Genomic DNA, 103,719 nt, shown 5'->3' on the forward strand with positions numbered 1-103,719 from the left:
TCAGACTCCGGGCTCGAATGACCTGCTCCGCGAGACTCCGCTCCAATGGCTCTAACTCGATCCCTGCAGGGCTCGCCTCGGCATCCCAGTCCTCCCCATACTCAGTCCACTCGATGTACTCCTCCGCCGTGTCGAACTCACCCGGGGTCAGCCCATCCCGTTCGAGATCGTCCTTGGTGCTGGTGTGGAGGCGGAGCTCCCGCTGCACGTCAATGCGATCCGTCGGCAGCGCCTGCTGCAGCTCGATGACGACGACGTGGTCTTCGGGCGCGCCATTGGGAGGCCGCTCGGCGATCAGGCCGCGAGCTCTTAGAACTGGCTCGACCAGGCGTCGCAGTTCTGCATGGCGTACACCCTCGTCCGCGACACTGCGGTACTGTGCTTCGCTCCCGCGAATGCCGTCAATCAGGCCAGATAACGACATGCTCCACGATTCGGGGATCGCTGCACTTTCGAGCATTTGCCGTGCAGCCTTGGCTCCGGCATACAGGGGAGTCGCGCCATCGTCAGCCCCGTGCTGCATGACACTGCGCACCTTCGCAAACAAGACAATGGCAGCCAGGGCGGGCCGCATGGTCTTGGCTTTGGCATCGCGTGCTTCAAAATGCCGCCATGTCCCGATCAGGGTATACAAGGGATACCCTGACATCACCCCGCGGAACGGTTGCTTGGGGCGCCGAGGCGATGGACGGACTTCAGCCAGTTCCAGCTCTGCTGGGAGGTTGCGAAGGACAGGGGCAATTTCTTCGAGGCCACTTCTCAGCGCATCGAATTTCGCGTTGTCAACAACGTCGAACAAGTCCGGCTTGTCCGCTGCAAGATCGCGCATGACTGGCAACAGATCGCGCAGGCCCTCGAGGACCAGTGGCAACGCTTGTGCCGATGCGGGCGGCTCAATCCATTCCAGCAATGCATTGACGTCCGCATCGTGGCCACACAACCGGGACAACCGCTCGATCGCGCCCGTGGCTCGGCTCGCGGGTTCTGTCTCAGGCGTCTGCACCATCGTCGCTGCTGTCTACATCGCTGCGCTGTTTCCGTAGGCCCTGGGTCGTCACACCCAATACGCGGGCCAATGCCGTAAAAGTCCGCAGCTGCGGTGTGAGTTCGTCGATAAGGCCCAGTGTCTTTGCTTGCCCATGAAGAGCGGTCAATTCACGGCCGATCCTCCGCTTGGGTGCAACACTGGCGGCCAAGAGCCATCGCTCGGCGAGGGCCAACCGAGCGATGTCATCGTCGTCGAGTTTGCTGGATATGACGAGCGCCGGAACTTCTTCGATGAGCGGTTCGAGCACGGAACGGGCGGCGCGTGATCGATCGTTGCCCGCGTTGGGTGTAGAGACCTGCTGGGTGGCGACGCACTCTTGATCACTGAGGCGGCTGGACTCGATCGACTCAAGCCGCGTCCTGGCCGCATGCCACGGCTGAAGGGCTTGCCACGTGTTCAACCCGCCAATGACAACGAAGCCCTTGCTCACCCTCTTTCCGGCCTGCTGCAAGATCAGGGGACGCAGATGCAATAGAAGGCTGATTCCATCTGTGGTCAATGCCAGCACATCATCCTCTGTGCCAGGATAGCCGGCGGCCACGTCGTTTGGAATCGCCTGGTGGAGACCCCGAATTGCGCTGAGTCTGACGATCTCCCATCGAAAGCGACGCGCGCCGAGTTTGATCGCACTGCCTCTTTCGTGGCTTTGCGGTTGCATGACTAGGAGCCGAGAGTGAATGTCATCGGAGATGTGACGGCGCTAGAACATCACAAGGGTTCAGCGCCTTCGTTGAGGATGTCCAGATAGTGCGTGTAGCCAAACACGCGCTCGCGCTTGCGACCAGTCACTTCGCGAACGATGCCAAGAGTTTCCAGGGACTCAACGGCCCGAGCGACGGTGGGATAGGCCGCACCCGTGCGCTCGACGATGGTGCCGATGCTGCTCAGGGGTCGCGCACGCAACGCGTCGAACACGCGTAACGCGCTCGCAGCGGCCCGACCGAGGTCCTGCACACGAGCAGCATCGTCGCGAAACAGAGCCAGCAGCCGGTGCGCGGTCTCGACGGCTTGGCCAGCGGTCTGTGCCACGCCATCCAGGAAGAAGTCCAGCCACGACTCCCAGTCGCCGGACGTGCGTACGAGGCCCAGCAAGCGGTAATACTCCTCGCGATGCTGCTTGAAAAACAGCGACAGGTACAGCAGCGGCTGTCGCAGGACGTTGGACTCGAACAGAATCAAGGCGATCAGCAGACGTCCAACCCGCCCGTTGCCGTCGAGAAACGGGTGGATGGTTTCGAACTGCACATGCGCCAAAGCCGCCCGTACCAGCGTAGGCAAGCCGTCATCGTCGGCATGGAGGAAGACCTCGAGCTGGGCCATGCATGCTTCGACGAGGTTGGGTGGCGGGGGCACGAACAGCGCGTTGCCCGGCCGGGTTCCGCCGATCCAATTCTGGCTGCGACGGAATTCGCCTGGCTGCTTGTCCGCCCCTCGGCCCCGCGCCAGCAGCTTTTCATGCACCTCGCGGATCAGCCGATTGGACAGCGGAAAGCCACCGCGAAGGCGCGTCAGGCCATGCTCGAGTGCCACCACATAGTTGGAAACCTCGACCACGTCGTCCAGAGGGACGCCCGGCACATCCTCCAGCTCGAACAGCAGCAGGTCGGACAGCGACGACTGTGTTCCTTCGATCTGGCTGGAGAGCACGGCCTCGCGGCGCACATAGGTGTACAGGAAGAGGTCCGGATCAGGCAACATCGCCGCGATGCCGTCAAGCCGGCCGCAGGCCAGCAGCGCGGCTTCGAGTCGCTTCTGTCGCTGCCCGGTCAGATCCAGCGGCGGGACCGGCGGCAACGGTGTCGGGATGAAGGCGCGTACGACCTCGCCCGCGGTGCTTGCGACCTCAAATCGTCCCGTCTCTCCGCGTTGCATGGTTGTTCTCACGAGTGAACATAGCCACGTCCACTATTAACGTTTGGCCACGATAGTGATGATAAATCTCTGCGCACAGTGAAGCCCTCAGCGCCGGACCATCGGCTGTATCTCTTCCAGGAGTCAGGCGCAAAGCCCTGCCATATATCGAAGACGACAGCACTGGCAGGCTCCGCGTCGACAACGACACCGAAGGTCAAACATGTGAACTTTTGATTTATGCTAATCTTAACCAAATGGCGGCATTGATCGGCATAATGCACCGCAGTGCGGCGTCAAGGACGCCCATGCAGCGCAGCAGAAACTTCACTAACCTATTGTTTATAGACGATTTACACCGAAAAACGCCAAATGCTGGCACTCGGCATCATCATTCTCATAACCCGAAGGTCGCAAGTTCAAATCTTGCCCCCGCAACCAAGATTTCTTTAATAAAGCCAAGCACTTAGCGGTGCCTGGCTTTTTTGTTGCCCGCTGCTTTTGGGGCCATGGCCTATCGTTGGCCCAAACTTGGCCCGACTCTAGCCCACTGATTGTTCGATCAATCGATCAAGATGACCTTCGCTTCGCCGAAGGCTTTGGCCCATCAGCCGCAGGAGCTGATGCTTCTAGGTAGGCATCCAAGGCGAGCCGCACGACATCCGAGCGCGATGGAATTTTTCCCATCTCCGGCAGCAGATCAATACGCTTCTTGTCCAACAGCTCCATCAGGCCGGGAGGCAATCGCACATTGATCTGCAGTCTGTCCATTTGATCTCTTCTCACAAGTGTGGCGAAAGCATAACAGCGTCTACACAAAAGACGTTGACATGATCCGCTATTTGTCTACACTGTAGTCATTCGCACTTCGCGATGCTAAGACAGGAGGATCACCATGAGCTTGACTTATTTAACAACGGACGAACTCTCCGGGCGTATCAAGTATGACGCCCGAACGATTCGCGAGCGCCTGAAAGATGCTGTACTTCTCGAGGGGACCCATTACATCCGCCCATTTGGCGGGCGCAAGATCCTTTACATCTGGGAGCGAATCGAAAGCGACATGCGATCGAATTCGACCCTCGAAATCCCGATGGCAAATGGCGGTGTCTGCCATGGGTAGCATTCGAAAGCTACAGGCGACCGGGAAGCTTTTTCTCGACTTCCGCTATCACGGAGGTCGGTGCAGGGAATACACCGTTCTCGACGACACCGCCAACAACCGCAAGAAGCTTGAGCGCCTACTCCAACGCATCGAGCGCGACATCCAACTCGGCCGCTTCGAATACGCGGCCTATTTCCCCAATAGCCGGGCATTGACGGCAACACCCAAGCCTCCGGCTTCGCTGGCAGCAGGAGTGGCCCGCGCTTTGGCCTCTGTGGAGCCGGTCGCAGCACGCCACGCACCCACCCCCACGTTTGCCGATTTCGCCCAGCAATGGATGCAGGAAAATGCCGTGCAATGGCGCCGCTCCTATCAGCGCACGGTGGCCGACATCGTCGCCGTGCACCTTGCTCCGCCTTTTCAGGAGCGGGAGGTCGGAAGCCTCTCGCGCGAAGAACTTCTTGCCTTTCGGTCGAAACTCGCCAAAGTACCCGGCCGAACCAAGCAAACCCTCTCACCACGCCGGATCAACGCCATCATGAATGTGATGCACGCCATCCTGAACGAAGCCTCCGACCGTTATAAGTTTACGTCGCCCTACTACAACATCAAACCCCTGAAGATCGGCAAGAGCGATGTGCAGCCCTTCACCCTGGAGGAAGTGCGCTCGCTTATCCAGAGCGTGCGCGAGGACTTCCGCGACTACTACACCGTGCGTTTTTTCACAGGGCTGCGCACTGGCGAGATCGACGGACTGAAGTGGAAGTACGTGGACTTTTCCCGCCGGCTGATCCTGGTGCGCGAGACCATCGTGGCCGGTGAACCCGACGAAGCCACCAAAACGATTGAGTCCAACCGCGAGGTGCAGATGAGCCAAGTGGTGTTCGACGCCCTGCAGCGGCAATTTCAGCGCACGGGGCCGCTCAAGCTCTGGGTCTTCTGCAATAGCGAAGGCCAGCCACTCGACCACAACAACGTGACCAAGCGGGTCTGGTATCCAATCCTGCGCTTTCTTGGCTTGGATCCCAGGCGACCGTACCAATCACGGCATACGGCGGCCACGCTGTGGCTAGCGGCCGGCGAGAACCCGGAATGGATCGCCCGGCAGATGGGACATACCTCGACCGAAATGCTGTTCAAGGTCTACAGCCGCTATGTGCCCAACCTCACCCGGCGCGATGGCTCGGCCTTCGAGCGGCTGCTGGCTTCAACGCTCGGGACGCACCCCGCCACACAGCCAAACCCCAATACCGAGGAGGCCGACCATGTCTGATTCCACACTGCCCCACCCTCTGGGTCTGTCCATGCTGCCGCAGATCTTCCGCCTCACCAGCCTGCAGACCCGCGTTGACAATCGTGGGGAGGCCACGCTCACCGCACATCTGTTTCACGAGCGCGCCCAACTCAAGGTGCGTTGGACGGCACGCACGGTTGATGCGCGGCTGCAAGCCGGCCTGCTCGTGGGTCCCCGCTGGACAGGGCCTGCCAGCAGCCTCGATGGTTGCCTGCGCATTGCGCGGCTAGCCATCCTGGATCGACCTGTCGCGACGCTGTCCCTTTTTGACACCGTTCCCCCTGGCTGGGTGCGCGAACGCAGCCTGGTCCAGCGTGCGGCTGCCCTGATTGCCGAATTGCCGGCGTCGTACCAACGCTTGTTCCATGCCGTACTCTGGGAGGAGAATCGATTTTGGGGTTTCTGTACTGGGCCGTCCTCCATGCATGGTCACCACAACGGCACGAGCGGCAATTTGCGGCACACGGTGGAAGTCGCCGAGCAGGTACGCGCGCTGTGTGCTGAGCGCCTGTATGTGCACCGCGACCTCGCGGTGCTGTCGGCGTTGCTACATGATTGTGGCAAAGCGGTGGAATACCGGCTCAAGCCTGATGGGAGCTGGGGGCTGTCCGATCGTGGGCGGCTGCTCGGCCACCGGGTCACGGCCATCGAGTGGATTGCGGCGGCCATGGCCCGCTGGGCGATTCGACTGCCTCACGGCCATGCGCAGGTGTTGCTGCACAACCTGAGTGCCGTGGCCCATGCCCCCAGATGGATGGGGTTGCGCGAGCCGCAGACGCCGGAGGCGGAAATCCTGTCTTTGGCCGATCGCCTCTCGGGCACGGACGATCTGATGCAGCGCTGCCTGCCTGATGCAGGAGGCTGGGGGCACTATCACCGTCATCTGGGACGGCAGCCGTTTCGGGTAGCGGCCACCCAGGCCGCTGCTGAAATGTCTTGACCCATGGTCTCAGGCTGCGCCTCTTTCCCTTTTTTCCTCTTTCCGGCAATCGGAGGGCCTATGCATTGGACGTTGATCGTCGTTTTCCTGTTGGTGATGGCTGCGATCCTGGCGCTGGTGGGTCGCGATGCTCGCCAAACGATCTGGCGTGAGATCTGGGCCACGGCCTTGCACGATTGGCATGCCTTCCTGCGCCTGTTCGGGCGCGGGCGTAACTAGCCCGCTGCTAGGATCGCCCCATGCATTGATCGCGCTTTCCTCTCGTCATGACGTGCTGGGCCGGTGCCAGGCCCGCGCACGTCCTCACAAACTCGACGAAAGGAAGTCTCATGCATCCCGATTTATACGCTGCAGCGCTGCAGCTTCTCCAGGAAGGCGCGGTCATCATTGAAATGACCGCCGCACCGTCCACGTATCGCATCGCCTTGGGCCACGACAGCGTGCCCATTCCAGGCCATGTGGTGCAGCAGTTGGTGGCGCACCGCAAGATTCACGCGGTCTGCCAAGTCTCAGGCAAACGAAGGTTTGTGCTGCGCTGAGATTGCTCAAGAAAACTTGGCGCTACCCACGAGGCGACGGGTAGCGTCGGGTTTCAAGACGCGCGGTTTGGGCATCGCCGCTGCATGCACAGGCCGACGAACGCCGTCGCAAGACCCAGAGGGGCTTATTCCTCGCCTTTGATCTCCGATATCAAGCGGGGACCGTTGCGAGCGAACCGAGCGTAGACGGCGACGCCGATCACACCCACCATGGCGATGAGCACTTCTGTCGCGAGTGAAATCTCATAAATCCATCGACCGAGGTTCATGGGGCACCACAAGGTTCTGAAAGGGGCATCCAATGTTAAAGCTACGCTGAATAAACCCCGGCAAAGAACCCGCTCGGGTTGATGACGGATCGATTTCGACTCAATACGCTGTCGGGTGGCGATGAACGGCAGCATGACACGCGAAGAAGCCCGCAAGTGCTTCTCAATCGCCTGTGCGGCGATGAACGATTTCCGCAAGAAGGTGAGCGACTTCGCCTCCTTCTCAATCGCCTGTGCGGCGATGAACCCTTCGATCTGCAGCACATCCCAATCCAGAATCTTCTCAATCGCCTGTGCGGCGATGAACTACTACTGGCTCCAGCACGGCTGCAACCGCATCTTCTCAATCGCCTGTGCGGCGATGAACCGCATCAAGCCCCAGCCGCAGCGCGTCTACGTCTTCTCAATCGCCTGTGCGGCGATGAACCCTGACTTCGGCCTTCTGGCCCATGCGGGAGTCTTCTCAATCGCCTGTGCGGCGATGAACCCCAGTGACCCACATGCAGCCCTGAATCTGCGCTTCTCAATCGCCTGTGCGGCGATGAACATTTCGCCTCTCTCGTCATCACCCGGGTTTCTCTTCTCAATCGCCTGTGCGGCGATGAACATGCAGATCGGAGCCGCGACCGTTGGCGTCGACTTCTCAATCGCCTGTGCGGCGATGAACCCCTGCGTCGGTGAGGCCGTATCTACACCACGCTTCTCAATCGCCTGTGCGGCGATGAACAAAGCCCTTGATGACCGGCCTGCTCACGCACCCTTCTCAATCGCCTGTGCGGCGATGAACGTCGCAAGCAAGCTCGGGAGTGCGGGAATTTTCTTCTCAATCGCCTGTGCGGCGATGAACGGTCCCACTCGCGCCACAGACAATCTCCGCAGCTTCTCAATCGCCTGTGCGGCGATGAACAGGGTCTTGGTGTTCCCGGCCCGGATGGTGATCTTCTCAATCGCCTGTGCGGCGATGAACGCGCCCACGGGAATACAGGCTTGATCCTGCGCCTTCTCAATCGCCTGTGCGGCGATGAACTCTGCCAGCCCTCTGGCACCTGCGCGGGTTGCCTTCTCAATCGCCTGTGCGGCGATGAACTCATGTTGCAAAGGTAGTCGCAAGCAAGCTCGCTTCTCAATCGCCTGTGCGGCGATGAACATCGACCCGAATGACAAACGCCGGATCGTGATCTTCTCAATCGCCTGTGCGGCGATGAACCTGCGGCGGCTGTGATCTGGGCAGCCATTCATCTTCTCAATCGCCTGTGCGGCGATGAACTTGAGGTTCGGCACCACCTGGATAAGCATGTTCTTCTCAATCGCCTGTGCGGCGATGAACGCTTCTTGGCGGCATGCGAGGCCTTCGCTGACCTTCTCAATCGCCTGTGCGGCGATGAACGCCCTGCTGTGGCGGAATGGTTCCGGCTGGCCCTTCTCAATCGCCTGTGCGGCGATGAACAGACCGGATTCGACCGCGCCCGGCGGGCAGCTCTTCTCAATCGCCTGTGCGGCGATGAACGCACGGCGGAAGTTATGGCACCCGCTGCTGTGCTTCTCAATCGCCTGTGCGGCGATGAACGGTGGCGAAGTCGCCGGCTGTTTCGACCTGGTCTTCTCAATCGCCTGTGCGGCGATGAACTCCTGCATCTCGGCCCACGCTTGGTCTTCAATCTTCTCAATCGCCTGTGCGGCGATGAACGCCTGGTGCTCATTCCCGGTATCGCAGAAGATCTTCTCAATCGCCTGTGCGGCGATGAACGCGCTCAAGGCATCCGTGGCATTCCCGGCCTCCTTCTCAATCGCCTGTGCGGCGATGAACCGGCGCTGGCGTTTCTTGTCATCTTCCTGCTCCTTCTCAATCGCCTGTGCGGCGATGAACATCGAGGATGATTTCGAGAGCTTCGTCAAAGTTCTTCTCAATCGCCTGTGCGGCGATGAACTACATCTTGCGTCAATGGCGCGCGCTGGCATTCTTCTCAATCGCCTGTGCGGCGATGAACGCATAGAGCACAGAATTCGTGCCGCACTCCAACTTCTCAATCGCCTGTGCGGCGATGAACGTGCCCCCCGAATGGTTGACCTGTCCCACGATCTTCTCAATCGCCTGTGCGGCGATGAACTGCAGGGTGCCGGCGCCGATGGTTACATTGGACTTCTCAATCGCCTGTGCGGCGATGAACGGTCCCCGAGGCGGTGATCTGGCCAATGATCACTTCTCAATCGCCTGTGCGGCGATGAACGCGCAGCAGTGGGTCCACGATGCGCAGGCCCGCTTCTCAATCGCCTGTGCGGCGATGAACGCGGTCTGCCGGCTTCGTTGCCGATCCATCGTCTTCTCAATCGCCTGTGCGGCGATGAACGCGGCGCGAGGCCGCCAGCGGGCGTACGGGGGCTTCTCAATCGCCTGTGCGGCGATGAACGGGTTCGCGTCTCGGCTGTTTGAGGGTGGGGTCTTCTCAATCGCCTGTGCGGCGATGAACTTTTGGTTTGCGCAAGGTGTCGGAATTCAAGTCTTCTCAATCGCCTGTGCGGCGATGAACGGCAGGGGCTCGTGGACCTTGTTTCACGCAGCCTTCTCAATCGCCTGTGCGGCGATGAACAAGCAGGGCGACCCGATCCCCGCCTCCCGACTCTTCTCAATCGCCTGTGCGGCGATGAACGTGTTGAGGCAGATCAGGCGGCCGATTTTTTTCTTCTCAATCGCCTGTGCGGCGATGAACGTAGCGGCTGCGCTTGCCCTCCTTGTGTCTTCCTTCTCAATCGCCTGTGCGGCGATGAACCATTCGTGGCACCGCGAGACGAATTGCGGGGACTTCTCAATCGCCTGTGCGGCGATGAACGTGCAGCGTGACGAAGCCGTCTGGTTCCTCTTCTTCTCAATCGCCTGTGCGGCGATGAACTGGTCGATTTCTATACGGCGGCGTGTCCTAGTCTTCTCAATCGCCTGTGCGGCGATGAACGTTCGCCATCGACGTCAAACGCGCCCGCGCTCCTTCTCAATCGCCTGTGCGGCGATGAACTTCAGGGAATTTGCGGGTGCGGTGTCGCGGGTCTTCTCAATCGCCTGTGCGGCGATGAACGGAATCCCCCCCAAACGAGGGGGCCATCCCAGCTTCTCAATCGCCTGTGCGGCGATGAACTTCTCGCTCAGGCGCGTCAAGGTGAAGGTGATCTTCTCAATCGCCTGTGCGGCGATGAACGCATTGAATTTGCGATCCAGCACGAACCCGTTCTTCTCAATCGCCTGTGCGGCGATGAACGGATCGCGATTTTTGCCGATGGCGACCTGTCGCTTCTCAATCGCCTGTGCGGCGATGAACCAGAACGCGGCGCTTGGCCGGTTGTCCGATACCTTCTCAATCGCCTGTGCGGCGATGAACACATGATCGCCTATCCAGATGCGATGGTTCTGCTTCTCAATCGCCTGTGCGGCGATGAACCCCTTGAGCAAGCAAATCGCCGCGGCCTTCAACTTCTCAATCGCCTGTGCGGCGATGAACCCATCCTTGCCGGTCAGCTCAACCTTGCTCGGCTTCTCAATCGCCTGTGCGGCGATGAACGATCCGCCAGCGTCTTGGACTGCGCCTGGTCGCTTCTCAATCGCCTGTGCGGCGATGAACAGCATGGGGGGCGGTCATCGTCCGACCAGTAGCTTCTCAATCGCCTGTGCGGCGATGAACTCAGCGTGTCCGGCGCCTCCGGATCCCATGTTCTTCTCAATCGCCTGTGCGGCGATGAACATCTACGACAAGAACGGCGAGCCGGACAAGTCCTTCTCAATCGCCTGTGCGGCGATGAACTTTACGCGCCTCCGCCGTTGAGCAAGCCACCGCTTCTCAATCGCCTGTGCGGCGATGAACCCGGCCCCGTCGCCACACCCGGCACCAACGGACTTCTCAATCGCCTGTGCGGCGATGAACCGGTCAGTAAGCCCGGCGACGTTTGGCTGCTTCTTCTCAATCGCCTGTGCGGCGATGAACCTAGCGGCGCATGCGCAGAAGATCGGCGATGCCTTCTCAATCGCCTGTGCGGCGATGAACGATTCGCAAGCTGCTGATCAATGTCCCGCCGGCTTCTCAATCGCCTGTGCGGCGATGAACACGGCGATGCCGAAGATGCCCACTGCAAGCCACTTCTCAATCGCCTGTGCGGCGATGAACCTGGCGTGGCATCAGACATGCCGCGAGCTGCTCTTCTCAATCGCCTGTGCGGCGATGAACGCGTGCAACCGTCGGGCGCTCTCGTGGTATCCCTTCTCAATCGCCTGTGCGGCGATGAACAAGGCCCAGGCGCTGAAGGTCGGCTTCATGGACTTCTCAATCGCCTGTGCGGCGATGAACTAGCGTGTCAGGTTCAATGCGGATCGTGCGCACTTCTCAATCGCCTGTGCGGCGATGAACAGCCCACATTCAAGCAGCTGGTTAAGGATGGACTTCTCAATCGCCTGTGCGGCGATGAACGCTGTGTCGGTTCACGGCACCATGCCATTCGTCTTCTCAATCGCCTGTGCGGCGATGAACTCACAACTGCAGAACTTCGCGGGACGTCCGAGCTTCTCAATCGCCTGTGCGGCGATGAACGGCGGTGCGAACCGGGCGAGGTGTTCGGCATGCTTCTCAATCGCCTGTGCGGCGATGAACAAAGCCGAGCTAACCCCCCGTCTCTGTAACACCTTCTCAATCGCCTGTGCGGCGATGAACGCTCGGCGGCTGCTTTCCATGCGGTGCCTGCGCTTCTCAATCGCCTGTGCGGCGATGAACGTTGGCATCAAGTACGACACCGTGATCGCCAACTTCTCAATCGCCTGTGCGGCGATGAACGTTTCCCGTACTCCTCGAACTCAGCTTGCATTCTTCTCAATCGCCTGTGCGGCGATGAACCGCTGCCCATTCCGGGGAATGCGTGCATTTCGCTTCTCAATCGCCTGTGCGGCGATGAACCGTGCATCTAAATTGTAAAAGATCGATGAATCAGCACCTTAGGCACTATGTGCACAAAAAACGATCAATTACTGACCTCTCCTGCAAGTCCCTGTTTCTTCTTAATTTTTTCAGGAAGCTCGGAAATGAAGGTCATGACATGATCGAGCACGTCGTGTTTGAGAGCAAGCTCGATGACCTGCGCACGGAAGACGCCATCCTTGACCCCTCCGGAGCCACACCTGAACGCTGCGGGCATGACAAGCCAGTCCTTGAAGAGATCCGCTACATCGAACACGAGCGCGCCGCGGCGCGTCTTTCCATGCAGGACCGGAAGGAAATAGGGGATACCCATGCCGTGCAGGGCCACCGCGGCATAACCGTATGCAAGATAGTTTCCATGATCCAGGAAGCTGTTCACCCGCTGCCTTGGTGTTTCCTTCTGCTTCGCCCCTGGCTCTCGCGCGAAGTCCTGCACCCCAAAGGCAAGCGCCAAGAGCCGGTACAGCTCCTTCGCGAAGCGAGCCTCAGCAGATAGCAGCTCTGTAGTCGTCGTGCAGCGATCCAGGCTGGATGCGAATTCATCAAAGATGCGGTTTGGTACCTGCATGCCGAGCTTCTGGTACATGACCTCCCCTAACGCGGCGCGGTGCCTCAGAAACATCCGGCCCATCTCGACGCGCATCGCCTCATCCACCCACAGGGTGAACCAGCGCTGCGCATGCACGGGCGGGCGATATTCGTCCTGCGGCAACAGGAAAGCCAGGTCGATTTCGGCAAACAGCGGCGATCCACCGGATCCACAAAACCCCACGACGACATTCGACTCCGCGAGCTTGCGTGCCGCCGCATCCGTGATCGATGTGCCCTTCCCCAGCAAGACAAAGGCCGTATTCTTGTCCGGGATCGACACGAACTGGTCGATCCCGTCCTTGCTCTCGGTCAGGTAGACGACGCGTTCGTCCTTTTGCATGACGCGAACGTGCTCAAGATAGAACACGTTCGCGCGCTTGGAAATCATGACGGCCTGAGGCCGCCGCTCTTCGCGCGGCATGGTCAAACGACCGGCAACGCCACGGTCTGCGTTGCGCGGGACAAACCGTAGCCGTTGGGGTTTCCCTGTTGATCCGGATCTGCCGCGATGCGCTCGACAACCAGTTTGAACTTATGTCCCGACGACGACCACACCCAAACGAAAGGCAGGTTCGCCTGTTGCGCAAGGCAGCGGACTTTAGCTTTTTGCTGCAACGCCTGCGCAACATCCAGAGGGATGTTGCGCCTCATCTTGGACACTCCTGATGGAATGCGGTGCATGCGGTAAGCCTCGAACAGGTTGGTTTGCGCTGCCGTTTTCACGCGCGACCCCAAGGCAATGTCGGCGACACCAGGCGTCGCCTCCAGTGCGTCATAGATGGCGTTGGCGCCGCTATCACCCGCAGTGAACACGCGCAGGGTTGGCCCCAGCGTGAAGCCTTCGCGCATCCATCCTGGAAACGCAACAGCAAATGCCACCTTGCTCTTTGCGCCGGCCCGATGCACGTCGCGCCACAGCGCGCCCATGCGATCCCAGGCCGGGATCTCCGGGTCGGGGCGCAGCGTCAAATCAAAATAGGTGCGGTAGGCCATGACCTCATGCTCCCTCAGAGAACACGCCGCCGCGCACGATCAATGCAATGAGGTAGGCCGCATCAGGGTTGAATGTCGCCGATGGAGCGATCTCATCAATCTTCGAGAGCAAGCCTTTCGCATTGACGGCCAGGGCATCGCGATACAGGGTGTTGTCGTCCAGGCTGGCGCCGTTGGGTTCGATCGGGATGATCTTGTCCGTGTAGCCTGGGTACCAGGTGTCGATGGTGCGAATGGCGTTGCCGATCTTCTGGTCGCGCAGCGCAGCGCGCCCCATGTCAATCATGTCCGCCATGAACTCACCGGCGTCTTCACCATTCTTGCTTGCCCCAGAAAGAATGGAAATCAGTTCTTTCCGAGAGATCATGTCCACCTTGTAAAGCGAGCGGGCGAACCCTTTGGGTTTGTTGGTGACCATGTTTTGCGATGGGAACACCTCCACTTCCCCGGTGAACCCGAATGCCACGCGTCCAACGACACTCAACGTTGGTGCGCCCGCTTCGCGAGACAAGAATCCAGATGCGATGACGTCCTGCGCAAGGGCCCTTTCGTCGTTGGTGTACTGGTCGAAATCTTTCCGGCGCGATCCGGCGCCGCTGTAGATTTTCCCGCTGGACTTGACCTCAGCCGAGACGGACACATCGCCCAGCATCAGGTTGCGCCAGAGCCAGCGCCCATTCAGAATGTTGCGGGCGTAACGCAGGCACACCTCATCGAACTCGGGAACGCCACGCACAAAAAAGCGATCGACAAAGCCCTTCACAGCAAGTCGGTAGGCTGGATCCGAGCAACCGAAGAGCAGCTTCTCCGCCGCAAGCGTGCGGTAGGCAAACTCAACTGCAAGCCCGACAGCGCTGGTTGCGGTTTTCGCGCTTTCGGTGCGCTGGATGTTGGCCGCATCGCCGTTCTTGGATGTGTTGTTAATGCCGCGGATGCCGTGCCGAACCACCTTGATCGGGACAAACCGCTCCGCATCGCCCGAGGAAACGATGCTCGACAGGGGCCCATCGCTCACGATCGTGCCGCGTTGAAATGACAAAACTTGAGGGATTTTGATGCTCATGATGAAACCTCCGTGAATGGAAAAACAATCAGATTGAAGAAGAACAGGCATCCGACAACGACACGCCGGGTCGATTGGTCACAAGGAATTGGTCCGCATCCCAGCCGTAGCGCCAAAGCGTGTCGAGGGAAATCGTGTCGCGCACCTGATGCATGGGCGTGTAGCGCAGCAACCCGATCATGTGCTCGGCAAAGGCATGGGGCAGCGCCTCTCTGGCGCCCTTTCTGTCCACAGGCGACTCGAGCAAGGCATAGCCGAGGTTGGCCGGGATCATCCACGGCGCGCTGCGCTGCGCCTGGAGCAAGGCGGCCATGGGATCACCAGGCCCCACAAGAAGATCCGAAGCATCGTCGATCCAGAAGCCACTGCGGACCCTTCGCAAGGCGGCCTTCATGTCATCGAAGCAGCGCACCCTCGTGTATCGCGCATCGATGACGCCGCCCGCAAACCGCATGGTCAGCAACGCGGTTTCAATCGCTGCAGGCTCGACTGCACGATCGCACGCCAGCAGGATGGTCCACTCCAGATCGGCAAGCGCCATCGGCTGCATCGGGTTTGCCGAGGGGTCTGACGCGCTGTCAAACAACACGGCACCGCGCCGCTGCACGATCGCGTTCTCAACGTAGCCCTTGTCTTCCAGGTGCTCGATCCAGGGCTGAGCGTTCTGATGAATGAGGCCAACACCCTGGATGTCGAGTCCACCGGGGATCCTTTTATCGAGAGCGTGCATGGCCATGATGGCCGCAAACACAGGCGCAGGCGACAGAATCGAGAGGTTTTGCAGCATGCTGGCCTTGCTTGCGCGCAAAGCAATGGTTGCGTAGTTCATGCGGACTCCAGGACGGTTTCGACGGCGCGGCTGATTCGCTCGCGGTCCACCGCTCCGAGCAGCGGCGTTTTGGTTTTCGCATCGAGCGCTCGGTGAAACAGCGCGTCTGTGATGGCTTGCGCCATGGCGGCGCGATACTCCGCACCAAAGCTGCCACGGACAATGCACAGATCCAGCGCAGCCGGTGGCTGATTGCGCTTGGCGCGAAGCAGGTCTTCGTCAATCGGAACCGCATCCTCACCATCCGGGTAGTCGACCTCGGAGACAAGTGACGACAACTCCGTCATCACGCTGTGCTGGCGACGGACGATGGCGGCAAGAGCGCCGCTGGCCTGCACGCGCACGGCGGTAACGCTGCTCGACTGTCCGATCGCCGCCGACTCCTGAAGTTGGGCGTGCTGGCCAGCGAACGCATCCATCTCGGATTTAAGGAAAGACACGCGCACCGGATTCGATACGAAAGACCACACGGCGCGCAAATCGACTTGCCGCTGCGGAGCGCTGAAATACAGTGGGTTTTGCACCACCCTGGCAGGGTGCAGGCTGACGTTGCGAACGATGGCGCCCCCCACAGGAAATGCCAGGCGGTCAAAGAGCTTCCGAGGCTTTTTGGGCTTCGTGTCTGCGCCCTTGGCTTCGGAGCCTTTGGATTTGCGCCCCTTCTTCTTGGGCTGCGAGGATTCGGGTGATGCCGCGCTCGACTGCTCTTGCAGAAACTGCGCCATCTCGGCGTCTGCGGCCGTGCTGGCAACGAGGGCACACCACCCACCCGCGGCCAGCGGGCTCACCGCAAGATAGCCATCCGCCGTCGGGAGGAGGATCTGCCGCAGGCGATGATCGACAACAGTGGGCCGACGTTGCGCCACTTGATCGGTTGCCCGCGCCACACCCGCCATGACCCCCGCAATCACCCGATCCGGGAGTCTCGCCTGCGCAACAAGAGCGTCCTGATTGATGATCTTGACGATGCGCTGATAAACGCCACTGTTATCGTTTTTAGACTGGTCCACGAGCAGTTTGATGCCGTGCGCGGCCAGCGATCTGCTGGAGACGTGCGGCTGCGCTGTGCGCGCCGTTGATGCAGGCATCGCTGCGCCGTCGACGTCCGAGTGAATGAGCTTGCCCGAAAAATGCGCGCCACAATCGAGAATCGACTCACATGCGATTGCTGCTGGATCGCACTCGCCCGTATCCATGCGGCGAGCCACTTCGGCGGCCAGCGCATCGGTGCACGCATCCAGGTAAGACCGAGCCGCCGCGTCGTCCCCCGGCGTCGGCGCAGGCGGAGCATGCCCGGCGAACCAGCCCTGCAGCGAAAAGAGCTTGAGAGCAAAGTCGATCTCGGGCGCATTCGCCGCGCAAACGGCGCAAAAGGGCCGCAGATCCACCGTTTTTTTGAGTTTTTCATCCGGGACCGGCGTCTCGCGCGCAGGACCGCCCTTGCACAACGCCATCAAGCCGGCAAAGTCCTTCTTGGTCTGTGCGAGTTGCTCGTGATCCATGATTGCTCCAGAAAAGTGGGTCGGGCTCAATGGGCGAGCCGTTCACCGCATCCTACGGCCGTGATTCGCTAAAGACAATCCCTTATCTTTTATTTTTTAATAACTTTTGCCATGTTGAACTCACATGAATTGCTCTATCATTCATGTCATGGAACACGACGACACCCTTTTCGTTCTCCGGAGAGCCTTCCTTTTTGGCGTGTGTCGGCGCGCGGATGTGAACCGCGCCTGTGGCACCGCGTTCTCTCCGAATCGCGCAACAGCCATCCTGCGCACGGCAGTCGCGCAGTGGCCGACGCTGCTCTACGCCGTCCCGCACCGAGGTGTGTATCCGCGTGCAGGAGTCGCCATTCCCGAAGAGGCCAGGGCCGACCGCATCCTGGCGCTGATGGCGCAGGGCGCAGACTCCAGAGTCACTGGGGTCTTCCAGGGCGACGGTGTCACCGTCCTTCAACCCAAGCCAAAGCCGGCGCGTGCGCTGCATGACGGCGCAACACAAATCGTTCTGGACGCCGCCCTGCATGAGAAGCCTGTGCGTATCCTCTATGTCGGACTGCGCCGCGGAGAGTCCGCCCGCTGGCGCCGCATCTGGCCACGCGCCATCGAATTCACAGGCTTGCACTGGCGCGTCCACGCGCAAGACATGGATGCTGCCGAGCAGGACTTCCCCATCAAGGTTTTCGTCCTGGCCCGTGTCATGGATGCGCAGCCGTTGTCCGCAAAGGACGCGCCGCCCGGCTTCAGGCCCAAAACCCTGGTAAGCCAGGAGCGTCTACTGCGGATCAGTCTTTCCGAGGATCTCACGCCCGATCAGGTCAAGGCCGTCCAGAACGACTTTGATGTGCGGGATGGAACGATGACCTGGCCCGATCATGCCTTGCATGAATTCAAGCGCGAGTTCACGCGCGAGCCCTCCAACCCAGGCGTCGTCTGGCCACTGATTTCTCGCGTGGAACTGCTGGAGTAGTCCGATGCACTGCGTGTTCATCTCCAATTGTGAGCAGCGCGCACTGCCCCGTACCCGCGCCCTCGTCGACCGCTATGCCCAGCGCATCGGGGATCGCGCCTGGGCCACGCGCATGACCGATGCCGGCCTGGAAGAACTGCGCCTGGCGCTACGGCGACGCGCGACCAGGCAGACCTCGATCGCGTGCTATCGAAGCGATGCAACGCTTGGCTTGCGCCTGCTCTGGATCGTGGGAAACAAATCGGCCTACGACAGCAACGGCTGGTTTGCCGCCTCAACACAACACAGAAAGAAAGGCTTCCCCATGCCGTTCCGACACGCCTGCCTGGTTGCGGAGCTGGCCGGCTACGCCCATGATTTCGGCAAAGCCAGCCAGCGCTTTCAGTCCAAACTCGCAGAAAGCACGCAGGGCGGCGCTGCGCAGGCCGATGTGATCCGGCATGAATGGTTGTCCGCCTGGCTGTTGTCCACCATCCTCAAACGGGACGACGGCGCGATGACGCCTTCGGCTTTGGCGCAGGCGTGGGGTGAGATGGCGAGAAAAGAGAACGCGAACGATGGGCCGGCGAACCCATGGCAGCCGCCAGTGCCCGAGTTGCTCATGAATGCGATGGACGCGGCGCTCTGGGGGGTCTGCACGCACCACGGCGCCATGGGCGGCGCGCTGGAGAACCCTCACGGGTTGACTGGCGATGCGCACATCCGCACGCGGCAAAGTGAGCACATCGATCTGTCGACGCGCTGGAAACACCTCGTTCTCGCGCAACCCGACTTCGCCAATGGGCCATCGCAGGATGCCAGGCGGTGGGTTGACCTTCTCTCCAGGATGGATCGCGTGCGCGGACGGTTGCAGGACATCGACCGCACGCCAGCCTATTGGGAGGGCGTCATGCTGGTGGCACGCGCGGCGCTGATTTTCGCCGATCACAAGGTGTCTTCGCGAACGTTTGATGGCGATCGCGAAGCGGGGATTTTGTACGCGAACACGAAAGCGACGCCCGTGGAGGCACCGAAGATCGGTTTACGCGGTGCGCGCAAACCCAAGAAGGACAAGAAAGAGCCGCCGCGCTTTCTCGACCAGCCGCTCTCCTGGCACCTCACCGAAGTGGGGTCGCATGCGGCGGCCAATGTGCGCATGTTCATTGGAGAAGACTTGCCAACAGTCGATCGCGATCTGGTGCAATCCGTTCTCGACTCGCGAGCCGAGCCCGGATCCCGATTCGCCTGGCAAGACCTGGCGATGGATCATGTGGCCGCGCTGCAAGGCGGCAAGCTCGTCTTCAACGTGGCCTCCACAGGGGCCGGCAAAACGCTCGCCAATCTGAAAATGGCCTTGGCCATGCGCCCGCAAGGCGCCCGGCTTGCCGTGGCGTTCAACTTGCGCAGCCTGACAACGCAGACCTTCGCAGCCTTCGGCAAATTCCTTGTCAACGAGCCCACATCCCGACGCGACTTCGCCTGCCTGCTGGGGGACCGTGGAGCCGTCGGAATGGACTTCTCCAGGGAAGACGAGGATGATGTCGACCACGAAGACCGGATCGATCTCGAAGGTGCGCAGAACCTCGACGTGCCCGACTGGCTGTCGCGCATCGCCACGCACACGTCTGGGGATGACAAGCTGGCCAAACTCATCGCCAGCCCTGTTCTCGTGTCGACGATGGACTGGATTGTGGCCAGCGGCGAGCCCGGGCAGCAGGATCGGCATGCCAAGGCACTGATCCGCGTCACCAGCAGCGATCTGATCCTTGACGAGGTTGACTCTTACGATGTGCGCGCCACGGTCGCCGTCATGCGCGTCGTCCAGGCTGCTGCGTCATTCGGCCGCAACGTGATCGTCTCCAGCGCGACGCTCAGCCCGAACCTGGCCCGCGGCATTGCACTGGCCTACGCGTCAGGACGTCGCGTGCACGACGCCCTGTTCGGCGCAAGCCCGTGGCACCTCGTGTTGACCAGCGACCAGTTTGAGCCAACCTCCATCCCTTGTCCCCATGTGGATGACGCTGACCGGTTCTACCGCACGACGATGCAGGCGATGGCGCGCGGTCTGTGCGCCTCGCCTGGCAGCATCACCAAGCGTTACCGGTTGGCAGGCGTCAACACCCGCGATGACTTCACCCCCACCATCCTGCGCGAAGCTTTGGCTTTGCATGACACGCACGCATTCACGCCGCCGGGCCTGGCGTGCCGGCTGTCGATCGGGCTCGTGCGCGTGGCCAACGTTGGCCCATGCATGGACATTGCCGAAGCCCTTCGCGCGGACGGAAGATTTGTCGTGACGGCGTACCACGCCAGGGATGTCGCGCAACGCCGGGCAATCAAAGAGCGGTGGCTCGACACGATCCTCTCGCGCGGCGATGACCAATGGGTTGACGCTCTCATCCAGGCATGCCCGTGGATCCAGAGCGCCGAAGGCGACGTGCGCCTGGTCGTGGTGGCCACACCAGTCGAGGAGGTTGGACGCGATCATGACTTTGACTGGGCCATCATCGAGCCCTCGAGCATGCATTCCATCATCCAGACCGCCGGACGGGTGAACCGGCACCGGCGCCTTCCCATCCAGGAAGGCATGGCCAACGTGGTCCTGCTCTCGCGCAATCTTCGCAGCTTCGACGGCAAGGACGTGGCCTTTACGCACCCTGGATTGGAGGTCATTGATGATCGCGCAGGGAGCTCGCATGCGTCGCATGACCTGACCGATTTGATGCGCCACGTCGGCGCCGTGGCGCCCACAGACGTCATGGATGCCGCGCTCGTGTTCGACGAGGGCGGGCGACAAACCCTGTTTTCGGCGTGCGATGAGCAAGCCATCGCATGGCAGGTTGCCCAAAGCATCCGCGTGATCGCGCGCGCCCCGGGGTTTGAAACGCACTTTCTGCTCAAGAAGTTTGAAACCCAATTCCCGTTACGGGACAGGGACACCCGCGTGCATTACATCCTCGATCTGGCCAGATGGACATTCCTCTTGGACGGCGCCTCGAGAACAGTCGCCGGCCCCGCCCGCGTTTTCCCCAATCCTCAAAACACATGGCTTTGCCCTGACATGGCCTCGCTTGCCGGACAGGAACTTCGGTTCAGTTTGCGTGCGCCGGTGAAGGAGGTTGATGTGCACTGGAATGGATTGGCAACGCCTGCATAGCGGTCAACGGCTCAGCTCTCTAGGCACCACCATCCCACGCTCATAAGGGGAAGGCGGGATCGGGCTTGCTGCCAGCCTTCGTCTTCCCCGCGCTGACGGGGATTGAATGGTTTTATATGCATTGTATATGTATCATTACGACAATGGACATTGCGTTCGACCCAGCCAACGCGCGCAGCACCTTTCGCAAGCACGGCGTGGGCTTCGCCCATGCCGAAGATGCCTTGCGCGACGGCATGGCGCTGACCTGCTGACCATCGAAGACCCGGATGCGCGCGGCGAGCGGCGGTTCATCACACTGGGAATGGACTCGCTCGGGCTCGTGGTGGTGCATACCTCGCGCGGAGATTCCGTGCGCATCATTTCGGCGCGCAAGGCCAGCCCCGGTGAAACGGAGAAATACCATGCGTGAGGATTACGATTTCAGCAAAGGCAAGCGCGGCGCGGTCATCGCCACGCCGGGCAAGAAGCGCATCACCATTTACCTTGATGCAGACGTGATCGATGCTTTCCAAAAGCAAGCCGAGCAGAAGGGGCTGGGCTACCAGACCCTCATCAACGCCGCACTGCGCGAGGCCGCCAGCAAGGAGCCGTTGACGCTGGATGCGCTGCGCCGGGTGATTCGCGAGGAATTGCACGCGGCGTAGGCGGAAAAATGGCGTGCCGTCTTCCTCGCGCTGACGTGGATTGAAGTTGAAAAGCCCTGAGAGGTATGTCGCGGTTCTGGTCTTCCTCGCACTGACAGGGATTGAAGAAGTCATTGATTTTGCTTGCGATAGTTTTTCCGGTCTTCCCCGCGCTGATGGGGATTGAAGATTTGTCTTGTTGTTGGTTTTCCCCGCCAGACGGGGGCTTGGGCCAATGGGTCGGTTGCTCCGACCGCGTCGGCTTTGTGGGCCTGGCCCAGAGTAAATCTGTCAGCTTAGCGAAGTGGATGGAGCAGTATTATTGCTCCGGCCCGGTGAAGTATTAAGCTGCGTAGCGAACATGCCGGTCCTGGAAGTAGCGCATCACACGCTGCGGGTTTTGTTCCAGCATCGCCATATGGTCGTTCGCAGCTTCGCGTAATTTGGCCTTGGTTCGCACCGGCACGTGTTTGCCCATTTCCTGTTTGAGATCGGCGTTGAGCCTCTCCTCAGGGTTAAGTTGGGGGCTGTAGCTTGGCAGGTAAAACAGCTCGATCTGAGCGTGATGCAAGGCCACCCAAGCCTTCACCAACTTGCTGTGATGCACCCTCAGGTTGTCCAGAATCAGGAATACCTTCTTGCCCGCATCCTTGATCAAGGCCTGCAAGAACTCAATCAACTTGTCGGCATCAAACGCCTCGTCGATGATCATCCAGCGGGTCTTGCCCTGGTTGGTCACCGTGGCGATCATCGAGAGCTTCTGGCGCGTGCCGCCCACCGCCATCGCCACCGGTGTTTTGCCCGCAGGGGCAAAGCTTCTGCCGCGCACGTCCGTGTTGACCAGCGCGGTTTCGTCTCCCCAGTGAATTTCCGCGCCCTGGCGCGCTGCAGGGTGGCGGGGTATTCGCCTTCCAGCCAAGCCTGCACCGCCGCGGGGCTTTGCTCATAGGCTCGCTTGATCGGCTTTTGCGGCGTAAAGCCCCAGCGGGTGAGGTACTTTCCAACGCTGCGCACCTGCAGTTTGATGTCGAACTCCTGTTCAATGAGCTGCATCACCGCAGCGCGGCTCCACAGGTGAAAGTCCATCTTGAGTTGCTCGGGACGTGTGTCCATGATCATGCGCTGGATCGTCTCTTCTTGCGCTTGACTGAGCACCCGACCGTCGCCTCTGGCGCGTCAGCGCCGAGTCGGCCGGATGGCGCTCCAGCCGCCAGCCTCGTACAAGTCAATGGCCGCTCGAACGGGCGGGTAACTCAGCCCCGTCATGTCCACGATTTGCATGATCTTGACGCCCCGCTTGTGCAACCTCACGACTTGCTTGCGCCGCTCATGAAGTTGCTCCAGTGTTTGCTTTCTTGCGTTTTCTTTTTCCATGGTCAATAGATCAAGAAGCTTGCAGAAAGTTCATATTTTATGGGGCCTTATCTATAGCGAAGTGAACAGGACTGTGGCGAGGGCGTCGCGACTCATTTCCCTTGATGATCTGTAATCGTTCGATTACACTCGCATCATGTTGATGGTAAAGCCGCTTCCACAATTCACCGCTTGGCTCGATGGCTTGACCGATGCGCATGGTGCGCGGCGTCGTGGTGGCGCGCATCAAGCGGTTGGAACTCGGGCTGCTGGGCGATGTGGAACCGGTCGGCGAGGGCGTCCACGAGCTGCGCATCCACGTTGGCGCGGGCTGGCGGGTGTACTTCACCCAGCGCGGCGGCCAGGTTATCGTCTTGCTGGCTGGGGGCTCCAAACGCACGCAGCAGAGCGACATCAAGCGTGCCAAGAAGTTGGCCGCGCAATTGGAGGATTGATCATGCCAGAACGCATCAAAGTCGCCGACCTGCCGACATTCGACGCGGCGCCGTATCTCGACAGCGAAGAAGCAGTTGCCGCCTTCCTGACCGACATTCTTGACGCCAACGACCCGGCGCTTCTTGCGGCCGCGCTGGGGGACATCGCCCGTGCTCGCGGCATGAGCGACATTGCCAAGGAAACGGGCATCGCACGCGAAGCGCTGTACAAAGCGCTGCGCCCCGGCGCGCATCCGCGCTTCGATACGATCAACCGCGTATGCGCGGCCCTAGGGGTGCGCTTGGTGGCGCAGCCCGTACATGATCACGCTTGAGACCATCACCCCAGCTTCGCCGCCAGCTTCTCAGCCTCGACATGGGTGTACCGCTTGAGCATGGCAAGCGACTTGTGCCCCGTCATGCTCGCGACTTCCATGATGCCAAGACCCTTTTCAAGAGCCTGGGCGTGGCTTCATGCCGCCGCGGCGTGGCGATGGGTCAGGTCGCCCACACCGGCAAGCAATCCCTCGACGGAGATGTCTTCGTCGAGTTCTTCCCAGTGCAGGCCGCGCGTGCTGATGGTGTAGCTGGCGCGTTGCGCGGTGGTGGCATGCAACAGGCGTGGGAACCAGGCCAACGGCACGCCTAGCACACGCCCATCGGAAAGCCGCACCTGCATGCTGTCGTCGTCGAAGGTGACGGATTGCGCCCTAACCAAAGTGTTCATCCCAGGTCCTTTCGATGTCGTTGACGTTGCTCTCGATCACCTGAACAAGCTCACGCAAGGTTTTGGCATCAAAGCCGTCGTTGTAAGCCACACACGCGGGGTGAAGCCAGAATTTCGCGTCAATGCCATCCTTGACAGCATGGATGTGAACTGGCTCGCGCGGGTTGCCTTCATTCGAGAAGAACAGGAAACGAAATCCCTTGTGGCGAAAAACAACTGGCATGGCGCGATGCTATCCCAACTTCGCCGCCAGCTTCTCGGCCTCGACATGGGTGTACCGCTTGAGCATGGACAGGGACTTGTGCCCCGTCAACCAACGTTGCTCGCGCACAGCTCGGGAATATAGGGGCCTTCATCGATCTCGGGCATGCAGAGATCATGCCCAGCGCCTTCAATTTCCACGCTGACAAAGCCTTGGGCGTGCGCCTGCCTGGTATGCGTCCGGCAAACCCATCTTTTCAGTGAAGGGCGGCTGAGCGAAGCTTGGGGTTTTGGGAGGCTGCATGCGATCAGACAAGCTCAGTGAGGAGAGGATTGGGGAGATTCTGGCGATCCTCGATGAACTCAAGGCCAGCGGTGGGCGTGCCGAGGTTTTTGCCCAAAGCCATGGCGTCAGCTACGGGCAGCTTCGGGGCTGACTGTCACACGCACCGCGCTGGCGGGCGCAGTTGGCAGGGCAGGAGGTGCCTGCGCGTGCGAGCGGGTTCGTGCAAGCCAGGCTCAGCCCGAGGTCTGGTGCGGTGGCCGCCGATGCGCTGCCGGCCCACGCGCGCATCACCTGCGTGGCTGGCGCTCGGCGGGCGCAGATCGACTGGCCTGTGGCCCATGCGGCGGAGTGCGCGCAGTGGCTGCGAGCCTGGCTGGGGTGAGCCATGCTGCGCATTGAGGCCGTCTGGCTGGCGGTGGGTGCCAGTGATCTGCGCGGCGGCATGGACAGCCTGCTGGGCCAGGTTGCGGCCCGGTTTGGCTCAGCGCAGCGGCACCACGCCTACGTGCTTGCCAACCGCAGCGCGACAAGGCTGAAGGTGCTGGTGTTTGATGGCGCGGGAATCTGGCTGTGCACACGCCGACTGCAAGAAGGCCGGTTCGTCTGGCCGCAGGACGATCGTGAGGCGCTGCACCTGAGCGAGCAGCAATGGCGCTGGCTGGTGGCCGGGCTGCCGTGGCAGCGGATGACGGCGCACGCCAGGGCAGCAGCCATTGCCGTGGTGTAGGCGCTGGCGGTTGTCGATCCGGACAACTCCCACTGCTCGCGCACGCTCACGCGCGCGAGAATGTGCCCATGCTCGACGCCATCGATTCCGACCGACTGCAGGCCCTGAGGGACGATCCGACGGCGCAGTACGCGCGTGCGGTCATTGCCCGCATGCAGGCGGATCTGAAGTTCAAGCAGACGAAGATCGAGGCCCTGAGCTTCGAGCTGGCGCGCCTCAAGCAATGGCGTTTTGGGCAATCGAGCGAGGCACTGGACACCCAGGGCGAGCTCTTCGATGCCAAGACGCAGGCGCTGCTGCAAGCCGAGGAACAGGCCGAGGACCGGGCAGCCGATGAGGAGCGCACAGCCCCAGGCAAACGTCGCCCCAAACGCCAACCACTGCCCAGTCAACTGCCGCGCATCGAACACCGCTACGAGATCGAATCGGGGCAGTGCCCGCAGGGCCACGCCCTGCGCCGCATCGGTGAGGAGATCAGCGAACAGCTCGACTGCGAGCCCACGCGTTTCTTCGTGCACCGGCACATCCGCGGCAAGTACGCCTGCGCATGCTGCCAGACGGTGTTGGCTGCGCCCATGCCGGCCCAGATCATCGACAAGGGCATCCCCGCTCCCGGCCTGCTGGCGCAGGTGGTGCTGGCCAAGCACGACGATCACCTGCCGCTGTACCGCCAGGAGGAGATCTATCGCCGCAGCGGCGTGCACATCCCGCGCTCGATTTTCCGTTGAGGAAGTTCTCCTGGCTCCACAGTATCTTGAGGTGTTGCCAGACCAAGCGCGACAAAGGCTTGACCCAGAAGTGTTTGGAAGTTTGCCGTCTGCGGATATGCGCCATACCGTTCGACCAGAACGTGGGCGGCAGTCGCCTCCAATAGATCTTTTCGGATTTGTGCAAAACGCGGTAGAAAGCAGGTGGTCCGTCAGTCCAGTTGACCGGACTCGGACATCGCCACCAAGGTTGGAATGTGCGGGCCGTATTCGACCGGCTTCCGGGTCTCGGTGGTTGGAACCCCCGGTCGCCCGCCGTCGATCAACCGGATCACGCTCCCCACCTTGCGAGCCTCCTTCGCGTACAGCGCCTTCGCACGCAGGATCTCAAAGCTGTACCCCCGCCCGTTGCGGTTGGCGATCTTGATCAGGCCGTTCAAGCTCTCGGTGTAGGCGTTCGTGATCTGCGCCGGAGAGTCCCAGTAGGCGAAGATGTCGGCATAGTGGTCTCGCACCGTTCTCGCCAAGGATCTGAACTCGTCGAGCCCAGAAGCCGGGATGCAGTTCTCCCAAGCCTCGAAGGCCCGCATTGCGGAAGCCTTGTCGGGGTCGTCGTAGATCCGGTAGAAGGTTTCCTTGAAATCGTAGGCCAGAGCGAGTGCGGGATAGGTCTCGCGCACGGCGTCGAGCGCGCGAAGCTCTGTCGGGCTGAGCGACTTCGGACGCTTGAGCGTCAGCCAGCGCAGGGACTTCTTGACCTTGATCCGGTCATCCTTATCCAGCTTGGCTTGTAGGCGCTTGCGCTCGGCCTCCAGCGCATCCGACGCCATGCGCACCACATGGAACTTGTCGATCACCAGCCTTGCGTTCGGCAGGTAGGCTTCAAACGAGTTCTTGTAGGGCCGCCACATGTCCGTGCAGACCCATTCGACGCGATCCCGGTTTGGCAGCTTCGCGAAGTACGGCTTGAGATGCTGCTGGGTCCTGGCCTCCAGCATGTCGAAGAGGTTGTTGGTGGCCAAATTCGTGATGACGCATCGGTAGGCGCCGCCGATCATCACCTCGTCGATGCCCATGATGATCGGCGTCTCGTAGCGCACGGTGCGTTCGAGGTCTGCGATCAGGTCGTGCGCGATGTTCTTGATCGTGTTCACCGCCAAGCCAGTTTGCTGCGACATGGCGTGGAACGTCATGCTCAAGCAGCGCTCGCGAATGGCGTCCACGAGCCTGCGCGTTGCCCGTCGCCGCTCATCCAAGAAGGGCAACTCGGGGGTGTCCATCGTGCCGCAAGCGCCGCACCGGAAGCGCGGTCTGCTGATCTCCAGGCGCACCGGCTGCATTTGCATGGGTGTGTCGGCCACCACCGTCACCCGCTTGCCGTGACGGTACATGGGCTGGACGCACGACGGGCAGATGGGCAGCCCCTCCAAGCTGTACTGGGCAGCGATGACGATAGAGCCGTTCTCGCTGCGCAGATCCACCGGCTCAATGCCGGGCAGATTCAGTAGATCAAGCACCCGCTTCCCCCATGTCGAGCGTGCGCCGATCCCTGTCCAGTTCGTAGATCAGGTCGATGAACGCCGTCATGGCTTGCTTGTCGGCTTTGAGGAGGACCGTCGCCAGCTTCTGGTGGGACGTGAGGGCGCGGACCACTGCGTTTTGAACGGCGCCAGGCAGGTTGCCTTTCATGGCCTGGTCGCGCGAGTTGTTCTCGATCTGCGCCATCACCACGTCGCTCTCCTGCGTGATCGCTGCGACCTGGTTGGCGAAGGCCATCTGGTCGCGCACGGGCGCGGCATCGCCGAAGAGGTGGTTGAGCTTTTCGATAATCTCCCTGAGATACTTCGCGTCGTCCGCCGTTCCATCGGTACTGCCTGGCCCGATGGGCTTAAGGACGGGCGGTTCGGGATCGGATTTCGGGGTGAGTGGGGTCGCCTTGATGTCGAACCCCATGAGGACCAGCGCCTTCAGGTCGATGTTCTCGACCGCTTCACCATCAAGACGCTTGCCGAGCAGCTTGGCAAAGGCGGCGTAGTTTTCGAGTTCTGGGTCGCCAAAGTCGATGAGTTGAGCCACATAGGCGTAGGTGCGGCAGAAGCGCCCAAGGGCACCCTTGAACGCCACCAGAGCGCCCACCTGCTGAGCGACATCGTGCCGCTGGTAGTCCGCCTCCTTCTCGCCGTTTTTGTCTCCGCTGGCGCGAGCTTTCTCGAATGCCGCTTCCCACATCTCGACCGCATCGCGCAGCATCGTCAATCGCTCGTTGTAGATGCGCGTAGGCTTCTCGGTCGCAGCGTACAGGGCCTTGTGCTGCGGGTCGTGTGCCTGGGTGATGTCGCGGATCGACTTGAAGCGCGCCTCCTTGAAAGCGGCGAGGTCATCGGCATCGAAGATGTCCTGAGCATCGAGCGCATCGCGGATCTGGTAGACGATGTTGGGGTCCTGCACATCCTCCATCTCCGCGCCCGCATCAAAGAGCGCAAAAGCATCGAGCACGCTTTGCGGGTCGTTCACGAAATCGATGATGAAGGTCTCGTCCTTGCCCGGCGCCACACGGTTCAGGCGTGAGAAAGTCTGGACGATCTCAACACCGTTGGCGATCTTTTTGTCCACGTACATCGCCACCAGCTTGGGTTGGTCGAACCCCGTCTGGAACTTGTCGGCTACCAGCATGATCCGGTACTCGGGCCTGTCAAACGAGGCGCGAAGGTCAACGCTTGCCAGGTGCGGCGCGTTCATGCTCGTTTCCGTGAACTCGTCCTTCTCATCGACCATGAACGCCTCGGCGGCCAATGGGTCGTCCTGGAAGTGCATCACCTGCTTACCAGTGACCTTGCCCGAGAAGGCCACAAGGCAGCGAATGCCGGCATGCTCGGCGTGCTTCTCGATGTAGGCGTCGAACGCCTTCTTGTAGCGCACGACGGCAGGCCGGGAGCTTGTCACGACCATCGCTTTGGCCTTGCCGTCGAGCAGGTGCATGACGTTCTTGCTGAAGTGCTCGACGATGAACTGCACCTTCTGGGTGACGTTGGTCGGGTGCAGAGACATCCATTGCGCGAGCGTCCTCTTCGCGCGCTTGGTGCTGACCCGCTTGGAGTCCTCAATCTCCTTGGACAGGTTGAACGCCGTCTTGTAGGGCATGTAGCCCTTGAGCACGTCCAGGATGAAGCGTTCCTCGATAGCCTGCCGCATCGGGTAGCGGTGGAAGGGGCGCGGCGGGTTGTCCTTCGACACAGGCTTGGCCGGATCGGCGGGCCTGCCGAACAGCATGAGGGTCGAGTGCTTGGGCGTTCCCGTGAAGGCAAAGTTGCTGATGTTCGTCGGACGCACCCGCGACTTCTGCAACTGCTCCAGCAGTTCCTCAACCGTGAGCTTGTCCATGCCGCCCTTGGCGCCCATGCCGAGCGCCGCCTGGAGCTTGGTCGCCGTGGTGCCCGTCTGCGAGGTGTGCGCCTCGTCGATGATGACGGCGAAGTTGCTCCCTTTCAGCGCATCCTCTGTCACGATGGCTTCCATCGCGTAGGGGAAGGTCTGGATCGTCACGACGATGATGGGCGTGCCCGAGAGCAGCGCCTCGGCGAGTTGCTTGCTCTTCGATGTCGACGATTTGATGCGGTCGATGGCCGCAATCACCCCGAACTGGTGATCGATCTGCTTGATCGCGTCCTGCAACTGGCTGTCGAGCACGTTGCGGTCTGTGACGATGATCACGCTCTTGAAGATCGCATCCCCGTTGTCCCGTCGTAGCTTGATCAGGTCGTGCGCCGTCCAGGCGATGGTGTTCGTCTTGCCCGAGCCCGCGCTGTGATCGCACAGGTACTGCATGCCAGGGCCGTTGGCCTTGGCGTCGGCGATCATCGTGCCCACCGCCTCCCACTGGTGAAAGCGCGGGAAGATCAGCGTTTCCTTCTTGGTGTAGTTGCCCTTGAGATCCACCACGTCCTTCTTCTCAACGAAGACGAAGCTGTGGAAGATGCGCAGCCAGGCATCGCGCTGGCAGATGCGCTCCCAAAAGTAGGCCACGGGGTACTCGCCATCGAGCCTGGCAGGGTTGCCTGCATGCCCCTCATTGCCCTCGTTGAACGGCAGGAAGAATGTGTTGGCCCCATCGAGCTTGGTGGTCATCTGGATGTCGGAATCGGACATCGCAAAATGCACCACGGCCCCGCGTCGGAAGGTCAGCAGCAGCTCGCGTCGCTTGGTCTTGGAGTCGAACGGCAGCCGGTCATTGCGGTACTGATCCATCGCGGCCTCAGCCGACTGGGTGAAGTCGGTCTTGACCTCAATGGTCGCAACCGGGATGCCGTTGATGAACAGCACGAGATCGATGGCCAGTTTGCGCGTCGGGTGGTACTGCAACTGCGGCACGACGCGCAGGATGTTGGCGCCATAGCGCTGGAGCACGTCGGCGTTGCGCTTGTCCTCAGGTGCGGCCTCGGAGAGGTCGATCTGGCCGCAGCCCGCGACCGAGATCCCGCGCCGCAGGACGTGCATCGTGCCCTTCTTGGGTTCTTCCAGCGCGCGGACGATCTGGTTCATCAGGTGCTCCAGGGCGCGGTCGCCGTGGTCCTTGACCAGTTTCTCCCAGACCTTCGGCTGGGAGGCTTGCAACCAGGCCACCATATCGTCTGGGTACAGCGCGCGCTCGGTGTCGTAATGGTCGGTGTGGCCGACGACCCAACCCTGGGCCTGGAGCTTGCCGACGATGTAGCCCTCGAAGTGCTTTTCCTGGTGTGCGGTGTCGACTTTCATCACGCCTTCTCTTCCTAGTGCAAGGTCGGTGCATGGCCGCAGCATTTCTTGTATTTCTGGCCCGAACCGCAGGGACAGGAATCGTTGCGCCCCACCTTGGTCGCTTCGCGTCGCAGCGGAGTGCGCGAGGCGACCGCCGGCGCTGCGGATCGCCGCTCCAGCCAGTGCGCGTGGACCGCCGCGAGCGAGGGCACCACGGCATCTACCCAGCGTTGCACGCCGCCCTCTTTGCGGGTGATCTCCAGTCCGGTGCCATCGCCCAGACGCAGAAAGGGCGTGATCAGACAGCCTCCGTCCATCTTGCCGCCCGGCTTGAACGCATCCAGCGCCCACAGCGCAGCCCAGTCATCGGCATTGAAGTGCTGAGTTGCGGTCAGAAAGCCCTCGCACCATTCCGCCGCACCCCATGCTGCATCGCGGAAAAACACCGGCTCGAAGGACGCGGGGTTGCGCGCAAACGCATCGGCGATGCGATTCATCAGGCCCATGATCAGGCCCATAATTTCCTGGGCTTGCGCCATGTTCGCAAACTCAGCTTCTTGCCGCCCTTGCTCGAAATCCCACACCCACGGCATCCAGGCCGAGGGCATCACCACGCGCGGACCGATTACCAGCGCGGTGAAAAAGCCTTCCAACGTGGACACATCCATAGCCGATTCGGGCACAGCGTCCGAACTCAGGAAATCGTCGAGACGTTGCAGATCGGCGTCGCTGAGGGTAGATGGCGCGGTCATGAGAAGGACTCCGGGGTAGGCGAGGCCGCGTTTCGCTCGTTGGCGACACCTGCAGCGCGACGGAGCACCGCGTAGAGGGAGTTCATGACATCGTGCAATTCAGACAGTCGGACATAGGTCTCATACGGCACAGGCCGTCTCTGCTGTGGCTCGTAGCTGTCTTCGCCGTATCGAAATGCCTGTGATGTCGGATCGATCTGCGCAATTTCGCGCAGCCGGCTGACGATCCATGAAGGGACCTGCTCGCCGTGTTGATCGCGAGCGAACTGCACCAGTTCATCGGCAAGCGCATCCAACCGATGGTGATTCACGTCCCTGCCGAGAAGGTGCTTGACTAGGATTTCGAGCGCATGCCGGTAGAGAAACAGAACGGGATACGCGATCTCGAAGTCCGCGACCCGCTGCTTCTGGATCGACTCGACAAGCAGGTTGGCAGCCATCAAGTATTGCTCGGCCAGTTCGATACGCTCGGACGCGGTCAGTCCTCCGATCAGAAAGCCGAATGGGCCAGAATAGGCATCTTCGCGCTGATCGTCCTCGCCGGGATCTCTGAAGAGCGGTTGTTTCTTCATGGCTAATTCTCAGCGGAAGATCGGAAGTCGATTTGGCCAGTCACGGCGGCGGTGATGAAGGCTGCACGGCGTTCTTTGAGGAGATCGATGCTTCTTCTCGTTCGTTCTGCGAGCGCGTCCATGCTTTTGGTCTCGCGGTCAATATGCTCAATGATCGCAAGTTGTTCGGCCCTTGATGGAAGCGGCATCCTGAACGCCTCTATGTCAGGCATGTAAATAGTCTTATGCGTTGAACCAATCATGAGACGGGACAATTCTTGCCTCATACCTAGAAGAACTAGGTACAGGAATTCATTGTTCAGGCGTGCTCCGCAACGCCAGACAGCAAAGTCCTGTGACGTTGCCATATCACACCCCATGATTGCCGGGAAGCCAACCGAAGCAGTCCTAGAAAGCATTACAGACCCGGCTGGGTGAAGTGTCGCCGATGAGTTTGCGATTCCTAGGTCGCTGATGTTCTCTTCCGTCTCAAAGATGTAACGGCGCCCCTCGCGTCGGACTTGCCAAATATCGGCGAGCGTGAACCAAGGGATGTAGCAGTCTTCCCACCACTCTGGATGCGATCTGCTTGGGGTGTGGCCAGAGCCAAGCGCTGCAACGTGCCGCACCTGCACAACACCCCAATGCTCCGGCACCCCTCCGATCCACTCCACGCCGGAATCCTTCATCTTCACGTTCGGGTCAAGCCCCTTCGTGACGGCGTGCGTGATCAGCGCCTGGCGCTTCTCCTGGAGTAGTTCGATGAAGCGGGACTTCTTGGCAATCAGGGCGTCGATGCGGGAGGTTTCGCGGTCGATATGATCGGCAAGATTTTTGCGCTCCTGCGGCGGAGGAAGACAGATCGGCGTGTCGCCAATTGCGTCCTGGTTGAGCCCGTATCGCGTGATTCCGGGTGCTTCCACGAAGAAGTGCGCTTGTGTGGGCTTAGCCTGAAGTGCCCGATGGATGACCCGTGAGGTTTCAAAATCATCGTCACGAATCACGGTCAGGTGATACCCGCAAACAACTCCATCCAGATCGTCTGAGACAATCGCAGGGATGCCAATATCCGATGGATCTTCCGAGTCCTTGGTAATGATCACATCACCCTTCTTGAGCGAAAATTGCTCGATCTCGTCAGCGGACGCCGTAGCCTGCATGAAGTCCAAACGTTGAGTTATGAACTCGTTGTAATAGACATCCGTGTAATTGCAGAGGCGGACATGCTGCTGACCGTCATACGATTTCTTGTCCACGTTGCTGTTCTTAAAGCTCGCAACGTGCCGCAGCCTTTTTACATCCCAATGCTCCGGCACGTTCCCGACCCACTCCACGCCGGAATCCTTGTAAGCCGGATAAGACTTGTAGTGGCTCATGGTTTGGCTCCTTCCGGCGCGGCGAGCATGTTCATAATGAGCCGGATCATGGTTTCTTTTTGATCGGGTGCGGATTCCGCGACTAGCAGGGCCAAAGCCGCGAGCCCCGTATCGTTGATGACCGGCTGACCGTTGGCGTCGAGCAGGCGGTGATTGCGATACAGGAAATCCACGAACAGGAACGCCCCGCTGCGCTTGTTGCCATCGGCGAACGGATGGTCCTTGATGACGAAGTACAGGAGATGCGCGGCCTTGCTCTCGACGCTGGGATACGCAGGCTCACCAAAGACGCTTTGATCGAGGTTTCCCAACAGGGATTCCAGTCCGCCATTGCGCTCCTGCGCGAAAAGTTCGGTAGCCTCTGCGCGCTCGATCAACTTGGCCTTCAGCAGCGCCAAGGCAGCGCGTGCTTGCGCCGTGGATGGCAAAAGGCCGCCTGCTTGTACGGATGGCTCGGCCAGCAGCCCTTCGTCGTATCGCTGAAGCAGCAAGAACGTCTGCGCGTAGCGACTGACGATCTCCGCCAGGCCGCGCCCAGCATCCGCGCTGATGTCAGGCTGCGCCGCAAGGCGCCGAACGAGGATCAGGGCGGACTCCAATTCGCGAGCGTTGGCTTCCAGGCGTTGCCGGTTGACGGTATAGCCTTGCGTCAGGTGCTCGCGCAGGACACGGGTGGCCCACTGGCGAAACCGCGTGCCTTCGACCGACTTGACCCGGTAGCCGACCGAGATGATCACGTCCAGGCTGAAGTGCTCGACCTGGTAGGTTTTCCCGTCGCGCGCAGTATGTGCAAATTTTGCACAGACTGAATCGCGCTCCAATTCTCCCTCTTCAAACACGTTGCGGATGTGGCGCCCGATGACCGTGCGGTCTCGCCCGAACAGCGTGGTGATCTGCTCCTGGCTCAACCAGACAGTCTCGCCCTCCAGGCGCACATCGATGGAGCCGCCATCCGCCTGATAGATGACCAGTTCGCTCACTGCGTCACCTGGCCCAGCAGTTCCGCAATGTCGGCTTCCACCTGTTTCAACTCCGCGTCGATCTCTTCGAGCTTGCGCGGCGGCCTGTACTCGTAGAAGAGGCGATTGAAGTTGATTTCAAACCCGACCCGCCCGATCTGGAAGTCTTTCTCGTCGCGGTAGTCCGGGTCGATGTAGGCGTCCAGGACGTGAGGCTTGACTTCCAGGGCGAGGTAGTCGTTCACGTCCTGCGTGAGCGGCACGTTCTCGTAGTCCGTTGCGTCGGAGTCCGGCACGACATCGCCCTGCGCGTTGCGCACAGGTTCGCCTTCCGGGTCGCGCACACCGAAGGCTTCGAGCAGTGCCTTGACGAACATCTTGCCCACGCGCCCGATACGCGGGTCGGCACGCCCAATCTCGTCGGCGAAGAGTTCGGCCCAGGCATAGGGCTTCACTTCGCCCATTACACCCGCGAGCGCGGTCTCCCAAGCGGCTTGTTGGTCCGGGGAGAGCTTGGCCCACTGCTTGTCCGCGCGAAGCCGATTCAGGCCGCTCTCGTCGAAACGCAGGCGCATGCGCAGCGGGCGCAGAACACGGATGCGCCGGTAGCCGAAGGTGCGGTAGTCCACCATGCGGCTGTGCTCGGCATCCTGTCCATCGGCATAGAGACAGACGATCTGGTCGCGCTGCGCGTCGCTGATGATGCGGCGCTTGTTGCCCTCATTCTTGATCGAGTTCCAAAAGGACGAGGCATCGATCAACTGGACTTTGCCTTGCCGGTGCTCTGGCTTCTTGTTCGACAAGATCCAGAGATACGTTCCGATGCCGGTGCGAAAGAAGATTTCGGTCGGCAGCGCCACGATGGCGTCCACGAGATCGTGTTCCAGTAGCCAGCGGCGGATCTCCGACTCCCCCGACCCGGCGCCGCCGTTGAACAGCGGCGAGCCCGACAGGACGATGGCAGCGCGCCCACCCCCCTTCTCGGGACGCTCCAGCTTGCTCGCCAAGTGCATCAGGAACAGCATGGAGCCGTCGTTGATGCGCGGCAGGCCAGGCCCGAAGCGGCCCGCATCGCCGCGTTTGTGCTCGGCCTCGACCTCGGCTTGGTCCTTCTCCCACTTCTTGCCAAAAGGGGGATTGGAGAGGCAGTAGTGGAAACGCTGCCCGGCGAACGCATCGCGTGAGAGCGTACTGAAGGGGCCTGCGATGTTCTTGGACAGGTCGCGCCCCGGATCGCTCTCCAGGGTGCGCAGGAGCATGCCGGTCACCGCCACCGCATGCGTCTCCGGCTCCAGTTCCTGGCCGTAGGGAACCAGGATCGGCGGAGCCTTGGACCGGTTGCTGTACGCAGCAACATGGTTCATGGCGTCCGAAAGGAAGCCACCCGTGCCGCAGGTCGGGTCGTACAGGGTGCGGATCAGGCCGGGGTTGGCCTCGAACAACTGGTCGTCCGGGTCCAGAACCAATGCGGTGGCCAGATGCACCACGTCGCGCGGCGTCATGAAATCCTCGGCGCCCTCATTCACCTCTGCGCCAAAGCGGCGGATCAGGTGCTCGTAGACGTTGCTCATCGCACGGTCAGGGACCTCTGAGGGGTGCAGGTCGATCTCGGCGAAGTTCTTGCAAATCTTGAATAGCAGCCCGGCCTTGTCCAGCCGGTTCACGGTGTTGCTGAAGTCGAACTGCTCGAAGATGACTCGGGCGTTGTCCGAAAAGTGCGCGATGTAGTCCTGGTGGTTCTGGCGCGTCTTCGTGCCGCCAAGCGACGCCAGCGAATACTCGGACGTGTTGTAGAAGGGAAAACCTGCGATCTGCCGCAGGATCAGGTCAACGTCGAGTTCGCTTGTCCGGTGCGCCAGGTAGGTCTGACGCACCGACTCTCGCGTTGGCTCCAGCACGCACTCAAGCCGCCGCAGCAGCGTGAAGGGCAGGATGACCTTGCCGAAGTCCGTGTGCTTGAAATCACCCCAGAGGTCTTCGGCGTTCTTCCAGATGAAGTCTGCGAGGGTCGAGGTGGTTCCGTTTCCTGCCATGTCGTGCTCCAACCATGTATTGCACGAAACAGCCTATCAGAACGATTACTCATGTCAACCAGAAATTGCACGCGACGGATCTTCCGCCATGCTGCGGCCTACACTGGTCATCCAACCGCGTTTTGCACAAATCCCCCTAATGACTGAATCACACCGTGTCAGGGCGGTTCAGACGGTGTCCGCGGCAAGGTGGCCAATTATGTAACGCCCCATTCATCCCGTAAGGAAGGATGACTTCTGCCGCCCTTCCCAACGATGCACTGCTGCGTATTTCAGCCCATCGTGGACGGCGTTTCAGTCTCATCGTGGACGCTGATTCAGCTTGATCGTGGACGGGGGGGGGGGCGTGCAAGTGATTCCTTGACCGGGCCTAGGCTGGTCGCTTTTTCCGAGCGACGCCGATGCCCACAACAAGAATCACGATGCGCCAGATCCGAGAGACATTGCGCCTGCCTCTGCAGGCAGGATTGACCTACAGCGAGGTGGCCGGCAAGGCGCTGCCGTTTACTTTATGCGGTCCTCGGAAGCAGGCCGGTTTTGGTCCGCCGTTTGCGGAAGTTGGATTGCCGAGGGTTGCGCCAACACATCGCGGGTGCACGGAATCCACGTGTTTTCATGATCTGGATCATCAAAACAGCATCCGCATCCTCCCGCAGGGGCCGTTCCGCCCAAAGACGCTTTAGGATGCCGCATCGGCTTCGGCGTTGGGATCGCAATCCCTTGTTGTGGCCTCCGTCGCCGGGCTTCGGGCCATCGTTGCGGCGGCCCTTCCCCCTATGCTCGCGTGTAACCATGGTCATCGACATGTCGGATCTCTGCGCCCATTGGGACGTTCACGGCAACGTCCAGGTCTGGGCAAACGATCGTGTGGTATCAACCGTGAAGGTCCTGCAACGCGGCACGCCGCAATCATTGCCCGCGGCCGCCGATCGGGTGGAACGCATGGCACGCGACCCCGCGTACCGTTTCGCCATCCTGGCCCTTGTTCACGGCCAGGTCCGACCGGTCAGGCATGCCAAGCCACCGTCCGCTTAGCGCTGCGCAAGCCAACGCTGCTTTTGTGCACGGAACTGCGCTGCCAGCGCTTGAGCCTCGCGCAAAAGGCTGCGATGGTTGCGCTGGGAGCGCCGTGTGGAGACCGGCCAGTGGTCCGATGTCTCCTTGTGGGATGGTGCATTACAAACGCGGTGAGCATGGCATCGCGCTGACCAGGCGCGCGCATTCCCCCGCATCCCGCGAGCTGCAGCTCCTTGTGTTGACCAAAGCCAACGCGCGGCAAACCTGACCATGCGCTTGCGCCTTCGGCTGCTCGCGCAGGGTCTGATCTTCATCCTGCCCGTCCTGCTGGTGACGGTGTGGGGACTGTGGGCCGAGCGCAATCAATACCACCAGGTCAAGGACCGTGTCGTCCAAGAAGCCCTGCGCGAAGCATCCACCGATGCGGACACCGTCGCCAGTCGCCTTCAGACGCGATTCACCGAGTTGCAGTTTGCCGCCGTGGCCCTTCACGGACCCGACGCCGACCCGGCGTCCCCGGACCCCCAAGCGGTGCAATCCCTGCGCCGCCTCATGGCCTGGCATCCGGGTTTTGACGCCGTCAATCTCGAGGCGCCAGACGGCGCCGTCCTGTGGTCGACCGAAGTCCGTCGCCAAGCGCCGTCCGTCGCCGCACAATTGCTGACACCGCTGGCATCCAATCCCAATTTCCTGCTTGGGGCAAGCCAATCCGTTGGCCCGGCGCGCATGCACGTCTTGGCCATGCAGTATCGGGTTCAGGATGCGCAAGGCCAGACCCGGTACGTCATCAGCGCTCCGTACCGACTGGATCGGCTGCTCGCCTTTTCCGGGCCCGGCAGCCCATGGGAGCTCACCGCCTTCGACGTGCGCAACCATCGCGCGCTGGGCGTGTGGCAGCGGGGCAGGTGGACTTCGCCCCGAAGGCGGCTGCCGCCACTGCGGTTGAAGTTGCGGTGCCAGGCTATCCGCTGATCGTGGGAGCGAGTTGGCCATCCGGGCTTGTATGGCATCGGTATTGGCGAAGCGCGCTGATGCGCTGGATCTTCGAGGCGGGGACCATCCTGCTACTCGGCCTCGCCAGCTTGAGCGTACGTCGCCAGGTTCGCCAACGCGGTCGCGATGCCAGGCGCCAACGCCAGCTGGCGGACTTCAACGCCATGCTGGCGCAAGTCAATCAGACCATTGCACGCGCCGACGACGAGTCGTCCCTTCTCACGACTCTTTGTCAGACCACCGTCGAGCAGGCCAACCTCAAACTGGCCTGGATCGGACGACCAGGAGAGACGCAAAACGTCGAAGTTCTTGCCGCAGCGAGCAAGGCCCAGGGCCGTCTGGGCGGGCTCGCAGAGGCCGGTCCGCCGGGCGTGCCGGAGGCTCGGGAGGCAATCGGGCGCGCATGGCGTGATGGGCGCAGCGTGCGTATGCCAGTCGTTGCTTCTTCGCAATCCGCGCAACCCGACGGACCTGCAAACCCCTCCAACATCCGCTCCATAGCCGTTCTACCCATCCGCCGCAGCGGCACCATGTGGGGGGTTTTTGCGATGTACAGCGCACGCGCTGGGCTCTTCGGCAGCATGGCGGAGTCCCTGCTCGACCGGCTGGCCTCCGATGTCTCCAGCGGCCTTGATCGCATCGACCTTGCGCAGCGCGCACGTCATGCTGCGTTGTTGCGTGAGGTGCTTCTGGACAACGCGGTTGCCGGCATTGCGCTGACGCGGGGGCGTCGCATTGTCGATGCCAACTCGCGATTTGCAACCCTGCTCGGGTACCCCGACAAGACGGCATTGATCGGTCAGGCCACCGGCATTCTCTACCCCGATGAAAGCGAGTTCGCGCGGATCAAGGCCCTGTACCCGGAACTGTACGCGAAAGGCTCCGTCCAGCTGACGAGCGTACGCCTGCGGCGCCTTGATGGGGGCCTCATCACGTGCGACCTGTCGGGCGGCGTCGTGCAGGACGTCAAACAGGCCCTCGCCGTGTGGACCATCGTCGACGTGACCACGCGGGATCGGCTGCAGGCGCAAATCGAGCACGAGGCTCTGCACGACCCGCTGACGGGGCTGCCCAACCGACGGGCGCTGGAAGCACATCTTCCCAAGGCGATCGCGCGTGCACAGCGCAACGGCACAGCCCTGGCTGTGGGCATGATCGATCTGGATGATTTCAAGCCGGTCAATGACACGTGGGGCCATGAGGCCGGTGATGCGCTTCTCCAGGAATTGGCCAAACGACTACGAGCCGAGTTGCGCGTGTCGGATGCGCTCGCCAGACTTGGAGGCGATGAGTTCATCGTCGTGGTCGAAGATCTGGATGCATACCAAACGACAGCCGAACTTGCCCGGATTGCCGAGCGACTGCATCACGCGGTGGAAACCTCGGTGAGCGTTGCCGCGGGACACACGGCAACGGTCGGCTTGAGCATGGGCCTGGCACTGTTCCCGGCAGACGCCATGGATGGCGATGCGCTGATGCGTCTGGCCGATGCCGCGATGTACCAGGCCAAGATGCACAAGCATGACGGCACATCCTGGTGGCGCCTGTCCAGCGTGAGTTCAACCGCCCCGGAGCGCGAAACAGGGTTCGATGCCTACGGCCGGGACGCTGCCGTCCTCCTGGACAAAGCCCATGCGCATGTCGCCCATGTTTCAGAGCATTTTATCGACGCGTTCTACGCCGACCTGGGTCAAGAGCCCCTGTCCAAGGACATTCTGGCGAACCTTGGCACCACGGACCTCGCGGCGCTCAAACAACGCCAGGCCGATCACCTCCGCCTCATGCTCGCCCCTGACACGACTCTGGCGGACGTGCAACAGGCGGCGAAGCGTCTGGGCCGCACCCACGCCCTGGTTGGCGTCAGTAGCGCGCTGCTGGTGCATTCCATGGCCTTGTACCGAAGACTGCTGACGGACCATCTGAACCAAGTCCTTTTGCCGGCGCGGGAGCGCTACCGGATTTTGCTGGTCGCCGAAAGACGCCTTCAGGACGACATGCAAACGCAATTGCATGTTGCTGATGCAACCATCGGTGCCTATCTGGACGTCCTGGCGACCCCCCTCCCGAGGTATGGACGCTTACTCGCCGATGTTCGCCCCCTGGAGCTTGCGGCCCTCGCGCAACTCCCCGGAATTCTTGGAGCACTCCTGATGCGCCCGAACACGCTCGGGGCACTCTCGGTCGAGAACTGCGCCGGCTCGCGAGGGGAGGACATCGCAGCGGTCCTTCGCGCCCCCGAGTCGCAGATTGTGATCCATGACCCGGCCGATCCGCGCAGCACCAACGTCATCGCCCAAGCCTGGCGGCGCGGTGAGATCACAGGACTGGCGTCTTTCACGCGCGATCCCAGCCATGCCTTTTGGCGCGAATCGGCGCAGGCGCTCGGCCTGCGATCCGTGCTTGCCATTCCGCTAAGCGACGCATCGGACCATATTGTCGCCGTGCTTGCACTGTACGGCGCCTATCCGGGTCAGTTCGAATCGGCGGTGATGCGGCAAATCGCTCGGGGAATCCAGCAGCGCTGGGAACAGGTGGGGTTGCGCTGCAGCGCGCCCGCGACCGTCGTGACACAGGAACGTGCGGAGATTTTGCGCCAGCAGCTTTTTTCGGGCGGCTTGCGCATGTTCATGCAACCCATCGTTGACTTGCGCAGCAGCCAGCTGATCAAGGTGGAGGCACTGGCTCGCTTGGAGCTGCCTGACGGGTCGATCATTGCGCCTGGTGTGTTCCTTCCCCTACTGGGGGAGACCGAGTTGAGCCGTCTCTTCCGCATGGGGCTGGACATGGCGCTTGCGCATCTCACTTTGTGGGATGCACAAGGTCTGCGTATCGGTGTGGCGGTCAACATGCCCCCCAGCGTGCTGCGCGACCCCGAATGTGCAGTGTGGGTCGAGGACATCCTTCGCCTGCACAAGATCGAGGCGGACCGGCTGACCCTGGAATTGCTGGAGACGCAAGCTCTGGAGAGCGGAGCGCAGGATGCAGCCCTCTCTCAGATTAAGCACCTCGGCTGCAAACTCGCCATGGATGACCTGGGCTCGGGCTACAGCAGCTTGCTGCGCCTGACGAGCGTATCGTTCGACATCATCAAGATCGATCAGGCACTGCTCACGCGCATCCGTCAAAACCCCCTTGAGACCTTGGGCCTCATGGTCACCATCATCCAGATGGGGCTCGATCTTCGCCGGGATGTGGTCGTCGAAGGCTTGGAGGATGCCGGAATGATCGAAGCGGCGTTACTCCTGGGTGCGCAATATGGGCAGGGCTTTGGCTTGGCCAGACCCATGCCGCCGGATCAAGTCGTGGCATGGCGCGCCTGCCTCCAAGCGCCAGCAAACCCGTTCAGGATTCGGACCTACCTGGGAGCCCTGGCCTATTCCTGGCTCCGCATGCGCGGCGAAGCGCAGGGACAGTCGTTGGCACCCCACCCGGTGGCGGACTTCTTACGCACGCGCGGCCTCCACACCAGCCCCGCCGCCCAGTGGTACGCCCAGGTCCATGCCAATCCCGGCGACCTCGACACGGCCCGCAAACTGCTGGACTGGTTCGTGGCACAAGTCCAGAAGGAAGGGCCGCATGGTGACGCCTGATGCCCTGGCGGGCGACTCGACGAACGATTCAATTCTGGGCTGCCTCACGTTCAGGTGCTTGGGCACCTCCACTCGGCGAGCGGGAGGCGGCGTTCGCACGCGCGACCATGCCAGGCGCCGCAGCGCTTTGCGCGTCCCGGACCTGTACCTGCCAGAGTTGCCCAAGCGCCCGGGGATCGGCCAGGTGCCAAACGCATGATGCCCATGATCTATCTTGACCACAACGCAACCACCCCCGTGGCAGCCGAAGCTCTCCAGGAGATGCGTGACGTGCTCGAACGCGTCTGGGCCAATCCCTCGTCTGCTCACGGCCCAGGCCAGGCGGCACGGCGCGTGCTGGCGGACGCGCGGACTCGGATTGCACGTTTTCTGGGTTGCGGCCCCACTGAACTGGTGTTCACCAGCGGCGCCACGGAGGCCAATCACATGGCCGTGCTCGGTGCCTGCAATGCGCGCCGCCGCGGGGCCCATTGCGGGCGCCGCAGGCTGGTGCTGTCCGCCGTTGAACATCCATCCATGATGGCGTTGGCCGCACGTGTGCGCGACAGCGGATGTCCGGTCGACGTGATCCCGGTGGACGGTGAAGGCCGCCTCGATCTGCAGGCCGCGCATGCGTTGATCGACACGGACGTAGTGCTGGTCAGTGTGATGGGCGCCAACAATGAAACGGGGGTGCTCATGCCTGTGGCGGAGTTGGCCGAGATCGCCCACACGCAAGGTGCGCTGCTGCACGTCGACGCCACGCAAGTCGTGGGCAAGAGCGTGCAGCGCTTTGCCGATAGCGCAGCGGATCTGTGGTCGGTGTCGGCGCACAAGTTCAACGGTCCGAAGGGGGTGGGAGCGCTCGTGGTGCGCAAGGGGCTGGACTGGCCGGGGCTGCTGGCAGGAAACCAGGAGCGCGGGCGCCGAGGCGGCACCGAAAACCTGCCGGGAATCGCGGGATTCGCCGCTGCTGCCGAGGGTGCGGCGCTCGACTTGGCCGCCGACGTCGATCGCATGACCGCACTGCGCGAGCGTTTCGAATCGGGGCTGAAACGGTGCTCGGCGCAACTGAATGCACCACTGACGATCTATGGCTGCGCCGCACAGCGCCTGCCCAATACGAGCTTGGTGCGTTTTGGAGAACTCAAGGCCGAGCACGTGCTGCGCGCGTTGGAGCGCACAGGGGTGATCGCCGCATCGGGCTCGGCTTGCTGCAGTGGCAGGGACTTGCCATCCCATGTGCTGCTGGCTCAAGGCGAGAGCCCCCAGCACGCACGTTGTGCGGTGCGGTTTTCGCTCGGACGCCACACCACGTCCGAAGAGATTGACGCGGCACTGCTCGCGGTGCAGCGGGTCCTCGGATCATTGCTGAACACGCGTCACTGACGGCAATCTCCAGAGCAGAAGCGCGTCGCGGAAATCCTAGCGTTTAAACCTTCACGACACGACCGATAGTCAATGCCGAGGCACATCGGACGAGGCCGGTGCCAACAACACCATAGGCGCCGACCTGCGAACCGCCTTGGAAATGGCAAGGGCAGATCGAGCCATGGCAGATTGTCAGGTTCATCGCATGACCGCCTGGGCCGATGCCCGAGGTCACGCACGCCATCACCAAGGGTGCGTCGCGGCCTTCTCGACGGACGTACCCGCCGCCGGCCCCGGATTGGAAACCCAGGGATGCGGCTCGGTGGTCATCGAAGACCGCAGGATTCGGGCTGTGCAGGTGGAGACGAGGCCAGTGTCGTTGGACTGACCGCGCGCAAGAACGGGGGTGGAGCCCAGCCCGTGAGGTTGACGTCGTTGCCGATGCGGCCCCCTCGTGCCGATCGTTGGCAACAGGCCGATCAATTTTTCGTTGGCGCCAAAGGTCGACACGACTGACCTGCTGACATCCGAGTCAATGGGCTGGCCGGACGGCGCCTCCGCGCGTGAACAATTTCACACTTTGCCCAATTTTCGTCTGCCGCACCTGGCTTGTTTGCGCGAGATCATGGATTTCGCGCAGCCCACGGGCCTAGGCTTCGTGTCACACATGAAGATCACTCCCCTGATGAACCCGATCAAACCAAGGATTGACGCCAAGAATCGCTCCCCGTCACTCTCGCCAAGTCCGCCAACCAACGGCTGGCTTGGCGAGGTTGATGCAATGATGCAGGATCCTCGCGGTTGGTTTCGACCCCGGACCCTGGTGCTCATTGATGCCAAGCGCCCTGAGCAGGATCGCGTGGTCATGCAAGTTGGCCAAGACGAGCAAAGCCGCATCAGGGTGGCCACAGCCGAGGCACTGTGCACCGGGACGTCCTACTGGATCGAATCGATCCCCGGAGTATCCGACATGCCCGACGGGCTGTATGTCCTGGAGTGCGCGCACCCGGGGCGCCGTCCCGATGACGTCGCAACGGCGTGCTGGATCAGCACGCTCGCACCCTCCGATCTGACTTCCAGTTTCCTTGCCGCGACGTCACGGTAGGAGCTGACCCATGTTCGAAAAATGGCGCGGCCTGCGCCCGGCACCTGAGCTGGTGGCGCTGAGTGCGCAGATCCCGGCCACGCATGCGCTGTTCGTGCTCATGGGGGAGACAAAGGCGATCGCCTTCATGGATCGCACCGTCAACCGCCTTGCGCACAGCGCGGCCTCGGCATCGGGGTTGGTCGTCCACCTTGATTCCACATCCCTGCTCGTCTTATTCGAGCAAGCCGAGCAGGCCATGCGCGCCGCAAAGGCCATGCGCGCACACCTGGATCAATGGTGTCAAAATCTCAATGAGCATTTGCGGCTCGATCTGGATATCGGGCTGAGTTGTGGGGCGGTTCTTTGTCGCCCTCCGTCCTATGAGGGGCAAGCCCTGCTTCGGGCGGTCTCTTTGGCGACCGGTGCCAACGATGGACAGACTCTGCTCGACGAGGCTGTCGTTGCCCGACTGCCCGAGACGTTCGTCAGCCAACTGCAACCTGCCACCGCGTCTGAACCGGAAGGCGTGCGTCGGGCGTGGATGGTCGCGAACGCCCAGGCACCAGGAACACCGCGCGTTGCCGCCCCCCTGTGGCTCAAGCTGCGCAGTCCTGATGGGCGAGTGAACTTGACACTCGCACCGGGGCGCCCCATCCGCATCGGCAGGGACCGGCGCGCCGACGTGGTTCTCCAATCCGCTGTCATCTCTCATCAACACGTGGTCATTGCCTGGCGTCATGGGTATTACACGATCTTCGACACCAGCCGCAACGGAACCTGGTTGCAAACCGATCGGACGGGTTCGATAACGCGCATCGTCCACAGCGTGGGGTTGCTCGACGGGTGTGGATCGTTGCATCTGGGAGAAGGACCGCAAGGCTCTCGATCACCCGACCTTCTGTTCAGTGTCACGCCGCCACCGGCGGGGCACGAGCTGACGATCGTCCAACGTGGGTCCAGCGAGTCTTTCGCGCTGACCCGTCCGGTCGCATGACCATCCATTCCCCCTGTCGCCATGACCCACCCTTTCAAGGACCCGACGAGCAGCTTGGTGGACGTCGATTGGGACGACCCTCGCTTGCAGGATTTGTTGCAGAAGATTGAAGGCCTGCGTCTGGACAGCCGTGGCACCTTCAAGGCCGGGCCTGCGCGGCTGCACTTGGGCTTGCACGTCAAGTCGGGGGCTGATTCTTCGGGAATTCCCGTCACTGTGGTGGGAGACTGCGGCCCTGGCTGTCTCGTGATCAAGACTGACTTTGCACTGCAACCGGGTGAGCCGGTGACCCTGGACCGAAGACTCGCCACGGGTGTCGGCCGCCTGCTGCAGTGTGATGTCGAGCGGTGCCAATCCGGCTCACGCGCCGAGGATCAGGGGCAACGCGTGTTTATCAGTTGGTTGCGCGTGCACCGGACACGATGAATAACGCCCCGTCATGGTGAAATCAAGGATCGGCAAACTGGGTGGCAAGCGCCGACCAGACTGGCACGTTGTACTTCTCTTTCTGCCGCTCATGCTCGTGGCCGCCTGGGGCGCCTGGGCTGAAGTCGAGCATGTTCGTGAAGCCCAGACCCAAACGGCGCAGGATGCCCAGAGGGCAGCGTCCAGCTATGCCCAGGGCATTGCCACGCGACTCGATACCCAATTCGTGGTCTTGCAATTCGCGGCGGCGTCCTTGCGTGAGTCTTCCCCCGATTTAAGCAGACCGAATCCTGCTGCGGTGTTGCCACTGCGCCGATTTTTGGCACAGCACAAGGCTTCTTTTGCTTTCGACATCCTCTCATCCAATGGCGACCGGATTCTCTGGTCAACCCGCGCGCAAAGCAACAGGCCCATTGCATCGGGCAACGCGTTCACTCCATTTGCGCCCAACCCTGACTTGTTGCTGGGGCCCGGGCGCGCATCGTCGCGTGTGGGCGCGCACGTCCTTCTCATGCGATTTCACGTGCCCGGCAACGCCGCCAGGCCGGGGTACCTTGTCGGGTCTCCCTACAGGCTGGACGGCTTGCTTGCACAAGCGCAGGCAAGCCGTCCGTGGACGTTTGCCGTGCGTGATCTTCGCAATGCTGGTTTGCTTGGTATATGGCAGCAAGGGCGTGTGAGATTTGCCGACGCTCCGAGCACAGGAGATGGTGTTCGGGCCGATATTCCAGGCTATCCCTTCGCGGTGATCGCAAGCTGGCCCACTGCCCTGCCACTAAAGGTGTATTGGCAGAAGGCCCAAGGGCGCCTGGCCTTTGAACTGGGCACAATGCTACTGTTGGCCCTTGCGGCAGGGAAAATCGCGCAAATGATGCGTGAGCAACGCCACCAGTCCGCCCTGCGAGACACGTTGCTGGACAACGCCATGGTCGGGATTGTCCTGGCCACCGACCGCCACTTCGTGCAGACCAATCGCTGCTTTGCAACGATGCTGGGCTATGCCGATCCGATGGGATTGCAAGGGCGGCCGGTCGCGATGGTCTATGCCTCGTTGGAGGATGACGATCGGGTCCGTTCAGCGTATCCGGCGCTGCTTTCGCAAGGCAGTGTGTTTATCCCGGGCGTGCAGATTCGCCGCCTCGACGGCGGCACCATCGTCTGCGACCTTGCTGGAAAAATCGTTGAAGACGGCCATACCCCCGATCTGCCGACAACGGTCTGGGCGTTTTTGGACGTCACGGACCGGCACGTCTTACAAGATCGTCTGGAGCGGCTGGCCACGCATGACGCGCTCACGGGCTTGCCCAACCGCTTCGCCCTGGAACAGCGCCTACCCCTGGCGCTGGCGCGAGCAAGGCGACACGGCACCCTGGTGGCGGTCGGCCTGATCGATCTGGACGACTTCAAACCGGTCAACGACATCTGGGGCCATGAATCCGGCGACGCACTGTTGAAGGAACTGGCGCGCCGATTGCAGGTCCGTCTGCGCCAGACCGACCTGTTAGCGCGTCTTGGCGGGGACGAATTCATCGTGATCATCGAGGATCTGGATGAGCCGCAGGTGACCCAGCAACTCACCCAGGCCCTGATGCGCTTGCATCAGGCCGTCGAAGATCCGTTCGACATCGCGCCAGGACAAAGCGCCACCATCGGCATGACCATGGGCGTCGCGCTCTTCCCGCGTGATGCGCAGGATGCCGACAGCCTGATCCGTCAAGCCGACATGGCGATGTACCAGAGCAAGGCCCACAAGCGCGACCGCACGCATTGGTGGCAGCTGAGTAGCGATGGGGACGAACGGTCCGTGCGGGAGCGGCCGTTCGAGCCCTATGGAGACGACGCCACGGCTTTGTTGGACAGGATGCAGAGCGTTCTTCAAACGATTTCGACCCGGTTCGCCGAGGAGTTTTATGGGCGCTTGGCACGCGCTCCGGCGCCGGCCGCCGTTCTGGCCAACCTGAGCCCGCAGGAAATGCAGGCCCTGAAGGCGAGCCAGGCTGAACATCTGCAATTCCTGCTCGCCCCTCGCACGACCCACGAGGCCATTATTGCCCGTGCACGACGCGCGGGGCAGGTGCATGCGCTGGTGGGCGTCGATAGTGCAACATTGGTGCAGTCGCTGTCGCTGCATCGTGAACTGCTGCAGGCAAAGCTGAGCGCAACGACCATCACGGCACGCACGCGTTATCAACTCCTGCAGGCTGCAGAACAACGCGTGCACGATGACATGCAAACGCAGTTGCAGAGCCTGGATAAAACTGTCGAGCAGTACCACTCGGCGCTTGCGGCCGATTTGCCGCGAAGAGGAGCGCTGTGGGCAGAGGTCATACGGGTGGAGCTCGATGCGCTCGCCGCGTTGCCGGGCATCCTGAACGCCGCGATCGAAATTCCGGACGGGCAGGGCATCTTTCAGCTCACGGGTACGGCGGGCCTGCATTCCGACGCGATTCAAGCCATCGTCCGACAATCGCACGATCGACCCTGTCTGGATCCGAGTGCCCCATCAGGGCAAGCACTGGTCAGCAGCGCCTGGAGAAGCCGGTCCGTCTTGAGCTCCGCTGCCTATGGACAGGATTCCCGGTTTGCCGTCTGGCACGCTCCGATGCAGCCTTTGGGCGTTCGCAGCGCCGTCGCCCTCTCGATCCTGGGCGAGGGCGGGCATCCGATCGCCGCACTTCGAATGTTCGGCGCTTACCCAAATCAGTTTGAATCCTTCTGGATGCGGCAATTTGTGCGCGCTCTACGGCGCCGCTGGGAGGAGATCTGGCGCCGATGCCATGGCCCTGCGGATTCCCAGGCGCTGCCCCTCGTCGAGGCGCAAATTTATCGGCAGCGGCTCTTTGCAGGGGGCCTGGCAATGTTCATGCAACCCGTGGTGGACTTGGCCACAGGCAGCGTGCAAAAGGTTGAGTCCCTGGCGCGGCTCAAACTGGACGATGGACCCATGGTGCCGCCCCGTGTATTTCTGCCTCTGTTGTCGCACGCGGGGCTCGACCGGCTGTTTAATCTCGCGCTGAAGCAGTCCCTGGAAACACTCAATCGCTGGGATACCCAGGGACTGCACATCGACGTCGCGATCAATCTTCCGCCGTCGAGCCTGCTGGACGTTCATTGCCCGCAATGGATTGAAGACGCCTTGCGCCAACACGACATCGCCCCCGACCGGCTCACGCTGGAGTTATTGGAGACCCAGTCGATCGATCAGCAGACCCAGGTCGATGCCATCAGCCGACTCGTGCGTCTCGGTGTCAAACTGGCGATGGACGATCTCGGCTCCGGTTACTCCAGCCTCAAGCGTCTGTCGGCCCTGCCTTTCGATGTGATCAAGATCGACAAGGATCTGCTCGGCGAGTGGCGCCTCGCGCCCCTGGAGACCGTTGGTCTGATCTCCACACTCATCGAGATGGGCCGGGATCTGAATCGAACGGTGGTGGTCGAAGGGTTGGAAGACGTTGGCATGGTCGAAGCGGCCATGGTTCTGGGCGCGACCACGGGCCAAGGTTATGCGCTGGCGCGCCCCATGCCCGCGGACGCCATTCCGGATTGGATCGGCCAGTTCCGGATGCCGGCGGTGCCAGGCACGATTCACACGCTTCTTGGGGCGTTGGCGCACCACTGGGCGGTCATGCACTCCCGCCGCTTGGCGCAGACCCTGCCGCTTGATCACGCACAGGCCACACTTCTATTCAAGGAACAGGGATGGCAAGACACCGAAGCTGCAGCCTGGAATGCCCAAATTCACGCCGGTACGGACGTTGCCAATGCCTCGCACAAGCTTTTGCAATGGCTTGTGGCACGCGTGAAGGAGAATCGAACGCCGTGAAGCGAACGTTTTCGAGAAGGAATGAGCTTGCCACCCAAGCGACCCACTGTCGCGGAGCGCGATGTCCGCACAAGCGCGTTCAGAGCGCAAGGCGCTTGACGTGGCGCGCAGGTTCACAAGCCGAACGCTCGAATCGCGCCAGATTCACCGGGTGTGGCCGAATTCGCACATTTGCTTTTTTCATGGATGGCATGGATGACGGCGACCTCGCATTTCGGCCAGAATGAGTCGAGTCATTCTGAGTCGAGTCATTCGATTGATGTCTTGCAGCGCCAGCGCCCGACGTTTCCGGCAGAATTCCGGACCCTCGGCAGCATGCCCACCACTCAGCGAAACTCTCACTGTCGAGGTAAGCGATGCAAATTCTGATGGAGTTCCTGCAACTCACTGCAGATGAAGGGCAGGCCTTGGCGGCGTGCGCGCCGCAGCTGCTCAGCCGGCTGGAAGCATTTGCGAAGACAATTGCCGAGCAAATCCAAGCGCAGGCCGACGACGAGGGTGCAGTGGCTGGGCTCAGCAAGGATCAGCGCCTCGAGCTGGCGACCATGCAGGCCGATCATTACCGCGAACTGCTGGCCTCGGAGTACACGCCGCAACTGCAGCACCGCATGGTCGAGATCGGGGCGTTGTACTACCGCTGGGGTCTGCCGCCCATGTGGATCATGACCACGTCGTCGCTGTTTGCCGCGGAGTTCGAGACGTTTGCCGCCGATCTTTCGCTGGCTCAACGCCGCCCGCTCATGGGCGCCTTGTACAAGCGCTTGCGCCGGGACGAGGCTTGGCAGATGGAAGGCTATCGACAGGCGGCCGAACGCGTGCGACGCCAGCTTGAACGCAGCCCCTTGCGCGACGCCCTGACCGGCTCGCTCAACGGCGATGCACTCCGGGAAATGCTGCCCAGCGCCTTGGCTCGCGCGCGTCGGCATGGCAGCAAGGTCTTGGTGGGATTGCTGGAATTCGATGACTTCAGCGCCCTGACCGCGGCGCAGGGCAACGCGGTGGGCGATGCGGTGCTGCAGCAACTTGCCGACCGGCTGCGCAATGCACTGCACAAAACCGATCTTGTGGTGCGGCTCGAAGGCGACCGCTTTGCCGTGATACTCGAAGACATTTACCGCATCGAGGCCGTCGCTCCCTTGCTCGAGCGCCTGCAGATGGACTTGAACCTGCCCTACACGCTGTCGGATACGGTGTTGTGGCAATGTCCGCTGAGCATCGGCATCACGGTGTTCCCCGATGACAACGTCGACGCGCCGGAGTTGTTGCGTCATGCCCAGCAGGCCATGCACAACGCCCGCACCAGCAAGTCCCACCGCGAGTGTTTCTGGTCCTTCTATGACCGCGAAGTCGATGCGCTGATGGCTGCAGCGCAAGGGCTCGAGCATTGAGGTCCCCATTCCCGACCCCCTTCTGGGGCGCAGGCGGTTGGTACCCTGACGCCCACCCAGCCCATTTACCGGCAGGCCCCACAGTACAGCATGGCGATCGCCAAGGCATGGCTGATTCGTCTTTTGCACGATCGACGCGGGGTCTCTTGCCGTCGATGGCGCAATGTCACGTTCAGCGCATGACCGCACGGCCCGTGGCCCGATCGTTGATGTTGCTGCCCACCATAAAACCAGACTTTGTTTGATGCGAGTCAACCTTGCTCGGGGACTGGATCGGACAATATCACCAATGCCGCCAATTGAATGAAGTGGCCGCGGCGTGTCCGCGGCCAACAATGCCGCTTCCAACTATCGTTCACTTCGCCAAGCCCACCGAAGACCCACAAGCTCCCCTGAATCGGCAGGCGATCTGTCTGACCGGGTCGACATCCCTTCCTTCAAAAACCGCGTTCCCCATCGTTGTCCAGAAGATGATGATGCAACCCGTTCAAGACACCACATCTCTTCAATTTTGAGCCGCCGTCATTCACGATCAGCGCCTCCTCAAACGGACCTTCGCCAAGGCGTGAGATCTTGATGCAATTGGCAAGTGGCCTCCTGCTCCATGCATTGCACGATCAAACGCTTCTGCAGGCGCGTGCTGATGATGTGTGGCCATGGGCTAACCCGCCCCAATATCGGTGGGTCACGAACCCCGCAAACGGTGACATCATTGGTCGCGTGCCGTCTCCGGGCGCTTGCGAGGCAAGCATGGTTGTGAATAATGCAAGCACCGCCTGGCTTGCTTGGCGCCGCTCTTCAGCCCAGCAGCGCGCCGCGCTGCTGCGGCGATGGCATGACTTGGTCCTGATTCACGCCGACGATTTGGCGCGCATCATCACCAGTGAACAAGGAAAGCCACTCGGCGAGGCCCATGGCGAGGTGATCGCCGGCGCTGCTTATCTCGAATGGTTCGCCGAGGAGGCCAAACGCACGGGTGGGGAGACCCGAACCGGCGACAGCTCGGCAATGCGGTTCATCACCGTGCGGCAGCCCGTCGGTGTATGCGCCGCGATTACGCCATGGAATTTTCCACTCTCGATGATCACGCGCAAGGTGGCTCCGGCGCTCGCGGCCGGCTGCCCGGTGATCGTCAAACCCGCCGAGCAGACGCCATTGACAGCACTGGCACTCCGAGAGCTGGCGCACCGAGCTGGCATTCCTCCAGGGGTCTTCAATGTGCTGACCGCCGATGCAGCAGAGTCCGTTGCCATCGGGAACATGCTTTGCTCCCATGCCGCTGTCCAACATATCTCTTTCACGGGGTCGACCAAGGTCGGCCGTGCCCTGATGAGGCAGGTCGCCCCTGGCCGCAAAAGGCTTGCTCTTGAACTCGGAGGCCATGCGCCCTTCATCGTCTTTGATGACGCCGACTTCGATGCCGCCATCCAAGGTGCGATGAGCAACAAATTTCGCAATGCCGGGCAGACCTGTGTCGCGGCAAACCGCCTGTACGTGCATGATCGGATCTATGACCGATTCTTGGTGGCTCTTGTCAAGGCGACACGGCAGTTGAAGGTCGGCAATGGCCTTGAACGCGGGGTTTCGTTTGGTCCTCTCATGCATGAACATGCTCTGCAAAAAGCTGAGCGCCACGTCGAGGATGCGCTGAACAAAGGCGCTCGCCTGCTGATCGGTGGCGGGCGCCTGACGATTGGTCCTCATGCGCATCGTTTCTTTCAGCCGACTGTGCTCGCGGATGCAACCGCAGACATGCTTTGCGCCCGTGAAGAAACGTTCGGACCCATTGCCCCAGTATTCCGCTTCCAGAATGAGGCAGAGGTTCTGTTGGCCGCGAATGCAACAGAATATGGCCTTGCCGCCTATCTCTATAGCCGCGACATTGGGCGGATCACTCGCATGGCCGAAGCCCTCGAATTCGGCATGGTCGGAATCAATACGGGACGGCTGTCATCGGAAGCCGCACCCTTTGGCGGCATTAAACAGTCTGGCTTAGGAAGGGAAGGCTCTCGCCACGGAATCACCGAATATCTCCAATGGAAAACCATCTGCCTCGATCCCAGTTCGGGCGGATCAGGCAGTGCCAACCCCGGGGTACCAAGCAGCCCTGCCTCGACCGCCGCCCTTGCCTGAATCGTGAATGATCCACTGCTGACCAAGCTCGATGCCGTACCAGTTAGCCCAACTCAATCTTGCCGTGACCAAGGCGCCGCTGGACTCGCCTGTGATGATCGATTTTGTTGCGAATCGAGAACGGATCAACGCTCTCGCCGCAGCCGCGCCAGGCTTCGTGTGGGCGTATCAACCGCAGGCTGGCGATGCCAGTGCCCTGCTGCAGTCGACGAACACCGTATTGTTTCATTTATCCGTATGGCGGGATCCGGGCGCCCTAAGTCGTTTTGTCTACAGAGGCGATCATGCCGAGATGATTCGACGTCGGAAAGAGTGGTTTACGGGTTTGGCCCAACCCCATACCCTGCTATGGTGGGTCGCCAAGAATCATCGTCCCACTGTTCAAGAGGCCAAATGCAAATTGGATCTGCTTCTGAAGAATGGCCCAACGCGTGAGGCATTCACGTTTAAACGGATTTTTAGCCCTTGACGTGTGCGTGATCGCACGCTGACGCAATGGACTACGGACAGCCTTGATTCGCCGTGATCCCCTTTAACGGCACCGACATCTTCCTCGTTGCGTTTGATCGTAGGGCTCCACGGCGCGAACGGATTCACCGCAAGATGATTTTCACGTCTTGACCATCCTGACGAATGATGACCGAACCGTCTTCCTGCTCACTGCGACTAGCGACGTTGAGCAATGCGACGGCTTTGCGCAGGATCTCCGCTTTCGAACTCGCGTGGTAGTGGGTCTTCAGCGCTTCGAGCGTCTGATCAAGTTTCGGATCGACATTGAACGTGGTGACAGCCATGATGACTTCCTTGAGGATTTGTGTGAAATATATATAGATTTCACATGTCTAACACGTTCGGGCCTGCTCGAGACTGGCTGCTCAATGTTTTCATCGCGCCAGCTGTTGACGCCGAGGCCAAAATGAACACGCTGTCGATCGAAGCCATGACCAAGCCGGTAGTTTGATTGGCCGGGCGGAGAAGCGCTCTGCATGATGCCTGGGCGATCACTGCGGGATCGGCACGCGAGATTTTTTTGCTCAAGCCAACGTCGATGCCGCGAGGCCGGCTCGGGCACTTCGGGCCTGGCAAGAGCAGAAATCGCGGAAGACGCCGCATGAGTGATCGTTGTCATCGTCGATGGGTTGGCATGATCAGTCTCCGATTAAATTGCGTGAGTCCGCCGGCTGCCAGGCGCCCGGGGCGCCTTCGATATCGATTTATTTGAGCCAGGTCAACTTTCCGGCGGCGGCAGCGGTTTCTAATCACCGCTGCCGCCGCCTTGGTGCGGAGTCTGCCGCATCGAGGGACATCCATGAAGATCATCGTGCTCGGCGCCGGGGTTGTTGGCGTCGCATCCGCGTACTTTCTACGCGAGCAGGGGCACGATGTGACCGTCATCGAACGTCAGGCCCAGGTCGCGGCACGTACCAGCTATGCCAATGGAGGTCAGATCTCGGTCAGCGGCGCCGAGCCTTGGGCGAATCCCGGCGTGCCACGGCAGTTGCTTGCCTGGTTGGGGCACGAAGATGCACCGCTGCGTCTGCGCCTGCGCGCCGACCCGCGGCAATGGGCCTGGTGCCTTCGCTTTCTCCAGGAATGCCTGCCTTGGCGCACTGCGCGCAACATGCGTGAGCTCGTTCAGCTGGGGCTGTATAGCCGCGAGGTCCTGCGCGCGCTGCGCAAGCGTCGCGACCTGCACTACGACAAACAGTGCCGGGGCATCTTGCATCTCTACACCGATGCGCGAGCACTCGACGGGGCAGCCCACTGCACGCGTCAGATGCGCGAGCTCGGCTGCGAGAGACGGGTGGTTGATGTTGCCGAGGCGGTGCGCATCGAACCGGCGCTTGCATCGATGCGCGCACGTCTGGTGGGTGCCACCTATACCGCGGATGACGAATCGGGCGATGCCAACGCCTTCGCGCGCCAACTGGCGGCGAGCTGCGAGCGCGACGGCGTGCGCTTCCGATTCGGCCACACCATCACAGCGCTACGCCGATCCGCGGACAGCGTGGATCATGTCGAGCTCACGAACCCCGACGGAGGCTTTGAGCGCATGACGGCCGACGCCTATGTGCTGACCAGCGGATGCTGGAGCGCGCCCCTGGCCAAGACTCTGGGCATCCACCTCCCACTCTACCCGGTGAAAGGCTATTCGGTCACGCTGCCGGTTGCCGACGCCGGCGCTGCCTGGCAGGTCTCGCTGACCGATGAGCAGCACAAGCTCGTCTTCTCGCGCCTGGGTGACCGACTGCGGGTTGCGGGGACGGCCGAGGTCGGCGGCTGGACGCGCGAGTTGGACAGCCAGCGTTGCGCGGCGATTGTGGCGCAGGTCAACACGATGTTTCCAGGCGCAGCGGATGTCTCCCGCGCCCGTTACTGGGCCGGATTGCGACCGATGACGCCGGGCAACGTGCCCATCGTCGGTCGCAGCCGACTGCGCAATCTCTATCTCAACACCGGCCATGGCAGCCTCGGCTGGACGCTGGCTTGCGGCTCCGCGGCCGGCTTGGCAAGCATCGTTGGTGGCCGCCGGCCCGACGTGGCCTTCGCCTTCTCGGGAACTTAGCGCCCGCCAGCAGCGGGTCATGCATCGATAGGAGCGCTCAAGATGATCAATAAACAGGAATCAGCGCGCGACGGCGGATGGTCGGTCGATGGCGTCGCGCTGCAAAGCCGACTGCTGCTCGGCAGCGCCAGCTACCCCTCGGCGCAGAGCATGCGCGACGCCATCGTGGCCAGTGAGGCCGAGATCGTCACCGTCGGCCTCAAGCGGATCGCCAGCGGCGGCGAGGACCAAAGTTTTGTGCCGACCCTGCTCGACACGCTGCGCGAAAGCGGCGGGCGGCTGCTGCCGAACACCGCGGGGTGCTACGACGCGCGCAGCGCGATCGAGACCGCCATGATGGCGCGCGAAATCTTCCAAACCAACTGGGTCAAGCTTGAGGTCATTGGCGATCGCGACTCGCTGCAACCCGACCCGGTGGAGCTCGTCGAGGCTGCGCGTGTGCTCGTGCGCGACGGATTTGTGGTCTGGCCCTATTGCACCGACGACGTGGTGAGCTGCAAGCGCCTGCTCGACGCTGGTTGCGCCGTGCTCATGCCGTGGGGGGCGCCGATCGGCTCCGGCCAAGGACTGTTGAACCCGTTCGCCCTGCAGGCGCTGCGCAAGAGCATGCCGCAGGCGACCCTAATCGTCGATGCCGGCATTGGTGCGCCGTCGCATGCCGCGCAGGCCATGGAGCTCGGTTTCGATGCCGTCCTGCTGTGTTCAGCCGTGTCGCGGGCGCGCGACCCGGTGGAGATGGCTGGTGCGTTTGCCGCCGCGGTGCAAGCCGGTCGCAGCGCCTGGCGGGCCGGCGTGATCGGAAAGAGCGAGCGCGCGATACCCAGCACGCCAGTGGGAGCGTGATGCGACGTGGGTACGCGTCACGGCGTAGGGTAGGACGGGCGGCCACCCCATCTAGGTCGGACCGATCGGCCCCCTCCACAGTTCGCGCCTCATCGCGCTCAACCACGTGGCGTTGAGCAGCGGTGACGAGCCCCTTTTGCTGCCTCGATTTGCCACCGGAGATGTTGACGCCGACGCGGGATGGAGCAGACAGAGCAGCGTGTTCCGCTCCATCCGTGACCAGCCTCGATTGCCATAGCCCATTCATCTGGCTGGTTATTCACGGCGGCCGCCTGGTCTCGACTTCGCTCAGCAGCATGGTCAAGGCAACGTCAGCGGCAGCATAATGCGTTCGAAGAGTGACACGACGCCGTGTCACACCCCGGACTCAACTGATGCCCAATAATCCGATGAACCTCAGTGCGAATCGCATCATGCTCCGCGCAAAGTTGCATCGTGCCACGCTCACTGGGGCCGATCTGCATTACGAGGGGTCGTGCGGCATCGATCAGGCGTTGCTGAATGCTTGCGACATTCTTCCCGGCGAGAAGATCGATATTTACAACGTGACCAATGGCGCACGCTTGAGTACCTATGCAATCGTCGAGCCCCACGGGAGCGGTCGCATTACCCTCAACGGCTCCGCCGCCCGACATGCGGCAATCGGCGATTTGCTCATCATTTGCACTTATGCGCCGATGGACGATGCCACAGCACGTGCGTTTCGTCCTCGTATTGCGCTGCTCGACCCCAATAACCGCATTGCCTCCATGAAGGAGTAGGCAACGGAGTCCAGCGACCCCATGCCAGTAATCTGCTTGAAGATGCCCGCAGACATAGGTCGGCTGCGGGGGCTTCTGTACCGGGCCATCCTCCATGCATGGTCACCACAACGACACGAGCGGCAATTTGCGGAACACGGTGGAAGTCGCCGAGCAGGTACGCGCGCTGTGTGCTGAGCGCCTGTATGTGCACCGCGACCTCGCGGTGTTGTCGGCGTTGCTACATGATTGTGGCAAAGCGGTGGAATACCGGCTCAAGCCTGATGGGAGCTGGGGGCACTATCACCGTCATCTGGGACGGCAGCCGTTTCGGGCAGCCGTCACGCAGGCCGCTGCTGAAATGGCTTGAGCCATGAGTCCAGGCTGGCCCCTTCTTCGCTTCCTTCCCTTTTTTCCTCTTTCCGGCAATCGGAGGGCCTATGCATTGGACGTTAATCGTCGTTTTCCTGTTGGTGATGGCTGTGATCCTGGCGATGGCGGGTCGTGATGCACGCCAAACGATCTGGCGTGAGATCTGGGCCACGGCCTTGCACGATTGGCATGCCTTACTACGACTGTTCGGGCGCGGGCGTAACTAGACATCATGGTCGCCAGGAGGCACTGCTAGGCGGGGATCGACCTCCTAGGGATTCGTAGGTTGCACGCAAACGTGCCGAGCTACGTGCTGTGAGCCTGTCATCAGCAACTGTTGTGTGGAGGCCGACCATGAACGAGGATACCAAGGTGTACGTGGGACTGGACGTGCATAAGGCGTCGATTGCGATCGCGCAGGCCGCGCCCGGCAGGGGCCGGCGCGGCTGGTGGGTGAGGTCGCGCACGACGTGAACCGGTTGATCAAGAGGCTGCAAGCGCTGGGCAAACCCGAGGACGTGGAATTCGTGTACGAGGCCGGGCCCGCGGGTTACGGTTTGCAACGCAAGCTGCAGGCGCTGGGCTACGCATCCGCAGCTCACAGGAACAACCTCAGGCGGACTCCATCACGCGCATTTCGACGTGCAGTCCAGCCTTGGTCGCCATGTTGACCAAGGCATCCAAACCGAACAGATTGATCTTGCCACGGACCATATCGGACACGCGCGGCTGCGTCACGCCGAGCATCTGCGCAGCTTGCGCTTGACTCATGCCGCTGCGGGTGATGTGTTCGCGCAGGGCGGTCATTAAGGCGGAACGCAGCTTCATGTTCTCGGCTTCTTCGGGCGTGTCCTCGATGGCGTCCCAGACGCTGGTGAATCGTTGCTTGCTCATGGTTCCAACTCCTTCAACACATCGCGGTATCGCTTAGCGGCCAGTTCCACGTCGGCCTTGCTGGTCTTCCCGGTCTTTTTCTGAAAACAGTGCAGGACATAGACGGCAGCGGCGAATTTCGCAACATAGAAGACCCGGAACGCGCCGCTCGCATCCCTGATGCGGATTTCCTGGACGCTAGGGCCGACGGGGTGCATCGGCTTCCAGTCATCCGGTTCCAGTCCGTTTTGCACACGGTCGAGTTGATGCCCCGCTTCACGCCGCGCATCCTGCGGAAAGGCGCGCAGATCATCAAGCGCACTTCCCCTGAACTCGACGGGCTTCAGATCGGACATATCAATAGTATACAAAAATTTGTATTTTTACGCCAGACCACCGCGCACTACCCTAACTTCGCCGCCAGCCGTTCTGCCTCCACGTGTGTGTACCGTCTGAGCATAGGCTGTGATCCTGGCGCTGGTGGGTCGTGATGCACGCCAAACGATCTGGCGTGAGATCTGGGCCACGGCCTTGCACGATTGGCATGCCTTCCAGCGCCTGTTCGGGCGCGGGCGTAACTAGCCCGCTGCTAGGATCGCCCCATGCATTGATCGCGCTTTCCTTTCGTCATGACGTGCTGGGCCGATGCCAGGCCCGCGCACGTCCTCGCAAACTCGACGAAAGGAAGTCTCATGCATCCCGATTTGTACGCTGCCGCGCTGCAGCCTCTTCAGGCGGGCGCGGTCATCATTGAAGTGACCGCCGCACCGTCCACGTACCGCATCGCCTTGGGCCACGACAGCGTGCCCATTCCAGGCCATGTGGTGCAGCAGTTGGTGGCGCACCGCAAGATTCACGCGGTCTGCCAAGTCTCAGGCAAACGGAGGTTTGTGCTGCGCTGAGATCGCTCAAGAAAACCTGGCGCTACCCACGAGGCAACGGGTAGCGCCGGGTTTCAAGACGCGGGGTTTGGGCATCGCCGCTGCATGCACAGGCCGACGAACGCCGTCGCAAGACCCAGAGGGGCTTATTCCTCGCCTTTGATCTCCGATATCAAGCGGGGACCGTTGCGAGCGAACCGAGCGTAGACGGCGACGCCGATCACACCCACCATGGCGATGAGCACTTCTGTCGCGAGTGAAATCTCATAGATCCATCGACCGAGGTTCATGGGGCACCACAAGGTTCTGAAAGGGGCACCCGATCTTAATCTCTACGTCTGGGCTCTCGCCGGGAAAGCAATGCGCTGGTACTGATTCGCCTTCGTCAGCCATGCCTCAGTGAGGTTCGTGAAGTTCATCTTCGCCAGTCTCCACCATTTCCTGGCGATTTCCGCTGTACGAGCCGGCTGTAGACTCTCCTTCGCTGTCGAAACGCAGACGCAACTTTTGTCCCCTAGCAGCCGAGTGATCCAACCTGACGTCGGTGCCCTGGCGATCACAGCTCTGGCCCTCGCAATCAGCAGGGTACGCAAATAGGTATCGCCACGCCTGGAGATGCCCAACTGCTGCGTCTTTCCCCCGGTACCGACCTGCCGCGGCGTCAGCCCAACCCAAGACGCAAACTGGCGACCAGATATGAAGGTCGAGAAATCTCCGACGGCCGCCACCAGCGCTGAGACTGTCAACTCCACAACGCCGGGAATTTGCTGGATCGCCTGCATCTGCCGATCTTCCCGGATCATGGCGCGCAGCCGCTGACCAAGGTGATCGATGTCATCTTGCAAGGCTTCAATGCGCCTGAGTTGCTCCTGTACGCTGAGCACCAGATCGGCGGGTAGCAGATCATCGTCCTGTGCCTTGGCCAGCTCGCCCTGGATCGTTGCGAGCAGTTGGTTGTGGCCCACCGGCAGAGCGATGCAGAACTCGGCCAAGATGCCGTGCAGCGCATTGGTTTGCATGATGCGCATCTTCATGAGCTAGCGGCGCGTGCCGTGCAAGGCCATGCAGGCTTGTTGCCGCTCCGTCTTGACGGGGGCAGGCTTGATATGGGGCTTCTGGGCTGCGACCCAAATCGCCTGCGCATCCATGGCGTCGGTCTCGTTTCGCAGCAAGGCTGCGCTGGCATTTGGCGAAGAATTCGGTGAGCTTAGCGCGCTTGATCTGGCGGCGCTGAATCTCGCCGGTCTCCTCGTCAACGATGTGCAACTGGAACAAGGACTTGGCCAAATCCAGACCAATGACTGGCAGATTTGCAGTAGATCGCATGGTGAGGCCTCCAGGTTTAGGTGGTTGCTAGAGCTTCCACTTTGGTACTCTGATGCCGTTTCTGCGAGGCCCCCACTGAATGGATGGTCTCACTTCAGCGGCCGCGCTGTAGGTGGGCGGACCATGCCATCTCCGGGGCGGTTCAGCAAGCAGCAGTAGCGGTCGTAGCAGCCGTGGAAGAATCGCTGCTCGTTCTGGCAGTACAGCGGGTTGTTGGTGCCGTCGAAGTCCAGCACCAACTCCTTCGGCGGGCTCTGGATGTAGCCTTGCCAGCCCATTTCTCGAGCCAGAACTGGGTAGGGGCGCTGGCAATTTCACGGTCCACGCCCACGGCGGTCTGCGTGGGCACGCCCTGAGGCAGCGCACCGTGGTCGCCCAGGTTTTCCCAGCCCAGCGCCAGACCGTAGACGCGCTGGCCAACTACTGCCCGGCCAATCTCAACGAACTCAACACCACAGCTCGCGCCAAGCCCAAGAGCGGCCAGCGGGGTGGTGTCGCGGCGCAGACCGTGGCGACGCCTTAAGGGGGACCAAGGGGCCAAAGGGGCGCTCAACCCTGCGGCGCGCTCTCCCAGGCGGGCCAGTCGAGCCACACCCGCGTGCCCTGCCCCATGCTGCTGGCGGCGCCCACCCCGCCGCCATGCAGGCGAACAATGTTGCGCACCAGCGCCAGGCCCAGCCCCAGGCCACCGCGACTGCGGCTGCGCGCCGGATCGGCGCGGTAGAAGCGGTCGAACAGATAGGGCAGGTGCTCGGCGGCGATGCCGCAGCCGGTGTCGGCCACTTCAAGGTGCAGACACGCGCCTTGGGCCTGGGTGGACAGCGCAGCGCATGGCTGGGCGGACAGCGTCACCACGCCGCCTGCAGGCGTGTGCGCCAGCGCGTTGCCGATGAGGTTGACCAAGGCGCGCTGCAGCAACATGCGGTCGGCGCGCAGCGCCAGCCCGGACGCCGCCTGCACCTGCAGGCGCACCCCGGCCTCGGCTGCGGCGGCATCGAAGAACTCGGCCAGGGCGTTCAGTTCATACGCCGCATCCAGACGCTCCAAGCGCAGCGCGGCGTCAGGCTGCTCGGTCTGCGCCAGGAACAACAAGGCCTGGATCATGTTCGACAAGCGCGCGCATTCCTCCACCGCCGACTCAAGCGCCTCGCGGTATTGCCCCGGCTCGCGCGGGCGGCCCAGCGCCACTTCCAGCTCGCCCCAGAGGTTGGAAATAGGTGTGCGCAACTCGTGGGCAATGTCGGCGGAGAACTGCGAAATGCGGCCGAACGATTCCTCCAGTCGCTGCAGCGTGGCGTTGAACGACAGCGCCAGGGTGTGCAGCTCATCCGGCAGATGCTGGGTGTCCAGGCGCCGGTGCAGATCTTGCGCGCCGATGTCGCGCGCGGCGTCGGCCATGTGGCGCAAGGGGCGCAGGCCGCGCCAGGCGATGACGTAACCCGCGGCTGCGGCCACCAGAATGGCGGTGAGCAGGACCACCGTCAGGCGCAGGCGGTAGTCGGCCAGGATGTGCGACTCGGTGCTGCGGTTCAGCGCCACCTCGATGCGCATGGGCTGCAGCGGCGCGCCGGCGGAAAGCCGCCCCATCACGGGCAGCATAGCGGTGAGGAAATGCAGATCGTGATGCAGCTGCACTTTGCGCAGGCTTGGCGCGCCATTGGCCTGCAGCGCATCGAAACGCGCCGCGTCGAGCGCCGCGTTGAAGCCGGGGGTCTGCAACAGCACCCGGCCATCGGCAGCGCGCAGCCGCAGGAACAGATCGCGCGGCGCGTCTGGCGGCAGCGGCAGGTAAGCCTCCTGGCGCAGTTCGTCGCTGTCGGCGGCGTGGCTGCGCAGCACCGCCACCGCGGTATCGAGCTTGCGCAGCACCGATTCGCGGTCTTCCTGCATCATCCGCGCGTTCAAACCCCAGTACACCCAGGTGCTGGCGGCCAGCAGGATGAGCGCCAGGGTGAGCGCAAACGCCGCTGCCATGCGCGCCGCGAGCGAACGCAGCGGCAGGCCGTATTGGCGCAGGCGGCGCAGCGCAAACCCTCCCCACCAGTGAGGAGGAGACAAGCCACCGCCCGTGTCTCGCGACGGTGCAGGCAAGAAGCGGCCTGTCCTTCGCGCCGCGCCGTTTTCACCTCTCCCACCCTGCGGGGGAGGCAGGGTGGGAGAGGCGGCCTCGCCGGACTCACCGCGCATCGCGCGCCTCCAGCACATAGCCCACGCCGCGCACGGTATGCAGCAGCGGCGTGGGATAGGGGTCGTCGAGCTTGCTGCGCAGGCGACGGATGTGCACGTCCACCACATTGGTGTCGCTGGCGAAATTCATGTCCCACACCTGCTCGGCAATCAGCGTGCGCGACAGCACCTCGCCCGCGCGCCGCGCCAGCAGCGCCAGCAGGGCGAACTCCTTGGGTGTGAGCGCCAGCCGCTGGCCGCCGCGCTCGGCGCGCTGGCGATGCAGATCGACGCTGAGATCAGCCACCTCCACCACTTCGGGCATGCGCGCCGGCCCGCGCCGCAGCACGCTACGCACCCGCGCCAGCAACTCGGAAAACGCGAAGGGCTTGACCAGGTAATCGTCCGCCCCCAGTTCCAGCCCGCGCACGCGGTCGGCCACGCCGTCCCGTGCGGTCAGCATCAGCACCGGAGTGGCCAGCTTGCGCCGCAACTCGCGCAGCACGCTCCAGCCGTCGCGACCCGGCAGCATGGCGTCGAGCACGACGAGGTCGTAAGGCTCGGTGAGGGCCAGATGCAGGCCATCGGTGCCGTCCGCGGCGACGTCGGCGACAAAGCCATTCTCGCCCAAACCACGTTTGAGATAGGCCGCGGTCTTGGCCTCGTCTTCCACGATCAGGATGCGCATGCCCGAATTGTCAACCCGCGCCGGGCTTTGTCGCGTGTCCGTCTGCAACATGACCAAATCGTCATGTTGTCGTCATGTTGGCGCCAGTGGTTGCGCCGCAACATCCAGCCATGCGAACTGCCCTCATGCCGCCCCGCGTATCCAGCAAGCCCTTGCTGGCTGGCCTGCTCGCCGCCTTGCTCGCCGGCTGTGCCAGCATGCCACCTCCTGCGCCCGGCGTCACGCCGCAGGCCAGCGCGCAGGCGCTGGTGCGGCGCAGCTTGTTCGACCTTGGTTTGCAACGTTTCATCACTTTGCAAATGAACGCACCGCAGCCTGCCGATCAAGCCTGGACGCTGCAACGCTTGAGTCTTGCCGCGCTGTACTTTCATCCCGCCCTGCGGGTGGACCGTGCCGGCGTGCAATTGGCCGAGGCTGATTTACAGATCGCCAAGCAATGGCCCAACCCCAGCCTGCAGCTCGGCCTGAAATACGGCAGTGCGGCGGCGCTGATGGCGCCGAGCCCGTGGACCGTCGGCGCGGCCATCGGCCTGCTGCTGGAGTCGCACGCGCAGCGCCAGGCTCAGGCCGCGCAGGCCGCGGCCGGTGTGCGTGCGGCACGCTTGCTGTTGCGCGGCGCAAGCTGGAAAGTGCGCTCGCGCGTGCAGCAGGCTTATGTCGCGCTGTGGGCGGCGCAGCAGCAGACCCAGTTGCAACAGCAGGTGCTGGACGTCGCCCTGGAACTGCAAGGCCGCACCACCGCCCGCGCCCAAAGTGGCTGGGACTCGCCACTGGCCGCCGCGCTGGCTCAAGCCGCCGCGCAAACCGCAGCCCTGCAACGCAGCCGCGACCTGGGGCTGGAACAGGTCGCACATGCTGCGCTGGCCGCCGCGCTGGGCGTGCCCGACGCCGCCTTGCGCGCAGTGCACATTGACTTCTCCGCGTTGGCCGCCGCCCCGCCACAGCCCGACGCCGCACGCCTGACACAGCTGCGCGGCATCGCCCTGGCGCACCGCGACGACGTGCGCGCCGCCTGGCAACAGGAACAGGCCGCGCAAGCCGCGCTGCAACTGGCGCAGGCGCTGCGCGACGGCGGGCCGCCGATGATTGCGCCCGGCGCCGAACGCGACCAGGGGGTGAACCGCCTGACCCTCAGCGCCCGCGTGCCGCTGCCGCTGTTCAACCAGCACCAGGGACAAATTGCCGCCGCCCGCGCCCGTTTGTCACAGACCCGGGCGGTGCTGCAGCAGGTGCAGGGGCAGGTGCTTGAGCGCATCGAACAGGCCGAGGCCGCGTTGCAGGCCGCGCAAGACGAAACCCGCCGCTCCGACAGCCTGCGCGCGGAGAACCTGGAACTGCTGCAAGCCGACGAGGCCGCCCAGAACCAGGGCCTGATCGGCCCGGTGCAAGTGCTGCGCGCGAAGCTGCGCGCCCTCGCCACGGAACACGCCGCGCTGCAGGCCCGCACCGCGCAATGGCAGGCGCTGGGCGCGCTGCAAGCGGTTTTGCAGCATGAGCTGAAGCCACCGGATGCGCAGATGCGAAAAACCGCGGCACCCGCCGCTGCTCCCTTGGCGCCGCAGCTCAAGACCTCACCACATCTTTCCGCCGTGGCGTGGCACTCCCAATTTTCAGAAGCGCGATGAGCGCCACGCCTGTGGCGTGCCGCCGCCAGCGATCAACGCCCAACGCTCTCGCACAAACATCGATGAAGCCATCATGCCAACACCTCTAAATCCGCCGTCATTGCCACGCTTTTTCACGCTGGCCGTGGCCGCCGCACTGACCCTCGGCGCCACGCCGGCCCACGCCGCGCTGCCACAGGCGGTTCAGTGGAGCCAGGCGCAAATCGTCAGCGCCGACCTGCAGATCCAGCACCTCGCGCCAGGCGCGTATCGCCGGACGTTTCAGGCCAGCGCCACGGTGCAAAGCCCGGCCGCGCTCTTGCGCGACCTGAGCGCGCTGGACATGGCTCGCGCGCAACTCGCGGCGGCGCGTAGCAGTTTGCGACTCGCGCAATTGCAGGCGCAGCGGGCGCAGGGCTTGTTCCAGGCCGGGCAGAACATTGCGCTGGCCGAAGTGCAACAGGCGCAGACCGCGGCGCAAACGGCCCAGGCGCAGGGGGCTGTGGCGCAAGCCACGCTGCAGGCGGCGCAAGCCGAACTCACGGCCAGCCTCGGCCCGGCACTGGCGGCGCGGCTGCAAACGACACCCGCGCTGCGCAGCGCCATCGCCAGCGGGCGCGAACTCATCGTCGATCTCACCCTGCCACCAGGCACCAATCTGCCTGCGGTAGCACAGGTGCGGCTGTATGTCCCCGGGGGCTCGGGCGAGCTGCGCGATGGCTGGCTTCCCGCCACCGTCATCGGCCCGGCGGCGGCGGCTTCGGCCCATATGCAGGGGCTGCGCTTTGTCGTCACCAGCCCGGCCGCGAGTGGCCTGATGCCGGGGCTGCAATTGCTGGCGCAGGTGCAGTCCGGCCAGGCGCAACAAGGCGTGCTGCTGCCTGCCGGCGCCGTGGTGTGGTCGGACGGCCAGGCGCTGGTGTTCACGTCCACGCCCGCAGCCAACAATGCACGCCGGTTCACTGCCCACGCGTTGTCCACCGCCTGGCCGCTGAAAGCCGGTTACATGCAGCCCGGCTGGGCTGCCCTGGATGTGGTGACGCACGGCGCAGCCCTGCTGCTCACGCCGCCGCCCAAGACACAAGCCAAGCCCGCCGCGCATGACACAACCGCCGGGGACGACGACTGATGGCCCGCGCCCGTGGTCTGCAGGCGGCGCTGATAGGCGCCAGCATTCATCGCCGTGGCGTGGTGCTGACGCTGGCCGTGCTGTTGGCGGCGCTGGCGGTCAATTTCGCGCGCCAGGCCAGTACCGATGTATTTCCCGAATTCGCCGCCAAGATGGTGAAGGTGCAGACCGAAGCTCCCGGCCTGTCGCCCGAGCAGGTTGAATTGCTCGTCACCGACCCGCTGGAGGCGGCGTCCAGCGGCATGCTTGGCGTCAAGCAGGTGACGTCGAAAAGCCTCCCGGGCCTCTCCATCCTGAAGCTGTATTTCGAGTCGGGCACCAAGCTTCAGGACGACCGCTGGCGCGTGGCGCAGCACCTTGCCACCGTGCACCTGCCCACAGGCGTCGGTGCGCCGCAGTTGATTCCGCTGACCTCCAGCACCGGCACGGTGCTGATGGCTGGGCTCACATCGCAACGCCACAGTCTGATGGATCTGCAGTCCATTGCGCAATGGCGCATCCGGCCGCAACTCATGGCGGTGCCGGGTGTGGACAACGTCCTGATCTTCAGCCAGCAGACACGTGCGCTGCAGGTGCTGGTGAATCCGCAGACGCTGCAGCGTTTTCAGCTCGATCTGCAAGATGTTCTGGCCGCCACGCAACACGCCACCGGTTTGCTGGGCGGCGGCTTCATGGCCACGCCCGAGCAGCGCGTGCTGCTGGTCAGCCACGGCCTCGCGCCCACGCCGCAGGCGCTGGCCGCCACGGTGCTGCGCGCCACGCCGCAAGGGGTGGTGACGCTGGGCGACGTGGCGCGGGTGGCCTACGCCTCGCTGCCCGCGATCGGCGGGGGCAGCGTCAGCGGCGAGCCCGCGGTGATCATCAAGATTCAGGAGTCTTACGGCGCCAACACCATGCAGGTGACGCGCGCGGTGCAAGCCGTGCTGCAGCAACATCGCGCAGGTCTGCAAGCGCAAGGCATCACCCTGCACGGCACGCTGTTCAGGCCCGCCGACTTCATCACCATCGCCATGCACAACGTGCGTGACTCGCTCTTGCTGGGCGCTGCTCTGGTGGTGCTGGTCATCGCCCTCACGCTGCTGGACTGGCGCGCCGCGCTCATCTCCTCGCTCGCCATTCCGCTGTCGCTGCTGGCCGCCATCACGGTGCTGGTGTGGATGGGCGTGACGCTGAACGTGATGACCCTCGGCGGCCTGGCCATCGCCATCGGCGTGGTAGTGGACGACGCGGTGATTGACGTCGAGAACATCCTGCGGCGGCTGCGCGACAACGCCGTGGCCGAACAGCCGCAGCAGCCGCTGCGCGTCATCCTCGCCGCCTGCCTGGAAGTGCGCGGCGCGGTGGTGTACGCCACCGCCGCCGTGCTGCTGGTGGTGGTGCCGGTACTGCTGCTGCCGGGTTTGTCCGGGCGGTTGTTCGCGCCGCTGGCGCAGGCCTATGCGCTGGCGGTGCTGGCCTCGCTGCTGGTGGCGCTCACCGTCACCCCGGCGCTGGCCGCGCTGCTGCTGGCGCGGCGCGGCCAGCGCCGCGCCGCGCCGGACGGCACCAAGCCGCAGCACGGCACGTCCGCGTCAATGTCCGCAGCAGCACGCACTTCAGCGCCCCTGCACACCCCCGCCCCGGTGCGTGTGGCCCAGCGCGGCTACACCGCCTTGCTGCGGCTGCTGCTGCCGTACTGGCTGCCGGCTTCCATCATCATGCTCTTGCTCGTCATCGGCGCGGCGCTGCTGGCGCGGGGCATGGGCGGCAGCTTTCTGCCGCCGCTGCAGGAAGGGCAGTACATCGTGCACATGCGGCTGGCGCCGGGCGCGTCCATTCAGGCCTCGCTGGACGAAGGCGCCCGCGTGGTGAAAGCGCTGGAGCAGTTACCCGAAGTGCGCCTGGTCGCCCAGCACACGGGGCGCGCCGCGTTGTCGCCCGACGCCTCCGGCACACAGAGCAGCTCGCTCGACGTCAACCTCAAGCCGGGGGCCGATTCGGCGCAGGCGCTCACCGCCATTCGACACGTGGTCGACGGCTTTGCCGGCGCCAGCTTCCGCATCAACAGCTTTCTCACCGAGCGCTTGGACAATACCGTGGCCGGCGGCGGCGCCGCCCCGCTGGTGGTACAGGTGCTGGGCACCCATCTGCCGGCGATTGACGCAGTGGCCAAGCGGGTTGCGGCGGTCCTGGCCGCGCTGCCCACCGCCACCGGCGTGCAACTGCAAACCCCGCCCGGCGTGCCGCAGCTCGACATCGCGCTCAAGCCCCAGGCGCTGCGCGCCTGGGGCCTGCAGCCGCTGCCGGTGCTGCAGGCCATCCACACCGCCTTTGCCGGCAGCAGCGCAGGCACGGTGTTCCACGGTTCCGTTCCGGTGCCGGTACGCGTGGTGCTGACGCGCAGTGCACGCAACAACCCGCAGGCGCTGGGCGACTTGCTCATCCACACCCCGTCGCTGGGCTTCGTTCCGCTGGCCCAGCTGGCCAGCATCAGCGCCGCCAGTGGCCCGTCGGACATTCGCCACCTCGGCGAGCAGCGGGTGCAAACGGTGCTGGCATCGACCACCTCGGCCGACATCACCAGCTTCGTGCAGCGCGCCCAGACCGCCATCCACGCGCAGGTTCAAGTGCCGCCCGGCGTCAGCCTGCAGTTCCAGGGCGATGCGGCGCAGCGCAACGCCACGCTGCAGCGGCTGGGGGTGGACGTGCTCGGGGTGTTCGCCGGGCTGATGCTGTTGTTGTCCATGGCACTGGGGCGCAATGCCACCACCGCCGCTGGCGATGCGGCGGCGATCACACCACGCCAGGCCGCATCGACCACCACGCGGCAAGTGCTGCTGGTGCTGCTGTCCGTGCCCGCGGCCTGGGCTGGCGGGGTGTTTGCCGCCTGGCTGGTGGGCGGCGTGTTGTCGCTGGGCGCAGTCATCGGCCTGCTGGCGCTGATGGGCATCAGCCTGCGCAACGCCATTCTCATCTTCGCCCACGTCGGCCAGTTGCAGCGCGAACATGGGCTGGCATGGAACGCCGACACCCTGCTGCGCGCCGTGGCCGACCGCCTCGCCGCGATCGTCATGACCTCGCTGGTCACGGCCCTCGGCGTGCTGCCGCTGGCGCTGGGCCTGCATGCGCCAGGCCGCGAAATTGAAGGCCCCATGGCCGTGGCCCTCCTCGGCGGTCTGCTCACCAGCCTGCTGTACAACCTGTTCGTGCTGCCGCAACTGGCGCTGCGCTTCGGCGTGGCGCCGGCGCAGCGCGAAAGCCGTGCATGAATGCCGCGCATGAAACCCGGCAGACAAAACCCCATCAAACCAACTCAGCATGGCCACTTGGCCTGCCAACCAAGCCTGGCAGGAATGCCGCCTTTTCGCCCCCAACTGACGCGCCGCGATGGGCGCTGCCGTCCTTCCCCTTCGATCCCCTCGCCAAGGAGACTGCCATGACCAACACCACCATCGCATCCCGCTCCCTGCGCGCCGCCGGACGACTGCTGTCGGCCGTTCCACCGCTCCTCGCCGGCGCCCTGTTCGCCCCGCTTAGCCAGGCGGCCACGGCGCCGGACATCCCTTATCACCCGCCCAGGGTCTGATCACCCCTCAAAGCTGGCATTCGCCCGGCCTCAGCGCTGCGGCAGCAGGTCAATCTGCGAGGTCGCTTTCTGTCCCTGGCTCATCCAAGCGACCAGCCTCCGGACCCGGTCCGGGAGCATCGTTCCGCGATGAAGCTGGGGGAGCCGATCGCCACAGTCTTCTTGAAAACATCGATCGAGGTGAAATCATGCGTGTGCGTTTCACAATTGCTGCCATCGTGGTGTTCGTCATGGCCGGCATGACCTATTTTGTCCTGGCTAGGAGGCGGGCTGTCCCGCAGGCGACGTTTGTGCTGCTGTCTGGAAGAACGCTTTCAACCTCTTCCCTGCGAGGCCAGGTCTATCTGGTGAATTTCTGGGCCACGAGCTGCGCCACCTGTATCAAGGAAATGCCCAAAATGGGCAAGACGTACGAGCGATTCAAGGGAAGGGATTTCGAGTTCATTGCGGTGGATATGCGCTATGACCCGCTGCCCTATGTCACCGATTACACCTCGACCCGGCATTTGCCGTTCGGTGTTGCCAAAGACGTGGGCGGCGGTCTGGCTCGCGAGTTTTACGACGTGCGCCTGACTCCGACCACGTTTCTGGTCGATAAGCAAGGGAACATCGTCAAGAGGATTCTCGGCGAGCCAGACCTTTCTGAACTCGATCGGCTGATCCAACACGAACTGGCTAAAAACGCTTGAAAGGACCAAGCCCCATGGACAGCTCACTCATCCTCGAAGTCATGCTCGCGCTCGGCGCAGGCATGCTCCTCAACCTGACGCCATGCGTGCTGCCGGTCATTCCAATCAAGGTTCGCACCATCCTGCGCGAAGCGGGAGAAAAACCGGCAACCCGTGCCCTGTCTGCCAGCCTGTTCGCTGCAGGCTCCCTCTTGTTTTTCACCCCCCTGGGGCTGGCCACAGCGCTGCTGCATCTTCAATGGGGTGTGCTGTTCCAATCACAGGCCGTGCTGATCGGCTTGGTTATCGTCCTTCTCGCGATGGCGGTGATGAATTTCACGGGGCGCGGATTGCCCATTCCTCCGGTCATCGCCAGAATGGGAGGCGATCGTTTTGCCGAGCCACTGATCTCCGGCCTGGTCAGTGCCCTTTTGTCCTCTCCCTGCACCGGCCCCTTGCTGGGTGGGATCCTCGTGTTTGCTCTCACCCGGCCAGCGACAGAGATTGTGATCATTTTCATGGCCATCGACCTCGGTCTGGCTCTGCCCTACGCCATTCTGCTTCTGAAGCCCGGGCTGCTGGATCGACTGCCGCGAGGGGGGGCTTGGACCGACGTAGTGCGTCAAAGCTTCGGCTGGCTGCTTGCCGGTGCCGCAGTCTTTTTCGCGCAAAGCCTGGTTCCAGCCATGCTCGACAAAGCGCTATGGTTCAGCTTGGTTGTCGGGATCATGCTGTGGATCTTCGCAACGAGCATTCGCGCCGCAGATCGCGCCTCCCGCTGGGCCGCGCCACTATCGAGCCTTCCTTCACTGGCTTTGGTCTACCTGAGTGCGGGGATCTGGCCCGCCCCATCGCAGGGCATCCCCTGGCAGCCGCTCAAGGCAGCTCAGATCACCGAGATTGCCAGTCTGCATCGACCTGCGCTGGTCGAGTTCACCGCGCAGTGGTGCCTGAATTGCAGGTTTCTGGAGAAAACCGTCTACCGCGACTCGCGCGTTGTGCAAGTTCTGCGCGCCGGCCGTGACGTCCCACTGCAAGTCGACTTGACACGCCCCAACCCAGAACTGCAACAGCTGCTTGCCGCGTACGGCGGAGATGGTCTGCCGTTCGTGGCGATCCTGGATCGACATGGGAGGGAGATCGATCATCTTTCAGGATTGTTCACGGCCGACGCGCTTCTCGGCGATTTGAATGCCATCCACCGATAGAGAACTCATGATGAATCCAAGAACCCTACGCATTGCCATCGCCTCGTTCATCGTTCTTGCCCTTGTGCTTGCTGCCATGTTGCTGATCCGGGCCACCCACCCTCCTGGCTTCGGCGCGAGCATCCCCGCCAACCTCGTCGACTCCTCCATGAAGGTTCGCGCTGGCGCCGCGGTCGATGGCCGCGATGCTGTGGTGACGTTGCACATCCAGCCGGGCTGGCATGTTTACGCAAATCCGCCGTCGGCTCCTTACTTGATCCCTGTCACGATCGTCGTGCAACGTGGCGGCCACGTGCTGGATCTCCAGCCGAGCTACCCACCTGGTCAGGACATTGGCCTACGGGTCGACGGCAAGATCATCCGGGTCTACGAAAATGGCACACGCATCGCACTACCCGGTCTGTCCAGCCTGCGCAGTGTCCACCTACAGGTGCGGGTCCAAGCCTGTGCTGACAAGGGGCTATGTCTTCCACCCGCAACGCTTATCGCTTCGTCGCGATGAACGCGACATCCATGCGTGCTCGAGGGATACCGCCGGCGGCGTCCACGAAACTCGGCATGGCCCAGCGGCCCCAGGGCTCAGATTCAGCGGGCTAATGTTGCCTCGCCGTAGTGGCCCGCCCTGCATCCCAGAACCCACCCGTCGCACAGGTCAGGAGCCGGGCGCTGACGATGTCGCTGTCGGCTGCGGCGGGGCGCTCAACGCAACCTGGATTTGCTGCTCCGCCCGAAGGCGTATTTGGACGATTTGCCGCAGGATTTGGGCAACCGCGGCGCCGGCCTTGGCCTGTGCCGCCGGATCGGGCGTGGCCACGGAGTTGACCGCCAGCAGGTTGGCCCGAGCGGCGTAGAGCTGCGCCTGCAAGGCGCCTTCCTGACGCAAGGCCTCGGCCTGGATCTGCCCAATGCGCACACGCTGCTGCGGCGTGAACGTTTCCTGCCAAGTGCCCCTGGCCGCCGGCCAGATGCCCCCGCCCATCATGCCGTAGCCATAACCGCCGTCGTCACCATAGCCGTGATCGCCCTGAACGCCGAGCGCACCCCAGTCCCTGACCGGGCCGTTCATCATGCCGTATCCGAATCGTGGTCCCCACCAGCCGACCCTTTCACGCCAGGGGGGCGGTGCGCCCGCTTCCCATCGCTGACCCCAGAAGGGGACAGCGCCGAATTCGGGGATTAAGAGCAGGTAAAAAGCGAACAGCACGATCGCCAGCGCGAGCAACCACTTCGGTAGCGGTTTCATGATCCGGACCTCAGCTTTCCAGCTCGCGCCGCATGCGGTCGTAGGTGTCGCGGTCGATGTCCCCGCGGGCGTAGCGCTCCTTCAGAATGTCCAAGTGCCTTTTGCTGTCGGATCGCGCCCCGGAATCGCCCGAATGGCCCGTGAACAGCCATCGGATCAAACCCACAAGCACGGCGAGAATCAAACCCCACCACACCAGCATGAAGAGCCAGCCCAAACCGAAGCCGCCCCATCCGCCCATCATTCCATATCCATAGCCCATGACCATGCTCCCTTTGAATGTTCACAATAACCAGGCACCGACCGGCTGGACCGAATTAGCGCCTTGATGATGACGGCTCCGACCCAGCCCTCAGGCGCGCAGGGCCTCGGCGACGTGCTTGAGCTTGTCGCGCACTTCGCCGCCGAGTTTGTCCACCTCGGGGCGCTTGACCATGCCGAGCACGGCCGCTGGATCCATGAACACTACGCTGACCCTGCCGTCCGCCTCTTCCCGCACGACGACATTGCAGGGCAGCAGCGCGCCAATATCCGGCTCGGCTTGCAAGGCCTGATGGGCATAGTGCGGATTGCAGGCTCCGAGGATGAGGTAGGGACGTTCCTTGATGCCGAGTTTGGCCTTAAGCGTGGCGGCCACATCGATGGTGGTCAGTACGCCGAAGCCCTCCTGTTGCAATGCCTCGGTCGCCGCTTGCACGGTGGCCTCGAAGCCTTTGGGGCTGGTCACGGTAAAGACGTAGTCACTCATGGGTAACTCTCCGAGTTTTGGAAAGGAATGAACGGGTTGAAGATGGTGGTGCACGGTCCTTGATGGGATCGTATGGCGCATGGCTCTGTCCACTGCATGTCACGCCTGCGCTGTTGCTACCTGCGGCCCAGCCACGGCGCTCGTGGCCGGGCCGATGTGAATGCCGGTCAACCGGGTGCGCTTGAGCATCAGGGCATTGACTGCCACCAGCGCCGAGCTGCCCGACATGGCGAGCGCCGCCACTTCCGGGCTGATGGTGAAGGGGTAGAACACTCCTGCAGCCACTGGAAACGCAATGACGTTGTAGGCCAATGCCCACCATAGGTTCTGATGCATCTTGCGCAGCGTAGCGCGCGACAGCACAATCGCGCCGACGACATCGAACGGATCGCTTTTCATCAGAACCACGTCGGCGCTTTCGATCGCCACATCGGTTCCGGCGCCGATGGCGAAGCCGACGTCGGCCTGCGTCAGCGCCGGTGCATCGTTGATGCCGTCGCCCACCATGCCGACTCGCTTTCCCTGCGCCTGCAACTCCTTGACCTTTGCTGCCTTGTCACCGGGCAGCACGTCGGCCAACACGATGTCGATGCCGATCTCGCGGGCGATGCGCTCCGCCGTCGCCCGGTTGTCGCCGGTCAGCATGGCCACCTGCACGCCCCTTGCGTGGAGCGCCGTTACGGTGGGTGCTGAGGTCGGGCGCACGGCGTCGGCAATGGCGACGAGGCCGATCAGCCGCCCTGCGCGCGCGACGTGCACCACCGTGCGCCCCCGTCCCTGCAGGCGCTGCGATGCGGCCTCGAGGCCGTTCATGTCCACCGTGTCGAGCGCCATCAACTTGGCGTTGCCCAGCAGCACAGTGTCGCCGCCCAGTTCTGCCCGGGCACCCATGCCGTCGACATTGGTGAACGCGCCGGCGGGTTCCAGTGCAAGGCCCCGGGCGCGCTTGAGGATTGCTAGCGCCAGCGGATGCTCGGAGAATTTCTCCACGGCCGCGGCGGTCTTCAGCAGGTCGTCTTCCGCTGTTCCGGCAGCCAACGCCAACTCGACCACTTCCGGCTGTCCCAGGGTCAGCGTACCGGTCTTGTCGAAAACCACCACGTTCAATCGGGTCGCGTCCTCCAGTGCGGAAGCGTTCTTGAACAAGATGCCGTTCATCGCGCCGAGCCCCGTCCCCACCATCACAGCCATCGGAGTGGCGAGGCCGAGCGCGTCAGGGCAGGCGATGACGAACACGGTGATGGTGAGTGCCAGCGCCAGCAGAAGCGGCTGTCCGAGGACGACGTACCAGGACACGAAGGTCGCCACGCCGATCAGGACGGCGATCACCACCAGCCATTGCGATGCGCGGTCGGCCAGCAATTGCGCCGGCGCCTTGGAGTTCTGCGCCTCCTGCACCAGCTTGACGATCTGCGCCAGCGCGGTGTCGGCGCCCACCTTGGTGGCGCGGTAGCGGAAGCTGCCGCTCTTGTTGATGGTCGCCCCGATCACCGCGTCGCCGGGTTTTTTCCCCACCGGCATCGACTCGCCGGTCAGCATCGACTCGTCGACCTGCGAGGCGCCTTCCAGCACCTCGCCATCCACCGGAATCTTGTCACCGGGGCGGATGAGCACCACGTCGCCCGGCAGCACCTCGGAGGTTGCCACCGTGAATTCTGCACCATCGCGCAGCACCGTCGCCTTGGGCGGCGCCAGGCTCATCAGCGCGCGGATCGCCTCGGAAGCGCCGGCGCGGGCGCGCATTTCGAGCCAGTGCCCCAGCAGGATGAACACCAGCAGCACCGACACGGCCTCGTAGAACTGCGCACCCTCGAAGAAAAAAGTCGTGCCGACGCTGAACAGATAGCCTGTGCCGACGGAGAGCACGACCAGCACGGCCATGTTGAGCACACCGTTGCGCAATGCGCGTCCCGCCGCGACGAAGAAAGGCCAGGCCGGATAGATCACCGCGGCGCTGGCCAGGCCGAACAGCCAGTACTTGAGCCCGACACCGAAGGGCGGCGCCGGGGGCGCGAACAGGCCGCCCATGGGCGAGTACACGAACAGCGGGACCGTGAACAACAGGCACACCCAGAACCGGTTGCGCATGTCCCGTGCCATGGCGTGCGCATCCATGCCGGCGCCGTGACCCATGTCGTGCGCCATGGCGTCCTTCGCGTGCGGCTCGCACAGGTGGTCGGGAACCGACTCGCCACGGCAGTGATAGCCGCACCGCGCGACGTGCGCCTGCAGTGCGGCCACGTTTGTCAACGCCGCGTCGTGCACGACCGTGGCGCTGCCCCCGACGTAGTTGACCTGCACGTCGCTGACACCGGGCAGGCGCCGGATCTGCTTTTCGACCCCGCGGGCGGAGAGACTCGACACCAGCCCGGAGACATCGATGACGCTGGTGGTGTTCATGGGGACCGTCTTGTTCCTGAATCGGATGGCTGCGCCGGCGGAGCGGACTATCAATCCGCTCCGCCGTATGGAAACCAGCTTGTTTCCACCTTAGCGCCGCAACGCTGTCCCGTTCATGACAGGGACATTAAAACTCTGTCATCTTTCGCCGACCCACGCCTACGCTCACGCCGACCCGCCACCTCGAGGATCCGCTCCGGGCCGATCGACCGGCTCCGCATGGCATTCGCATGGCCCGCTGGCCGCGGCCTGTTGCAGGTTCTGCATGATGCCGCAGTCGCTCGCCGTCCGGTTGGCCTGGCAGGTCTCGCGCAACGCGTGCAACTGCTTCTCCAGCAGGCGCAGTGATTCGACCTGATGGTGGATGCGCGCGATCTGCTGGTCGATCAACTGATTGATGGCGTCGCACGCAGATTCAGGATGTTCCTGAAAGCCGCGCAACACGCGCACGTCCGGCAATCCCATGCCAAGAGAGCGGCAGTGACGAATGAAGTTGAGTTGCACCAGATGGCCGCTGGTGTAGTTGCGATAACCGTTGCCGTCGCGGGCGGGCGCGTCGAGCAAGCCCTCGCGTTCGTAAAAACGCACCGTCTCCACGTCGCAGTGGCCACGCTGCGCCAATTCCCCGATTCGCATGATGCATTCCCCTCTCGTGCAAAAGCACTTGACCCTGTAGCAGGTACAGGCTGTTCAATGATCGCACTGTTCACCGAGATCCGCCTTCATGAGCCAGCACGACCACACCAGCACAGCGTTACGCCTGCCTGTCCAGGCGCAAGACCATGGACCCGCCTGTGACCACGATCACCACACGCACGCGGCGGCCGATGCCTGCTGCGCTCCGGCGACACAGACCGACTGTCTGACGGGGGTTTGCAAGTCCAATCCGGCACCCGAAGGAACCAGTCGGGTGCGCTACCGCATCGACAAGATGGACTGCCCGACCGAGGAGCGCCTGATCCGCAACAAGCTGGAGGGGATGCCCGGGGTTGTCCAGCTCGACTTCAACCTCCTGAATCGGGAACTCACGGTGTATCACCGTTTGGACCAGCCCCGGGAGATTGCCGCAGCGCTGGAGAGGCTGGACATGGCGCCACGCCTGCTTGAAGCCAACGCGCCAGCGTCCGTGCTTCCCCCTGCCCTCAGTCCACGGCAAAAAGGTCTGCTCGCCGTGGCTGGCGTCGCCGCGGTCGCGGCCGAGATCATCGCCTGGTCGACCGGGCGAGAGACCTCATGGATGGTGATGGCGCTTGCCGCTGTGTCCATCGTGAGCGCCGGCCTGCCCACCCTCAAAAAGGGCTGGATCGCGCTCAGCAACCTGACCCTCAACATCTACTTCCTGATGTCCATCGCCGTGGTCGGGGCCGTGGCTCTCGGCAAGTGGCCGGAAGCGGCGATGGTGGTGTTCCTGTTCGCAGTGGCCGAGGCGATCGAGGCGCTGTCGCTGGAGCGTGCCAGGAACGCGATCAAGGCGCTCACGGCAATCGCACCGGAAACCGCCGAGGTCAAGATCGGCGAAGCCTGGGAGGCCAAGCCCGTGGCCGAGGTGGCCGTCGGCCGCCGCATTCGGGTACGCGCCGGCGCGCGGGTGCCGCTGGACGCACGCGTCGAGTTCGGCCGTGCTGCGCTGAACCAGGCGCCGATCACCGGGGAGAGCCTGCCCGTGGACAAACAAGCGGGTGACCTGCTGTATGCCGGCAGCATCGTTGCCGATGGCGTGGTGGAAGCCACCGTCACGGCCTCGGCAGGTGACAGCACCCTGGCCCGCATCGCCCTGGCCATCCAGAGCGCGCAGTCACAGCGCGCGCCGACCCAGCGTTTCGTCGATCGATTCGCGCGGTATTACACCCCTGCGGTGGTGGTCTTCGCCATCACCGTGGCCATCCTCGGCCCACTGCTGACCGGCGGAAGCTGGAGTTCCTGGCTGTACGAGGCCCTGGTCATGCTGGTCATCGCCTGCCCCTGCGCCTTGGTGGTCTCCACCCCGGTGACGGTGGTCAGCGGTCTTGCGGCGGCGGCCAGGCATGGCATCCTGGTCAAGGGCGGGGCCTTTCTCGAAGGCGGCCGGCTGCTCAAAGCCCTGGCGCTCGACAAGACTGGCACGCTGACCCGCGGCAAGCCCGCGCTGACCGATGCAATCCCGCTTGGCGACATGCCGATCGCGCAAGCCTTGCGGATCGCCGCCAGCCTCGATGACCACAGCACGCATCCGGTCGCCCAGGCGCTGGTTGCCGGTTGGCGGGAGCAGCAGCCAGGTGCCGCACTCCTGCCCGTCGACGATTTCGGCGTGCTCCAGGGGCGCGGCGTCACAGGCCGTATTGCCGGTCAGGATTGGCATCTGGGCAATCACCGTCTGGTCGAAGAGATCGGGGGGTGTTCGGCGGCACTGGAGGCGCGGCTTGCTGTCCTGGAAAATGCCGGCAAAACCGCCATCGTTCTGTGTGACGCGGCCGATCCGGTGGCCGTGTTTGGCGTTGCCGACACCCTGAGGCCGGAGAGCGCGCGGGCCGTTGCGTCCCTCAAGTCGCTGCATGTCGAACCGGTCATGTTGACCGGCGACAACCCGGCCACGGCACGGGCGATTGCCGTTCAGCTCGGCATCAAGGATGCACGCGGCAATCTGCTGCCGCAGGACAAGCAAGCCGCTGTCGCGGAGCTTCTTGGGCGCTACGGGTCGGTCGGCATGGTCGGCGACGGAGTGAACGATGCGCCGGCGCTGGCGCGTGCGACGATCGGCTTCGCCATGGGGGCGGCCGGCACCGCCACGGCGCTGGAGACCGCCGATGTGGCCATCATGGACGACGACCCGCGCAAGATTGCCGACTTCATCAGCTTGAGTCGGCGCACGGCCATGCTTCTCAAGCAGAACATCGCACTCGCGCTTGGCATCAAGGCCGTGTTCTTCGTGCTGGCCCTGAGCGGAGTGGCGACCCTGTGGATGGCGGTGTTCGCCGACACGGGGGCCAGCCTTCTGGTGGTGTTCAACGGGATGCGACTGCTGCGCCGGTGAGTACGGGATGACTTGGTACGATTTGATCGCCGCATTGACGGTATCGACCCTGCCCGCCAGGGTCTTCCCGGGCATTCCTGGGCCCTAGGCCGTGTTAACACAACCGGAGGCCGTCGGCGATCAGCGCGAAACCGATGAAGCCGACGAACATGACATCAAGCTTCTCGAACCGCGAGAAGATGCGACGAAAGCCCTTGAGTCGCCGAAACAATCGCTCGACTTCATTGCGGCGCTTGTCCATTGCTCGGTCGTACTCCCACGGCTCGACCCGAGTCTTCAGGGGCGGGACCGCAGGGATGAAGCCGAGTTCGAGGGCAAGCTGCCGCGTCTCGTTGCCCTCGTAGGCCCGATCCATGAGCAGATGCAGCGGCCTGTTTGGCGCACCCAGGCGACTGAGCAGTGCCCGTCCAGCCGGCGCGTCGTGCGCCTGGCCAGGTGACAAGGAGAACGCTATGGCCGTGCGAACATCCGCGGCAACCATATGAATCCTGGTGTTCCATCCGCCTCGAGATTTGCCGATGGATTGGGTGCCGTTTTTTTAGCGCCCCGGTGCCATCCGGATGCACCTTGATGCTGGTGCTGTCCAGTGAAACCGTTTCGATCTTGATGCGCACAACCTGCGATCGCTGCAGCTCCTCGAACACTCGGTCCATGACGCCCGACTTGGACCACCGATTCATCCGCGTATAGATCGTGTGCCAGTTGCCGAACCGCCTGGGCAAGCCGCGCCATTTGCAGCCATGCTCGGCCACGTACAGAATCGCATTCAACACATCCAGGTTTGACAAGCTGACATTGCCTCGCTGCGTCGGCAAGCAGTGCTCGATTTGGGCGAACTGCGCAGGCGTGATTTCCATGCACGCATTTTCTCGCAGCTAGATGCCTAAGTCAATTAGTGTTAACAAGACATAATTGACAAGCTCAGAGCTTTGGCTATGATGCCTGCACACAAATCGCTGTACATCCTGTACATCCCTCACATTCAAACTCATGCGCTCCTTTCGAACCTTCTCCCGCTATTGGGCGTTCGTCTGCGCATTGGTTCTCTTGCCCTGGATGCAAGCCACGGCAGCCCCGATACGGGTCGTGCCAGCCTCATGCTGCACAGGCATGGCGGCTATGCCGATGGTAGGTGCCGGCCATCAAGCGAATCTCGCTGGTCATGACGATTCGCGAGTCGAGCGTGCGTTTTGCCAAGCTGCCTGCAATGACCTGGGCGCGGCTGCCGTTTCCAGCACGTCCAACGCCGCATCATTTCCTCACGCAGCATTGATCCAACGCTTGGTGCTCGTCCTCCAAGCTCAGCCTGAGCAGGCTGCCTTGCCCATCGGGCGCTTCGATCCGCCGCCTCCCTCCAAGCCGCCTTTCCTCGCGGCTCGCCTCCAAGTTTGACCCCTTCGGCAGCACCCGTCCCGGTGAACCTTCACCGGGCGATGTTCGTGTTCGCCTTGCGATCAACGCTGCGGCCTTGCAGCGTTCCATCCGCCGAAGAGGAAAGCGATGTCCCTCATCCTGCAGTGCCGCCGTGCGCAAGCCCGGCGGTTGTCATCCGTCTGGTCTGAACGCCCGGCGGCCATCCCCGTTCTCGTCACGCTTCTACTGCTCGCCGGCCTGGCCGCACCCGCCCAAGCCGCGCCCCTGACCCTCGGTGCCGCCGAGGCGCAACTGGCGCGGAGCAATCCCAGTCTGGCCGCAGCCGCGCAGCGCATCCGCGCCATCCAGCACCAGGCCGCGGCGGCCACGCAGTTGCCCGACCCGCATGTGTCGTTCGACGCGGTCAACCTGCCCACCAACAGCTTCTCGCTGACGCAGCAGAGCATGACCATGCTCAGCGTCGGCGTCAGCCAGAGTTTTCCGCCGATCGGCAAGCTGGCCCTCGAAGGCGACAAGCTGCAGGCGCAAGCCTCGGAGCAGCACTTCAGCCGCGAAGCCAAACGCGCGCAGCTGGTTCTCGCCTTGCGACGCGCCTGGCTTGCAGCGGTGTACGCGCGCCAGGCCATGGCGACGGTGCAGCGGCAGCAGACGCTGGCGCGTGAGAACGTCGACGCGGCCATGGCCAGCTACCGGGCAGGCAACGGACCGCAGAGCGATGTGTTGCGCGCCCGTCTCGCCGAGGACGAACTGCGCAACGACCAAAGCGCGCTCGCCGCGGATGAAGCGGCGTCCCTGGCCGACATTGCCCAGGCACTCGGCAGCGATCAAACGCCGCAGATCGATCCTGACTGGCCGAGCTTGTCGCCAGGCGCGACGGCTCCCGAGCAAGCGCCCCCGACCCAGCCGCTGCTGCGCATGGCCCAGGCCAAGGTGCAGATCGCCCAGGCTGGCGTGCAGGTGGCCAAGAAGGATTTCCTGCCGGAGATCACGGTTGGCGCCTCCTACGGCAAGAGCTTTTTTCCGGGCTCTCCCAACTTTTTCTCCGCCGGGGTTTCGATGAACTTGCCGATCTTCTCCAGCCATCGGCTGGATCAGGAACTCGACAGCGCCCGCGCCCAGGTGCTGGAAGCCCGCTACGACGAGCAGGACCAGCGGTTGGCCTTGCAGCAGCAGATCCGCACCGCCACGGCGCGCATGCGCAGCCAGCAGGAGAAGTGGCAGCGCATGCGCGCGCACATGCTGCCGCTGGCGCATGCGGCGTACGACTCCACCCTCACCACCTACAGCAACGGCCGCGCCAGCATGAGCGACGTGCTGAAGGCGCAGCAAGCCGTTTTTGCCCTTGAACTCCAGACCCTGCAACAGCGCCGGGATCTGCTGGCCACCCAGGCCGAACTCGACTACCTGACAACGCCTTCGGAGCAGCAGCCATGAATTTGCGAACCTTCACTCTCGGCCTCGGCCTGTTGCTGGTCGGCATCGGCGCGGGCCTCTGGACCAGTCGCTGGCTGCCGCACGGCGCCTCGGACCCCAAGACGCCGAACGCCGCGGCGGCCCCGGCTTCCGCAACAGCTTCCGCAGCAGCGCCGGCAAGCCGCCGGGTGCTGTACTGGGCCAACCCGATGAACGCCGCCATCCACTCCGACCACCCGATGAAAGACAACATGGGGATGGACTATGTCCCGGTCTACGCCCCGGCTGCGGCGCCGCAGCGCCGGGTGCTGTACTGGGTCAGCCCGATGAATCCGGCGATCCATTCGGACCGTCCGATGAAGGACAACATGGGCATGGATTACGTGCCGGTCTACGCCCCGGCCGAAGCCGGCGCCAACGACAGCGGGCTGCGCATCGACCCGCGCCTGACGCAAAACCTGGGCGTGCGCCTGACGACCGCACAGATGCGTCCCATGGGCCAGGCGATCCAGACCGTGGGCACCGTGGCCGTGGACCAGAACCGCGTCACCACCGTCACCCCGCGCTTCTCCGGCTGGGTCGTGCATCTCAAGGTGCGTGCCGTGGGCGACCCGGTGGCGCGCGGTCAGGTGCTGGCGGAGATTTACTCGCCCGAGCTGTACAGCGCGCAGCAGGAATACAGCATTGCGCGCCAGCAAGCCGGCGCGGCCGACGGTCATGCCGACAGCCAGGGCTTGCTGGCCGCGGCCAAACAGCGCCTGCTGCTGCTGGGCCTGCCCGGGGCTGCGCTCAAGCAGTTGGAGGCCTCGGGCCAGCCGATGCGCAACGTTCCCATCCTGGCGCCCGAGAGCGGGGTGGTGACGGCGCTCAATATTCGCCAGGGCAGCTATGTCTCGTCGCAGAATAGCCTGTTCGAGATCGCCAATCTGGATCGGGTCTGGGTCAATGTGGCGCTGTACGACTACCAGATGCCGTGGGTGCGCCTGGGCGACGGCGTGCAGCTCCAGCTTCCGGCCTACCCCGGCAGGAATTGGGATGGGCGCCTGAACTTTCTCTACCCCACGCTGGACCCGCAAACCCGCACCATCACCGCGCGCCTGAGCTTCGCCAACCCCGGCGGCATTCTGCGCCCGGGCATGTATGCCAACGCCACGGTGCAGGCCCAGGCGCAAACCGCGCTGGCGCTGCCGAGCAGCGCGGTGCTGCGCACGCAGGATGGCGATTACGCCATGCTGGCGCAGGCGGGCGGCCACTTCCTGCCGGTGCAAGTTGCGCTTGGGCCCGAGGCGAACGGCTGGGTGGTCATCGCCCGGGGGCTCAAGGCGGGTGACCAGGTGGTGGAAAGCGCCCAGTTCCTGCTGTACTCTGAATCGCAGTTCCAGTCGGTCAAGGCGCGCATGCTCGGTGGTCATGCCGGCACGAGCGGCGCGAGTGGCATACCCGCCACGGGAGCGATGCCAGGCATGCCGCCAGCGAGCGCCCCGCAAGCTGGCTCTGCTGGGCCAATGACCTCGCGAACGGTCGCACCAATAGCCCCACCAACGGGCGCACCACCCGCCACGCCGGCAGCCGCGCCCCCACCCGCCGCCGGGTCGATAGCCGGGATGAACATGGCTCCTGACCGGAGCGCCCCATGATCCGGCGGCTCATGGAGTGGTGCTTCGAGAACCGCAGCCTGACGGTGATCGGCGCGCTGATGGTGCTGGCCGCGGGCATCCTGGCGGTGCGCAACACGCCGCTGGAGGCCATCCCCGACATCTCCCCCACCCAGGTCATCATCAAGACCTCCTACCCCGGGCAGGCGCCGCAGGTGGTTCAGGACCAGGTGACCTATCCGCTGGAGACCACCCTGCAGTCGGTGCCCGGCGCGCGCGCGGTGCGCGGCTATTCGATGTTCGGCGACTCCTTTGTCTACGTCATCTTCAAGGATGGCACCAACATCTATCAAGCGCGCAACCTGGTGCTTCAGTATCTCAGCCAGGTGCAATCCAAACTGCCGCCTGGAGTGACGCCGGCGCTGGGGCCTGACAGTTCGGGGGTGGACTGGGTTTACATGTACGCCCTGACCGATACCGGCGGCACGCAGGACCTGAGCCAGCTCACCACCCTGCAGAACTGGTTCCTCAAATACCAATTGCAGGGCATTCCGGGGGTGGCCGAGGTCGCCACGGTCGGCGGCATGGTGAAGGAATACCAGGTGGTTGTGAACCCGCAGGCCCTGCTGGCCTACAACCTCACCCTGCCGCAGGTGGAAGATGCCATCCGCGCCGCCAACGGCGAGACCAGCGGCTCGGTGGTCGATCTCGGCGAGGCCAGCTATATGGTGCGCACCACCGGCTATATCCGCTCCTTGCGGGATCTGGAGAACGCGCCGCTGGCGGCGCGTGGCGGGGTGCCGCTGACGCTCAAGGATGTCGCCCGCGTCCAATTCGGCCCGGAACTGCCCAACAGCGCCGCCGACCTCAACGGCGAGGGCGCGGTGGTGGGGGGCATCGTGATGATGAACCAGGGCTCGAACGCCGATGCCATCATCCGCCGAGTCGAGGACAAAATCCGCAGCATCCAGCCCTCGCTGCCGCCCGGGGTGAAGATCGTCACCACCTACAGTCAGGCGCCGCTGATCCAGCGCGCCATCCACACCCTGACCGAGAAGCTGCTGGAGGAGTCGCTGATCGTCGCCCTGGTGTCATTCCTGTTCCTGCTGCGCGCGCGCTCGGCGCTGGTGGCCATCGTGTCGCTGCCGCTGGGCATCCTCGCCGCCTTCCTGGTGATGTGGGCGCAGGGCATTCCGGCCAACATCATGTCCCTAGGGGGCATCGCCATCGCCATCGGCGCGATGACCGACGCTGCGATCGTGATGATCGAGAACATGCACAAGCATATGGAGCAGGATCCCGGCGCCGATCCCTGGATGAAGGCCAGGGTGGCGGCATCGGAAGTCGGGCCGGCGCTGTTTTTTTCGCTGCTGATCATCGCGGTGTCGTTCCTGCCGGTGTTCGCGCTCGGCGGCGAGGAGGGCAAGCTGTTTCGGCCCCTGGCCTTCACCAAGACCTATGCCATGGCCGCGGCCGCCATCCTGTCCATCAGCCTGGTGCCGCTGCTGATGGCCTGGTTCATCCGCGGGCATATCCGCCCGGAGGGGAAGAACCCCCTGAACCAGATGCTGATCTGGCTCTACCGCCCCTTGATCCACGGCGTGCTGCGGGCACCATGGCTGGTCATCGTGCTGGCCCTCGTCGCCGTGGCCAGCCTGTATTTCCCCTGGAAGCACCTCGGCTCGGAGTTCATGCCGCCCTTGAACGAAGGCACCCTGCTGTACATGCCGGTGTCGCAGGATCCGTCGATCTCCATCGGCCAATCCGCCGCGATCCTGCAGCAGAGCGACCGCATCATCAAGACCTTCCCCGAAGTGGAGAGCGTGTTCGGCAAGGCGGGCCGGGCGCAGACCGCGACCGACCCGACGCCGATCTCGATGTTCATGACAGTCGTGAACCTGAAGGACCGCAGCACCTGGCCGGCCAGCATGACCACCGCCAAGCTGATCGAGAAGATGAATCAGGCGCTGCAGATTCCTGGCGTATCGAACACCTGGACCCAGCCGATCAAGGGCCAGGTGGACATGCTGACCACCGGCCTGCAAACGCCGCTCGGCATCAAGGTCACCGGCAGCAATCTCGACACCCTGAACCGGCTGGGGCAGGAGATCCAGGCGGCGCTGCAAACGGTCCCGGGCACCCAGAACGCCTATGCGGCGCGGGCCACCGGCGGGCGCTACATCGTGGTCGACACCAACCGGCTGGCAGCCGCGCGCTACGGCCTTTCGGTGGCGGATGTGAACCGCCTGGTCGAGACCGCCATCGGTGGACAGATGCTGTCCACCGCCGTCAACGGCCTGGAGCGCTTCCCCATCAGCCTGCGCTACCCGCGCGAACTGCGCCAGTCGCTGTCCACGCTGATGGAAAGCCGCATCGCCACGCCCGAGGGCAGCCAGATTCCGCTGGCGCAGGTGGCCACGCTGCGCATCGAGGGCGGCCCGCCCATGCTCACCAGCGACAACAGCCGCCTGAATTCCTGGGTGTACATCGACCTCAAACCCGGCACCAGCATCGGCAGCTACGTGGCCGCGGCGCAAGCGGCCCTGGCACAGAAGGTTCATCTGCAGCCCGGTTTCACGCTCGACTGGGTTGGGCAGTACCAGGCGCTGGAGCAGGCCGTGCAGCGTCTGAAGATCGTCGTGCCGGCGGTGATCGGCCTGATCGCGCTCCTGCTGTATTTCAACTTCAAGAACATCACCGAGGTCGCCATCATCCTGCTGACCTTGCCGCTGTCGCTGGTGGGCGGATTCTGGTACGTCGACTGGCTGGGCTACAAGCTCTCGGTTGCGGTGGGCGTGGGCTTCATCGCCACCGCCGGGGTGGCCTCCGAGTTCGGCGTGGTCATGCTGCTGTATCTCGACGCGGCGCTGGAGCGGCGCAAGATTCACGACCGCCTCAACACCTGGGGCGACCTCAAGCAAACGGTGGTCGAGGGCACCTTGCTGCGGCTGCGCCCCATGGCGATGACCCTCACCATGGTGGTCGGCGGCCTGCTGCCCATCATGTTCAGCGAAGGCGCTGGTGCCGACGTGATGAAGCGCATCGCCGCGCCCATGGTTGGCGGCATGCTGACGGCTGCTTTGCTGGCGCTACTGGTGATTCCGGCGGTTTACGCCCTGTGGCAGAAGCGGCGCCTGGGGCTGGGCGAGAGTCCCAGGCTGGAGGTGGCTTCATGAGCACTATCAATCAGCCGCAATCAGGCCCTCACAAAGGCCTCAAGGACGTTCGGAAGCGGCCCAGTATGTCCGTCCTTGATCCATGTCAAATCGTGTTGCTGCAGGATTCGGCTGCTCTCAGAACCCTGTCGTGCCACGCAAGTCTCAGCGTGCAGGGCGCACGTATTTCAGGAGCCTGTTGCGTCAAAGCCGGGGGCTGGAGAAGATGTATTTGATCAGCGCCATCACGCCGAGCGCGATTAAAGCCAGCACCAGCCGTCCGAACAACCCCATGAGGGCCATGCCGCCCCCCGACATGCAGACAGAAGTCATCATGATCAGCTTCCTTTCGTCGTTTGTTCCTTGTGTGTTGTAACCAGGAAATCGTTATGCAACGTCGTTCATTTGTGACTGCCCTTGTGGGTTTTGTTGGAACCGTCGTGGGCTATTTAACCGGACACGGCGCACCCTCCGCCAAGGCCCAGGGCACGATGGGTGGAGGGATGATGGGTGGCAGCATGGGCGGCATGATGTCGCCCGAGAACATGAACGGCCCCATGCGCACCGGCATGGAGCTGTTCAAGGTTCACCAGCAGATCCAGCGCAAGGTGACCGAGCTGCCCAATGGGGTGCATGACGTGACCACCTCGGCCGACCCCACGACGGCAGCGCTCATCCAGAAGCATGTGGTGGAGATGTATGCACGGCTCGATCAGAACCGCCCCTTCCCCTACCCCATGAGTAATAGCGTGCCGCAGATGTTCGCCAACCCGACCAAGTACCAGCGCAAGCTCGACATCCTGCCCGATGGCGTGGCCGTGACCGAGACCTCCTCCGACCCGGAGATGGTCGCCGTGATCAAAGCCCACTCCCGCGAACTCGACCGCTTCGCCAAGGAGGGCATGCCGGCCATAATGCGCGTGATGATGTGATGCGTGATTCGCGGCGCTGTGCAGAGATGTCCGGAACGGTCTGCATGGCGATCCCGGCGAGGCGAAGTCTTCCATGTGGGGTTGCCACAGCAGCCAACCCCATGTCTTGGCTGCTGTGTCAGCGCTGCTGCATTCCAATCATCTGGAGAAACTGCCATGAAAAAACTGTTGATCACGCAGTCGCTCATTGGCGTTTTTCTTAAGGAGTTGAACGATGGATGGTCGTGTTTTCCCGTGGCTCGTCGCACTCGTTTGTGCCGGACTATCACCAAGTATTTGGGCTGTGCAGACCACGCAGGTGGCAACTGCAGGTGCGGCGACCCAACCGTCATGGACGAATGCCAAGCATGCGTTTACCGTGCAGTTGATCCAGCTCAGCCCCGACAATGTGCGCGCCTTCTACGAGAACATGGGTTATCCACCCAAGGCCATCGATGCCATTGCCCAGGTCTGCGTGTTCGGGACCTCGATCCGGAACAACGCCAAAGCCCCCATCACCTATGACGTGGCCGACTGGAAGGCCGTGACGGAGGATGGCAAACGGCACCCATTGATTACCAAGACCCAGTGGCTGCAACGCTGGCAGTCGCTGGGCGTGAGTTCGGATTGGTCGATCCTGCCGGCGCAGCAAACCCTGCAGGTTGGGGATTGGGGCCAAGGCTTCACCACCGTGGATTTACCGCGTGATGCGCGGTTCAAACTTGTTTATTTCTGGAGTGAACATGGAACGCAACACCAAGCCACATTGGCAGGCCCACAATGCGCGGCAGCCTCGCATGGCTAACCCTGAGCGCCGCCAAGTGCTGTCCTGGCTCGGTGGCGCCGGATTGCTGGCGGCAGCCAGAGCTCGCACCGCGTTTGCCGCCAGCCCAGTGCAAGATCAGGCGCTCGCGGTGGTGCAGCCACCGCGCCCAGCGCCGGCCTTCAGCCTGCTGGACATCGACGGCAAAGCACACCGTCTGGCTGACTACCGCGGCAAGGTGGTGCTGGTGAATTTCTGGGCAACCTGGTGCCCGCCATGCCGGCAGGAGATGCCGTCCATCGAAAGGCTTTACCTGTCGATGAAAGGTCGCCCCTTTGAGGTGTTGGCGCTGGACCAGGGCGAGAGCCTGAACAACGTCTTCGCCTACATGGGGGAACTCAATCCCTCGCCCACATTTCCGGTGTTGCTGGACCAGCATAGTCAGGTGGCGCATGCTTTCGGCGTGATGGGGATTCCGACAACCTATCTGATCGACAAGCGGGGTCTGATCGTCCGGCAGGCCGTCGGCGGGCGCGATTACAACACCCCGCAGATTCGGCAAACCATCGAGGCCCTGATGCGCTGAAAGCGTCCCGGACCCGGGGCACTCAGGCCACGGTGAACTGGCCCATCATGCCTTGCTGGCTGAAGTGCCGGACGGACGGGTCCTGCCCGCGACGTCGGGAGGGAGGCGATTTTCGCGGGCAAACGGTCCCGCTTTGCGGCGGGAGGCGCGGCACGAAACAGTAGAAGGCGACAGTCAAGCAAGATTTTTGAGAACGTCAAGCCCCGCAGTTGCCGAGCGCCACCCCCGCTACCTCATGTGGAGCGCTCACTCCACCAGAATCTTGCCAACCATGCCAGCTTCCAGATGCCCGAGCATCGCCCAGGCGAAATTGACGGTTCCGGGTTTGTAGAAGCGCCAGATCAGATCACCCTTACCGCTAGCCCAATGCGTCATTGAAAACGCACCCCATTGATGGTGAAATGGGGGCATGGGCAAGATGAATCTGAGTGCAGCAGAGCGAGATCAACTGGAGGCGATCGTGCGCAGTCGAACGATGCGCGCGGCCGATGTGCGCAGGTCGAAGTTGATCCTCATGCTTGAGGACGGTGAATCGCGTGAAACGATCATGCGCAGGCTCGAATGTGATTCGCGATTTCTCTCACGCTGGTCGAGCCGCTTTCTGAGCGAGAGGTTGGCCGGTATGTACGCGAGGCACCCCGGGCGGGCGCCGAAGCAGCCGGTGGCCAAGCTTGAGGCGCGGGTTCTCAATCGCACGCTCAGACACAAACCGTCGGACGGTTCGACGCACTGGAGCAGCTACAAGTTGGCCGCCGAACTCGGGGACGTGTCGGTGTCGACCGTGCAGCGTATCTGGCGCAAGCACAACATTCGTCCGCACAGGCTCGAGTGCCACATGATCTCCAACGACCGGGCGTTCGAGACCAAGGCCGCCGATGTCATTGGGCTGTACTTGAACCCACCTGCGCACGCGGCGGTGTTCTGCGTGGACGAGAAGACCGCGATTCAGGCGCTGGATCGCAAGGACCGCATGCTGCCGCTGTCGCGCGGGCGCGCCGAGAGCCATTCGTTCGAATACAAGCGCAACGGCACGCTGAGCCTGTTTGCGGCGCTGAACACAGCCACCGGCGAAGTCCTGGGCAAGACCGCACCGCGCCACACCAGCGAGCAGTTCGTCGCCTTCCTCACCGACATCGTGGCCAGCCAACCTGCGCACCAGGACATTCATGTGATCTGCGACAACGTCAGCAGCCACAAGACCGAGCGGGTCGCGGAGTTCCTGGCTGAGCATGGCCATGTGCGCGTTCACTACACGCCCACGTATTCGTCGTGGCTGAACCAGGTGGAGAACTGGTTCTCCCGCATCCAGCGCGACGTGATCAGTCGTGGCATCTTCACCTCCGTGAAGGATCTGGATCGCAAATTGATGCGCTACATCCGCGCGCACAACAAGAATCCCAAACCCGTGAAGTGGAAGTACGACGATCCATCGCGCCGAATCCACCCGGTGCCATCTCAATGACGCAGTGGACTAGGCGCCGACTTGGACATTGCCGCTGCTCAAAAGCGCCCGCACCGGCTATGCTTTGGAGCTGGAAATGCTGCGTTGATCAACGTTACCGCGTTTGAATTGAACCATCATGAGAGTCCGTTCCCTGTTCATTGTCGCGGCCAGCGGTTGCGTGTTGGTGACTGGCGCAGTCGAGTCCGGTGACCTCAGCGCCGCGCTGGGCAGCAAGTAACTCGGGCATCGCATGCGAGGGCGCGGCAAGTACGCTTCCGGGGCTAGCGTTGATCACGCTTGGCGGCCGCTATACCCCTGCGGCGGGCGCAGTGGCATCGCCGCCTGGCTGGCCGAGCGCGGCTCGTTGACATCGCGGTTGCGCGCACACTGCGGTGCCTTCAGCCTGCTGCGACTGCATCAGGGCCTGGCGCGGCCGCGGCGCGACGAGGCGCCGCTGCTGGCGCAGCCGCTGGGCCGGCGAGCGTGGTCGCGCGAGGTGGTGCTGTTTGCTGACGGTGTGCCTGTGGTGTATGGGCAGAGCGTAGCGCGTCGCGACGTGCTGCGCCGCAACTGGCGGCTGCTGGTGGCGCTGGGCAGTCAACCGGTCGGCGAAGCCGTGTTCGCGCGCGCGATGACGCGCCGCGGCGAGATCCGGGTGCGACGCTTGCCGCCCCGCGACGCCTTGCGGCGCGCCGCCTGCGCATACGCAGGACTGCCTACGGCGACGCCGTTGTGGGCGCGGCGATCCGCCTTCGTGCATCGTGGCCAGGCGCTTTGGGTGACCGAGGTCTTCCTGCCGGCTGTGGCCGCGCTGCGCGGCCACAGCCGGCCGTTAGCTCGCGCATAGCGCCACGAATCTCGGCTACCGGCACCCCGATTCCGCTTGCACTTGCCCTCAAGCGCTGAATGCCCGGGATATGGATGACGCGCTTTTCGACGCGGATGAGCCCAGCCTCGCTGAGTTGGTGCAGGACTCGCGAGAAGTGCTCTTCGGTGAGATTCAGCCTGGATGCTATTGTGCCCTTGCTACTGGGAAGGCGCAGCGACACCGGGCCGGCTCTCATGGATGCGCTCAAGTGTTGTCGCCAACGCGAGATGGAGCAGACAAAGCAGCATGTTCCGCTCGGGCCGTTACCAGCCTTGATTGCCATAACCCATTCATCTGGCGAGTTATTCACGGCGGCCGCGTATTCACGGCTTCGCTCAGCAGCGCGGTTAGAGCAACGTCAGTGGCAACATCTTCTGGTGACAAATGTGCCCGATCTGACCCCCGCCGATGTCGTCGGGCGCTACAAGTCTCTGGCCGACATCGAGCGGGGCTTTCGGGCCCTCAAGTCGGAGATCGAGATCGGCCCGATGTTCCACCGCTTGCCTGAGCGCATTCGCGCCCATGCCGCCATCTGCTTCATGGCCTTAATGCTGCACCGCGTCATGCGCACGCGACTGCAGGCCAGCGCCACCCGCCTGTCCCCCGAGTGCGCCTTGGACAATCTGCGCCGCATTCAACATCACCAGGTCACGCTCGGTGTCGCGCAACCCGCTGCGGGCCTGTTCACGATCCGCCAGGAGCACACCGACATCTTGTCGGCACTCACCATCAAAAAACCGACACTCAACACTCAACTGACCCTCTTGTAGTGGAGCGATTCCAAATTCACACATGAGAAATCAATCATTTGCGCCGCGAACTGTTGAACCCGGGTAAAGATTCGGTGATGACGTAGGCTGACCGAGTCGCGAGCAGAACGTGCTGGACACAGAAGTTTTTTCGCCGTACCCTGTTTGCTGTGAACGACACAGCCGCAGACCTGGACTCGGCGATCGGGACGGTGCCCGACGCAAGACGGCCGACGCCGAAACCCTATGACCAGGAGTTGGTCACGCTGACCAGGCGCGAGCACATCGAGTTGGTGCAGCGGGCAAGTTCATACCGATCCCTGCATGCGCGAGCCGTGGCGCGCATCGAATTCGTGGAACGTCGGCATCAGGCCGAGAAGGCGCGATTTGCGCAGCGTGAAGCCGAGTTGAAGGCGGCGCTGGAGGCCGCGCAGGCGCAGATCCGCGATCTTCGCCTGCGCGTGTTTGGCGCCAAGACGGAACAGTCGCGCCGGATCAATGCGGTGTGCCAGGTCAGCGCTGGCCCTCCACGGCCGCGGGGCCAGCAACGTGGGCGGCGTGGTCACGGCCGCACGCGCCTGGGCGGATTGCCGGCCAGGGTTGAGGAGGTGACGCTGCAGACGACGTGCCCACGCTGCGGCCTGGGGCTGAGCGCGTTTCCCGGCACGCAGGATGCCGAGATTCTGGAGATCGAGGTCAAGGCGTACCGCCGCATCGTCCGTCGGCACCGCTACCGGCCGCTGTGCTGCTGCGGCGCACTTCCCGGCATCGTGACGGCGCCGCCGCCGGCGCAACTCATCCCACGGGGCAAGCTGGGCGTGTCGGTCTGGGTGGAGGCACTGCTGTCGAAGTTTCTCTATGGGCAGCCCAGCCACAGGCTGCTGCAGGACTGGGACGATCATGGGCTGCACATCGCGCAGGGCACGCTCACCGAGGGCCTGCGCATGCTGTGGCCGTTGCTGGGGCCGGTGGCCGAGGCTGGCCTGGATGAGCTGCGACGTGGCTCGCACTGGCATGCCGACGAGACACGCTGGGAGGTGTTCGAGGAGGAGCCCGGCAAGGTCGGGCATCGCTGGTACCTGTGGGTGTTTCAGTCGGCCACTGCGGTGTGCTTTGTGCTCGATCCTTCACGCTCGGCCTCGGTGCCGGCGGCCGCACTCAACCATGTGGACGAGGGGATTCTCAGTGTCGACCGCTACGCCTCGTACCGCAAGTTCGCCCGGTTGAACCCGGGGGTGAAGCTGTCGATCTGCTGGGCGCACCAGCGGCGCGACTTCCTGCGCGCGGCCAATGATTATCCGGCGCTGTGGGACTGGGCCATGGGATGGGTCGGGCTCATCGGCGAGCTGTACGCCTTGCACGCCCGGCGGCGGCAACAATGGGCGGATGGCGACGCTGCCTTCAAGGACAGCGATGCCGAGACGCGCGCGCTGGTGGCCTCGATGGAGCAGCGCTGCCTGGATGAGTTGGCCGACACGGCACTGGCAGGCGCGGCGCACAAGGTGCTGCGTACCCTGCGCACGTACTGGGCGGGACTGATCCTGTTCCTGGATCATCCCGCCATCGACCTGGACAATAACGCCGCCGAACGCGCGCTGCGGCCCGCGGTGGTCGGGCGCAAGAACTTCTATGGTTCGGGCAGCCAGTGGTCGGGGCAGCTGGCCGCCACGATGATGAGCGTGTTGGGTACGCTCAAGTGCTGGGGGATCAATCCGCGCACCTGGCTGAGCGCGTATCTGCATGCCTGCGCACACGCGGGCGGCTGCATGCCGGCGGACCTCGACCGCTTCCTGCCCTGGCGGATGGATGAGGCCCGGCTGAGCGCGATGCGCGGCGTGGCCTGCGCAACAATCGACAGCTCATGAACAAACGGTACTGCGGGCGCGTGTTCACGCAGGAGGAGCTTGACGCCATCGCCTGGCTGATGGCGCAAAACCCCCAGCTCAAGCGCGCGCCGCTGTCGCGCAGGGTGTGCGAGATGATCGACTGGCGCCGCCCTGATGGACGCCTCAGCGACATGAGTTGCCGCGTGGCGATGCTGCGCATGCAGACTGACGGCTTGATCACGCTGCCACCCTCACAGATGCCTCACCCGCGGCGCCGGGCGCAGTTCGACCCCACACCGGCCACCGATGCGCAAGGTGCGATCGACATGCCCGTGCATGCTCTGGATGCCTTGCGCCTGGAGGTGGTCGCCGGTGTCGGCGCGGCCTCCAGGCTGTGGAACGAATATGTGGCGCGTTACCACTACCTGGGCTACACGCCCATGTCGGGCAGCCAGATCCGTTACAACGTCTACGCTGGCGACCGGCTCGTTGCCTTGCTGAGCTTCGGCGCCAGCGCCTGGAAGCTGGCCGATCGCGAACGATTCATCGGCTGGAATCACGATCAGCGGCAGAACAACCTGCAGCGCGTCGTCAACAACACGCGTTTCCTGATCCTGCCGTGGGTGCAGTCCAAAGGGCTTGCCTCGAAGATCCTGGCCCTCGCCGCGCGTCGCCTGCCCAAAGACTGGCAGCAGCGCTACGGCTACTCGCCCGTGATGCTGGAGACCTTCGTCGAAAGCCCCAGGCACAAAGGCACCTGCTACAAGGCCGCCAACTGGGTCCTCGTGGGCAAAACAACCGGCCGCGGCAAGAAGAGCCTCTCGCACCAACAGGCGCTGCCCATCAAGGACATCTGGCTGTACCCGCTGCGTCCCGACTACGCAGCCATCCTGCGTCGGTAACGGCTGCCGACGTCATCACCGAATCTTTACGAACCCGGGCCTACGACGGCCACACCCTGAGCGAGCAACTGGAGCGGGCCACGATCCTGATGCAGGACAGCAGGTCAAAGCCGGCGACCGCGTTCGTTGACCTGGGCTATCGGGGCGTGGATGCTGGCAACCCGGATGTGCATATCGTGCACCGGGGCAAATCCAAACGCATCAGCAGCAAGGACAGAAATCAACTCAAGCGGCGCCAGGCCATCGAGCCCATCATCGGCCACCTCAAGAGCGATCACCGCATGGACCGTTGTCCCCTCAAGGGTGAGCAGGGCGACCGGTTGCACGCCGTGCTGTGCGCGGCAGGCTACAACATCAAATGGCTGCTGCGCATGATCGCCAGGAAGGGGGTGCCCTTTGTGAGTCGGCTTTATTTGCGCCTGTGTCAGGCTGCGCACTTACGCCCGAACTGGCATCCGATGCTGCGCGAACTCGCCTGCTATGCGCTCAACGGCCCAGCGCTGCGACTGGCCGCCCCTTGAAGATGAATAAATCAGGGCCGACACCTTAAAGTTCACGGATAATTCGTGCCGTGTCTATAGGTAGAGAAGCGGTCTCAACTGGTAGATCGACACCACCCAGATCAAGGCCGATAGCCCGGCGATCTCGGCGAGATCAGCGACCTGCAGGGGTCGCCTTTGCGATGCGAAGGACCACAGCAAAAGCGTGCACCTCAGGATTTCTGCGATCGCTAGAAACATGAGAATTGCCCACAGGGCTCCCTGAACGGAGGTGCCTTCGCTCCCTCGGCCCTTGGCGTACCTACTTTAGGTGACTTGACCCAACGAGGCGCGAATCAAGATTGACAATGTCATAACGTAGGAGGCGGCATCAAGCGCCTGAAGCATCCCCCCGGAGTGCCCGCGCTGATTGCCGTCACCCGCACGCAATGCTCCCGCCGCGGGGACTGGTTTGGCGCGTGCAAAGCTGCGCGGCGCCGCATTGGTCACCGTCACCCAGTCCATTTGAAGTTCCTTCAACCACGCGTTGCGCTGGATGATCGCGCTGCCGGCGCCACGAGCGTTGGGCGTGTGATGCCACTGCAGCGCATCAAGCAGCAACGGAGCGCCCAAAGAATGCAAACGGCCTACCGCGCTCAGCCATAGCTGAGCTTCTTCGATGTCGGTGAAGACGATTGCGTGGTCGTCTGTGTCATGCCTTGCCCAGTGCACGGTCAGCACCCTCTCGACCGCCACCGGCTCCTCACTGTGCCATGCGCGCCAGGCAGCCAGGAATGACTGCGCATCGCGCTCCAACGCCCTGGGCTTAAGCAGTCGATGTTTTCGAGGCCGATCCAGCGCCAGGGCCCCGACGCGGATCGTCCCGTCGACGTAGCCCGATGTCGCCCGCCTCGCAGGGCTCGGGCCGCGCAAGGATGACCAGCGTCGAGTTTGCTCTGCGATGGCCCGACACACGGTCGGTCCGGCAAAGCGAAGGGCCTCGGGCGCTTTCGGATTATTCCGCAACGCGTGGATCAGGCGCAGTGCCTCGACAATGTTGCCCAAGCGCTTGGACGCTGCGTTCTCCGCCGCCACCGCTGACCGGCGGCCAGCCTTCTGGAGTGACTCGACTGGCCACGGACACGACAGCGGGAAACGCTGCGAGAGCTTGGGCACGAGGCGCGCGATCAACACCGACGCGAGCGTTTGAGGTGTAGCGCTGCCTGCGGCGGATTTTAGGCTGTGGCGCAGCACATCAATGCTGGACGGCCTAGTCTTCCCCAGCCAGGCCAGCGTCATTGAGGGGATACGCAGAGCCATGGCTTCCCGGCGTGTTGCATGGCCGAGCAACATGTCCAGAACGTGCACATAGCTGCCGAGCGTGGTTTGGGGTGTGACATGCCCCAGAAGGGCACTGGTCGCCCAAACCAGCGGTCTCAGCGATTGCCCGGCTCCGACAAGAGCGCGGTGACGCAAAGATGCGATGTCTCGACTCAGCCCTTCTGGGTCGAGCAGATGCGATGCCCGCGGGACAGCCGCCTCGATCAAGTCACAAAGCGTGCGGTTCGCGGCGCTGTGCCGGAGGTGATGAAATCGAATCGCGCCTTCTCCGCATATCTGTCGCAACACATCCTGGACCGGACCAAGCAACGACTCTTCGGGCAGGCGTGCCGCCGGATCGCTGGCCTGAGGAAGCAGCAGGACCAGGTCGCGCGCAATGGGCGAGGCTTGCGCCATGCGCTCGCTGGCGTCGGCTTGCGCGTACAGCAGCCCGAGCTCATCCTCGGTACAAAGGCTTTTGAGCTGCAGCACGCGACGGCCGCTATCGCGTTTGAGCGCGCGTCCCGCATGGCTGCGCACGAATAGCAAAGGCTCCACGCGACCCTGAAAGTCGATCAGGCGCAGGCCTCGAATTTCCGTGCGCCGCAGCCCGCATCGGTAGCCGAGGATTGCGGCGACTTCACATTCGCGGGATACAGCCTGCGCTCGCAACTCCTGCATCACATCTTGAAACTCCCGTTCGGTCACAACTTGGGCATCGACAACGCTACCCTCATCCCTGCCGAGGTCAGCCTCGGGATGCTCCCAGCACCGCACGCTGCGCACATGGGCGTCGAGCATAGCCAGCGCGGTGCGGATGTTGCCGCGGCTGCTCTGCGGTGCACACTGAATGATGGCCTCGATCGAATCGTTCCAGATCGATGGATCGTCGGGAAGAGTCGAGCCCAGCACGGCGTCAAGCCTACGGTCAACTCGGGTAAGCAACTCGCGCGCGGAACTCAGGCGATTGCCTGTTCGACCACTCGGGCGCATCAGCGCAATCATCCAGTCGCACAGGATCCAGTCGAGCTTTCGGGAGTCGCTTAACTGTTCCCGATAGCGCCTCAGAGCGACGAGGACAACGCCCGCGCGCCGGTTGTCGCCAAGCATCAGTGCGCGGACTTCGCCGTTGCGTCCGGCCGGCTGCGCGCGAGCACCTTGGCCTGGGGCCCGTCCTCGTTTGCCCTTGCCATCTGCGACGAAGCTGGCGGGCGATTCTTCGCCATCCTCGGCACGTTCGGCTGGTTGCGGTGCGAGCCTCTTTCCAAGAAGCACCCGCCAGCACGCATGTGGAGGCAGTGATGCGGTACTGATCTTCCCATGCGCGTAGTGCGCCAGAGCCGGCGGCAAGACGTAGTGCCATTTGGCCTGCGCCGCGCCTAGGAAGTCCGACCAACAGCGCACGCCAAACGCCTCACTGCCGAGCCTCGCTCTCAGGGTGCGCCAGACCCTGAGCGACAACCTAAGCGAGGGAGACTCTCGATCTTTTGGCGTTGCCTCCACAGAGTTGTCGGGCCCGCTGACGCGATCGTCCAACCAACGCAAGATCAAAAGGGTCGTGTATGGATCGAACACATGGCGCTGCCAGTTGCCTGGTGCGTCCTGCCATTCCACCCAGGCCCACTGCCCGTCAGCAGTGACACGCACGGACCCCGCACGCAACTGTTCGTCGACAGCGTTGATGCGCTTTCGATCAATCAGCGCCGAATGCCAGATCGCACTAATAATGATCATCTCCTGCGTCGCCGGGGCCGCAGACTGCGCGCATTGGCCCCAGGACGCGAGGATGGCCTGCTCAATGTCAGTTGACTTTGTCAGCCCGACGAAGGTGTCTGCGTTGAGCTGAGGCGACGGCAATCGCAACGTGAGAACGTGCGGGGGCACCTTCACATGCCAGCCGCACTGCAGCCGCCCACGTTCGAGGCCTCGGACAAGATAGTTCGTCGCCCATCGCCTATCTGACCCCCTATAGACCAGGTCAATCTTCGCGCGCAGCGCCTTGACATGTTGCGCGTCTACGGTAAGGCCCATCTGCCCCTCGAGCCAGGAACGATGTCCCCCATCTTCGATCCATGCACGCACCGTGCTTTGCACGTCAACGCGCCGGGTTTCGCTGGCCTCTCGCCGGCGCCGAATGTCTGAGGCTGCCCCTGAAACAGCAATGGGATCGATGTCGAAACCACCCCAAGCGGACCCTGTCATGCCCAGCCTCTTAGCGCGCTGAAACCCGCCTCGCACACGAGTTTTTCCAACGTTGGGCGCAAGGTCTCGGTCACCACCCGCGCAGGCAGAGCGCTATACCGTCCCCACGGCTCAGCGCCTCGCTGCCAGTGCCCCATGAAAGCTTCGATCATCTCGCCTGGCACGCCCTCCTGTGCGAGGCGCGTCCGCAGCCAGTGGCGACTTGAATTCAGCGGCAGACCGTAGCCCGTTAGAAGCTTGAATTGCTGCCGCATCTCCGCAGTGGGGCGCTCGATCACCTGGACATGCGAGCCCTTGCGCAAAAGGTAGAACAACACCGGAGGCAGGCTATCGCATGAGTGTGAGAGCAACTTCGCCCAAGTCGCGCGCCAGTGCTTCGCGTAAAGCTGGAGCTGCCGGGAAAGGGTGGGGCAAAGCGGCGCGATTCGTGTGGCCGTGCTGGCCACATCATCCTTGTCGCTCAGCAGCACGACCATGTTCTTCGTGTCGATGCGCTCCCAATTGGGCAACGGTTGTCCCACGTCACGCATCCCAAGGGCAAAACGAAGCATCGCATGCACATACTGCGTGTAGGCGTTGTGCAATTTCAAGCGGGCATCGCTGGCCATCGGCATGCCCCGTTGCAAATCCAGTTCCTTCCGCAGTGACCGAACCATGCGATGGATCACTTCGAGTCGGGGCACAACCCGTGCACCAACGACTGTGGTCACCGCTTTACCGATCTGCGCCCGGATTTCTCTGTCCTCGGCGATGGCATAGGGAATGGGGAGCGCCGCCCGACTCAATTCGGCCAACCTCTGCCGCTGTTCAGCGCGAAGCCATTGCGCGGCCTCGTCTGCACTGACGCAGAGGTAATGCAAACCGGTGTCGGCAAGTTGATGCGGCCTCCCCGTCAACAAACTGGCGAGTGCATGGTCGCGACGGTGCTCAACGATGCATCTGAACATCCACGTCTCGACCATCGCCAAGGTGAGGCGACCGTGCTCCTGCTTTGCGTGCTCGCGTACCCAACTCCGCGCTGCTTCGATCAAGGTCTTCGTCGGCGTGGCGAACGCCATGGCCGCTCGAACCCGCTCAGACGAAGCCAGCGAAGCCGCATTGGGCAAGACGACGAGAAAGTCACCGAGGAGCTCATCCACATCGAGCGTGATACGGTCAACGGTTGGCAAGGCCTGGCCAAGGTCGATGCCGCGATGCTTGGGTTGGCCGACTGGACGCAGCACCGAGGCGGCCAGATCGCGGGTATCGATGGCCCACATCAACAGGCCTGCCGACCACTGCTCGGGCGCCTTTTCACGCCGGTTGATGATCTGCATCCTTGCGACCTCCTGAACCGGCCTGCCCGTCCACAATGTCACGGCCAGCAGTGCTCTGATTTCCCGTTCCTGATCGTCAGGGCTTGCTGTCGGCCGAAGCTTCAGAGTCGCCCACAGCGCTGCGATCTCAACGTCAGCCGGGCGTATCCAGTCGCAGGCGAGCAGCTGGGCGGCCCGTTCGCGCCGCCCAATCAGACTCCGGGCTCGAATGACCTGCTCCGCGAGACTCCGCTCCAATGGCTCTAACTCGATCCCTGCAGGGCTCGCCTCGGCATCCCAGTCCTCCCCATACTCAGTCCACTCGATGTACTCCTCCGCCGTGTCGAACTCACCCGGGGTCAGCCCATCCCGTTCGAGATCGTCCTTGGTGCTGGTGTGGAGGCGGAGCTCCCGCTGCACGTCAATGCGATCCGTCGGCAGCGCCTGCTGCAGCTCGATGACGACGACGTGGTCTTCGGGCGCGCCATTGGGAGGCCGCTCGGCGATCAGGCCGCGAGCTCTTAGAACTGGCTCGACCAGGCGTCGCAGTTCTGCATGGCGTACACCCTCGTCCGCGACACTGCGGTACTGTGCTTCGCTCCCGCGAATGCCGTCAATCAGGCCAGATAACGACATGCTCCACGATTCGGGGATCGCTGCACTTTCGAGCATTTGCCGTGCAGCCTTGGCTCCGGCATACAGGGGAGTCGCGCCATCGTCAGCCCCGTGCTGCATGACACTGCGCACCTTCGCAAACAAGACAATGGCAGCCAGGGCGGGCCGCATGGTCTTGGCTTTGGCATCGCGTGCTTCAAAATGCCGCCATGTCCCGATCAGGGTATACAAGGGATACCCTGACATCACCCCGCGGAACGGTTGCTTGGGGCGCCGAGGCGATGGACGGACTTCAGCCAGTTCCAGCTCTGCTGGGAGGTTGCGAAGGACAGGGGCAATTTCTTCGAGGCCACTTCTCAGCGCATCGAATTTCGCGTTGTCAACAACGTCGAACAAGTCCGGCTTGTCCGCTGCAAGATCGCGCATGACTGGCAACAGATCGCGCAGGCCCTCGAGGACCAGTGGCAACGCTTGTGCCGATGCGGGCGGCTCAATCCATTCCAGCAATGCATTGACGTCCGCATCGTGGCCACACAACCGGGACAACCGCTCGATCGCGCCCGTGGCTCGGCTCGCGGGTTCTGTCTCAGGCGTCTGCACCATCGTCGCTGCTGTCTACATCGCTGCGCTGTTTCCGTAGGCCCTGGGTCGTCACACCCAATACGCGGGCCAATGCCGTAAAAGTCCGCAGCTGCGGTGTGAGTTCGTCGATAAGGCCCAGTGTCTTTGCTTGCCCATGAAGAGCGGTCAATTCACGGCCGATCCTCCGCTTGGGTGCAACACTGGCGGCCAAGAGCCATCGCTCGGCGAGGGCCAACCGAGCGATGTCATCGTCGTCGAGTTTGCTGGATATGACGAGCGCCGGAACTTCTTCGATGAGCGGTTCGAGCACGGAACAAGCGGCGCGTGATCGATCTTTGCCCGCGTTGGGTGTAGAAATCTGCTGGGTGGCGACGCACTCTTGATCACTGAGGCGGCTGGACTCGATCGACTCAAGCCGCATCCTGGCCGCATGCCACGGCTGAAGGGCTTGCCACGTGTTCAACCCACCAATGACAACGAAGCCCTTGCTCACCCTCTTTCCGGCCTGCTGCAAGATCAGGGGATGCAGATGCAATAGAAGGCTGATTCCATCTGTGGTCAATGCCAGCACATCATCCTCTGTACCAGGATAGCCGGCGGCCACGTCGTTTGGAATCGCCTGGTGGAGACCCCGAATTGCGCTGAGTCTGACGATCTCCCATCGAAAGCGACGCGCGCCGAGTTTGATCGCACTGCCTCTTTCGTGGCTTTGCGGTTGCATGACTAGGAGCCGAGAGTGAAGGTCATCGGAGATGTGACGGCGCTAGAACATCACAAGGGTTCAGCGCCTTCGTTGAGGATGTCCAGATAGTGCGTGTAGCCGAACACGCGCTCGCGCTTGCGACCAGTCACTTCGCGAACGATGCCAAGAGTTTCAAGGGACTCAACGGCCCGAGCGACGGTGGGATAGGCCGCACCCGTGCGCTCGACGATGGTGCCGATGCTGCTCAGGGGTCGTGCACGCAACGCGTCGAACACACGTAACGCGCTCGCAGCGGCCCGACCGAGGTCCTGCACACGAGCAGCATCGTCGCGAAACAGAGCCAGCAGCCGGTGCGCGGTCTCGACGGCTTGGCCAGCGGTCTGTGCCACCCCATCCAGGAAGAAGTCGAGCCACGACTCCCAGTCGCCGGACGTGCGTACGAGGCCCAGCAAGCGGTAATACTCCTCGCGATGCTGCTTGAAAAACAGCGACAGGTACAGCAGCGGCTGTCGCAGGACGTTCGACTCGAACAGAATCAAGGCGATCAGCAGACGTCCAACCCGCCCGTTGCCGTCGAGAAAGGGGTGGATGGTTTCGAACTGCACATGCGCCAATGCCGCCCGTACCAGCGTAGGCAAGCCGTCATCGTCGGCATGGAGGAAGACCTCGAGCTGGGCCATGCATGCTTCGACGAGGTTGGGTGGCGGGGGCACGAACAGCGCGTTGCCCGGCCGGGTTCCGCCGATCCAATTCTGGCTGCGACGGAATTCGCCTGGCTGCTTTGTCCGCCCCTCGGCCGCGCGCCAGGAGCTTCTCATGCACCTCGCGGATCAGCCGATTGGACAGCGGAAAGCCACCGCGAAGGCGCGTCAGGCCATGCTCGAGTGCCGCGACATAGTTGGAAACGCTCGACCACGTCGTCCAGAGGGACACCCGGCACATCCTCCAGCTCGAACAGCAGCAGGTCGGACAGCGACGACTGTGTTCCTTCGATCTGGCTGGAGAGCACGGCCTCGCGGCGCACATAGGTGTATAGGAAGAGGTCCGGATCAGGCAACATCGCGCGATGCCGTCAAGCGGCCGCAGGCCAGCAGCGAGGCTTCGAGTCGCTTCTGTCGCTGCCCGGTCAGATCCAGCGGCGGGACCGGCGGCAACGGTGTCGGGATGAAGGCGTGTACGACCTCGCCCGCGGTGCTTGCGACCTCAAATTGTCCGTCTCTCCGCGCTGCATGGTTATTCTCACGAGTGAACATAGCCACGTCCACTATTAACGTTTGGCCACGATAGTGATGATAAAAGCTCTGCGCACAGTGAAGCCCTCAGCGCCGGACATCGGCTGTATCTCTTCCAGGAATCAGGCGTAAAGCCCTGCCATATATCGAAGACGACAGCACTGGCAGGCTCCGCGTCGACAACGACACCGAAGGTCAAACATGTGAACTTTTGATTTATGCTAATCTTAACCAAATAGGGCATTGATCGGCATAATGCACCGCAGTGCGCGTCAAGGACGCCAATGCAGCGCAGCAGAGACTTCACTAACCTATTGTTTATAGACGATTTA

General features: G+C 62.9%; 91 protein-coding genes, 7 pseudogenes and 1 CRISPR repeat array (1 of these 99 only partly in view). Of the genes and pseudogenes, 54 read left to right on the forward strand and 44 right to left on the reverse strand.

The genetic code is table 11. The features are described from left to right. From CD04_RS0113005 to CD04_RS0113020, 4 genes are all read right to left on the reverse strand, one after another. On the reverse strand, positions 1-1,006 hold the 5' portion of the coding sequence (locus tag CD04_RS0113005) for a site-specific integrase (protein ID WP_051849166.1). Its footprint begins 1,511 nt before the window's first position; 1,006 of the gene's 2,517 nt are visible here — the first part of the coding sequence; the start codon lies at positions 1,004-1,006; the stop codon falls past the left edge of the window. Next, positions 990-1,706 (reverse strand): hypothetical protein, encoded by a 717-nt coding sequence (locus CD04_RS0113010; RefSeq protein WP_031407414.1) that lies wholly within the window; start codon positions 1,704-1,706, stop codon positions 990-992. Before CD04_RS0113010 ends, CD04_RS0113005 begins: the two co-directional genes overlap by 17 nt. Before the next feature lie 50 nt (positions 1,707-1,756). Next, entirely contained in the window at positions 1,757-2,920 is a 1,164-nt protein-coding gene (locus CD04_RS0113015) for a Fic family protein (protein ID WP_031407416.1), read from the reverse strand. 549 nt (positions 2,921-3,469) lie between these two features. After that, a complete protein-coding gene (locus CD04_RS0113020) occupies positions 3,470-3,670 on the reverse strand; it encodes a ribbon-helix-helix protein, CopG family (RefSeq protein ID WP_031407418.1) in 201 nt (66 codons plus the stop codon). A gap of 124 nt (positions 3,671-3,794) precedes the next feature. Here CD04_RS0113020 and CD04_RS0113025 point away from each other — a divergent pair, with 124 nt between their 5' ends. The 5 genes from CD04_RS0113025 to CD04_RS0113045 all read left to right on the forward strand — a co-directional run bounded on the left by CD04_RS0113025 (position 3,795) and on the right by CD04_RS0113045 (position 6,777). Continuing rightward, a complete protein-coding gene (locus tag CD04_RS0113025) occupies positions 3,795-4,022 on the forward strand; it encodes a hypothetical protein (protein WP_031407420.1) in 228 nt (75 codons plus the stop codon). Continuing rightward, complete coding sequence (locus CD04_RS0113030; protein WP_051849285.1) at positions 4,015-5,277, forward strand: site-specific integrase; 1,263 nt, start codon at positions 4,015-4,017, stop codon at positions 5,275-5,277. Before CD04_RS0113025 ends, CD04_RS0113030 begins: the two co-directional genes overlap by 8 nt. Beyond that, positions 5,270-6,238, forward strand: coding sequence for an HD domain-containing protein (locus tag CD04_RS0113035; RefSeq protein ID WP_031407424.1), 969 nt, complete (start codon positions 5,270-5,272; stop codon positions 6,236-6,238). The genes CD04_RS0113030 and CD04_RS0113035 overlap by 8 nt, the downstream gene beginning before the upstream one ends. Positions 6,239-6,298: 60 nt before the next feature. After that, a complete protein-coding gene (locus CD04_RS23785) occupies positions 6,299-6,457 on the forward strand; it encodes a hypothetical protein (protein ID WP_154048451.1) in 159 nt (52 codons plus the stop codon). 110 nt (positions 6,458-6,567) lie between these two features. Next, positions 6,568-6,777 carry a hypothetical protein gene (locus CD04_RS0113045; RefSeq protein ID WP_031407264.1) on the forward strand — a complete coding sequence of 70 codons (210 nt, stop codon included), beginning with the start codon at positions 6,568-6,570 and terminating at the stop codon, positions 6,775-6,777. A 125-nt stretch (positions 6,778-6,902) separates the two neighbouring features. On the opposite strand, the gene CD04_RS23790 is transcribed toward CD04_RS0113045, so the two are convergent. The 6 genes from CD04_RS23790 to CD04_RS0113075 all read right to left on the reverse strand — a co-directional run bounded on the left by CD04_RS23790 (position 6,903) and on the right by CD04_RS0113075 (position 16,973). Beyond that, a complete protein-coding gene (locus tag CD04_RS23790; protein WP_156030265.1) occupies positions 6,903-7,046 on the reverse strand; it encodes a hypothetical protein in 144 nt (47 codons plus the stop codon). A gap of 159 nt (positions 7,047-7,205) precedes the next feature. Further along, positions 7,206-11,974: direct repeats of the CRISPR family, unit length 28 nt; unit sequence CTTCTCAATCGCCTGTGCGGCGATGAAC. Between the two features lie 64 nt (positions 11,975-12,038). Beyond that, entirely contained in the window at positions 12,039-12,974 is a 936-nt protein-coding gene (cas1f, locus tag CD04_RS0113055) for a type I-F CRISPR-associated endonuclease Cas1f (RefSeq protein ID WP_197033101.1), read from the reverse strand. A gap of 35 nt (positions 12,975-13,009) precedes the next feature. Continuing rightward, positions 13,010-13,579: a type I-F CRISPR-associated endoribonuclease Cas6/Csy4 gene (cas6f, locus tag CD04_RS0113060; protein WP_031407428.1), complete on the reverse strand. Its 570-nt coding sequence runs from the start codon at positions 13,577-13,579 to the stop codon at positions 13,010-13,012. A 4-nt stretch (positions 13,580-13,583) separates the two neighbouring features. Then, complete coding sequence (csy3, locus tag CD04_RS21900) at positions 13,584-14,642, reverse strand: type I-F CRISPR-associated protein Csy3 (RefSeq protein WP_038167799.1); 1,059 nt, start codon at positions 14,640-14,642, stop codon at positions 13,584-13,586. Between the two features lie 28 nt (positions 14,643-14,670). Next, a complete protein-coding gene (locus CD04_RS0113070; RefSeq protein ID WP_031407432.1) occupies positions 14,671-15,471 on the reverse strand; it encodes a hypothetical protein in 801 nt (266 codons plus the stop codon). Continuing rightward, complete coding sequence (locus tag CD04_RS0113075; RefSeq protein ID WP_031407434.1) at positions 15,468-16,973, reverse strand: hypothetical protein; 1,506 nt, start codon at positions 16,971-16,973, stop codon at positions 15,468-15,470. Before CD04_RS0113075 ends, CD04_RS0113070 begins: the two co-directional genes overlap by 4 nt. A gap of 148 nt (positions 16,974-17,121) precedes the next feature. On the opposite strand from CD04_RS0113075, the gene CD04_RS0113080 reads away from it, so the two are divergent. The 4 genes from CD04_RS0113080 to CD04_RS24175 all read left to right on the forward strand — a co-directional run bounded on the left by CD04_RS0113080 (position 17,122) and on the right by CD04_RS24175 (position 21,723). Beyond that, on the forward strand, positions 17,122-17,940 hold the full coding sequence (locus tag CD04_RS0113080) for a WYL domain-containing protein (protein ID WP_031407436.1): 819 nt from the start codon (positions 17,122-17,124) through the stop codon (positions 17,938-17,940). A 4-nt stretch (positions 17,941-17,944) separates the two neighbouring features. After that, complete coding sequence (locus tag CD04_RS0113085; protein ID WP_031407438.1) at positions 17,945-21,076, forward strand: HD domain-containing protein; 3,132 nt, start codon at positions 17,945-17,947, stop codon at positions 21,074-21,076. A gap of 298 nt (positions 21,077-21,374) precedes the next feature. Then, complete coding sequence (locus tag CD04_RS24705) at positions 21,375-21,488, forward strand: hypothetical protein (protein ID WP_369792832.1); 114 nt, start codon at positions 21,375-21,377, stop codon at positions 21,486-21,488. Beyond that, positions 21,481-21,723 (forward strand): BrnA antitoxin family protein, encoded by a 243-nt coding sequence (locus tag CD04_RS24175; protein ID WP_031407440.1) that lies wholly within the window; start codon positions 21,481-21,483, stop codon positions 21,721-21,723. Before CD04_RS24705 ends, CD04_RS24175 begins: the two co-directional genes overlap by 8 nt. A gap of 322 nt (positions 21,724-22,045) precedes the next feature. Here CD04_RS24175 and CD04_RS21910 read toward each other — a convergent pair. Next, positions 22,046-23,076 (reverse strand): annotated as a pseudogene (locus CD04_RS21910) (IS630 family transposase). A gap of 191 nt (positions 23,077-23,267) precedes the next feature. On the opposite strand from CD04_RS21910, the gene CD04_RS21915 reads away from it, so the two are divergent. Further along, positions 23,268-23,510, forward strand: coding sequence for a type II toxin-antitoxin system RelE/ParE family toxin (locus CD04_RS21915; protein ID WP_231480581.1), 243 nt, complete (start codon positions 23,268-23,270; stop codon positions 23,508-23,510). A gap of 2 nt (positions 23,511-23,512) precedes the next feature. After that, positions 23,513-23,824, forward strand: coding sequence for an addiction module antidote protein (locus tag CD04_RS0113110; protein ID WP_031407443.1), 312 nt, complete (start codon positions 23,513-23,515; stop codon positions 23,822-23,824). Positions 23,825-23,829: 5 nt separating this feature from the next. On the opposite strand, the pseudogene CD04_RS25280 reads toward CD04_RS0113110, so the two are convergent. The 3 genes and pseudogenes from CD04_RS25280 to CD04_RS0113125 form a co-directional block, all read right to left on the reverse strand. Next, positions 23,830-23,969, reverse strand: a pseudogene (locus tag CD04_RS25280) (tyrosine-type recombinase/integrase); the annotation flags it as partial. Then, on the reverse strand, positions 23,962-24,216 hold the full coding sequence (locus tag CD04_RS0113120) for a DUF2442 domain-containing protein (RefSeq protein WP_031407446.1): 255 nt from the start codon (positions 24,214-24,216) through the stop codon (positions 23,962-23,964). The pseudogene CD04_RS25280 and the gene CD04_RS0113120, both read right to left, overlap by 8 nt. Next, positions 24,200-24,439 carry a DUF4160 domain-containing protein gene (locus CD04_RS0113125; RefSeq protein WP_031407448.1) on the reverse strand — a complete coding sequence of 80 codons (240 nt, stop codon included), beginning with the start codon at positions 24,437-24,439 and terminating at the stop codon, positions 24,200-24,202. The genes CD04_RS0113120 and CD04_RS0113125 overlap by 17 nt, the downstream gene beginning before the upstream one ends. Before the next feature lie 280 nt (positions 24,440-24,719). Here CD04_RS0113125 and CD04_RS25050 point away from each other — a divergent pair, with 280 nt between their 5' ends. The 4 genes and pseudogenes from CD04_RS25050 to CD04_RS0113145 form a co-directional block, all read left to right on the forward strand. After that, on the forward strand, positions 24,720-24,854 hold the full coding sequence (locus CD04_RS25050) for a hypothetical protein (RefSeq protein ID WP_255333620.1): 135 nt from the start codon (positions 24,720-24,722) through the stop codon (positions 24,852-24,854). Positions 24,855-24,923: 69 nt separating this feature from the next. Then, entirely contained in the window at positions 24,924-25,085 is a 162-nt protein-coding gene (locus CD04_RS24710; RefSeq protein ID WP_231480582.1) for a hypothetical protein, read from the forward strand. A gap of 3 nt (positions 25,086-25,088) precedes the next feature. Beyond that, positions 25,089-25,430 (forward strand): IS66 family insertion sequence element accessory protein TnpB, encoded by a 342-nt coding sequence (tnpB, locus tag CD04_RS0113140; protein WP_031407450.1) that lies wholly within the window; start codon positions 25,089-25,091, stop codon positions 25,428-25,430. Between the two features lie 68 nt (positions 25,431-25,498). Continuing rightward, positions 25,499-26,146: pseudogene (locus CD04_RS0113145) on the forward strand (IS66 family transposase zinc-finger binding domain-containing protein); the annotation flags it as partial. Between the two features lie 203 nt (positions 26,147-26,349). Here the strand turns inward: CD04_RS0113145 and CD04_RS0113150 are convergent. The 7 genes from CD04_RS0113150 to CD04_RS0113180 are packed head-to-tail and all read right to left on the reverse strand — an operon-like array spanning position 26,350 to position 36,542. Then, positions 26,350-27,654: an ISL3 family transposase gene (locus CD04_RS0113150; RefSeq protein ID WP_031407454.1), complete on the reverse strand. Its 1,305-nt coding sequence runs from the start codon at positions 27,652-27,654 to the stop codon at positions 26,350-26,352. Further along, a complete protein-coding gene (locus CD04_RS0113155; protein WP_031407457.1) occupies positions 27,647-30,889 on the reverse strand; it encodes a type I restriction endonuclease subunit R in 3,243 nt (1,080 codons plus the stop codon). The genes CD04_RS0113150 and CD04_RS0113155 overlap by 8 nt, the downstream gene beginning before the upstream one ends. A gap of 14 nt (positions 30,890-30,903) precedes the next feature. Continuing rightward, on the reverse strand, positions 30,904-31,623 hold the full coding sequence (locus tag CD04_RS0113160; protein ID WP_051849169.1) for a UPF0149 family protein: 720 nt from the start codon (positions 31,621-31,623) through the stop codon (positions 30,904-30,906). After that, positions 31,620-32,195, reverse strand: a complete 576-nt coding sequence (locus CD04_RS0113165; RefSeq protein ID WP_031407461.1) for a hypothetical protein — start codon at positions 32,193-32,195, stop codon at positions 31,620-31,622. Before CD04_RS0113165 ends, CD04_RS0113160 begins: the two co-directional genes overlap by 4 nt. Before the next feature lie 2 nt (positions 32,196-32,197). Next, positions 32,198-33,550: a restriction endonuclease subunit S gene (locus tag CD04_RS0113170; RefSeq protein WP_031407463.1), complete on the reverse strand. Its 1,353-nt coding sequence runs from the start codon at positions 33,548-33,550 to the stop codon at positions 32,198-32,200. Next, positions 33,547-34,530, reverse strand: a complete 984-nt coding sequence (rhuM, locus tag CD04_RS0113175; RefSeq protein WP_031407464.1) for a RhuM family protein — start codon at positions 34,528-34,530, stop codon at positions 33,547-33,549. The genes CD04_RS0113170 and rhuM overlap by 4 nt, the downstream gene beginning before the upstream one ends. Next, positions 34,527-36,542, reverse strand: coding sequence for a class I SAM-dependent DNA methyltransferase (locus CD04_RS0113180; protein WP_031407467.1), 2,016 nt, complete (start codon positions 36,540-36,542; stop codon positions 34,527-34,529). Before CD04_RS0113180 ends, rhuM begins: the two co-directional genes overlap by 4 nt. 804 nt (positions 36,543-37,346) lie before the next feature. Here CD04_RS0113180 and CD04_RS0113190 point away from each other — a divergent pair. The 11 genes from CD04_RS0113190 to CD04_RS0113260 all read left to right on the forward strand — a co-directional run bounded on the left by CD04_RS0113190 (position 37,347) and on the right by CD04_RS0113260 (position 53,812). After that, positions 37,347-37,577 (forward strand): hypothetical protein, encoded by a 231-nt coding sequence (locus CD04_RS0113190; protein ID WP_156030266.1) that lies wholly within the window; start codon positions 37,347-37,349, stop codon positions 37,575-37,577. Positions 37,578-37,829: 252 nt separating this feature from the next. Beyond that, the gene (locus CD04_RS24180; protein WP_031407473.1) at positions 37,830-38,531 is read left to right on the forward strand and encodes a hypothetical protein; all 702 of its coding nucleotides are present in this window, start codon (positions 37,830-37,832) and stop codon (positions 38,529-38,531) included. Between the two features lie 59 nt (positions 38,532-38,590). After that, a complete protein-coding gene (locus CD04_RS0113205; RefSeq protein WP_051849170.1) occupies positions 38,591-42,142 on the forward strand; it encodes an EAL domain-containing protein in 3,552 nt (1,183 codons plus the stop codon). Positions 42,143-42,346: 204 nt separating this feature from the next. After that, positions 42,347-43,510: a cysteine desulfurase family protein gene (locus CD04_RS0113210; RefSeq protein WP_031407478.1), complete on the forward strand. Its 1,164-nt coding sequence runs from the start codon at positions 42,347-42,349 to the stop codon at positions 43,508-43,510. Between the two features lie 472 nt (positions 43,511-43,982). Then, complete coding sequence (locus CD04_RS0113220; protein WP_197033102.1) at positions 43,983-44,597, forward strand: hypothetical protein; 615 nt, start codon at positions 43,983-43,985, stop codon at positions 44,595-44,597. Between the two features lie 10 nt (positions 44,598-44,607). Further along, positions 44,608-45,573, forward strand: a complete 966-nt coding sequence (locus CD04_RS0113225) for an FHA domain-containing protein (protein WP_031407484.1) — start codon at positions 44,608-44,610, stop codon at positions 45,571-45,573. A 21-nt stretch (positions 45,574-45,594) separates the two neighbouring features. After that, positions 45,595-45,999, forward strand: a complete 405-nt coding sequence (locus CD04_RS0113230; protein WP_051849171.1) for a hypothetical protein — start codon at positions 45,595-45,597, stop codon at positions 45,997-45,999. Between the two features lie 13 nt (positions 46,000-46,012). Next, positions 46,013-49,822, forward strand: coding sequence for an EAL domain-containing protein (locus CD04_RS21925; protein ID WP_051849172.1), 3,810 nt, complete (start codon positions 46,013-46,015; stop codon positions 49,820-49,822). Positions 49,823-50,178: 356 nt separating this feature from the next. Continuing rightward, positions 50,179-51,210: a GGDEF domain-containing protein gene (locus CD04_RS0113250; RefSeq protein WP_081857940.1), complete on the forward strand. Its 1,032-nt coding sequence runs from the start codon at positions 50,179-50,181 to the stop codon at positions 51,208-51,210. Between the two features lie 576 nt (positions 51,211-51,786). Next, positions 51,787-53,343: an NAD-dependent succinate-semialdehyde dehydrogenase gene (locus tag CD04_RS0113255; protein ID WP_197033103.1), complete on the forward strand. Its 1,557-nt coding sequence runs from the start codon at positions 51,787-51,789 to the stop codon at positions 53,341-53,343. 31 nt (positions 53,344-53,374) lie between these two features. Continuing rightward, positions 53,375-53,812, forward strand: coding sequence for a DUF3291 domain-containing protein (locus CD04_RS0113260; protein WP_031407494.1), 438 nt, complete (start codon positions 53,375-53,377; stop codon positions 53,810-53,812). Positions 53,813-53,936: 124 nt separating this feature from the next. Here CD04_RS0113260 and CD04_RS0113265 read toward each other — a convergent pair whose 3' ends face one another. Next, positions 53,937-54,137, reverse strand: coding sequence for a hypothetical protein (locus tag CD04_RS0113265; RefSeq protein ID WP_031407496.1), 201 nt, complete (start codon positions 54,135-54,137; stop codon positions 53,937-53,939). A gap of 44 nt (positions 54,138-54,181) precedes the next feature. On the opposite strand from CD04_RS0113265, the gene CD04_RS25055 reads away from it, so the two are divergent. The 6 genes from CD04_RS25055 (at position 54,182) to CD04_RS23805 (ending at position 58,091) form a co-directional block, all read left to right on the forward strand. Beyond that, complete coding sequence (locus tag CD04_RS25055; RefSeq protein WP_255333621.1) at positions 54,182-54,304, forward strand: hypothetical protein; 123 nt, start codon at positions 54,182-54,184, stop codon at positions 54,302-54,304. Positions 54,305-54,652: 348 nt separating this feature from the next. Next, positions 54,653-55,909 carry a D-amino acid dehydrogenase gene (locus CD04_RS0113275; RefSeq protein WP_031407498.1) on the forward strand — a complete coding sequence of 419 codons (1,257 nt, stop codon included), beginning with the start codon at positions 54,653-54,655 and terminating at the stop codon, positions 55,907-55,909. A gap of 42 nt (positions 55,910-55,951) precedes the next feature. Beyond that, on the forward strand, positions 55,952-56,752 hold the full coding sequence (locus tag CD04_RS0113280) for a thiazole synthase (protein ID WP_031407500.1): 801 nt from the start codon (positions 55,952-55,954) through the stop codon (positions 56,750-56,752). A 413-nt stretch (positions 56,753-57,165) separates the two neighbouring features. Then, complete coding sequence (gene panD, locus CD04_RS0113285; protein ID WP_031407502.1) at positions 57,166-57,513, forward strand: aspartate 1-decarboxylase; 348 nt, start codon at positions 57,166-57,168, stop codon at positions 57,511-57,513. Positions 57,514-57,607: 94 nt separating this feature from the next. Continuing rightward, the gene (locus tag CD04_RS0113290) at positions 57,608-57,862 is read left to right on the forward strand and encodes an HDIG domain-containing metalloprotein (RefSeq protein ID WP_031407505.1); all 255 of its coding nucleotides are present in this window, start codon (positions 57,608-57,610) and stop codon (positions 57,860-57,862) included. Between the two features lie 70 nt (positions 57,863-57,932). Further along, entirely contained in the window at positions 57,933-58,091 is a 159-nt protein-coding gene (locus CD04_RS23805) for a hypothetical protein (RefSeq protein WP_156030268.1), read from the forward strand. A gap of 385 nt (positions 58,092-58,476) precedes the next feature. On the opposite strand, the gene CD04_RS0113305 is transcribed toward CD04_RS23805, so the two are convergent. Beyond that, positions 58,477-58,758: a helix-turn-helix domain-containing protein gene (locus tag CD04_RS0113305; protein WP_031407506.1), complete on the reverse strand. Its 282-nt coding sequence runs from the start codon at positions 58,756-58,758 to the stop codon at positions 58,477-58,479. Next, positions 58,755-59,093: a type II toxin-antitoxin system RelE/ParE family toxin gene (locus tag CD04_RS0113310; protein ID WP_031407508.1), complete on the reverse strand. Its 339-nt coding sequence runs from the start codon at positions 59,091-59,093 to the stop codon at positions 58,755-58,757. Before CD04_RS0113310 ends, CD04_RS0113305 begins: the two co-directional genes overlap by 4 nt. Before the next feature lie 336 nt (positions 59,094-59,429). On the opposite strand from CD04_RS0113310, the gene CD04_RS0113320 reads away from it, so the two are divergent. Further along, the gene (locus CD04_RS0113320) at positions 59,430-59,639 is read left to right on the forward strand and encodes a hypothetical protein (RefSeq protein WP_031407510.1); all 210 of its coding nucleotides are present in this window, start codon (positions 59,430-59,432) and stop codon (positions 59,637-59,639) included. A gap of 125 nt (positions 59,640-59,764) precedes the next feature. Here CD04_RS0113320 and CD04_RS23810 read toward each other — a convergent pair whose 3' ends face one another. The 3 genes and pseudogenes from CD04_RS23810 to CD04_RS24720 form a co-directional block, all read right to left on the reverse strand. Beyond that, positions 59,765-59,908, reverse strand: a complete 144-nt coding sequence (locus CD04_RS23810) for a hypothetical protein (RefSeq protein WP_156030265.1) — start codon at positions 59,906-59,908, stop codon at positions 59,765-59,767. Positions 59,909-59,950: 42 nt separating this feature from the next. Beyond that, complete coding sequence (locus CD04_RS24715) at positions 59,951-60,637, reverse strand: transposase (RefSeq protein WP_231480583.1); 687 nt, start codon at positions 60,635-60,637, stop codon at positions 59,951-59,953. A gap of 453 nt (positions 60,638-61,090) precedes the next feature. Next, positions 61,091-61,359: pseudogene (locus CD04_RS24720) on the reverse strand (IS1380 family transposase); the annotation flags it as partial. Between CD04_RS24720 and CD04_RS23815 the strand changes: the two are divergent. Then, a complete protein-coding gene (locus tag CD04_RS23815; protein ID WP_154048450.1) occupies positions 61,312-61,467 on the forward strand; it encodes a hypothetical protein in 156 nt (51 codons plus the stop codon). The pseudogene CD04_RS24720 and the gene CD04_RS23815 sit on opposite strands and share 48 nt — an antisense overlap. Before the next feature lie 26 nt (positions 61,468-61,493). Here CD04_RS23815 and CD04_RS0113345 read toward each other — a convergent pair whose 3' ends face one another. Next, positions 61,494-63,002 (reverse strand): heavy metal sensor histidine kinase, encoded by a 1,509-nt coding sequence (locus tag CD04_RS0113345; RefSeq protein WP_038167807.1) that lies wholly within the window; start codon positions 63,000-63,002, stop codon positions 61,494-61,496. A gap of 118 nt (positions 63,003-63,120) precedes the next feature. After that, positions 63,121-63,798, reverse strand: coding sequence for a heavy metal response regulator transcription factor (locus tag CD04_RS0113350; RefSeq protein WP_031407516.1), 678 nt, complete (start codon positions 63,796-63,798; stop codon positions 63,121-63,123). Between the two features lie 110 nt (positions 63,799-63,908). Here CD04_RS0113350 and CD04_RS0113355 point away from each other — a divergent pair, with 110 nt between their 5' ends. From CD04_RS0113355 to CD04_RS0113390, 7 genes are all read left to right on the forward strand, one after another. After that, on the forward strand, positions 63,909-65,423 hold the full coding sequence (locus CD04_RS0113355) for a TolC family protein (protein WP_231480584.1): 1,515 nt from the start codon (positions 63,909-63,911) through the stop codon (positions 65,421-65,423). A gap of 73 nt (positions 65,424-65,496) precedes the next feature. Continuing rightward, a complete protein-coding gene (locus tag CD04_RS0113360; protein ID WP_031407521.1) occupies positions 65,497-66,531 on the forward strand; it encodes a hypothetical protein in 1,035 nt (344 codons plus the stop codon). Then, the gene (locus tag CD04_RS0113365) at positions 66,531-69,779 is read left to right on the forward strand and encodes an efflux RND transporter permease subunit (RefSeq protein ID WP_031407523.1); all 3,249 of its coding nucleotides are present in this window, start codon (positions 66,531-66,533) and stop codon (positions 69,777-69,779) included. The genes CD04_RS0113360 and CD04_RS0113365 overlap by 1 nt, the downstream gene beginning before the upstream one ends. Before the next feature lie 167 nt (positions 69,780-69,946). Further along, complete coding sequence (locus CD04_RS23820; protein WP_154048449.1) at positions 69,947-70,096, forward strand: hypothetical protein; 150 nt, start codon at positions 69,947-69,949, stop codon at positions 70,094-70,096. 188 nt (positions 70,097-70,284) lie between these two features. Further along, positions 70,285-70,785, forward strand: coding sequence for a TlpA disulfide reductase family protein (locus CD04_RS0113380; RefSeq protein ID WP_031407528.1), 501 nt, complete (start codon positions 70,285-70,287; stop codon positions 70,783-70,785). Between the two features lie 14 nt (positions 70,786-70,799). After that, positions 70,800-71,972, forward strand: coding sequence for a protein-disulfide reductase DsbD (locus tag CD04_RS0113385; RefSeq protein WP_031407530.1), 1,173 nt, complete (start codon positions 70,800-70,802; stop codon positions 71,970-71,972). Between the two features lie 7 nt (positions 71,973-71,979). Beyond that, positions 71,980-72,474, forward strand: a complete 495-nt coding sequence (locus tag CD04_RS0113390) for a protein-disulfide reductase DsbD domain-containing protein (RefSeq protein ID WP_031407532.1) — start codon at positions 71,980-71,982, stop codon at positions 72,472-72,474. Positions 72,475-72,624: 150 nt separating this feature from the next. Here the strand turns inward: CD04_RS0113390 and CD04_RS0113395 are convergent, their stop codons facing one another. The 5 genes from CD04_RS0113395 to CD04_RS0113415 all read right to left on the reverse strand — a co-directional run bounded on the left by CD04_RS0113395 (position 72,625) and on the right by CD04_RS0113415 (position 76,999). After that, positions 72,625-73,215, reverse strand: a complete 591-nt coding sequence (locus tag CD04_RS0113395) for a hypothetical protein (protein WP_031407535.1) — start codon at positions 73,213-73,215, stop codon at positions 72,625-72,627. Positions 73,216-73,225: 10 nt separating this feature from the next. Then, the gene (locus tag CD04_RS0113400; protein ID WP_031407537.1) at positions 73,226-73,477 is read right to left on the reverse strand and encodes an SHOCT domain-containing protein; all 252 of its coding nucleotides are present in this window, start codon (positions 73,475-73,477) and stop codon (positions 73,226-73,228) included. Positions 73,478-73,567: 90 nt separating this feature from the next. Then, on the reverse strand, positions 73,568-73,963 hold the full coding sequence (locus CD04_RS0113405) for a DUF302 domain-containing protein (protein WP_031407539.1): 396 nt from the start codon (positions 73,961-73,963) through the stop codon (positions 73,568-73,570). Positions 73,964-74,062: 99 nt separating this feature from the next. Further along, complete coding sequence (locus tag CD04_RS0113410) at positions 74,063-76,363, reverse strand: cation-translocating P-type ATPase (protein WP_031407541.1); 2,301 nt, start codon at positions 76,361-76,363, stop codon at positions 74,063-74,065. Between the two features lie 165 nt (positions 76,364-76,528). Beyond that, positions 76,529-76,999: a Cd(II)/Pb(II)-responsive transcriptional regulator gene (locus CD04_RS0113415; protein ID WP_038167813.1), complete on the reverse strand. Its 471-nt coding sequence runs from the start codon at positions 76,997-76,999 to the stop codon at positions 76,529-76,531. A gap of 88 nt (positions 77,000-77,087) precedes the next feature. Here CD04_RS0113415 and CD04_RS0113420 point away from each other — a divergent pair, with 88 nt between their 5' ends. Continuing rightward, on the forward strand, positions 77,088-79,373 hold the full coding sequence (locus CD04_RS0113420; RefSeq protein ID WP_038167815.1) for a heavy metal translocating P-type ATPase: 2,286 nt from the start codon (positions 77,088-77,090) through the stop codon (positions 79,371-79,373). Between the two features lie 94 nt (positions 79,374-79,467). Here the strand turns inward: CD04_RS0113420 and CD04_RS23825 are convergent. After that, positions 79,468-80,230, reverse strand: a protein-coding gene (locus CD04_RS23825) for an IS5 family transposase (protein ID WP_154048448.1) whose coding sequence is annotated in 2 segments (ribosomal slippage) — positions 79,468-79,912 and positions 79,911-80,230 — 765 coding nt in all. Because the reading frame shifts where the segments join, the coding sequence is not laid out codon by codon here. A 643-nt stretch (positions 80,231-80,873) separates the two neighbouring features. Here CD04_RS23825 and CD04_RS0113440 point away from each other — a divergent pair. Genes CD04_RS0113440 through CD04_RS0113450 form a run of 3 tightly spaced genes read left to right on the forward strand, consistent with a single transcriptional unit; the run spans position 80,874 to position 86,931 of the window. Next, positions 80,874-82,181 carry a TolC family protein gene (locus tag CD04_RS0113440; RefSeq protein ID WP_031407551.1) on the forward strand — a complete coding sequence of 436 codons (1,308 nt, stop codon included), beginning with the start codon at positions 80,874-80,876 and terminating at the stop codon, positions 82,179-82,181. Then, a complete protein-coding gene (locus CD04_RS0113445) occupies positions 82,178-83,797 on the forward strand; it encodes an efflux RND transporter periplasmic adaptor subunit (RefSeq protein WP_031407553.1) in 1,620 nt (539 codons plus the stop codon). Before CD04_RS0113440 ends, CD04_RS0113445 begins: the two co-directional genes overlap by 4 nt. Next, entirely contained in the window at positions 83,794-86,931 is a 3,138-nt protein-coding gene (locus CD04_RS0113450; RefSeq protein ID WP_031407555.1) for an efflux RND transporter permease subunit, read from the forward strand. Before CD04_RS0113445 ends, CD04_RS0113450 begins: the two co-directional genes overlap by 4 nt. Before the next feature lie 183 nt (positions 86,932-87,114). On the opposite strand, the gene CD04_RS25060 is transcribed toward CD04_RS0113450, so the two are convergent. Beyond that, positions 87,115-87,246 carry a hypothetical protein gene (locus CD04_RS25060; RefSeq protein WP_255333622.1) on the reverse strand — a complete coding sequence of 44 codons (132 nt, stop codon included), beginning with the start codon at positions 87,244-87,246 and terminating at the stop codon, positions 87,115-87,117. Positions 87,247-87,299: 53 nt separating this feature from the next. Here CD04_RS25060 and CD04_RS0113460 point away from each other — a divergent pair, with 53 nt between their 5' ends. From CD04_RS0113460 to CD04_RS0113470, 3 genes are all read left to right on the forward strand, one after another. After that, complete coding sequence (locus CD04_RS0113460) at positions 87,300-87,842, forward strand: hypothetical protein (RefSeq protein WP_031407557.1); 543 nt, start codon at positions 87,300-87,302, stop codon at positions 87,840-87,842. A 214-nt stretch (positions 87,843-88,056) separates the two neighbouring features. After that, positions 88,057-88,626: a hypothetical protein gene (locus tag CD04_RS21935; RefSeq protein WP_038167819.1), complete on the forward strand. Its 570-nt coding sequence runs from the start codon at positions 88,057-88,059 to the stop codon at positions 88,624-88,626. Continuing rightward, entirely contained in the window at positions 88,565-89,170 is a 606-nt protein-coding gene (locus tag CD04_RS0113470) for a TlpA disulfide reductase family protein (protein ID WP_231480585.1), read from the forward strand. Before CD04_RS21935 ends, CD04_RS0113470 begins: the two co-directional genes overlap by 62 nt. Positions 89,171-89,416: 246 nt before the next feature. Here the strand turns inward: CD04_RS0113470 and CD04_RS23835 are convergent, their stop codons facing one another. Then, complete coding sequence (locus CD04_RS23835; RefSeq protein WP_154048447.1) at positions 89,417-89,581, reverse strand: hypothetical protein; 165 nt, start codon at positions 89,579-89,581, stop codon at positions 89,417-89,419. On the opposite strand from CD04_RS23835, the gene CD04_RS0113480 reads away from it, so the two are divergent. Next, entirely contained in the window at positions 89,580-90,632 is a 1,053-nt protein-coding gene (locus tag CD04_RS0113480) for an IS630 family transposase (protein ID WP_031407563.1), read from the forward strand. The two genes, CD04_RS23835 and CD04_RS0113480, sit on opposite strands and share 2 nt — an antisense overlap. Positions 90,633-90,864: 232 nt before the next feature. After that, entirely contained in the window at positions 90,865-91,461 is a 597-nt protein-coding gene (locus CD04_RS24725) for a chorismate lyase (protein WP_051849176.1), read from the forward strand. Positions 91,462-91,516: 55 nt separating this feature from the next. Here the strand turns inward: CD04_RS24725 and CD04_RS25285 are convergent. Continuing rightward, positions 91,517-91,765, reverse strand: a pseudogene (locus CD04_RS25285) (helix-turn-helix domain-containing protein); the annotation flags it as partial. Between the two features lie 58 nt (positions 91,766-91,823). Here CD04_RS25285 and CD04_RS0113495 point away from each other — a divergent pair. From CD04_RS0113495 to CD04_RS0113510, 4 genes and pseudogenes are all read left to right on the forward strand, one after another. Next, positions 91,824-92,252 (forward strand): annotated as a pseudogene (locus CD04_RS0113495) (IS1634 family transposase); the annotation flags it as partial. Between the two features lie 149 nt (positions 92,253-92,401). Further along, the gene (locus tag CD04_RS0113500; protein ID WP_031403963.1) at positions 92,402-94,096 is read left to right on the forward strand and encodes an IS66 family transposase; all 1,695 of its coding nucleotides are present in this window, start codon (positions 92,402-92,404) and stop codon (positions 94,094-94,096) included. Next, positions 94,093-94,959, forward strand: coding sequence for a Druantia anti-phage system protein DruA (locus CD04_RS0113505; protein ID WP_031403962.1), 867 nt, complete (start codon positions 94,093-94,095; stop codon positions 94,957-94,959). The genes CD04_RS0113500 and CD04_RS0113505 overlap by 4 nt, the downstream gene beginning before the upstream one ends. A 41-nt stretch (positions 94,960-95,000) precedes the next feature. Continuing rightward, a pseudogene (locus tag CD04_RS0113510) lies at positions 95,001-95,375 on the forward strand (transposase); the annotation flags it as partial. Positions 95,376-95,534: 159 nt separating this feature from the next. Here the strand turns inward: CD04_RS0113510 and CD04_RS23840 are convergent. The 6 genes from CD04_RS23840 to CD04_RS24740 all read right to left on the reverse strand — a co-directional run bounded on the left by CD04_RS23840 (position 95,535) and on the right by CD04_RS24740 (position 103,215). After that, positions 95,535-95,699: a hypothetical protein gene (locus CD04_RS23840; RefSeq protein WP_156030270.1), complete on the reverse strand. Its 165-nt coding sequence runs from the start codon at positions 95,697-95,699 to the stop codon at positions 95,535-95,537. A gap of 66 nt (positions 95,700-95,765) precedes the next feature. Next, a complete protein-coding gene (locus CD04_RS0113520; protein ID WP_051849178.1) occupies positions 95,766-98,960 on the reverse strand; it encodes a hypothetical protein in 3,195 nt (1,064 codons plus the stop codon). After that, positions 98,957-101,473, reverse strand: a complete 2,517-nt coding sequence (locus tag CD04_RS0113525) for a site-specific integrase (protein WP_051849166.1) — start codon at positions 101,471-101,473, stop codon at positions 98,957-98,959. Before CD04_RS0113525 ends, CD04_RS0113520 begins: the two co-directional genes overlap by 4 nt. After that, positions 101,457-102,173: a hypothetical protein gene (locus CD04_RS0113530; RefSeq protein ID WP_051849179.1), complete on the reverse strand. Its 717-nt coding sequence runs from the start codon at positions 102,171-102,173 to the stop codon at positions 101,457-101,459. Before CD04_RS0113530 ends, CD04_RS0113525 begins: the two co-directional genes overlap by 17 nt. Before the next feature lie 50 nt (positions 102,174-102,223). After that, positions 102,224-102,973, reverse strand: coding sequence for a Fic family protein (locus CD04_RS24735; RefSeq protein WP_231480586.1), 750 nt, complete (start codon positions 102,971-102,973; stop codon positions 102,224-102,226). Beyond that, positions 102,970-103,215, reverse strand: coding sequence for a Fic/DOC family N-terminal domain-containing protein (locus tag CD04_RS24740; RefSeq protein ID WP_231480587.1), 246 nt, complete (start codon positions 103,213-103,215; stop codon positions 102,970-102,972). The genes CD04_RS24735 and CD04_RS24740 overlap by 4 nt, the downstream gene beginning before the upstream one ends. Between the last annotated feature and the right edge of the window lie 504 nt (positions 103,216-103,719).

Source organism: Thiomonas sp. FB-Cd, from assembly GCF_000733775.1.
Classification (GTDB): Bacteria; Pseudomonadota; Gammaproteobacteria; order Burkholderiales; family Burkholderiaceae_C; genus Thiomonas_A.

Bases quoted from the DNA above. Each gene is read 5' to 3' on its own strand.
- CD04_RS23840 (WP_156030270.1), bottom strand. From the start codon at position 95,699: ATGTTTCTAGCGATCGCAGAAATCCTGAGGTGCACGCTTTTGCTGTGG.
- CD04_RS0113205 (WP_051849170.1), top strand. From the start codon at position 38,591: ATGCGCTGGATCTTCGAGGCGGGGACCATCCTGCTACTCGGCCTCGCC.
- CD04_RS23810 (WP_156030265.1), bottom strand. From the start codon at position 59,908: ATGAACCTCGGTCGATGGATCTATGAGATTTCACTCGCGACAGAAGTG.
- CD04_RS23835 (WP_154048447.1), bottom strand. From the start codon at position 89,581: ATGCCCCCATTTCACCATCAATGGGGTGCGTTTTCAATGACGCATTGG.
- CD04_RS0113250 (WP_081857940.1), top strand. From the start codon at position 50,179: ATGCAAATTCTGATGGAGTTCCTGCAACTCACTGCAGATGAAGGGCAG.
- CD04_RS0113415 (WP_038167813.1), bottom strand. From the start codon at position 76,999: ATGCGAATCGGGGAATTGGCGCAGCGTGGCCACTGCGACGTGGAGACG.
- CD04_RS0113275 (WP_031407498.1), top strand. From the start codon at position 54,653: ATGAAGATCATCGTGCTCGGCGCCGGGGTTGTTGGCGTCGCATCCGCG.
- CD04_RS0113520 (WP_051849178.1), bottom strand. From the start codon at position 98,960: ATGACAGGGTCCGCTTGGGGTGGTTTCGACATCGATCCCATTGCTGTT.
- CD04_RS0113380 (WP_031407528.1), top strand. From the start codon at position 70,285: ATGCGTGTGCGTTTCACAATTGCTGCCATCGTGGTGTTCGTCATGGCC.
- CD04_RS0113180 (WP_031407467.1), bottom strand. From the start codon at position 36,542: ATGGCAGGAAACGGAACCACCTCGACCCTCGCAGACTTCATCTGGAAG.
- CD04_RS24725 (WP_051849176.1), top strand. From the start codon at position 90,865: ATGCGAGGGCGCGGCAAGTACGCTTCCGGGGCTAGCGTTGATCACGCT.
- CD04_RS0113530 (WP_051849179.1), bottom strand. From the start codon at position 102,173: ATGCAACCGCAAAGCCACGAAAGAGGCAGTGCGATCAAACTCGGCGCG.
- CD04_RS25055 (WP_255333621.1), top strand. From the start codon at position 54,182: ATGTCTAACACGTTCGGGCCTGCTCGAGACTGGCTGCTCAATGTTTTC.
- CD04_RS0113085 (WP_031407438.1), top strand. From the start codon at position 17,945: ATGCACTGCGTGTTCATCTCCAATTGTGAGCAGCGCGCACTGCCCCGT.
- CD04_RS0113310 (WP_031407508.1), bottom strand. From the start codon at position 59,093: ATGTCCGATCTGAAGCCCGTCGAGTTCAGGGGAAGTGCGCTTGATGAT.
- CD04_RS0113365 (WP_031407523.1), top strand. From the start codon at position 66,531: ATGGCCCGCGCCCGTGGTCTGCAGGCGGCGCTGATAGGCGCCAGCATT.
- CD04_RS0113075 (WP_031407434.1), bottom strand. From the start codon at position 16,973: ATGGATCACGAGCAACTCGCACAGACCAAGAAGGACTTTGCCGGCTTG.
- panD (WP_031407502.1), top strand. From the start codon at position 57,166: ATGCTCCGCGCAAAGTTGCATCGTGCCACGCTCACTGGGGCCGATCTG.
- CD04_RS0113035 (WP_031407424.1), top strand. From the start codon at position 5,270: ATGTCTGATTCCACACTGCCCCACCCTCTGGGTCTGTCCATGCTGCCG.
- CD04_RS24715 (WP_231480583.1), bottom strand. From the start codon at position 60,637: ATGCAAACCAATGCGCTGCACGGCATCTTGGCCGAGTTCTGCATCGCT.
- CD04_RS0113255 (WP_197033103.1), top strand. From the start codon at position 51,787: ATGCAATTGGCAAGTGGCCTCCTGCTCCATGCATTGCACGATCAAACG.
- CD04_RS0113045 (WP_031407264.1), top strand. From the start codon at position 6,568: ATGCATCCCGATTTATACGCTGCAGCGCTGCAGCTTCTCCAGGAAGGC.
- CD04_RS0113450 (WP_031407555.1), top strand. From the start codon at position 83,794: ATGATCCGGCGGCTCATGGAGTGGTGCTTCGAGAACCGCAGCCTGACG.
- CD04_RS24740 (WP_231480587.1), bottom strand. From the start codon at position 103,215: ATGTTGCCTGATCCGGACCTCTTCCTATACACCTATGTGCGCCGCGAG.
- CD04_RS0113260 (WP_031407494.1), top strand. From the start codon at position 53,375: ATGCCGTACCAGTTAGCCCAACTCAATCTTGCCGTGACCAAGGCGCCG.
- CD04_RS0113360 (WP_031407521.1), top strand. From the start codon at position 65,497: ATGCCAACACCTCTAAATCCGCCGTCATTGCCACGCTTTTTCACGCTG.
- CD04_RS0113210 (WP_031407478.1), top strand. From the start codon at position 42,347: ATGATCTATCTTGACCACAACGCAACCACCCCCGTGGCAGCCGAAGCT.
- CD04_RS0113355 (WP_231480584.1), top strand. From the start codon at position 63,909: ATGCGAACTGCCCTCATGCCGCCCCGCGTATCCAGCAAGCCCTTGCTG.
- CD04_RS0113445 (WP_031407553.1), top strand. From the start codon at position 82,178: ATGAATTTGCGAACCTTCACTCTCGGCCTCGGCCTGTTGCTGGTCGGC.
- CD04_RS0113120 (WP_031407446.1), bottom strand. From the start codon at position 24,216: ATGAACACTTTGGTTAGGGCGCAATCCGTCACCTTCGACGACGACAGC.
- CD04_RS25050 (WP_255333620.1), top strand. From the start codon at position 24,720: ATGCGATCAGACAAGCTCAGTGAGGAGAGGATTGGGGAGATTCTGGCG.
- CD04_RS23805 (WP_156030268.1), top strand. From the start codon at position 57,933: ATGCATTGGACGTTAATCGTCGTTTTCCTGTTGGTGATGGCTGTGATC.
- CD04_RS21915 (WP_231480581.1), top strand. From the start codon at position 23,268: ATGCGCATGGTGCGCGGCGTCGTGGTGGCGCGCATCAAGCGGTTGGAA.
- CD04_RS0113525 (WP_051849166.1), bottom strand. From the start codon at position 101,473: ATGGTGCAGACGCCTGAGACAGAACCCGCGAGCCGAGCCACGGGCGCG.
- CD04_RS25060 (WP_255333622.1), bottom strand. From the start codon at position 87,246: ATGATGACTTCTGTCTGCATGTCGGGGGGCGGCATGGCCCTCATGGGG.
- CD04_RS0113480 (WP_031407563.1), top strand. From the start codon at position 89,580: ATGGGCAAGATGAATCTGAGTGCAGCAGAGCGAGATCAACTGGAGGCG.
- CD04_RS0113165 (WP_031407461.1), bottom strand. From the start codon at position 32,195: ATGAAGAAACAACCGCTCTTCAGAGATCCCGGCGAGGACGATCAGCGC.
- cas6f (WP_031407428.1), bottom strand. From the start codon at position 13,579: ATGGCCTACCGCACCTATTTTGATTTGACGCTGCGCCCCGACCCGGAG.
- CD04_RS0113290 (WP_031407505.1), top strand. From the start codon at position 57,608: ATGCATGGTCACCACAACGACACGAGCGGCAATTTGCGGAACACGGTG.
- CD04_RS0113420 (WP_038167815.1), top strand. From the start codon at position 77,088: ATGAGCCAGCACGACCACACCAGCACAGCGTTACGCCTGCCTGTCCAG.
- CD04_RS0113230 (WP_051849171.1), top strand. From the start codon at position 45,595: ATGACCCACCCTTTCAAGGACCCGACGAGCAGCTTGGTGGACGTCGAT.
- CD04_RS0113410 (WP_031407541.1), bottom strand. From the start codon at position 76,363: ATGAACACCACCAGCGTCATCGATGTCTCCGGGCTGGTGTCGAGTCTC.
- CD04_RS0113505 (WP_031403962.1), top strand. From the start codon at position 94,093: ATGAACAAACGGTACTGCGGGCGCGTGTTCACGCAGGAGGAGCTTGAC.
- CD04_RS0113070 (WP_031407432.1), bottom strand. From the start codon at position 15,471: ATGAACTACGCAACCATTGCTTTGCGCGCAAGCAAGGCCAGCATGCTG.
- CD04_RS0113110 (WP_031407443.1), top strand. From the start codon at position 23,513: ATGCCAGAACGCATCAAAGTCGCCGACCTGCCGACATTCGACGCGGCG.
- CD04_RS0113020 (WP_031407418.1), bottom strand. From the start codon at position 3,670: ATGGACAGACTGCAGATCAATGTGCGATTGCCTCCCGGCCTGATGGAG.
- CD04_RS0113015 (WP_031407416.1), bottom strand. From the start codon at position 2,920: ATGCAACGCGGAGAGACGGGACGATTTGAGGTCGCAAGCACCGCGGGC.
- CD04_RS0113390 (WP_031407532.1), top strand. From the start codon at position 71,980: ATGATGAATCCAAGAACCCTACGCATTGCCATCGCCTCGTTCATCGTT.
- CD04_RS0113125 (WP_031407448.1), bottom strand. From the start codon at position 24,439: ATGCCAGTTGTTTTTCGCCACAAGGGATTTCGTTTCCTGTTCTTCTCG.
- CD04_RS0113155 (WP_031407457.1), bottom strand. From the start codon at position 30,889: ATGAAAGTCGACACCGCACACCAGGAAAAGCACTTCGAGGGCTACATC.
- CD04_RS23820 (WP_154048449.1), top strand. From the start codon at position 69,947: ATGACCAACACCACCATCGCATCCCGCTCCCTGCGCGCCGCCGGACGA.
- CD04_RS0113400 (WP_031407537.1), bottom strand. From the start codon at position 73,477: ATGGGCTATGGATATGGAATGATGGGCGGATGGGGCGGCTTCGGTTTG.
- CD04_RS0113030 (WP_051849285.1), top strand. From the start codon at position 4,015: ATGGGTAGCATTCGAAAGCTACAGGCGACCGGGAAGCTTTTTCTCGAC.
- tnpB (WP_031407450.1), top strand. From the start codon at position 25,089: ATGCTGCGCATTGAGGCCGTCTGGCTGGCGGTGGGTGCCAGTGATCTG.
- CD04_RS0113385 (WP_031407530.1), top strand. From the start codon at position 70,800: ATGGACAGCTCACTCATCCTCGAAGTCATGCTCGCGCTCGGCGCAGGC.
- CD04_RS0113395 (WP_031407535.1), bottom strand. From the start codon at position 73,215: ATGAAACCGCTACCGAAGTGGTTGCTCGCGCTGGCGATCGTGCTGTTC.
- CD04_RS0113320 (WP_031407510.1), top strand. From the start codon at position 59,430: ATGCATCCCGATTTGTACGCTGCCGCGCTGCAGCCTCTTCAGGCGGGC.
- CD04_RS24175 (WP_031407440.1), top strand. From the start codon at position 21,481: ATGCGTGAGGATTACGATTTCAGCAAAGGCAAGCGCGGCGCGGTCATC.
- CD04_RS24180 (WP_031407473.1), top strand. From the start codon at position 37,830: ATGCGCTTGCGCCTTCGGCTGCTCGCGCAGGGTCTGATCTTCATCCTG.
- CD04_RS21925 (WP_051849172.1), top strand. From the start codon at position 46,013: ATGGTGAAATCAAGGATCGGCAAACTGGGTGGCAAGCGCCGACCAGAC.
- CD04_RS0113460 (WP_031407557.1), top strand. From the start codon at position 87,300: ATGCAACGTCGTTCATTTGTGACTGCCCTTGTGGGTTTTGTTGGAACC.
- CD04_RS21935 (WP_038167819.1), top strand. From the start codon at position 88,057: ATGGATGGTCGTGTTTTCCCGTGGCTCGTCGCACTCGTTTGTGCCGGA.
- CD04_RS0113350 (WP_031407516.1), bottom strand. From the start codon at position 63,798: ATGCGCATCCTGATCGTGGAAGACGAGGCCAAGACCGCGGCCTATCTC.
- CD04_RS23785 (WP_154048451.1), top strand. From the start codon at position 6,299: ATGCATTGGACGTTGATCGTCGTTTTCCTGTTGGTGATGGCTGCGATC.
- CD04_RS0113170 (WP_031407463.1), bottom strand. From the start codon at position 33,550: ATGAGCCACTACAAGTCTTATCCGGCTTACAAGGATTCCGGCGTGGAG.
- CD04_RS0113305 (WP_031407506.1), bottom strand. From the start codon at position 58,758: ATGAGCAAGCAACGATTCACCAGCGTCTGGGACGCCATCGAGGACACG.
- CD04_RS0113440 (WP_031407551.1), top strand. From the start codon at position 80,874: ATGTCCCTCATCCTGCAGTGCCGCCGTGCGCAAGCCCGGCGGTTGTCA.
- CD04_RS0113405 (WP_031407539.1), bottom strand. From the start codon at position 73,963: ATGAGTGACTACGTCTTTACCGTGACCAGCCCCAAAGGCTTCGAGGCC.
- CD04_RS0113010 (WP_031407414.1), bottom strand. From the start codon at position 1,706: ATGCAACCGCAAAGCCACGAAAGAGGCAGTGCGATCAAACTCGGCGCG.
- CD04_RS0113225 (WP_031407484.1), top strand. From the start codon at position 44,608: ATGTTCGAAAAATGGCGCGGCCTGCGCCCGGCACCTGAGCTGGTGGCG.
- CD04_RS0113080 (WP_031407436.1), top strand. From the start codon at position 17,122: ATGGAACACGACGACACCCTTTTCGTTCTCCGGAGAGCCTTCCTTTTT.
- CD04_RS0113160 (WP_051849169.1), bottom strand. From the start codon at position 31,623: ATGACCGCGCCATCTACCCTCAGCGACGCCGATCTGCAACGTCTCGAC.
- CD04_RS0113025 (WP_031407420.1), top strand. From the start codon at position 3,795: ATGAGCTTGACTTATTTAACAACGGACGAACTCTCCGGGCGTATCAAG.
- CD04_RS24735 (WP_231480586.1), bottom strand. From the start codon at position 102,973: ATGAGAAGCTCCTGGCGCGCGGCCGAGGGGCGGACAAAGCAGCCAGGC.
- CD04_RS0113470 (WP_231480585.1), top strand. From the start codon at position 88,565: ATGGAACGCAACACCAAGCCACATTGGCAGGCCCACAATGCGCGGCAG.
- CD04_RS0113265 (WP_031407496.1), bottom strand. From the start codon at position 54,137: ATGGCTGTCACCACGTTCAATGTCGATCCGAAACTTGATCAGACGCTC.
- cas1f (WP_197033101.1), bottom strand. From the start codon at position 12,974: ATGATTTCCAAGCGCGCGAACGTGTTCTATCTTGAGCACGTTCGCGTC.
- CD04_RS0113280 (WP_031407500.1), top strand. From the start codon at position 55,952: ATGATCAATAAACAGGAATCAGCGCGCGACGGCGGATGGTCGGTCGAT.
- CD04_RS0113190 (WP_156030266.1), top strand. From the start codon at position 37,347: ATGTCGGATCTCTGCGCCCATTGGGACGTTCACGGCAACGTCCAGGTC.
- csy3 (WP_038167799.1), bottom strand. From the start codon at position 14,642: ATGAGCATCAAAATCCCTCAAGTTTTGTCATTTCAACGCGGCACGATC.
- CD04_RS23790 (WP_156030265.1), bottom strand. From the start codon at position 7,046: ATGAACCTCGGTCGATGGATTTATGAGATTTCACTCGCGACAGAAGTG.